Origin of the sequence: Cellulomonas sp. SG140, from assembly GCF_025770785.1 — a bacterium.
In the GTDB taxonomy this organism is placed as follows: Bacteria; Actinomycetota; Actinomycetes; order Actinomycetales; family Cellulomonadaceae; genus Cellulomonas.
In genome coordinates, this window is record NZ_JANZLA010000002.1 from 51,883 (window position 1) to 161,877 (window position 109,995).

The 109,995-nt window shown below is 73.4% G+C and carries 121 protein-coding genes, 1 other RNA gene and 1 pseudogene (2 of these 123 cut by a window edge); 83 read left to right on the top strand and 40 right to left on the bottom strand.

Translation table 11 applies throughout. The features are described 5' to 3' along the window. The 9 genes in view from N0B34_RS03970 to N0B34_RS04010 are tightly spaced (at most 42 nt apart) and all read left to right on the top strand, a layout consistent with a single transcriptional unit that may run on beyond the window. Window positions 1-196, top strand: partial view of an RtcB family protein gene (locus N0B34_RS03970; protein ID WP_263730483.1) — the 3' portion only. Its footprint begins 1,001 nt before the window's first position; only the last 196 of its 1,197 coding nucleotides appear in the window; its start codon lies beyond the left edge, outside the window; the stop codon is at window positions 194-196. Window positions 197-199: 3 nt separating this feature from the next. Beyond that, a complete protein-coding gene (locus N0B34_RS03975; protein ID WP_263730000.1) occupies window positions 200-538 on the top strand; it encodes a hypothetical protein in 339 nt (112 codons plus the stop codon). A 4-nt stretch (window positions 539-542) separates the two neighbouring features. Continuing rightward, complete coding sequence (locus N0B34_RS03980) at window positions 543-773, top strand: hypothetical protein (RefSeq protein WP_263730001.1); 231 nt, start codon at window positions 543-545, stop codon at window positions 771-773. Further along, a complete protein-coding gene (locus N0B34_RS03985; protein WP_263730002.1) occupies window positions 770-1,102 on the top strand; it encodes a hypothetical protein in 333 nt (110 codons plus the stop codon). Before N0B34_RS03980 ends, N0B34_RS03985 begins: the two co-directional genes overlap by 4 nt. A 26-nt stretch (window positions 1,103-1,128) precedes the next feature. Further along, entirely contained in the window at window positions 1,129-1,512 is a 384-nt protein-coding gene (locus N0B34_RS03990; protein WP_263730003.1) for a hypothetical protein, read from the top strand. A 42-nt stretch (window positions 1,513-1,554) separates the two neighbouring features. Beyond that, window positions 1,555-1,827, top strand: a complete 273-nt coding sequence (locus N0B34_RS03995; RefSeq protein ID WP_263730004.1) for a hypothetical protein — start codon at window positions 1,555-1,557, stop codon at window positions 1,825-1,827. Next, on the top strand, window positions 1,824-2,420 hold the full coding sequence (locus N0B34_RS04000) for a metallophosphoesterase family protein (protein WP_263730005.1): 597 nt from the start codon (window positions 1,824-1,826) through the stop codon (window positions 2,418-2,420). Before N0B34_RS03995 ends, N0B34_RS04000 begins: the two co-directional genes overlap by 4 nt. Continuing rightward, complete coding sequence (locus N0B34_RS04005; protein WP_263730006.1) at window positions 2,417-2,596, top strand: hypothetical protein; 180 nt, start codon at window positions 2,417-2,419, stop codon at window positions 2,594-2,596. Before N0B34_RS04000 ends, N0B34_RS04005 begins: the two co-directional genes overlap by 4 nt. Beyond that, on the top strand, window positions 2,593-2,742 hold the full coding sequence (locus N0B34_RS04010; protein ID WP_263730007.1) for a hypothetical protein: 150 nt from the start codon (window positions 2,593-2,595) through the stop codon (window positions 2,740-2,742). The genes N0B34_RS04005 and N0B34_RS04010 overlap by 4 nt, the downstream gene beginning before the upstream one ends. A gap of 68 nt (window positions 2,743-2,810) precedes the next feature. Here the strand turns inward: N0B34_RS04010 and N0B34_RS04015 are convergent, their stop codons facing one another. Beyond that, on the bottom strand, window positions 2,811-4,241 hold the full coding sequence (locus N0B34_RS04015) for a recombinase family protein (protein ID WP_263730008.1): 1,431 nt from the start codon (window positions 4,239-4,241) through the stop codon (window positions 2,811-2,813). 31 nt (window positions 4,242-4,272) lie between these two features. Here N0B34_RS04015 and N0B34_RS04020 point away from each other — a divergent pair. The 12 genes and pseudogenes from N0B34_RS04020 to N0B34_RS04075 all read left to right on the top strand — a co-directional run. Then, a pseudogene (locus N0B34_RS04020) lies at window positions 4,273-4,893 on the top strand (type II secretion system F family protein); the annotation flags it as partial. Between the two features lie 45 nt (window positions 4,894-4,938). After that, window positions 4,939-5,226: a hypothetical protein gene (locus N0B34_RS04025; protein WP_263730508.1), complete on the top strand. Its 288-nt coding sequence runs from the start codon at window positions 4,939-4,941 to the stop codon at window positions 5,224-5,226. Continuing rightward, on the top strand, window positions 5,160-5,627 hold the full coding sequence (locus N0B34_RS18090) for a TadE/TadG family type IV pilus assembly protein (RefSeq protein WP_412175693.1): 468 nt from the start codon (window positions 5,160-5,162) through the stop codon (window positions 5,625-5,627). The genes N0B34_RS04025 and N0B34_RS18090 overlap by 67 nt, the downstream gene beginning before the upstream one ends. An 11-nt stretch (window positions 5,628-5,638) precedes the next feature. Then, the gene (locus N0B34_RS04035; RefSeq protein WP_263730009.1) at window positions 5,639-6,112 is read left to right on the top strand and encodes a pilus assembly protein; all 474 of its coding nucleotides are present in this window, start codon (window positions 5,639-5,641) and stop codon (window positions 6,110-6,112) included. Next, window positions 6,109-6,606 (top strand): pilus assembly protein TadG-related protein, encoded by a 498-nt coding sequence (locus tag N0B34_RS04040; RefSeq protein WP_263730010.1) that lies wholly within the window; start codon window positions 6,109-6,111, stop codon window positions 6,604-6,606. Before N0B34_RS04035 ends, N0B34_RS04040 begins: the two co-directional genes overlap by 4 nt. A gap of 97 nt (window positions 6,607-6,703) precedes the next feature. After that, window positions 6,704-7,819: a peptide chain release factor 2 gene (prfB, locus tag N0B34_RS04045; protein WP_263730011.1), complete on the top strand. Its 1,116-nt coding sequence runs from the start codon at window positions 6,704-6,706 to the stop codon at window positions 7,817-7,819. Window positions 7,820-8,089: 270 nt separating this feature from the next. After that, window positions 8,090-8,779 (top strand): cell division ATP-binding protein FtsE, encoded by a 690-nt coding sequence (ftsE, locus tag N0B34_RS04050; protein ID WP_263730485.1) that lies wholly within the window; start codon window positions 8,090-8,092, stop codon window positions 8,777-8,779. A 13-nt stretch (window positions 8,780-8,792) separates the two neighbouring features. Beyond that, window positions 8,793-9,707: a permease-like cell division protein FtsX gene (gene ftsX, locus N0B34_RS04055; RefSeq protein ID WP_263730013.1), complete on the top strand. Its 915-nt coding sequence runs from the start codon at window positions 8,793-8,795 to the stop codon at window positions 9,705-9,707. A 1-nt stretch (window position 9,708) separates the two neighbouring features. Next, window positions 9,709-11,061 (top strand): M23 family metallopeptidase, encoded by a 1,353-nt coding sequence (locus tag N0B34_RS04060; RefSeq protein WP_263730015.1) that lies wholly within the window; start codon window positions 9,709-9,711, stop codon window positions 11,059-11,061. Window positions 11,062-11,144: 83 nt separating this feature from the next. Next, on the top strand, window positions 11,145-11,615 hold the full coding sequence (gene smpB / locus N0B34_RS04065; RefSeq protein ID WP_263730016.1) for an SsrA-binding protein SmpB: 471 nt from the start codon (window positions 11,145-11,147) through the stop codon (window positions 11,613-11,615). Next, entirely contained in the window at window positions 11,612-13,585 is a 1,974-nt protein-coding gene (locus N0B34_RS04070) for a DUF2207 domain-containing protein (RefSeq protein ID WP_263730018.1), read from the top strand. Before smpB ends, N0B34_RS04070 begins: the two co-directional genes overlap by 4 nt. A gap of 69 nt (window positions 13,586-13,654) precedes the next feature. Further along, a complete protein-coding gene (locus tag N0B34_RS04075; protein ID WP_263730019.1) occupies window positions 13,655-14,710 on the top strand; it encodes an ATP-dependent DNA ligase in 1,056 nt (351 codons plus the stop codon). Between the two features lie 61 nt (window positions 14,711-14,771). Here N0B34_RS04075 and N0B34_RS04080 read toward each other — a convergent pair whose 3' ends face one another. Continuing rightward, entirely contained in the window at window positions 14,772-15,560 is a 789-nt protein-coding gene (locus tag N0B34_RS04080) for an ABC transporter permease (RefSeq protein ID WP_263730020.1), read from the bottom strand. Continuing rightward, window positions 15,557-16,540 carry an ABC transporter ATP-binding protein gene (locus N0B34_RS04085; protein WP_263730021.1) on the bottom strand — a complete coding sequence of 328 codons (984 nt, stop codon included), beginning with the start codon at window positions 16,538-16,540 and terminating at the stop codon, window positions 15,557-15,559. Before N0B34_RS04085 ends, N0B34_RS04080 begins: the two co-directional genes overlap by 4 nt. Window positions 16,541-16,636: 96 nt before the next feature. On the opposite strand from N0B34_RS04085, the gene N0B34_RS04090 reads away from it, so the two are divergent. The 3 genes from N0B34_RS04090 (at window position 16,637) to ssrA (ending at window position 19,553) form a co-directional block, all read left to right on the top strand. Further along, window positions 16,637-17,425, top strand: a complete 789-nt coding sequence (locus N0B34_RS04090) for a TetR/AcrR family transcriptional regulator (protein ID WP_263730022.1) — start codon at window positions 16,637-16,639, stop codon at window positions 17,423-17,425. A gap of 114 nt (window positions 17,426-17,539) precedes the next feature. Beyond that, window positions 17,540-19,075 carry a S1C family serine protease gene (locus N0B34_RS04095; RefSeq protein ID WP_263730023.1) on the top strand — a complete coding sequence of 512 codons (1,536 nt, stop codon included), beginning with the start codon at window positions 17,540-17,542 and terminating at the stop codon, window positions 19,073-19,075. A 111-nt stretch (window positions 19,076-19,186) separates the two neighbouring features. Beyond that, window positions 19,187-19,553: a transfer-messenger RNA gene (gene ssrA / locus N0B34_RS04100) on the top strand. A gap of 175 nt (window positions 19,554-19,728) precedes the next feature. On the opposite strand, the gene N0B34_RS04105 is transcribed toward ssrA, so the two are convergent. After that, a complete protein-coding gene (locus tag N0B34_RS04105; protein WP_263730024.1) occupies window positions 19,729-20,430 on the bottom strand; it encodes a dihydrofolate reductase family protein in 702 nt (233 codons plus the stop codon). A 49-nt stretch (window positions 20,431-20,479) separates the two neighbouring features. Here N0B34_RS04105 and N0B34_RS04110 point away from each other — a divergent pair, with 49 nt between their 5' ends. Beyond that, the gene (locus N0B34_RS04110) at window positions 20,480-21,472 is read left to right on the top strand and encodes an RNA polymerase subunit sigma-70 (RefSeq protein ID WP_263730026.1); all 993 of its coding nucleotides are present in this window, start codon (window positions 20,480-20,482) and stop codon (window positions 21,470-21,472) included. Continuing rightward, complete coding sequence (locus tag N0B34_RS04115; RefSeq protein ID WP_263730027.1) at window positions 21,469-21,774, top strand: hypothetical protein; 306 nt, start codon at window positions 21,469-21,471, stop codon at window positions 21,772-21,774. Before N0B34_RS04110 ends, N0B34_RS04115 begins: the two co-directional genes overlap by 4 nt. Window positions 21,775-21,778: 4 nt before the next feature. Here N0B34_RS04115 and N0B34_RS04120 read toward each other — a convergent pair whose 3' ends face one another. Further along, a complete protein-coding gene (locus N0B34_RS04120) occupies window positions 21,779-22,354 on the bottom strand; it encodes a pyridoxamine 5'-phosphate oxidase family protein (RefSeq protein ID WP_263730028.1) in 576 nt (191 codons plus the stop codon). Between the two features lie 158 nt (window positions 22,355-22,512). On the opposite strand from N0B34_RS04120, the gene N0B34_RS04125 reads away from it, so the two are divergent. Further along, a complete protein-coding gene (locus tag N0B34_RS04125; protein ID WP_263730029.1) occupies window positions 22,513-23,085 on the top strand; it encodes a VanZ family protein in 573 nt (190 codons plus the stop codon). A gap of 231 nt (window positions 23,086-23,316) precedes the next feature. On the opposite strand, the gene N0B34_RS04130 is transcribed toward N0B34_RS04125, so the two are convergent. Next, a complete protein-coding gene (locus tag N0B34_RS04130) occupies window positions 23,317-23,880 on the bottom strand; it encodes a TetR/AcrR family transcriptional regulator (protein WP_263730030.1) in 564 nt (187 codons plus the stop codon). Window positions 23,881-24,009: 129 nt separating this feature from the next. Between N0B34_RS04130 and N0B34_RS04135 the strand changes: the two genes are divergently transcribed. From N0B34_RS04135 to N0B34_RS04150, 4 genes are all read left to right on the top strand, one after another. Then, window positions 24,010-25,035: an aldo/keto reductase gene (locus tag N0B34_RS04135; protein WP_263730032.1), complete on the top strand. Its 1,026-nt coding sequence runs from the start codon at window positions 24,010-24,012 to the stop codon at window positions 25,033-25,035. Window positions 25,036-25,170: 135 nt separating this feature from the next. Then, window positions 25,171-27,219: an FAD-dependent oxidoreductase gene (locus N0B34_RS04140; protein WP_263730034.1), complete on the top strand. Its 2,049-nt coding sequence runs from the start codon at window positions 25,171-25,173 to the stop codon at window positions 27,217-27,219. Continuing rightward, window positions 27,216-27,620 (top strand): hypothetical protein, encoded by a 405-nt coding sequence (locus N0B34_RS04145; RefSeq protein ID WP_263730035.1) that lies wholly within the window; start codon window positions 27,216-27,218, stop codon window positions 27,618-27,620. Before N0B34_RS04140 ends, N0B34_RS04145 begins: the two co-directional genes overlap by 4 nt. Window positions 27,621-27,623: 3 nt before the next feature. Beyond that, a complete protein-coding gene (locus N0B34_RS04150; RefSeq protein ID WP_263730036.1) occupies window positions 27,624-28,055 on the top strand; it encodes a hypothetical protein in 432 nt (143 codons plus the stop codon). Here the strand turns inward: N0B34_RS04150 and N0B34_RS04155 are convergent. Beyond that, window positions 28,016-29,302 carry an RNA polymerase sigma factor gene (locus tag N0B34_RS04155; protein ID WP_263730038.1) on the bottom strand — a complete coding sequence of 429 codons (1,287 nt, stop codon included), beginning with the start codon at window positions 29,300-29,302 and terminating at the stop codon, window positions 28,016-28,018. The two genes, N0B34_RS04150 and N0B34_RS04155, sit on opposite strands and share 40 nt — an antisense overlap. Continuing rightward, entirely contained in the window at window positions 29,299-29,610 is a 312-nt protein-coding gene (locus tag N0B34_RS04160; protein ID WP_412175702.1) for a YciI family protein, read from the bottom strand. The genes N0B34_RS04155 and N0B34_RS04160 overlap by 4 nt, the downstream gene beginning before the upstream one ends. Window positions 29,611-29,873: 263 nt before the next feature. Here N0B34_RS04160 and N0B34_RS04165 point away from each other — a divergent pair, with 263 nt between their 5' ends. After that, on the top strand, window positions 29,874-30,758 hold the full coding sequence (locus tag N0B34_RS04165) for an oxygenase MpaB family protein (protein WP_263730040.1): 885 nt from the start codon (window positions 29,874-29,876) through the stop codon (window positions 30,756-30,758). A gap of 71 nt (window positions 30,759-30,829) precedes the next feature. Further along, window positions 30,830-31,789 (top strand): DMT family transporter, encoded by a 960-nt coding sequence (locus N0B34_RS04170; protein WP_263730041.1) that lies wholly within the window; start codon window positions 30,830-30,832, stop codon window positions 31,787-31,789. Between the two features lie 55 nt (window positions 31,790-31,844). Here N0B34_RS04170 and N0B34_RS04175 read toward each other — a convergent pair whose 3' ends face one another. After that, a complete protein-coding gene (locus N0B34_RS04175) occupies window positions 31,845-33,731 on the bottom strand; it encodes an acyl-CoA dehydrogenase family protein (protein WP_263730042.1) in 1,887 nt (628 codons plus the stop codon). Window positions 33,732-33,849: 118 nt separating this feature from the next. Beyond that, window positions 33,850-34,734 (bottom strand): alpha/beta fold hydrolase, encoded by an 885-nt coding sequence (locus tag N0B34_RS04180; RefSeq protein ID WP_263730043.1) that lies wholly within the window; start codon window positions 34,732-34,734, stop codon window positions 33,850-33,852. Window positions 34,735-34,927: 193 nt separating this feature from the next. Here N0B34_RS04180 and N0B34_RS04185 point away from each other — a divergent pair, with 193 nt between their 5' ends. From N0B34_RS04185 to N0B34_RS04205, 5 genes are read left to right on the top strand one after another with little or no spacing between them, the layout of a single operon-like run. Continuing rightward, window positions 34,928-35,275, top strand: a complete 348-nt coding sequence (locus N0B34_RS04185) for a PadR family transcriptional regulator (RefSeq protein ID WP_263730044.1) — start codon at window positions 34,928-34,930, stop codon at window positions 35,273-35,275. Further along, on the top strand, window positions 35,272-36,201 hold the full coding sequence (locus tag N0B34_RS04190) for a DUF1648 domain-containing protein (protein WP_263730045.1): 930 nt from the start codon (window positions 35,272-35,274) through the stop codon (window positions 36,199-36,201). Before N0B34_RS04185 ends, N0B34_RS04190 begins: the two co-directional genes overlap by 4 nt. Further along, window positions 36,198-36,605, top strand: a complete 408-nt coding sequence (locus N0B34_RS04195) for a PLD nuclease N-terminal domain-containing protein (RefSeq protein WP_263730046.1) — start codon at window positions 36,198-36,200, stop codon at window positions 36,603-36,605. Before N0B34_RS04190 ends, N0B34_RS04195 begins: the two co-directional genes overlap by 4 nt. Next, window positions 36,602-37,549 (top strand): ABC transporter ATP-binding protein, encoded by a 948-nt coding sequence (locus tag N0B34_RS04200; protein ID WP_263730047.1) that lies wholly within the window; start codon window positions 36,602-36,604, stop codon window positions 37,547-37,549. The genes N0B34_RS04195 and N0B34_RS04200 overlap by 4 nt, the downstream gene beginning before the upstream one ends. Further along, window positions 37,546-38,307: an ABC transporter permease gene (locus N0B34_RS04205; protein ID WP_263730048.1), complete on the top strand. Its 762-nt coding sequence runs from the start codon at window positions 37,546-37,548 to the stop codon at window positions 38,305-38,307. Before N0B34_RS04200 ends, N0B34_RS04205 begins: the two co-directional genes overlap by 4 nt. 34 nt (window positions 38,308-38,341) lie before the next feature. Here N0B34_RS04205 and N0B34_RS04210 read toward each other — a convergent pair whose 3' ends face one another. Beyond that, entirely contained in the window at window positions 38,342-39,256 is a 915-nt protein-coding gene (locus N0B34_RS04210) for a hypothetical protein (protein WP_263730049.1), read from the bottom strand. Window positions 39,257-39,399: 143 nt separating this feature from the next. Between N0B34_RS04210 and N0B34_RS04215 the strand changes: the two genes are divergently transcribed. From N0B34_RS04215 to N0B34_RS04225, 3 genes are all read left to right on the top strand, one after another. Then, complete coding sequence (locus tag N0B34_RS04215) at window positions 39,400-39,876, top strand: SRPBCC family protein (RefSeq protein ID WP_263730050.1); 477 nt, start codon at window positions 39,400-39,402, stop codon at window positions 39,874-39,876. Then, a complete protein-coding gene (locus N0B34_RS04220) occupies window positions 39,873-40,190 on the top strand; it encodes an ArsR/SmtB family transcription factor (protein ID WP_263730052.1) in 318 nt (105 codons plus the stop codon). Before N0B34_RS04215 ends, N0B34_RS04220 begins: the two co-directional genes overlap by 4 nt. 265 nt (window positions 40,191-40,455) lie before the next feature. Further along, entirely contained in the window at window positions 40,456-43,245 is a 2,790-nt protein-coding gene (locus N0B34_RS04225; RefSeq protein ID WP_263730053.1) for a bifunctional YncE family protein/alkaline phosphatase family protein, read from the top strand. A gap of 77 nt (window positions 43,246-43,322) precedes the next feature. Here N0B34_RS04225 and N0B34_RS04230 read toward each other — a convergent pair whose 3' ends face one another. Then, a complete protein-coding gene (locus N0B34_RS04230) occupies window positions 43,323-44,213 on the bottom strand; it encodes a hypothetical protein (protein WP_263730054.1) in 891 nt (296 codons plus the stop codon). A 98-nt stretch (window positions 44,214-44,311) separates the two neighbouring features. On the opposite strand from N0B34_RS04230, the gene N0B34_RS04235 reads away from it, so the two are divergent. Next, the gene (locus N0B34_RS04235; protein WP_263730056.1) at window positions 44,312-44,791 is read left to right on the top strand and encodes a DoxX family protein; all 480 of its coding nucleotides are present in this window, start codon (window positions 44,312-44,314) and stop codon (window positions 44,789-44,791) included. Between the two features lie 30 nt (window positions 44,792-44,821). On the opposite strand, the gene N0B34_RS04240 is transcribed toward N0B34_RS04235, so the two are convergent. Continuing rightward, the gene (locus tag N0B34_RS04240; RefSeq protein ID WP_263730058.1) at window positions 44,822-45,463 is read right to left on the bottom strand and encodes a YczE/YyaS/YitT family protein; all 642 of its coding nucleotides are present in this window, start codon (window positions 45,461-45,463) and stop codon (window positions 44,822-44,824) included. 62 nt (window positions 45,464-45,525) lie between these two features. Here N0B34_RS04240 and N0B34_RS04245 point away from each other — a divergent pair, with 62 nt between their 5' ends. The 3 genes from N0B34_RS04245 (at window position 45,526) to N0B34_RS04255 (ending at window position 48,676) form a co-directional block, all read left to right on the top strand. Next, window positions 45,526-46,953, top strand: a complete 1,428-nt coding sequence (locus tag N0B34_RS04245; RefSeq protein WP_263730059.1) for a PLP-dependent aminotransferase family protein — start codon at window positions 45,526-45,528, stop codon at window positions 46,951-46,953. A gap of 84 nt (window positions 46,954-47,037) precedes the next feature. Beyond that, window positions 47,038-47,595, top strand: a complete 558-nt coding sequence (locus N0B34_RS04250; protein WP_263730061.1) for a hypothetical protein — start codon at window positions 47,038-47,040, stop codon at window positions 47,593-47,595. 97 nt (window positions 47,596-47,692) lie between these two features. Next, complete coding sequence (locus N0B34_RS04255; RefSeq protein ID WP_263730062.1) at window positions 47,693-48,676, top strand: GGDEF domain-containing protein; 984 nt, start codon at window positions 47,693-47,695, stop codon at window positions 48,674-48,676. Window positions 48,677-48,710: 34 nt separating this feature from the next. Here N0B34_RS04255 and N0B34_RS04260 read toward each other — a convergent pair whose 3' ends face one another. Together N0B34_RS04260 and N0B34_RS04265 are read right to left on the bottom strand one after the other, a co-directional pair. Next, window positions 48,711-49,733, bottom strand: a complete 1,023-nt coding sequence (locus N0B34_RS04260) for an LLM class flavin-dependent oxidoreductase (RefSeq protein WP_263730063.1) — start codon at window positions 49,731-49,733, stop codon at window positions 48,711-48,713. 17 nt (window positions 49,734-49,750) lie between these two features. Next, window positions 49,751-50,050 carry a DUF5808 domain-containing protein gene (locus N0B34_RS04265; RefSeq protein ID WP_263730064.1) on the bottom strand — a complete coding sequence of 100 codons (300 nt, stop codon included), beginning with the start codon at window positions 50,048-50,050 and terminating at the stop codon, window positions 49,751-49,753. A gap of 182 nt (window positions 50,051-50,232) precedes the next feature. On the opposite strand from N0B34_RS04265, the gene N0B34_RS04270 reads away from it, so the two are divergent. The 4 genes from N0B34_RS04270 to N0B34_RS04285 all read left to right on the top strand — a co-directional run bounded on the left by N0B34_RS04270 (window position 50,233) and on the right by N0B34_RS04285 (window position 52,082). Next, window positions 50,233-50,514 (top strand): isoamylase early set domain-containing protein, encoded by a 282-nt coding sequence (locus N0B34_RS04270; protein ID WP_263730065.1) that lies wholly within the window; start codon window positions 50,233-50,235, stop codon window positions 50,512-50,514. A gap of 52 nt (window positions 50,515-50,566) precedes the next feature. Beyond that, window positions 50,567-50,917, top strand: coding sequence for a ferredoxin (gene fdxA / locus N0B34_RS04275; protein WP_263730066.1), 351 nt, complete (start codon window positions 50,567-50,569; stop codon window positions 50,915-50,917). Window positions 50,918-50,925: 8 nt separating this feature from the next. After that, a complete protein-coding gene (locus N0B34_RS04280; protein WP_263730068.1) occupies window positions 50,926-51,636 on the top strand; it encodes a helix-turn-helix transcriptional regulator in 711 nt (236 codons plus the stop codon). A 113-nt stretch (window positions 51,637-51,749) separates the two neighbouring features. Beyond that, a complete protein-coding gene (locus tag N0B34_RS04285) occupies window positions 51,750-52,082 on the top strand; it encodes a cupin domain-containing protein (RefSeq protein WP_263730069.1) in 333 nt (110 codons plus the stop codon). Here N0B34_RS04285 and N0B34_RS04290 read toward each other — a convergent pair. Further along, a complete protein-coding gene (locus N0B34_RS04290; protein WP_263730070.1) occupies window positions 52,079-54,157 on the bottom strand; it encodes a beta-galactosidase in 2,079 nt (692 codons plus the stop codon). The two genes, N0B34_RS04285 and N0B34_RS04290, sit on opposite strands and share 4 nt — an antisense overlap. 196 nt (window positions 54,158-54,353) lie before the next feature. On the opposite strand from N0B34_RS04290, the gene N0B34_RS04295 reads away from it, so the two are divergent. The 4 genes from N0B34_RS04295 to N0B34_RS04310 all read left to right on the top strand — a co-directional run bounded on the left by N0B34_RS04295 (window position 54,354) and on the right by N0B34_RS04310 (window position 58,711). Beyond that, entirely contained in the window at window positions 54,354-55,694 is a 1,341-nt protein-coding gene (locus N0B34_RS04295) for an ABC transporter substrate-binding protein (RefSeq protein ID WP_263730071.1), read from the top strand. A 152-nt stretch (window positions 55,695-55,846) separates the two neighbouring features. Beyond that, complete coding sequence (locus N0B34_RS04300) at window positions 55,847-56,755, top strand: carbohydrate ABC transporter permease (protein ID WP_263730486.1); 909 nt, start codon at window positions 55,847-55,849, stop codon at window positions 56,753-56,755. Between the two features lies 1 nt (window position 56,756). Next, window positions 56,757-57,662, top strand: a complete 906-nt coding sequence (locus N0B34_RS04305) for a carbohydrate ABC transporter permease (RefSeq protein WP_263730072.1) — start codon at window positions 56,757-56,759, stop codon at window positions 57,660-57,662. Window positions 57,663-57,694: 32 nt separating this feature from the next. Beyond that, window positions 57,695-58,711, top strand: a complete 1,017-nt coding sequence (locus tag N0B34_RS04310; RefSeq protein WP_263730073.1) for a LacI family DNA-binding transcriptional regulator — start codon at window positions 57,695-57,697, stop codon at window positions 58,709-58,711. Between the two features lie 43 nt (window positions 58,712-58,754). Here the strand turns inward: N0B34_RS04310 and N0B34_RS04315 are convergent, their stop codons facing one another. After that, the gene (locus tag N0B34_RS04315) at window positions 58,755-59,360 is read right to left on the bottom strand and encodes a DUF1684 domain-containing protein (RefSeq protein WP_263730074.1); all 606 of its coding nucleotides are present in this window, start codon (window positions 59,358-59,360) and stop codon (window positions 58,755-58,757) included. Window positions 59,361-59,547: 187 nt separating this feature from the next. On the opposite strand from N0B34_RS04315, the gene N0B34_RS04320 reads away from it, so the two are divergent. After that, window positions 59,548-60,315, top strand: a complete 768-nt coding sequence (locus N0B34_RS04320) for an HAD-IIB family hydrolase (protein WP_263730075.1) — start codon at window positions 59,548-59,550, stop codon at window positions 60,313-60,315. A 22-nt stretch (window positions 60,316-60,337) separates the two neighbouring features. After that, a complete protein-coding gene (rlmC, locus tag N0B34_RS04325) occupies window positions 60,338-61,465 on the top strand; it encodes a 23S rRNA (uracil(747)-C(5))-methyltransferase RlmC (RefSeq protein ID WP_263730076.1) in 1,128 nt (375 codons plus the stop codon). Between the two features lie 22 nt (window positions 61,466-61,487). Here rlmC and N0B34_RS04330 read toward each other — a convergent pair whose 3' ends face one another. Beyond that, window positions 61,488-61,886 carry an MmcQ/YjbR family DNA-binding protein gene (locus N0B34_RS04330; protein ID WP_263730077.1) on the bottom strand — a complete coding sequence of 133 codons (399 nt, stop codon included), beginning with the start codon at window positions 61,884-61,886 and terminating at the stop codon, window positions 61,488-61,490. 185 nt (window positions 61,887-62,071) lie between these two features. On the opposite strand from N0B34_RS04330, the gene N0B34_RS04335 reads away from it, so the two are divergent. Next, the gene (locus N0B34_RS04335) at window positions 62,072-62,788 is read left to right on the top strand and encodes an alpha/beta fold hydrolase (protein ID WP_263730078.1); all 717 of its coding nucleotides are present in this window, start codon (window positions 62,072-62,074) and stop codon (window positions 62,786-62,788) included. A 110-nt stretch (window positions 62,789-62,898) separates the two neighbouring features. Continuing rightward, window positions 62,899-63,411: a mycothiol transferase gene (locus N0B34_RS04340; protein WP_263730079.1), complete on the top strand. Its 513-nt coding sequence runs from the start codon at window positions 62,899-62,901 to the stop codon at window positions 63,409-63,411. A 6-nt stretch (window positions 63,412-63,417) separates the two neighbouring features. Here the strand turns inward: N0B34_RS04340 and N0B34_RS04345 are convergent, their stop codons facing one another. Next, the gene (locus tag N0B34_RS04345) at window positions 63,418-63,813 is read right to left on the bottom strand and encodes a VOC family protein (protein WP_263730080.1); all 396 of its coding nucleotides are present in this window, start codon (window positions 63,811-63,813) and stop codon (window positions 63,418-63,420) included. A 115-nt stretch (window positions 63,814-63,928) separates the two neighbouring features. After that, on the bottom strand, window positions 63,929-65,308 hold the full coding sequence (locus N0B34_RS04350) for an NYN domain-containing protein (RefSeq protein WP_263730081.1): 1,380 nt from the start codon (window positions 65,306-65,308) through the stop codon (window positions 63,929-63,931). A 145-nt stretch (window positions 65,309-65,453) separates the two neighbouring features. Here N0B34_RS04350 and N0B34_RS04355 point away from each other — a divergent pair, with 145 nt between their 5' ends. Beyond that, on the top strand, window positions 65,454-65,723 hold the full coding sequence (locus N0B34_RS04355) for an acylphosphatase (RefSeq protein WP_263730082.1): 270 nt from the start codon (window positions 65,454-65,456) through the stop codon (window positions 65,721-65,723). 54 nt (window positions 65,724-65,777) lie between these two features. Continuing rightward, the gene (locus N0B34_RS04360) at window positions 65,778-66,245 is read left to right on the top strand and encodes an NUDIX hydrolase (protein ID WP_263730083.1); all 468 of its coding nucleotides are present in this window, start codon (window positions 65,778-65,780) and stop codon (window positions 66,243-66,245) included. Between the two features lie 33 nt (window positions 66,246-66,278). Here N0B34_RS04360 and N0B34_RS04365 read toward each other — a convergent pair whose 3' ends face one another. From N0B34_RS04365 to N0B34_RS04375, 3 genes are read right to left on the bottom strand one after another with little or no spacing between them, the layout of a single operon-like run. After that, on the bottom strand, window positions 66,279-67,175 hold the full coding sequence (locus N0B34_RS04365) for an ABC transporter permease subunit (protein ID WP_263730084.1): 897 nt from the start codon (window positions 67,173-67,175) through the stop codon (window positions 66,279-66,281). Then, window positions 67,162-68,259 carry an ABC transporter ATP-binding protein gene (locus N0B34_RS04370; RefSeq protein ID WP_263730085.1) on the bottom strand — a complete coding sequence of 366 codons (1,098 nt, stop codon included), beginning with the start codon at window positions 68,257-68,259 and terminating at the stop codon, window positions 67,162-67,164. Before N0B34_RS04370 ends, N0B34_RS04365 begins: the two co-directional genes overlap by 14 nt. Continuing rightward, on the bottom strand, window positions 68,256-69,557 hold the full coding sequence (locus N0B34_RS04375) for a LolA family protein (protein ID WP_263730086.1): 1,302 nt from the start codon (window positions 69,555-69,557) through the stop codon (window positions 68,256-68,258). The genes N0B34_RS04370 and N0B34_RS04375 overlap by 4 nt, the downstream gene beginning before the upstream one ends. A gap of 104 nt (window positions 69,558-69,661) precedes the next feature. Here N0B34_RS04375 and N0B34_RS04380 point away from each other — a divergent pair, with 104 nt between their 5' ends. Genes N0B34_RS04380 through N0B34_RS04390 form a run of 3 tightly spaced genes read left to right on the top strand, consistent with a single transcriptional unit; the run spans window position 69,662 to window position 73,042 of the window. Then, on the top strand, window positions 69,662-70,315 hold the full coding sequence (locus tag N0B34_RS04380) for a response regulator transcription factor (RefSeq protein ID WP_263730087.1): 654 nt from the start codon (window positions 69,662-69,664) through the stop codon (window positions 70,313-70,315). Continuing rightward, window positions 70,312-71,715 (top strand): sensor histidine kinase, encoded by a 1,404-nt coding sequence (locus N0B34_RS04385; protein ID WP_263730088.1) that lies wholly within the window; start codon window positions 70,312-70,314, stop codon window positions 71,713-71,715. The genes N0B34_RS04380 and N0B34_RS04385 overlap by 4 nt, the downstream gene beginning before the upstream one ends. A gap of 55 nt (window positions 71,716-71,770) precedes the next feature. Continuing rightward, window positions 71,771-73,042 carry an MFS transporter gene (locus tag N0B34_RS04390; protein ID WP_263730089.1) on the top strand — a complete coding sequence of 424 codons (1,272 nt, stop codon included), beginning with the start codon at window positions 71,771-71,773 and terminating at the stop codon, window positions 73,040-73,042. Between the two features lie 21 nt (window positions 73,043-73,063). Here N0B34_RS04390 and N0B34_RS04395 read toward each other — a convergent pair whose 3' ends face one another. The 7 genes from N0B34_RS04395 to N0B34_RS04425 form a co-directional block, all read right to left on the bottom strand. Then, window positions 73,064-74,515, bottom strand: coding sequence for a DHA2 family efflux MFS transporter permease subunit (locus N0B34_RS04395; RefSeq protein WP_263730487.1), 1,452 nt, complete (start codon window positions 74,513-74,515; stop codon window positions 73,064-73,066). Window positions 74,516-74,815: 300 nt separating this feature from the next. Further along, window positions 74,816-75,439, bottom strand: coding sequence for a hypothetical protein (locus N0B34_RS04400; protein ID WP_263730090.1), 624 nt, complete (start codon window positions 75,437-75,439; stop codon window positions 74,816-74,818). Between the two features lie 109 nt (window positions 75,440-75,548). Then, window positions 75,549-78,077 (bottom strand): FAD-dependent oxidoreductase, encoded by a 2,529-nt coding sequence (locus tag N0B34_RS04405; RefSeq protein WP_263730091.1) that lies wholly within the window; start codon window positions 78,075-78,077, stop codon window positions 75,549-75,551. 115 nt (window positions 78,078-78,192) lie between these two features. Beyond that, window positions 78,193-78,567, bottom strand: coding sequence for a metal-sensitive transcriptional regulator (locus tag N0B34_RS04410; protein WP_318529961.1), 375 nt, complete (start codon window positions 78,565-78,567; stop codon window positions 78,193-78,195). After that, complete coding sequence (gene trxA / locus N0B34_RS04415) at window positions 78,554-78,931, bottom strand: thioredoxin (RefSeq protein WP_263730092.1); 378 nt, start codon at window positions 78,929-78,931, stop codon at window positions 78,554-78,556. Before trxA ends, N0B34_RS04410 begins: the two co-directional genes overlap by 14 nt. A 264-nt stretch (window positions 78,932-79,195) precedes the next feature. After that, window positions 79,196-79,558, bottom strand: a complete 363-nt coding sequence (locus N0B34_RS04420) for a rhodanese-like domain-containing protein (protein ID WP_263730093.1) — start codon at window positions 79,556-79,558, stop codon at window positions 79,196-79,198. Then, on the bottom strand, window positions 79,555-81,315 hold the full coding sequence (locus N0B34_RS04425; protein WP_263730094.1) for an FAD-dependent oxidoreductase: 1,761 nt from the start codon (window positions 81,313-81,315) through the stop codon (window positions 79,555-79,557). Before N0B34_RS04425 ends, N0B34_RS04420 begins: the two co-directional genes overlap by 4 nt. Window positions 81,316-81,426: 111 nt before the next feature. Between N0B34_RS04425 and N0B34_RS04430 the strand changes: the two genes are divergently transcribed. After that, the gene (locus N0B34_RS04430) at window positions 81,427-82,014 is read left to right on the top strand and encodes a DUF1992 domain-containing protein (RefSeq protein ID WP_263730095.1); all 588 of its coding nucleotides are present in this window, start codon (window positions 81,427-81,429) and stop codon (window positions 82,012-82,014) included. On the opposite strand, the gene mtnN is transcribed toward N0B34_RS04430, so the two are convergent. Further along, entirely contained in the window at window positions 82,011-82,712 is a 702-nt protein-coding gene (gene mtnN / locus N0B34_RS04435; protein ID WP_263730096.1) for a 5'-methylthioadenosine/S-adenosylhomocysteine nucleosidase, read from the bottom strand. The genes N0B34_RS04430 and mtnN overlap by 4 nt on opposite strands. Next, window positions 82,709-83,161 carry an S-ribosylhomocysteine lyase gene (locus N0B34_RS04440; RefSeq protein ID WP_263730489.1) on the bottom strand — a complete coding sequence of 151 codons (453 nt, stop codon included), beginning with the start codon at window positions 83,159-83,161 and terminating at the stop codon, window positions 82,709-82,711. The genes mtnN and N0B34_RS04440 overlap by 4 nt, the downstream gene beginning before the upstream one ends. Before the next feature lie 210 nt (window positions 83,162-83,371). Between N0B34_RS04440 and N0B34_RS04445 the strand changes: the two genes are divergently transcribed. Continuing rightward, window positions 83,372-84,994 carry a phospholipase C gene (locus N0B34_RS04445; RefSeq protein ID WP_263730491.1) on the top strand — a complete coding sequence of 541 codons (1,623 nt, stop codon included), beginning with the start codon at window positions 83,372-83,374 and terminating at the stop codon, window positions 84,992-84,994. Window positions 84,995-85,080: 86 nt separating this feature from the next. Here N0B34_RS04445 and N0B34_RS04450 read toward each other — a convergent pair whose 3' ends face one another. The 4 genes from N0B34_RS04450 to N0B34_RS04465 form a co-directional block, all read right to left on the bottom strand. Then, entirely contained in the window at window positions 85,081-85,965 is an 885-nt protein-coding gene (locus N0B34_RS04450) for an NAD(P)H-hydrate dehydratase (protein ID WP_263730097.1), read from the bottom strand. Further along, the gene (locus tag N0B34_RS04455) at window positions 85,955-86,695 is read right to left on the bottom strand and encodes a histidine phosphatase family protein (RefSeq protein ID WP_263730098.1); all 741 of its coding nucleotides are present in this window, start codon (window positions 86,693-86,695) and stop codon (window positions 85,955-85,957) included. Before N0B34_RS04455 ends, N0B34_RS04450 begins: the two co-directional genes overlap by 11 nt. Continuing rightward, entirely contained in the window at window positions 86,692-86,952 is a 261-nt protein-coding gene (locus N0B34_RS04460) for a hypothetical protein (protein WP_263730099.1), read from the bottom strand. The genes N0B34_RS04455 and N0B34_RS04460 overlap by 4 nt, the downstream gene beginning before the upstream one ends. Before the next feature lie 129 nt (window positions 86,953-87,081). Then, a complete protein-coding gene (locus N0B34_RS04465; protein ID WP_263730100.1) occupies window positions 87,082-88,023 on the bottom strand; it encodes a DNA-3-methyladenine glycosylase family protein in 942 nt (313 codons plus the stop codon). 9 nt (window positions 88,024-88,032) lie between these two features. Between N0B34_RS04465 and N0B34_RS04470 the strand changes: the two genes are divergently transcribed. Beyond that, window positions 88,033-88,872: a DUF72 domain-containing protein gene (locus N0B34_RS04470; RefSeq protein WP_263730101.1), complete on the top strand. Its 840-nt coding sequence runs from the start codon at window positions 88,033-88,035 to the stop codon at window positions 88,870-88,872. A gap of 26 nt (window positions 88,873-88,898) precedes the next feature. On the opposite strand, the gene N0B34_RS04475 is transcribed toward N0B34_RS04470, so the two are convergent. Continuing rightward, window positions 88,899-89,273 carry an RNA-binding S4 domain-containing protein gene (locus N0B34_RS04475; RefSeq protein WP_263730102.1) on the bottom strand — a complete coding sequence of 125 codons (375 nt, stop codon included), beginning with the start codon at window positions 89,271-89,273 and terminating at the stop codon, window positions 88,899-88,901. A gap of 72 nt (window positions 89,274-89,345) precedes the next feature. Further along, complete coding sequence (pgi, locus tag N0B34_RS04480; RefSeq protein WP_263730103.1) at window positions 89,346-91,028, bottom strand: glucose-6-phosphate isomerase; 1,683 nt, start codon at window positions 91,026-91,028, stop codon at window positions 89,346-89,348. A gap of 114 nt (window positions 91,029-91,142) precedes the next feature. On the opposite strand from pgi, the gene N0B34_RS04485 reads away from it, so the two are divergent. From N0B34_RS04485 to N0B34_RS04535, 11 genes are all read left to right on the top strand, one after another. After that, window positions 91,143-92,060: a PfkB family carbohydrate kinase gene (locus N0B34_RS04485; RefSeq protein WP_263730104.1), complete on the top strand. Its 918-nt coding sequence runs from the start codon at window positions 91,143-91,145 to the stop codon at window positions 92,058-92,060. 159 nt (window positions 92,061-92,219) lie between these two features. After that, complete coding sequence (locus N0B34_RS04490) at window positions 92,220-93,404, top strand: ROK family transcriptional regulator (RefSeq protein WP_263730492.1); 1,185 nt, start codon at window positions 92,220-92,222, stop codon at window positions 93,402-93,404. Between the two features lie 86 nt (window positions 93,405-93,490). Further along, window positions 93,491-94,852, top strand: coding sequence for an extracellular solute-binding protein (locus N0B34_RS04495; RefSeq protein WP_263730105.1), 1,362 nt, complete (start codon window positions 93,491-93,493; stop codon window positions 94,850-94,852). 213 nt (window positions 94,853-95,065) lie between these two features. After that, on the top strand, window positions 95,066-95,995 hold the full coding sequence (locus tag N0B34_RS04500) for a carbohydrate ABC transporter permease (RefSeq protein ID WP_263730106.1): 930 nt from the start codon (window positions 95,066-95,068) through the stop codon (window positions 95,993-95,995). Next, window positions 95,992-96,843, top strand: coding sequence for a carbohydrate ABC transporter permease (locus N0B34_RS04505; RefSeq protein ID WP_263730107.1), 852 nt, complete (start codon window positions 95,992-95,994; stop codon window positions 96,841-96,843). Before N0B34_RS04500 ends, N0B34_RS04505 begins: the two co-directional genes overlap by 4 nt. Then, window positions 96,843-97,850, top strand: a complete 1,008-nt coding sequence (locus N0B34_RS04510; protein WP_263730108.1) for an ROK family protein — start codon at window positions 96,843-96,845, stop codon at window positions 97,848-97,850. Before N0B34_RS04505 ends, N0B34_RS04510 begins: the two co-directional genes overlap by 1 nt. Further along, window positions 97,850-98,632: a glucosamine-6-phosphate deaminase gene (nagB, locus tag N0B34_RS04515; protein WP_263730109.1), complete on the top strand. Its 783-nt coding sequence runs from the start codon at window positions 97,850-97,852 to the stop codon at window positions 98,630-98,632. Before N0B34_RS04510 ends, nagB begins: the two co-directional genes overlap by 1 nt. 130 nt (window positions 98,633-98,762) lie before the next feature. Beyond that, window positions 98,763-99,152, top strand: coding sequence for a DUF3039 domain-containing protein (locus N0B34_RS04520; RefSeq protein WP_263730110.1), 390 nt, complete (start codon window positions 98,763-98,765; stop codon window positions 99,150-99,152). Beyond that, complete coding sequence (locus N0B34_RS04525; protein ID WP_263730111.1) at window positions 99,149-100,942, top strand: DEAD/DEAH box helicase; 1,794 nt, start codon at window positions 99,149-99,151, stop codon at window positions 100,940-100,942. Before N0B34_RS04520 ends, N0B34_RS04525 begins: the two co-directional genes overlap by 4 nt. 477 nt (window positions 100,943-101,419) lie before the next feature. Continuing rightward, window positions 101,420-102,502: a 13E12 repeat family protein gene (locus N0B34_RS04530; protein WP_263730112.1), complete on the top strand. Its 1,083-nt coding sequence runs from the start codon at window positions 101,420-101,422 to the stop codon at window positions 102,500-102,502. 68 nt (window positions 102,503-102,570) lie between these two features. Further along, a complete protein-coding gene (locus N0B34_RS04535; RefSeq protein WP_263730114.1) occupies window positions 102,571-102,741 on the top strand; it encodes a hypothetical protein in 171 nt (56 codons plus the stop codon). Window positions 102,742-102,790: 49 nt separating this feature from the next. On the opposite strand, the gene N0B34_RS04540 is transcribed toward N0B34_RS04535, so the two are convergent. Then, window positions 102,791-104,137: a nicotinate phosphoribosyltransferase gene (locus tag N0B34_RS04540; protein ID WP_263730115.1), complete on the bottom strand. Its 1,347-nt coding sequence runs from the start codon at window positions 104,135-104,137 to the stop codon at window positions 102,791-102,793. A gap of 30 nt (window positions 104,138-104,167) precedes the next feature. Between N0B34_RS04540 and clpS the strand changes: the two genes are divergently transcribed. From clpS to N0B34_RS04575, 7 genes are all read left to right on the top strand, one after another. After that, window positions 104,168-104,461 (top strand): ATP-dependent Clp protease adapter ClpS, encoded by a 294-nt coding sequence (gene clpS / locus N0B34_RS04545; protein WP_263730116.1) that lies wholly within the window; start codon window positions 104,168-104,170, stop codon window positions 104,459-104,461. Beyond that, window positions 104,461-105,105, top strand: a complete 645-nt coding sequence (locus tag N0B34_RS04550) for a DUF2017 domain-containing protein (protein WP_263730117.1) — start codon at window positions 104,461-104,463, stop codon at window positions 105,103-105,105. Before clpS ends, N0B34_RS04550 begins: the two co-directional genes overlap by 1 nt. Window positions 105,106-105,114: 9 nt before the next feature. Continuing rightward, window positions 105,115-105,930 (top strand): glutamate racemase, encoded by an 816-nt coding sequence (murI, locus tag N0B34_RS04555; RefSeq protein ID WP_263730118.1) that lies wholly within the window; start codon window positions 105,115-105,117, stop codon window positions 105,928-105,930. Continuing rightward, window positions 105,927-106,718 carry an MBL fold metallo-hydrolase gene (locus N0B34_RS04560; RefSeq protein WP_263730119.1) on the top strand — a complete coding sequence of 264 codons (792 nt, stop codon included), beginning with the start codon at window positions 105,927-105,929 and terminating at the stop codon, window positions 106,716-106,718. The genes murI and N0B34_RS04560 overlap by 4 nt, the downstream gene beginning before the upstream one ends. Window positions 106,719-106,789: 71 nt before the next feature. Beyond that, window positions 106,790-107,593: a ribonuclease PH gene (rph, locus tag N0B34_RS04565; RefSeq protein WP_263730120.1), complete on the top strand. Its 804-nt coding sequence runs from the start codon at window positions 106,790-106,792 to the stop codon at window positions 107,591-107,593. Beyond that, window positions 107,590-108,228 (top strand): RdgB/HAM1 family non-canonical purine NTP pyrophosphatase, encoded by a 639-nt coding sequence (gene rdgB / locus N0B34_RS04570; protein WP_263730121.1) that lies wholly within the window; start codon window positions 107,590-107,592, stop codon window positions 108,226-108,228. Before rph ends, rdgB begins: the two co-directional genes overlap by 4 nt. Before the next feature lie 20 nt (window positions 108,229-108,248). Next, window positions 108,249-109,910 (top strand): ABC-F family ATP-binding cassette domain-containing protein, encoded by a 1,662-nt coding sequence (locus tag N0B34_RS04575; RefSeq protein WP_412175703.1) that lies wholly within the window; start codon window positions 108,249-108,251, stop codon window positions 109,908-109,910. A 29-nt stretch (window positions 109,911-109,939) separates the two neighbouring features. Here the strand turns inward: N0B34_RS04575 and N0B34_RS04580 are convergent, their stop codons facing one another. Next, a protein-coding gene (locus N0B34_RS04580) for an NUDIX hydrolase family protein (RefSeq protein WP_263730123.1) crosses the window boundary here: on the bottom strand, window positions 109,940-109,995 show its final stretch. 499 nt of this gene lie beyond the right edge of the window; 56 of the gene's 555 nt are visible here — the last part of the coding sequence; the start codon falls outside the window, past its right edge — the gene reads right to left on this strand; it ends in the stop codon at window positions 109,940-109,942.

Here is a 109,995-nt window from a genome sequence, read left to right on the forward strand (position 1 = left end):
CGCCGCAGCTCGCAAGGCGTTCACCTTCGAGCAGCTCGACGCGGCGATGGAGGGGATCGAGTACCGGCGCACCGACGCCTTCATCGACGAGATCCCCGCGGCCTACAAGCCGATCGACGTCATCATGCGCGACGCCGAGCCGCTGGTGGAGGTCGTGCACGAGCTGCGCCAGATCGTCAACGTGAAGGGGGACTGACCCGTGGGGAGCTTCACCTACAGCAACGACGGCGGCGACGTCGCGATCGTGCGCAACCGCGGAGGCATCGAGGTCGCCAAGTCCCCGACGCCGATGGGGCTGGTGCGGCTACCGCTGAGAACCGAGGCGGCAGCCGAGCTGCGCTCGACGGCGCGCACCTTCCTGCTCCTCGCCGACGCCATCGACGAGGAGATCGAGCGGCCCCTGCGCGAGGCAGTCGAGCGGGCGGTCTGGAGCGGGGATCTCCGCGCCACGCCCACGGAAGTGCTGGAGGTGCTCCAGCAGATGAGGGACGAGGGCTGGGCCATCACGGCGCCGGCCGCAACAGGAGAGGAGGGCTGACCCAGTGGAGACGACCGAGAGCGAGCTGGAGACCTTCACCCCGTGCGATCGCTGCGGCCACCGCGCCTACGTGCTCGTCGAGGCGTACTCGCACAAGTTCTGCCAGGACCTGCGGATCGCGCTCTGCGGGCACCACTACCGAACCTTCGAGCGCCAGCTCACCCGGCAGGGCTTCGATGTCGTCGAGGACCGGCGCGAGGAGCTGGTGCCCAAGCGCGAGGCGGTCGCGGCGTGAGCGCCCTGTTCCTGGACGTGCTCGGGCGCGAGGCCAAGATCGGCGACCTCATCGCGGTCGGCCGGCGCAACGGCCCGCCCGCCAGCGTCCGCGTGGGGCAGATCGTCGACCTGCGCGAGATCGGCAACCCGCACCCCATCGCCGCGTCTGTGCGGTGGATCGCTGGCGCCGACCTGCCGGCCAGCGAGGTGACGATGATCGAGTGGAAGCGGGAGCGCTTCGTCATCGTCGGCTGGTTCCCCCTCGGCACGCACGCCGACTACCAGGGCCCGGTCGAGTTCTGGCCGGCGCCGGAGGGCGAGCTGCCGAGCTGGGAGCGGCCGGCATGAGGGCTCCGTCTGGACACCACGTGCAAGTGGCGCTACGGTTACTGGACGAGGGCGCGCTCGCCCGGTTCCGGTCCTACGTCACCATCACCCGGCGCAACGGGTGGTCGTGCTGGGAGTGGACGGGCAAGCGCGACCACATGGGCTACGGCCGGTTCTGGCTCGACGGCGCCTGGCGACAGGCCCACCGGGTCGCGTTCGTGGCGCTCCAGGCAGAGGCGAGCTCGCCGATGCCGCGGATGCGCAGGCGGACGATCCCAGCCGACCTGCCCCAGCTCGACCATCGGTGCGTGAACGCCGCTTGCGTGCGGCCCTCGCACCTGCAGCCCGTGACGGGCGCGCACAACCACCGCCTGCGGGTCCTCCGCGGCAACTACCGGACCAAGCCGAGCCTGCAGAGGGCTGCGGCCTGAAGCACGGCGCCACGTGCAAGTGGCGCGGAAGGGAGCGACCGAGTGAGCATCCAGACGTCGTTCGAGCGGTTCGACCGGGAGAACCCCAAGGTCTACGAGCGCCTCGTCGAGCTGGCGATCGAGTGGCTGGCGACCCGGCCGCGGGTCGGGGTGAAGATGCTGTGGGAGGTGCTCCGCTGGGAGACCTCGCTGCGCACGGCCGGCGACGAGTTCAAGCTGAACAACAACTTCCAGTCGCGCTACGCGCGCAAGCTCCTGGCCGACTTCCCCGAGTGGGAGGGCCGCGTCATGACCCGAGAGCTGAGGGCGGCATGAGCGCCGGCAACATCTGGCTCACCTCGGACCTGCACCTCGGCCACGAGAAGGTCGCCACGATCCGCGGCTTCCGCAGCCAGCTCGCGCACGACGACGCGATCGAGCGCATGTGGTGGGACACGGTGAAGCCCAAGGATCAGGTCTGGGTGCTCGGCGACATCGCCGTGAGCTCGCCGGCCTACGCGCTGAACCTGCTGGCCCGCGTGCCGGGGGAGAAGCACCTCATCTGGGGCAACCACGACCAGGGGCACCCGATGCATCGGGACGCGCACCGCAAGGCGGCGCGGTACCTGGAGGTGTTCGCCTCGGCGCAGGCGTTCGCGCGGCGCCGGATCGAGGGCCGGGAGGTGCTCCTGTCGCACTTCCCGTACGTCGGCGACACCCCCGGCCGAGACGGAGACCGGCACACCCAGTACCGGCTCCGCGACGAGGGGCTGCCCCTGATTCACGGGCACGTGCACGACCCGCGGGTGTTCTCCGTGGCGCCGTCGCGCTACCCGTTCTCGCCGCAGATCCACGTCGGGCTCGACGCCTGGGGTCTGCGCCTCGTCAACATTGACGAGGTGGCCGAGATGCTTAGGCTCGTCTCGTGACCGGCGTCAAGCCCGAGTGGCTCGAATACGCCCGGGAGATGGCGCGGAACGCGCCGCCGCTCTCGGAGCGCCAGAAGGACGAGCTCCGGCGCATCTTCACGGGCGTGAAGTTCCAGCACGTCGAGCGCGACGCGGCGGACGCGGCCAAGCCCGACGCGGCGGCGGGCGACCAGTGACGGACGACGAGGCGGTCGCCTACTGGGCTGAGCGCTTCAAGGAGAATCCGCCCAAGCCCCCGTCGCCCGCCAAGCTGGTCGCCCTGCGCAACCTGCTCGGCCCCATCGACCTGACCCGCACAGCTCCAGCGGCGAAGGCCGCGTAACGCACACGAGGACCCCCTCGCCGGTCACAGCGACTGGCGAGGGGGTCCTTTCGTGTTTCCGGCGCCGGCTACGCCAGCTCGGCGATCTGCACGAACTTGCCCGGGTCGTAGACCGTGCCCTTGCGGGCGACACCGGGCCCTGCGATCGAGACGGTGCAAAGCTGCGACAGCAGGGCCCTGCGCTGTGCCAGGGGCAGCTCGTTCCAGTGCACCCCAACGGACTCCTCGTTGCGCAGCCCGGTGAAGCCAGAGAGGAGCGCGCCGCGACTGGTGCGCGCGAGGCGCGCCTCCAGGCCGTCCAGCTCGCCTTGCACGCGCGCGGCAACGCGGCCGTACGCGCCGAGGTCGATGGTGCCACGCGCGAGCCCGTCCTCCAGCATGTCGAGGCGGCTGCGCAGCGCCCGCATCTCCTCCTGCAGACCCTTCTCCTCCTCGCCGTCACCGCTGCCGATGAGCTTCTCCAGCACGCCAGGCATGGCGATGTAGTTCACCACCCAGCCGCGCACGTAGCTGTCGCACGCCTGCCGCGGGACGGAAAGGTGGTTGTGGGTGGTGCAGACGTACCGAGGCTCCCCGCGTGATGCTGACGCGCGCACCGTGTTCTTGTCCTCGCAGCGCGTGCACGTGGCGATGCCGGTCAGCAGGTTCAGCGGCGTGCGCCCCATGTGCAGCGTGCCCACCTTGCGGCTCGGGTCGGCGAACTTGGCGAGGAGCGCGAGGTGCGTCGCCTCGTCCAGGATCTTCGGCCACTGGCCGTTGTCGTAGACCTGGCCGTTGTACTCCCGCTTGCCGATGTAGAGCGGGTTGCTCAGCACGCCGCGGACCCCACGTGAGCGCCACGGGCCGATCTTGTTCTTCTGGCTCGGCCGGCGAGAGTAGAGCCCTGCGTCGTTCCACTCCTTCGCGATCTGCACCAGTGACACGCCGTCGAGCACGAGTTTGGCGGCGCGGCGGATCGCCTCGGCCTCGGCTGGCACGACGTGCATGTGGTCCTGGGTGTAGCCGAACGGAGCCACGCCCGACGTGTAGGGCAGCCCCTCCTTGGCGCGCTGCTCGTTGGCGAGACGCTGCCGAGCGGCCTTGCGCTCGACCTCCGCCCGCGCCACCGCGGCGATGATCCGGGCCACCATCCGGCCCACGTCGCTCGTCAGGTCGATGTCCCCGGAGACCGTCGCGATGCCGATGTCGTGCTCGTCGGCCAGCTGGATCACGCGCTCCAGCTCGATCATGTTGCGAGTGATGCGGTCGATCGCCCAGGCGACCACGAGGTCGACCTCGCGCGCCTCGATGAGCTCGACGACCTCCTCCCAGCCGGGCCGCTTCGCCCCGCTGTAGCCGGAGATCGAGACGTCGCGGCGGACGCCTACGATCGTCCAGCCCCGCATCTCACAGAGGCGCCGGCACGCCTCCTCCTGGCGATCGTTGGACCGCCCCTCGCCCGTGTCGTCCCTGCTCACGCGGGTGTAGATGACGACCCGCTTGCCCCCTGCGCTCATCATGGTGCACAACCGTAGACCAAAGTGGATCTGTGCGGGTCAGGTCGTGTGGGGAGTGCTCGGGCTCGCGGGCGGGCTCGCCGCCGCTCTGCTGGTGGGCACGGTCCGCGGCGGCTCGCCCCTCGCGCTCGCCGTCCTCGTGGCGGTCAGCGGCGTCAGCGGCGTCCTGCTGCGCGACTGGCTGCTCAGCCGGCAGGTTCGAGAGCGGGAGCAGCGGATCCTCACCGAGATGCCCACCGTCGCGGAGCTGCTCGCGCTCGCGGTCGGTGCCGGCGAGGGTGCAGCCGGTGCGCTCGAGCGCGTGGTGCGCTCCACGAGCGGTGCGCTGACGGAGGAGCTGCGCGCGACGCTCTCCGACGCGCGGGCGGGCGCACCGCTCACCGAGGCGCTCGATGCGCTGGCCGGCCGCACGGGTCTCCCGGCGCTGACCCGGTTCGCCGAGGGGGTCGCCGTCGCGCTCGATCGCGGCACGCCGCTGGCCGACGTCCTGCGCGCGCAGGCGCAGGACGTCCGGGAGGAGTCCCGGCGAGCCCTGATGGAGGCGGGCGGCCGCAAGGAGGTGCTGATGATGGTCCCGGTCGTGTTCCTCATCCTCCCGGTGACCGTCCTGTTCGCGGTGTTCCCCAGCCTCGTGGTGCTGCGGGTGGGCCTGTGACCGACACGTCGCCGGCGAAGGACCGGCGGGACAAGGAGCACGAGCATGACGACATCCCGTGGACGGATCCAGAGGTGGTTCCGCAGCCTGGTCTCCCGCGTGATCGGCCGCGGCGGCGGCCGTCCGGGCCTCACCACGGTCGAGGGCACGACGTCCGGGACCGCGACGGACGAGGACGCCCTGGCGCCGAGCGCGCCCGCCGACCGGGGAGACGTCCCGGGGTGGGTGCTGGTCACCCTGATGACGGCGGGACTGGTCTCGGCTCTGTGGCTGGTGGCGGGCAAGGCGCTGGTCAACCTGTTCGAGACGGCGATCAGCCACGTCGCGCCCTGACCCGGCGCGTCTGGTGCGGTGGGCGCCCGGCGTCGGAGCGCGGTTCGGCGGTCGTCGACTTCGTCCTGGTCGGGGCGCTCGTCGCGGTGCTCGGTGTCGCCGTGCTGCAGCTCGCGCTCGTGCTGCACGTGCGGGCGACGCTCGTGGACTGCGCCGCCGAGGGTGCGCGGTACGCCGCCCAGGCGGGGCACCGTCCGGCCGACGGTGTGGAGCGCACCAGAGCGTTGGCGAGCCAGGCGGTGTCGTCCAGCTACGCGGGCGACGTCACGGCGGTCCGGACGGTCGTCGACGGGGTGGACCTGGTCGAGGTGACGGTCCGAGCACCGTTCCCGGTGGTCGGCCTGGTCGGGCCGAGCGGGGAGCTGGTCGTGCGTGGCCACGCGCTCGTGGAGGGCGGATGAGCCGGTGTCGGGTGACCGGTCGCCCAGCGCGTCGGGACGGGCGGCTGCCGTCCCGGTGGAGCGACGACTCGGGCAACGCCGTCGTCGAGTTCCTCGGCCTCGCCGTGACGCTGCTCGTCCCGCTGGTCTACCTCGTCCTCGTCCTCGGCAGGCTGCAGGCCGGCACGTTCGCCGCAGACGCGGCGTCGCGCGACGCAGCCCGCGCGTACGCGAGCGCTCAGACAGCCGACGACGGTGCCGCCCAGGCCCTCGCTTCCGTCGGCGTGGCGCTCGACGACCAGGGCTTCGATGCCGCACCTGCGGACGTCCTGCGGCTGACGTGCTCCGCGCAGTGCCTCGCGCCCGGGAGCGAGGTGGACGCCGTCGTCCAGGTGAGGGTGCCGCTGCCCTTCGTGCCGCCCTTCGTCCGCTCCGCGGTCCCTCTCGAGATCGCGGTGTCCGCGGAGCACACGGCGATGGTGGACGACTACCGGGCGGCACCGTGAGCCGCCCGGCCCTCGCCGCCGCGTGCGCACGGTCGACGCACCGAGCGGTGGCCGGTGACGACGAGGGGCAGGTCACCCTGCTCGTCCTCGGCTTCGTGCTGCTGGCCGTCGCCCTGATCACGGTGGTGGTGGCGGCGACCGGCGTGCACCTCGACCGCAAGCGCCTGCTGGACCTCTCGGACCTGGCGAGCCTCGCTGCGGCGGACTCCGTCACGGACGACGGGTACTTCACCCACGGTGCGGCGCCGGGCGCTCGCGAGGTGCCGTTGAGCTCCGAGGCGGTCCGTGCTGCGGTCGAGCGGTACGTCCGCGACCACCCGGACCGGTTCGCGCGCTGGTCGCAGGTGCTGGTGCTCGAGGCCGGGACCGCCGACGGTCGCACCGTCGTCGTGCGACTGGGCGCGGTGAGCCGGCTGGCCCTGGTCGGGCCGCTGCTGGCGCCGTGGTCGGACGGGGTGCGCATCGAGGCGACATCGACGGCTCGTGCGTGGTGAGCCACCGGGGCGGGCGCGCGGTCGTGGTGGTCCCGGCACGGCGCCTGACCGGCAGGCCCGGCGGGTGGTCAGCGGCGAACCGGTAGCCTGGACGGTCGTGGCCACCGACTTCCCCGCCGAGATCCGCGCGCTGCGCAGCACCCTCGAGTCGATCGAGGCTGTGATCGACCCGGCGGCGCTGCGGGAGAAGATCGCGGACCTGTCCAGCAAGGCGTCCGCGCCGGACCTGTGGGACGACCCGGAGTCGGCGCAGCAGGTGACGAGCCAGCTGTCCGCAGCTCAGTCCGAGCTCGAGCGGCTCGCGAAGCTGAACGCCCGCATCGACGACCTCGAGACGCTGGTGGAGCTCGCCACGGAGGAGGACGACGCCGACAGCGCCGCCGAGGCCGAGACGGAGCTCGGCGCCGTCCGCAAGGCGATGGGCGAGCTCGAGGTCCGCACGCTGCTGTCGGGGGAGTACGACCAGCGCGAAGCCGTGGTGACGATCCGGTCCGGCGCCGGCGGCGTGGACGCGGCCGACTTCGCCGAGATGCTGATGCGGATGTACCTGCGCTGGGCGGAGCGGCACGGGTACCCCACCAAGGTGCTGGACACGAGCTACGCCGAGGAGGCGGGGCTGAAGAGCGCCACGTTCGAGGTGAAGGTCCCGTACGCCTACGGGAACCTCTCCGTCGAGGCGGGCACCCACCGGCTGGTGCGCATCTCGCCGTTCGACAACCAGGGACGCCGTCAGACGAGCTTCGCGGCGGTCGAGGTGATCCCCCTGATCGAGCAGACCGACCACATCGACGTGCCGGAGTCGGACATCCGGGTGGACGTGTTCAGGTCCTCCGGCCCCGGCGGTCAGTCGGTGAACACCACCGACTCGGCGGTACGGATCACCCACCTGCCGACCGGTCTCGTGGTGTCGATGCAGGACGAGAAGAGCCAGATCCAGAACCGGGCGGCCGCCATGCGGGTGCTTCAGTCCCGCCTGCTGGTGCTGCGCCAGCAGCAGGAGGACGCGAAGAAGAAGGAGCTGGCCGGCGACATCAAGGCCAGCTGGGGCGACCAGATGCGCAGCTACGTGCTGCACCCGTACCAGATGGTCAAGGACCTGCGCACCGACTACGAGGTGGGCAACCCGATGGCCGTGTTCGACGGTGACATCGACGGCTTCATCGAGGCCGGGATCCGCTGGCGCCGCGGCCAGGAGAACGGCGTCGGCGCCTGACCCCGCAGGCGTGCTGCTCCGCGGGCACGCACCCGCATCCGAGGGCCGCCGTCGGACCGGCGAGCACGTTGCCGACCGGTGCACTCGGACGGTTGTCCGGGACGTATCGGGCATACCGGACCGAGCCCGCCGATTCACAGCGCCGGGGCGGCGTGTCCTGCCCGGACGCCCTGTCGGGCGTTCGTAGCCTCGAGGAGGCTCGCGAGGAGTGGGTCGTCCGGACGTCGGCGTGAGCCGGCGCCCGGGGCACGACGAGGTATGGGCAGGCACGTGATCCGGTTCGAGAACGTCACCAAGGTCTATGCACGCGGTGCGAGGCCCGCGCTCGACCGGGTGAGCCTCGACGTCGAGCGCGGTGAGTTCGTCTTCCTCGTCGGTTCGTCCGGCTCGGGGAAGTCGACCTTCCTGCGCCTCGTGCTGCGCGAGGAGCGCGCCTCCGCGGGCAAGGTGTTCGTCGCCGGCAAGGAGCTGAGCACCCTCTCGTCGTGGAAGGTGCCGCAGATGCGCCGCCAGATCGGCGCCGTGTTCCAGGACTTTCGGCTGCTGCCGAACAAGACGGTGTTCGAGAACGTCGCCTTCGCCCTGCAGGTGATCGGCAAGCCGCGCCACCACATCCTCACCACGGTGCCCGACGTGCTCGAGATGGTCGGCCTCGCCGGCAAGGAGAAGCGTCGCCCGCACGAGCTGTCCGGTGGTGAGCAGCAGCGCGTCGCCATCGCCCGCGCCTTCGTGAACCGACCGTCGATCCTGCTGGCCGACGAGCCGACCGGAAACCTCGACCCGACCACGTCACTGGGGATCATGCGCCTGCTCGACCGCATCAACCGCACCGGCACCACCGTGGTGATGGCCACGCACGACGACGAGATCGTCGACCAGATGCGCAAGCGGGTGGTCGAGCTGAACACCGGGGCCATGGTGCGCGACCAGTCGCGCGGCGTGTACGGCTCGGACCGCTGAGGGGACCGGGACCGTGCGACTGCAGTTCATCCTCTCCGAGATCGGCATCGGTCTTCGTCGCAACCTGTCGATGACCATCTCGGTCATCCTGGTCACCTTCGTGTCGCTGACCTTCGTCGGCGTCGCCGGGCTGCTGCAGACGCAGATCGGCAAGATGAAGGACCAGTGGTACGACAAGGTCGAGGTGTCGGTGTTCCTCTGCCCGGCCAACTCGTCCGCCACGACGTGCTCGTCGGGCGAGGTGACCGACGCGCAGAAGGCGGACATCCAGGCCGCGCTGGACGCGCCCGAGGTCAAGCCGTACATCCAGAAGGTCTACTTCGAGACGAAGCAGGAGGCCTTCGCGTCGTTCCAGAAGCAGTTCGCCGGCCAGTTCTGGGCCAGCGCCGCGACGGTCGACGACATGAACTCGTCCTACCGGATCAAGCTGACCGACCCCACCAAGTACCAGGTGGTCGCCGACGTGCTGTCCGGTCGGCAGGGCGTGGAGCAGGTGCAGGACCAGCGGGCGCTGTTCGACAAGCTGTTCCTGGTGCTCGACCGCGCCACCCTGCTCGCCGGCGGTCTGGCGGCCGTGATGCTGCTCGCAGCGGTGCTGCTGATCACCACGACGATCCGGCTGTCGGCGCTGAGCAGGCGCCGCGAGACGGGCATCATGCGGCTGGTCGGCGCGAGCACGGTCTTCATCCAGCTGCCGTTCATGCTCGAGGGTGCGATCGCGGCGACGATCGGTGCCGCACTGGCCGTCGGCGCCCTGTGGCTGGGCGTGCGGTACCTGGTCACCGACTGGCTCGGCTCGTCCGTCGGCTGGATCCCGTACGTCGGGACCGGCGACGTGATGACGGTGGCGCCGATCCTCGTCGCGGTGGCGATCCTGCTGGCCGGTGTCTCGTCCGTCGTCACTCTGAGCCGCTACACGAAGGTGTGACATGAACCCTCAGACGACCCTTCGCCGCCGACGCTCCCGAGACCTGCACCGCGGGCTGGCCGCGGTGCTGTCCGCCCTGCTGCTCGCCCTGGTGGCGACGGCCTCACCGGCCGGCGCCGACGACCTGTCGAACAAGCGCAAGCAGACGCAGGCCCAGATCCAGGCGAACCAGGCCCAGCAGGACGCTCTGCAGGCCTCGCTGGAGGACCTGTCGGCCAACCTGGCCCAGGTCGCGTCCGACCTGCAGAACGTGCAGGCGCAGCTGCCGGGGGCGCAGCAGAAGCTGGACCAGGCCAACGCGACGTTGCAGGCCGCCCAGCGCGAGGCGCAGCGGATCGCCGACGAGCTGGCGGACGCCAAGTCGCAGGAGTCGGCCATCACCGACGCGGTCGCCAAGGACCAGGCGCAGGCCGCGCAGGTCCGTGCCGCGATCGGTCAGATGGCGCGCCAGGCGTACCAGGGCGGGGCTGCGGCGGACACGTCGGGACTCTCGGTGGTGCTCAGCGCGAGCGACGCGCAGGACTTCGTCGCGCGCTTCGCCCTCGCCTCGACCGCGCAGCGCACGCAGGAGCAGGTGCTGGGTCAGATGCAGCAGCTCGAGGCGCAGGACCGGAACTCGCAGGCGCGGCTGACGGCTGTGCGGCAGCGGATCGACGAGCTGAAGAAGGCCGCAGACCAGCAGGTCGTGGTCGCCGACCAGGCCAGCAAGGACGCGGCGGCGGCGAAGGCGCAGCTCGACCAGCTGCTGGCGGAGCAGACGCAGAAGCAGGCGGCGCTCCAGGGGCAGATCGCGCAGGCGCAAGCCGACCAGGCGGCGCTCGACGCCGCTCGCACCCAGCTCGACCAGCAGCTCGCGCAGATCGTGGCGGAGCAGGCCGCGCAGGCGGCGGCCGCAGCACGCGCGGCCGCCGCGAGCGGCCGGCCGGCGCAGGCGGCGCCGGGCGCCTGGTTCGTCAACCCGACGGCGCACGACCCGATCTACGTGACCTCTGAGTACGGGATGCGGCTGCAGCCGATCCTGCACATCTGGCGCCTGCACGCCGGCATCGACCTGATGGACCACTGCAACGAGCCGGTGTACGCAGGGCGTGACGGCACCGTGCAGTGGGCGATGTACCGGTCCGGCCTCGGCAACCAGGTGATGGTGGACCACGGCTGGGTGAACGGCGCGTCGCTGATGTCCAGCTACGACCACCTGAACAGCTTCGCCGTCTCCGCCGGGCAGCACGTGAGCGCCGGCCAGGTGGTCGGGTACGCCGGCATGACGGGCGGGGTGTCCACGGCGTGCCACCTGCACTTCGAGGTGTACATCAACGGAGGGACGGTGAACCCGCGCCCGTACCTCGGCATCTGAATCCGCCTGCGTCCGCACCGGCCCCCTGTGTAGGCTTCCACGGGCCCGCCGGGACGGTGGGCTGATCGAGGGGAGGCGGCACGGTGGTCAAGCCGACCGGGCGCAGCCTCGTCGCGGCCAACCGCAAGGCCCGCCACGACTACACGATCGAGGACGTCTACGAGGCCGGCGTCGTCCTCACCGGCACCGAGGTCAAGGCGCTGCGCGCCGGCCGGGCCTCCCTGGTGGACGGCTGGTGCGAGGTCGACGGCGGCGAGGCGTGGCTGCACGGCGTGCACATCCCCGAGTACTCGCAGGGCACGTGGACCAACCATGCTCCGCGGCGAAAGCGCAAGCTCCTGCTGCACCACGACGAGATCGAGCGCCTCGCTGCCGGCACCCGGGAGAAGGGGCAGACGATCGTCCCGCTGTCCCTGTACTTCCTGGACGGGCGCGCCAAGGTGGAGATCGCCCTGGCCCGCGGCAAGAAGGACTGGGACAAGCGGCAGGCGCTGCGCGAGCGGCAGGACAGCCTCGAGGCGCAACGAGCCATCCGGGAGCGACGGGACCGGTGAGCAGGGGTAGGGACCGCGGGCGCACTGCAGCGGCTGCGTTGACGGCGCTCGGACTTCTCGCCGTCGTCACCGGGGGTCTGGTGGCGAGCGCCCGGCCCGCCACGGCAGCGCCGCACGCGGCCGTGACCACGGGGCTGGCCACGACGGCGCCGACGGGCATCCAGACGGCCTCCGCTGGGCTCTCGCACAGGCCCGGGGACATGACCGCGGGCCGTGAGGTGACGCGGTACGACGTGCGGGCGGACGTCGGTGCGGACGGCCGCACCCGCGTGACCATCGACCTGGACTTCGACTTCGGCAACGACCCGGGCCACGGCCCGTACCTGACGCTGCCGACGCGGCAGCGGTACGACGACTCCCACGACCGCCTGTACCAGTACTCCGACATCACGGCGTCGAGCCCGACCGGGGCACCGGCGCACGTGAACAAGGAGAACGACCGGGACGCCATCGTCCTGCGGATCGGTGACCCGAAGAACGGCGACGTGCAGGGCGTGCAGACCTACCGGATCGCCTACACGGTGGACGGGTGGGTCAACCCGGCGAACAGCCAGCACAGCGGTGACGAGCTGTACTGGAACGTGATCGGCTCCGGGTGGGTGGTGCCGATCTCGCACCTGTCGTTGGTGGTGACCGGCCCGGCGCAGGCGGTCGGCGCCGCCTGCTACGTCGGCAGCTACGGCTCCACGGACCCGTGCACGTCGGCCGCGGTGCAGGGCTCGGGCGGCCGGTTCACGCAGGACGTGGTGGACGTCGGCCAGCAGTGGTCGGTGGTCACCGGGTGGCCGGCCGGCACGTTCCGTGCGCAGCCGATCCTCGGCCCGCGGTACGACCCGACGGCTGCCCTCGAACCGTTCAGCGTCGCCGGCGGAGCGGCGCTCGTGGTGCTGGTGCTCGGTGCCGTGGTGGTGGTGCGACGCGTGCTGCGGACGGGCCGGGACCAGGCGTACCTCGGGCTGACGCCGGGGCTGCGACCGGCCTCCGGTCAGCAGGTGGCGACCGGGCTGCGGGGCAGGCAGGCCGTCGCGGTGCAGTTCACGCCGCCCGAGGGCACCGGCCCCGGCGCGGTCGGGACCCTCGTGGACGAGCGCGCGAACGCGGTGGACGTCACCGCGACCCTGGTCGACCTCGCCGTCCGCGGCTACCTGCGCATCGAGGAGGTGCCGCGCCGCGACCCGAACAAGAAGCCGAAGGACTGGACGCTGGTGCAGCTGCGCGAGGCGGGCCCTGAGCTGCTGCCGTTCGAGACCGCGCTGCTCGGCTCCGTGTTCGCCGGCCGCCGGCAGGTGCGGCTGTCGGAGCTCCGCACCACGTTCGCGGCGTCGATGGCAGCGGTGCAGAGCAGCCTCTACCAGCACGTGACGGAGCGCGGCTGGTTCCGCAGCGACCCGCAGGCGGTGCGGAACCGGTGGCGGGTGAGCGGCGGCCTGCTGTCGGCGGGCGGCATCATCGCGCTGGTCGCGCCGCTGACCGCGCGGGTGCAGGTGCGCGGCGTCTCGCTGATCGGCGTCGCCATCCTGCTGGTCGGCCTGCTGACGCTGGTGCTGGCGCGACGTGCGCCGGCGCGGACCGCGGACGGGACGGCCGTGCTGGCGCAGGCGCTCGGCTTCCGGCAGTACCTGGCCACGGCCGAGGCGAACCAGATCCGGTTCGAGGAGGGCCAGGACGTCTTCAGCCGCTACCTGCCCTACGCCATCGTGTTCGGGCTGGCCGACCGCTGGGCGCGGGTGTTCGCCGAGCTGGCGGCCCGCGGCCGGGCGGTCCCGCAACCCACCTGGTACACGGGGTACTACAACGTCGGCGCCGGCATGTTCTGGGCGCAGAGCTTCGCGGGGGCGATGGACCGGTTCTCGACGATCGCGACGCAGTCGCTGTCCGCGCCGACGCCGGGGTCGTCCGGCGGGTCCGGGTTCGGTGGCGGCGGGTTCTCCGGCGGGGGCGTCGGCGGCGGGGGCGGCGGGGGCTGGTAGGCGCGCCGGGCTGCGGGGAGCGCGGACCCAGCGCTGGTCCGTGTCGGTGGGCTCGGGGACACTGGCGCGATGGACCTGCCGGTGATGCCGCCGATCGACCCGATGCTGGCCAAGGTCTCGTCGTCCATCCCGCCAGGGCTGCTGTACGAGCCGAAGTGGGACGGCTTCCGCTCGATCGTGTTCCGGGACGGCGACGCGGTGGAGATCGGCTCGCGCAACACCAAGCCGATGCAGCGCTACTTCCCCGAGGTGGTCGCCGGGATCCTGGCGCAGCTGCCGGAGCGCGTGGTGGTCGACGGCGAGATCGTCGTCCCCTCGACCCGGCACACCGGGCTCGACTTCGAGGCGCTGCTGCAGCGCGTGCACCCGGCGGAGTCCCGGGTGCGGCTGCTCGCCGCGGAGACGCCCGCGCGGCTGGTGCTGTTCGACGTCCTGGCGGTGGGGGACGACGACCTGCGGGCGCGACCGTTCGCCGAGCGCCGTGCGGTCCTCGAGACGCTGGTCGGACCCGGTGACGTGGTGTCCGTCACGCCGCAGACGGACGACCTGGCGCAGGCGCAGCGGTGGTTCGAGCAGTTCGAGGGTGCCGGGCTGGACGGGGTGGTGGCCAAGGATGCGGCCGGCACCTACCAACCGGGCAAGCGCACGATGACCAAGATCAAGCACGAGCGGACGGCCGACTGCGTGGTGGCCGGGTACCGGCTGCACACGTCCGGCACGGACGCCCTGGGTTCGCTGCTGCTCGGGCTGTACCGACCGGACGGGGTGCTGGCGTCGGTCGGCGTGGTCGGCGCGTTCCCGATGGCTCGTCGACGGGAGCTGCTCACCGAGCTCGCACCCCTGGTCACCACCCTCGAGGGCCACCCGTGGGGGGCGATGGCGACGGCTCGCACACCACGGGAGGCCGAGCACAGCCGGTGGGCGCGGGACCGTGACCTCTCGTTCGTCCCGCTGCGTCCTGAGCGGGTGGTCGAGGTGGCGTACGACCACCTGGAGGGTGACCGGTTCCGGCACACCGCGCAGTTCCGGCGGTGGCGGCCGGACCGCGACCCCTCCAGCTGCACGTACGCGCAGCTGGAGGAGCCGGTCACCTACGACCTGGCGGACGTGCTGGCCGGGCGCTGACGGCGACCGTCGGTACGGCCGGTGCGCCGGGCTGTCAGGGCCGCCGGCGCGGGTGCGGGGGTCAGGCCCGTCGGCGAAGGGCGAACGCCGCTCCGGCGACGCAGACGACGCACCAGGTCAGCATCACCGCGACCGATCGACCCGGCACAGTGAACGACCCGGGTGCCAGGCCGGCCCGGACCGCCTCGGCCATCGGCTCGATCGGCAGCCACTGGTGGGCGTGCTGCAGCCAGAGCGGCATCCGGTCCGCCGGGAAGCTGACGGGCGAGAACAGCAGCACCACGAAGACGAGCACCTGCGACATCAGCTGCGCGATGGTGCCCGGCAGCAGCCACGCCATGGCGTAGCCGACCGCGGCGGCCGTCAGCGACACGACGAGCGCCGTGGGCAGCAGCCACCAGCTCGGTGCGAGGTGCACGTGGAACCGCAGCACCCCGGCCAGTACGCCGAGGACGACGCCGGGCAGCGCGATCAGCGTCCACACCAGTAGGTCGGTCGCCAGGAACAGCTCCCGTGGGACCGGCAGCGTCCGCATCCAGTCGGCGCTGCCCTCCGTCCGGGACTGCACCACCAGCTGGGGCGTCATCACCAGTCCGACCATGACCAGCGAGACGGTCGGCGCGCCGGTGGCCAGGTACAACGCCTCGGCCGGCGCCGGCTGGCCGACGAGCAGCCCGTACCCGATCACCGTCGCGACGGACAGCAGGACCTGCACCAGCACCAGCAGGGGGAGTGCGGAGGCCATCCGGCGGGCCTGCCAGCGCAGCAGCAGGGGCAGCTGCCGCAGGGCCGAGACGCGGGGCGTCGCGGGTGCGGTCGACACGATGGGTGCCGCGGTCGTCGTCGTCATGCCGCCACCTCCTCGTCGTCGGCACGCGCAGCGGACGCGCCGGTTCCGTCGCCCGCGCCTTCTCCCACCAGCTCCACGTAGACGTCCTCCAGGGAGGCGGGGGAGAGCGCGTACCGCTCGAGACGTCCGGCGGCGAGCTCGTCGGACGCCCACTGCACGGCGACGGCGGCCTGCGCGGCCGGCACGGTGGCCGTGGCGCGCAGACGTCCGCGGTCCACCAGGACGAGCCCGTCCGGCGTCAGCGGGTGCCGGCCCGGCGCCAGGTCCAGCTCGAGCGTCAGCGCACCACCGTGCCGCGCCGTCATGGCCGCCGGCGTCTCGTCGGCCAGCACCTTGCCCTGGTCGAGCACGACCAGGCGGTCCACCACGCGCTCCGCCTCGCGCACGTTGTGGGTGACCAGCAGCACGCCCGCACCGTCGTCGGCCAGCCGCCGGATCTGCTGCCAGAGCAGGCGCCGACGCATCGGGTCGACGTCGTTGGTGGGCTCGTCGAGGACCACCAACCGACCCGGAGCGACGGCGGTCATGGCGAAGGCGGTGAGCCGAGCGACGCCGCCCGACACCTTCTGCGCGGGGGTGTGCGCCCACGGCTGCAGGTCGAGCGCCTCGAGCAGCTCCCCGGTGCGGCGGCGTGCGGTGGCCGGGCCTGCGCCGCGGATGCGCCCGACGAGCTCGACGGCTCGCGCAGGGGTGAGTCCGGTGATGGGCACGTTGGCCTGCGCCTGCACGCTGACGAGCCGTCGCGCGAGGTCCGGCCGCGCCACCGCGTCGACGCCGCACACCCGCACGGAGCCGGAGTCGGGGCGCGTGAGCCCGACGACCTGGTTGACGAGCGTCGTCTTGCCGGCGCCGTTGTGGCCGAGGAGACCGACCACCTGCCCCGGCGCTACGCGCAGGTCCACCCCCGCGTTGGCCTGCACCACGTGCCCTCTCCGCACGAACCGCTTGCGCAGCCCGTGCACCTCCAGCGCTGCGTCCATCACGCCTCCTCAGATACCGATCTGCCTTCGCGTCGGAACGTAGCAGATACCGAACGGTATGGAACATAGATTCCGGACGGGATGTAGTCTGCGTGCATGGCGCGATCACGGGATCCCCGGGACTGGGACGACGACGAGACCGTGGGGGCGGCCTCCCGCGCCCTCGTCGACGCCGCCGCGGCACTGACCCGGGCGATGAGCCTGGGTGCAGCCGTCGCAGGGGAGCAGGTCAGCGACACGCTGTCCCGGACGCTGAAGGACGCCTCCCGGGAGCTGGCGGAGGCGTCCGCCCAGCTGGGTCGTCACGCCGGTGAGCGTCGGCGGCGCGCGAAGGTGGAGCGAACTCGTGCCGACCTGCTGGCCGCCGCGCGCCGGGTGTTCGCCGCCAAGGGCTACGAGGGTGCCGCAGTGGGGGATATCGCTGCGGAGGCCGGCTACACCAAGGGGGCGCTGTACTCGAACTTCGACTCGAAGGAGGCGATCTTCCTCGAGATCGCCCGGGAGCTGACCGAGCAGGAGGCGGTGGAGACGGCTGGCTGGACGCCGGCGGACCTGCGGCGCCACCTCGCGGTGCGGGTGCCCGACGCCGACCTGCTGACCCGCATGCTGCTGACCCTCGAGCTGTACACGTACGCCGTGCGGCACCCGGAGGCGCAGGCCGAGCTGGCCCCGCTGGCTCGTGGGTCGATGGACGTGCTGGCCCGGTTGGTGCACACCGCGCGCAGCGGTGCACCGGGTGAAGCGACCCGTGCGGACCGGGACACCGCCCTGGGACTGGCGGCCGTGCACCTGCTCGCGGTGGTGGCCGGGCCGCTGCTGGGTGGTGCTGACGAGGTGGCCGCTACCGCGGACCGGTTGGTGCAGCGGCTGCTCGCCGAGGGCTGAGGGCGCCGTCCGGGGCTGGCCAGGACTCGGATACAGGCGCTTCCCAGGCTGGGGCACCGGTGCACAGGAAGCCCACATCGGCCGTCCAGCGCCCTTCCGGACTGCCGAGGTCTGATGGTCACCGTCGACGTCACGGTGACGGCGGCGGGGGAGGTGGACGGGATGTCCGAGCAGGAACCGCAGCAGGTCGGCGCAGGGGACGGCGAGGCCGGGCAGGCGCAGCAGCCGACCGGTGGACCGGCCGCGGAGCCGGTGGTGCAGCCGATCGCCGCGCCGCCAGGTGCTCAGCCCCCGGTCGACGGTGACGCCTTGCACGTCGAGCCCTGGTCGCCGGTCGTCCGCGACCCCTACGCAGTCCCTATCGACAGTGGCTACCCGGCGGCGCCTCCGGTCGGTGACACCCGGCTCGCGGTGGACCCGCGCCGGCGCATGCGTCGGCGTCGGGCGATCGTCGGCAGCTCCGCCGCCGCGGTGATCGCCGCGGCGCTCGTCGTCGGCGCTGCGGTGCACCCCGGGGCCGCTCCGACCGGCACCGCGGCGACCGCGACGGACGAGCGCGCGCCGTGGAGCTGGTCGCAGCGCGGGTACGGCGACCCCGGACGCGGTGGGTTCGTCCCGAGCGCCCCCGGCTCCTCGTCGGACGGCAGCTCGTCCGACGGGTCGGGCGCGTCGTCGTCGGACGGCACCACCACCCAGGGCGCCACGACGGCGACCGCGGCGCAGCAGGTGGGCGTGGTGACGATCACCAGCCAGCTCGGCTACGAGAACGCCACCTCCGCCGGCACGGGGATGATCCTGACCGCCGACGGCGTGGTGCTGACCAACAACCACGTGGTGGAGAACGCCACCGCGATCCAGGTGACGGTGGAGAGCACCGGCACGAGCTACACGGCGAAGGTGCTCGGCACGGACAAGAAGGCCGACGTCGCCGTGCTCAAGCTGCAGGGCGCCAGCGGCCTGACGCCGGTCACCCTGGACACCGCGGGCGTGACCAGCGGCGAGGCGGTCACCGCGATCGGCAACGCCGAGGGCACCGGCACGCTGGTGGCCGCGGCGGGCTCCGTCACGGCGACCGACCAGACCATGACGGCCTCGACCGACTCGGCCAGCGCGGAGACGCTGTCCGGGCTGATAGAGTTCTCCGCCTCGGTGGTCAGCGGCGACTCCGGTGGCCCCGTGCTCGACTCGAACGGCCAGGTGGTCGGCATCACCACGGCCGCCTCGAGCGGCCCGGGCTCGACCGTCGCCTACGCGATCGACATCCAGGACGCGATGGCCATCGCCAAGCAGATCGAGGCGGGGCAAGGCTCGGCCGACATCGTGATCGGGTACCCGGCGTTCCTCGGGGTGTCCATCGGCTCGTCGGCGCAGACGCGGGGCCTGCCGGGGGACACCAGCGGCGCGACCGGCACGACGAGCGGTGCCACCATCGTCGGCGTGATCGCCGGGACGCCGGCCGCCGAAGCCGGGCTGGTGGCCGGCGACACCATCACCAAGGTCGGCGCCACCGCCATCGCCTCGTCCGACCAGCTGTCCACCGTCCTGGCCGGTCACAAGCCGGGCGACAAGGTGACCATCACGTGGACGGCGGCCAGCACGGGCGCCAGCCACACGGCCACCGTGACGCTGGCGAGCGGTCCGGTCGCCTGACCGGTCCGGCAGCCGGGTGCCGGGCGGGCCCGCGGGAATGGGCGGGACCCGCCCGGCGTTGTCCAGTACGATCGACCAGCCGCCCGCGGGCGGCGCTTGACAACTCAACATGGGGGTGATCGGTTTCGACGGTGGTCGCCGATCCAGGGGAAGCGGGCCGAGGACGCACGGTTATCTCGTTAACGATCCGCGCAAACCCATAGGTGCCAATACATCGCGCACCGACTTCGCCCTCGCCGCCTGAGCGAGCTGTGAAGTCCGTCAGCCCGAGCTAGCTTCCGACTCGGTTCCTGGCGTCATCTAGGGAGCCACTGCTCACAGCGTTCGTCAGTGACGTTGTGGGGACTTTCAGCTGACTGAGCCTGTCCACGACTTGTCTGCGTGATCGTGGGGGCTGAGAAAAGCGCAGCAGAATGCGCCCGGAGAAGCCCTGGTTCTGTGTCATCGGACGCGGGTTCGATTCCCGCCACCTCCACCACATCTGACCTGCGGAAACGCAGGTCTTGGTGAACGCAAGTAGCCATCCGTCGAGACGGGTGGCTACTTGCGTTTGGAGGCTTCCCTCAGGGGGCGGCGCCGCACCGGCGGGACGTCGGAGTACGACGCGGGTTCCGACGCCCCGCCGTGAGACGCCTCCTCACTGGCCGCTCGAGTCAGTCGTTGACGTGGTAGCGCAGGTGCATCCGCCCATCGGGCCCCGGCTCGCCGTCGATGAGCTGGAGCTCGTGCCGGTGTGCGACGCCGGCCAGCAGCGGCTCGCCCCCGCCGACGACCACGGGGTGAACGATCAGAACCAGCTCGTCGATGAGACCTTCGTCGAGCAGGCTTCGCACCATCCGGGCGCCGCCCACGACGTAGCCCACTCCGCCCGGTTGCGCCTTGAACTCCCGCAGCTCGTCGATGCCGCGGACGATCGTCGCGTTCGGAGGCCACTCGATGGTGTCGAGCGAGGTCGAGAGCACCAGGTGCGGTGTCTCGGCGATCAGGCGAGCGGTCTCGATCTCCCGGGGGTACGTGTCCCGTCCGAGCATCTCGGCGGCCTCCGGCGCACCGACGTGGATGGCGCGCCAATAGAGCCCGTAGCCGGGGTACATGCCGCTGCCTTGGATGAGCGTGTCGACCGGCCCGACGAGCTGGATGGCATCGGACCAGGAGTCGACCCAGTCTGCGAAGCCGTCCTGCACGCTGAAGCCGTCGAGCGTGACCTGCATCGCCGCGATGAAGCGGCGGCGAGACGTGGATGCTTCCATTTCTTCCTCCGGTTGATCAGCTTTCAAGGTCAAGCGCGGGGTCGGACGGGTGTCCGTGGTCGGGTTGCTGTCACGACTACGACGTTGCTCGACGGCGAGACTCATCGCCGCCGAGCAACCGATGAGTTCTCCCGGACGAGGACGTCCTACAGATATGAGCGAACTGTTGGTCGAGAACGCACGCGCCGGGTCACGGCGCGCGTTCGACGAGCTGGTCGGCCCGAACCGGCGTGAGCTGCACGTCCACTGCTACCGGATGCTCGGCTCGTTCGAGGACGCCGAGGACGCCGTCCAGGAGACCCTGCTTCGCGCGTGGTCCCGGATCGAGACGTATGCCGGCACGAGCACGTTCCGCGCCTGGCTGTACGCGATCGCGACCAACGCCTGCCTCGACGTGCTGCGCCGTCGCAAGGGCGGGCAGTGGCCGACCGTCCTGACCGGGGCGGTCGATCCACGCGACGCGTCGATGTCCCCGGCTGACGTCCCGTGGCTCGGCCCCTACCCGGACGTCCGGCTGGTCGGGGCGAGCGAGGAGTCGGCGGAGGACACGGTGATCCGGAAGGAAGGGATCGAGCTCGCGTTCCTGACGGCGATCCAGCGGCTCCCGCCCCGCCAGCGCGCCGTCCTGATCCTGCGCGACGTGCTGGCGTGGTCGGCCAAGGAGACGGCGGCCACCCTCGGGATCACCCCGGTCGCCGTGAACTCCGCCCTGCAGCGCGCGCACGCCTCGATGAAGGCGCCGGGACTCGACCGTCCGCGCGTCTCGGCGCGCGACGAGCGGGCGGTGCTCGACCGCTTCATGGCGGCGTGGGACAGCGCGGACCTCCAGGCGCTCGCCGAGCTCCTAGCCGCCGACGCGCGGTTCGTCATGCCCCCGATGCCCGTGTGGTTCGAGGGCCGCGACGACATCCTGACGTTCGCCGCGAGCCGCTTCGACCTGCACCGCCTCGCGGGCCGCGAGTGGCGCTCGGTCCCGACGGCCGCTAACGGCCAGCCCGCCTTCGCCCTGTACCTGGGCTCCGGCGACCGGCACCTGCCGTTCGCGCTCGGCGTCCTGCGCGTCGGCCCGGACGGGATCGAGGAGGTCTCGCTCTTCATGGACGGCCTCGCACGGTTCGAGCTCTTCGACCTCCCCGATGTCGTATGACCGCCGACGGTCTCGCGTTCCGGCTCGGCGCGGACGTCCGGTGCACGGTCTTGGAGCCCCACGTCGAGCGGCCCTACGACCCCGACGACTGGCGCGGCGCGCTGGTCCTCGTCCAGCGCGGCACGCTCCGCGTGCAGTGCCGGTCAGGCCATCGCGCGGTGTTCGGGCGCGGAAGCGTCCTGCACCTCCAGGACCTGACGTTGCGGTCCATCAGCGCCGACGGCGACGACACCACCGTCCTGCTCGCGGTCCTGTCCGCACGACCAGGCGACTCCCTCCACCATCCGAGCGGCACGCAATGACACGTCAATGCGTCGTCGGCGACGGCTCCGGATCCATGTCGAAGGCAGGCAGGCCGTCGATGCTCGTCCGGTTCTTCTGCCGCCGGTAGGCCGCCTGGCCCTCGGCGCCCTTGCGCTCCATGTACTCGGGCAGCAGGTGCCGCTCGCCGACGTAGTCCATGAGCGGTACGCCGTAGCCGCACGAGTCCGAGACCCGTTCGACGTCGACGACCACGACGGCGCGCGCGCCGCGCGTCTCGGGGAACCGGCTGACCAGCTCCGCGAACCCGTCGTCGTAGAGGGTCACGAACCGGCCGTGCCCGTGCAGCCGGACGATGTTCGGCGGCCCGTCGAAGGCGCAGAACATGACGGTGATCCGGCCGTTGTCACGCAGGTGCGCGATCGTCTCGGCACCGCTCGCCGTCAGGTCGACCCATGCGACCGTGTGGTCGTCGAGCACCACGAACGACCCGTCGATCCCCTTCGGCGACAGGTTCACTCGTCCGTCCGGTCCAGTCGGTGCCGTCGCGACGAAGAACACGTGCTGGCGCGCGATGAACGCGCGCAGACGCTCGTCGATGCAGTCGTGGACGTTGCCCATGAACCCTCCCTGCGTCGGTCCGACCACCGTAGGTTGACGCGTCGGCAGTCCGCGCCGGATCAGGGCTCCAGTCCGCGGACGCACTCAATCGTCATGGACGGGGCGAAGCGGGGCGTCTCCCAGCGTTCGTGGACAGGCGCAGCGCGTACCGTGCCGGGATGCCCGAGCAGCCGCTGCGTGACCGGGCCGAGGATCGGTCGCGCTGGCACCTCATGACGACGCGCGCGAGGCTCGAGACCGTCGTCGTCTACGCAGTGTTCGCGCTCTACGTGGTGTTCGCGCTGAAGCTCTTGCTCTTCTCGCGGCCGCCCGGTTCCCAACGGTCCGTCAACCTCGTCCCGTTCGCGACAATCTCGCACTACCTGGTGAGCGGGTCGTCCGGCGTCCGGAGGTTCGCGTTCGACAACGTCGCGGGAAACGTCCTCCTCTTCGTCCCGCTCGGCGCGTACGCGTCTGTACTGACGAGATGGACAGCGGCGAGGACGATGCTCGTCGTCGCCTCGGCGAGCGTGGCGGTCGAGATCCTTCAGGGAGTGTTCGCCTTGGGGGCGTCGGACGTCGACGACGTCATCCTCAACTGCCTCGGGGGGTTCGTCGGCATCCTGCTCGTGCTTCTGGCCAGGGTGGTCCTCAAGGACTCCGGCCGGGTGCGTGCGGTGGTTGCGGCGGCATCCGTCGTCGCGCTTCCCGTGCTGTGCTTCTTGCTGTTCGTCGTCCGCCTCCGCATGTGACGTGGGGTGTCGCGACATCCGAAGGCGTGCTCGTCGTGAGCCGTCCGGGTGGTTCCCATCTGGCCGTACCTCGGGGTGGCGGGGCGGTTCTCGGTGCTCCCAGCCGTCCTGACGATCCTGGGCCATCTGGCGCTTGGTGTCGTCGCGCTGGTCCGCTTCCTCCGCCGCCGCTGAGCGCGCGAGAGGTCGGCCAGCGGGGGAGCGGCCGACCCGGCCAGAGAGGCTGCCGGCCTAGCGGGGTGAGCGCTGCGCCCCGTAGCGCAGGCCGTCCAGCAGCAGCCCGACCATCCGGTCGGCGCGCTCGGTGCCGCCGCCCGGCGCCGGCAGCGACAGGTTCGCGATCGCGCTGATCAGCTCCAGCGGGTCGACGTCGTCGCGGATGATCCCCGCCTCGGCCGCCGTGTCCAGCAGGCGCTGCAGCGCGGGCGCGGCGTTCGACTCGAAGTACTCGCGCAGGCCGCTGTACGCGGGGTCGCCGGAGTGCAGCGCCGCGCCGAGGCCGTGCTTGGTGGCGACGAGCTGCGTGTAGCGCCGGGCCCAGAGCGCGAGCGCCTCGCCGGGCTCGTGCTGCTCGCCCAGCCGGGCGGCCATCGCCGTGACGTCGTCGATCTCCCGGCGGAACACGGCGGCGATGAGGTCGGAGCGGAGCGGGAAGTGGCGGTACAGCGTGGCGGTGCCGACCCCGGCACGCGCCGCGATGGCCCGGACCGGCACGTCGACGCCGTGGGTGGCGAACTCCTGCTTCGCCGCCTCCAGCAGGGCGTCGAGGTTGCGTCGGGCGTCCGCTCGGGGCATCCGTGTCTCCGTGGTCGTCGATGGACCCGTTGATAAACGGGACATCGTTCCGTATAGTCCAGTAGCGGGACATTGTCCCACTTCCACGTCATCGTACGGCGCCCGCAGGGACGTCAGCAGGGAGTCACGATGCAGTACCGCACGCTCGGCCGCACCGGCATCAAGGTCAGCCCCTACGCGCTCGGCGCGATGATGCTCGGATCGCTCGGCAACCCCGACCGCGCCGAGGCGATCCGCATCGTCCACCGCGCGCTCGACGCCGGGATCAACGTCGTCGACACCGCCGACCGCTACGGCGACTCCGAGGAGGTGGTGGGGGAGGCGCTCAAGGGGCGACGGGACGACGTGGTGCTCGCGACCAAGTTCTGGGGCCCCGTCGACGACGACCTCAACCACCGCGGCGCCTCGCGCCGCTGGATCGTGCAGGCCGTCGAGCGCTCGCTGCGCCGGCTCCAGACGGACCACATCGACCTGTACCAGCTGCACCGGCCCGACCCCGAGACGGACGTCGACGAGACGCTGTCGGCCCTCACCGACCTGGTCCGGCAGGGCAAGGTGCGCGCCATCGGCTCCTCGTCGATGCGCGGCTCGGAGATCGTCGAGGCGCAGTGGACCTCGGAACGACGCGGCTTCGAGCGGTTCCGCACCGAGCAGCCCAACTACTCGATCCTCGACCGCGAGATCGAGCGGGAGATCCTGCCGGTCGCGCAGCGCTACGGCATGGGCACGCTGGTCTACAGCCCGCTCGCCGGCGGCATGCTGACCGGCCGGTACCGGGCCGGCCAGGAGAACGACAACTTCCGCTCGGCGCGCACCGGGATGCGGCACTTCCGCGACGAGCGTCGGCTGGCTGCCGTCGAGCAGCTGGTCGCGCTCTCCGACGAGGTCGGGATCAAGCTGACGCATCTCGCGATGGCCTTCGTCATCGCGCACCCGGGTGTGACCTGCGCCATCGCCGGTCCGCGCACCATGGAGCAGCTCGAGGACACCCTCGCCGGGGTCGACGTCGCGCTGAGCGACGAGATCCTCGACCGCATCGACGAGATCGTGCCGCCGGGGGAGAGCGTCGGCGCGATGGACATGGTCTACCGCGGGCCGGAGGTGGGCGACGCGGCTCTGCGCCGACGCGGGCAGCGGGACCGGTCGGCGGCGTAGGCCGCGGCGTGGGCCGGGGCGCGCCACGGGCGGCGCCTGTGCACGTTCGTGCGGAAGGACGATGGGCCCTCCCCGCGCGATCCGGCGCCGCCCTAGCGTGGTGGTGCTGCGCACCTCGACGAGGAGGTGGGGACAGTGCCCACAGCGGCTGGTCCGGCGACACCGCACGTCGTCGTGATCGGGGGTGGCGGGACCGGCGGTGCGGTCGCCCACGACCTGGCACTACGTGGGTTGCGCGTCACGGTGCTCGAACGCGGTGAGGTCACCTCGGGCACCACCGGCCGGCACCACGGGCTGCTGCACAGCGGTGCCCGGTACGCGGTGGCGGACGCGACGTCGGCGGTGGAGTGCATCGCCGAGAACCGGATCCTGCGGCAGATCGCCCCGGGGTCATTCGAGGAGAACGACGGGCTGTTCGTCGCGCTGACCGACGAGGACCTGGCGTACCTGCCGGGGTTCGTCGAGGCGTGCCGTGCCTGCGGCATCCCGGCGGAGGTGCTCGACACCGCGGAGGCCCTGCGGCGTGAGCCGGGGCTGAGCCCGGACGTCAAGGCGGCCGTGCAGGTGCCGGACGGCACGATGGACGCGATGCGGCTGCCGCTGCGGTTCTTCGCGACGGCGCAGTCGAACGGCGCCGTGATCAGGACGTTCACCGAGGTGGTGGGCCTGCGGCGGCAGGACGGCGCCGTGACCGGTGTCGCGTACCGCGACGACGTCACCGGCGAGGAGGGGCTGCTGGCTGCCGACCTGGTGGTGAACGCCGCCGGGCCGTGGGCGCAGCGGATCGCCGAGATGGCCGGCGTCGACGTCCCCATCCGGTGCTCGCCCGGTGTCCTGGTGGCCGTCCGGGGCCGGTGGTGCGACATGGTGGTCAACCGGCTGCACCGGTCCGGCGACGGCGACATCGTGCTCCCGCAGCGTGGCCTGAGCGTGATCGGCACGAGCTCGTGGGTGGTCGACGACCCCGACGAGCTGCACCTGCCGGAGGACCACATCCGCACGATGGTCACGGAGGGCTCGAGGCTGGTGCCGGCGGTGGCGCACGCCGAGATCCGCGCCGCCTGGTCGGCGGTGCGTCCGCTGATCGGGGACGGCGGCAGCACGACCGGACGGGAGCTGTCCCGCACGTTCAAGTGCTTCGACCACGCGGAGCGGGACGGCGTCGAGGGGTTCGTCACCATCTCCGGCGGGAAGGCGACGACGCTGCGGGCGATGGCGGAGGCGGCGGCCGACGTCGTCTGCCGCCGGCTGGGCGTCGAGGCGCCGTGCCGCACCCGCGAGCAGGTGCTGCTGCCGCACACCGCGTACTACACGTTGCGCGAGCTGGTGCGGGGACCGCGGACGTCTCCCGCGGCGAGCCCCGGCGCGGCTGGTCCCGTGAGGAAGACCCCTGCCGCCACGACGGCCGCGTCGAGCCGCGTGCTCCGCGTCTCGCGCTGGAAGCCCGGCTGGCCGGCGCCGGCTCAGCTCGACTACGTCGTCCCCGTCGAGCCGCGCACCACGGTGCTCGACGCCCTGCGCAGCATCAGATGGCACGACGACGCGTCGCTGACCGTGCGGCACTCGTGCTGCCACTCGTCGTGCGGCACGTGCGGCGTGCGGGTGAACGGGGCGGAGGTGCTCGGCTGCGTCACCGCGCTGGCCGACCTGCCGGTGGGCGCGGTGACGGTCGAGCCGATGGCCAACGCGCCGGTGCTCAGCGACCTGGTGGTCGACATGACCCGGTTGTACGACGGGCTCGAGCGCTCCGGGCGTCCGCTGGTGCGGCAGGTGGAGACGACGCGGCGGGAGCGCAGGGCGAGGGCGCGCACGGCCGCGACGGGCCCGGTCCCGGTGCGGCTCGAGGACTGCGTCGAGTGCGGGCTGTGCGTCTCCGCGTGCCCGATCACCGGGACCGACCAGGCGTATCTCGGCCCCGCGGTGCTCGGCGCGGCCGCCCGGGTGGTCGCCGAGCCGCGCGGTCAGGACGTGCGGTCGGTGCTCACGTGGGTCGACGACCACGACGGCTGCTGGCGCTGCCACCTCAGCTTCGCGTGCAGCGAGGTGTGCCCGACGGGCGCGGACCCGGCGGCCGGGATCATGGCGCTGCGCGGGGCCCTCACACGGGAGCACCTGAGGTGGCGGTCGGACGGGCACCGCGGTGCGGACCGGCCGGCCGACCAGGAGAGGACGGCAGCGCGATGACGAGCGAACCGGGCACGACGCGCGGCACGGGACGCCGCGGCCTTCGAGGCTGGGTCGCGCACCCCGGTGCCGGCACCCCGACGTGGGCGTTCGTGGCGAACCGGGTGTCGGCGCTGGTCCTGGTCGGGTACCTGTACCTGCACCTGGTGGTGCTGTCGATGCTGCTGCGGGGCTCGGCCAGCTGGGACCAGTTCCTGGCGATCGCCGGGACCAGGGCGTTCGTGGCGGTGGACGTGGTGCTGTTCGCCGCGGTGGTGTGGCACGCCGCGAACGGTGTGCGGGTGGCGCTGGTGGGCACCGGGATCGCCGTGCGGCGGCAGCGCGCGCTGCTGGTCGGCGTGGTCGTGGTGACGGTGCTGGTGACGGCGACCGCCGCCGTGCTGCTGCTGGCGAGGGAGTGAGCGATGAGCGTCGAGCTGCGTCGTCGTGCCCGGCCCTCCGGCCCCGCGCAGCCGGTCGACCGGCCCCGTGCCGATGGGGAGCCGGGTCGCCGCGGCGGCGGCTGGGGCTGGATCCTGCAGGTGGTCACCGGCGCCGCGCTGCTGGTGCTCGTCGTCGTCCACCTCGTCGCCCAGCACTTCGTCGTCTCCGCGCCGGGCGGTCTGCGGGACCGGGCGTCGGTGCTGGTCTACCTGGGCAACCCGGTGATCGTGGTGATCGAGTCGCTGTTCATGCTCACCGTGACGTGGCACGCCCTGCTGGGCGTCCGCTCGATCCTCTTCGACCTCGTTCTGGGTCCGAGGGCCCGGCGGCGGGTGACCGTCGGGCTCACCGCGCTCGGCGTCGTGACGCTCGGCTACGGGTTCTGGATGATCGCGGTGCTGGCCGCCGGCTGAGGCGGGCCCAGCTGGCTGCGCCGGCGGGTCAGGTAGGCCGTCTCGGCCGTGTTCGCGGCGAGGGCCAGGGCGCGGTCGTAGGCCTCGATCGCCTCGGCACGCCGACCGAGCCGGCGCAGCAGCTCCGCGCGCGTGACGTGGAAGGTGTGCAGGCCGGTCAGCGGCAGCCGGTCGACCAGGGCGAGCGCCACCTCGGGTCCGTCCAGTTCCGCGACGGCGATCGCGCGGTCGAGGGCCACCACCGGTGCGGGGTCGACGCGCAGCAGCCGGTCGTACAGCGTCACCACCTGGGACCAGTCGGTGTCCCGCGCCTCGCGGGCCGCCGTGTGCACGGCGTTGATCGCGGCCAGCAGCTGGTAGCGGCCCGGGGGAGGACCGCCCGCGGCGACCGCGGCCAGGCGCTCGCGCACCAGGCGGTGCCCCTCGTCGACCAGCTGGGTGTCCCACGCGCTGCGGTCCTGCTCGCCGAGCGTCACCAGCTCGCCGGTCGACGACACGCGGGCCGGCCGGCGCGCCTCGGTCAGCAGCATCAGCGCGAGCAGCCCGGTCACCTCGCCGGTGTCGTCCGGCAGCAGCTCGCGCACCAGGCGGGTCAGCCGGATCGCCTCGGCGGTCAGGTCGGCGCGGACGGGCTCGGTGTCGCCACCGGTGGCGAGGTAGCCCTCGTTGAAGACGAGGAACAGCACCGTCAGCACCGCGTCCAGCCGGGCCGGCAGGTCCTGCGCGGTCGGCACCCGGTACGGCACGTGCGCGGCCCGGATCTTCGCCTTCGCCCGCGTCAGCCGCTGACCCATGGTCGCCTCGGGCACCAGGAACGCCCGCGCGATCTGCGGCATCGTCAGGCCGCCGACCATCCGCAGCGTCAGCGCGACCCGCGCCTCCGGCGACAGCGCCGGGTGGCAGCACGTGAACACCAGGCGCAGCCGGTCGTCCTTCACGGCGCCGCGGTCCTGCGGAGGGTCGTCGTCGTGCAGCAACGCGGCCTCCTGGTGCTTCTCGTCACGGCGCAGCTCCCGGCGCAGGCGGTCGATCGCCTTGCGGGTCGCCGTGGTGGTCAGCCAGCCGCCGGGGTTGGGCGGGACACCGTCGCGCGGCCAGCGCTCGACGGCGGTCGCGAACGCCTCGGCGGCGGCGTCCTCGGCGGCACCCAGGTCGCCGAGGCGTCGGGTGAGGGTGGCGACCACCCGGGCCCACTCCTCACGGTGGGCCCGGGTGATGGCCTCCTCGACGGGCTCGAGCCGCGTCACGGCTCGAGCAGCGCCTTGAACGACTCCTCCGTCTGGAACGGCCGCACCTCGACCTTGCCGCGGCAGGCCTTGGAGCCCTCCGCGGCGAGGCGCAGCGCGACGTCCAGGTCCGGCGCCTCGATGATCCAGAACCCGCCGAGGTGCTCCTTGGCCTCCAGGTACGGACCGTCGGTGATCACCGGCTGCTCGCCGCGGCCGTCGACGACCGTCGCCGTCGTCGCCTGCTCCAGGCCGTCGGCGAACACGAAGTAGCCGTCGGCCACGAGCTTGTCGTTGAACGCTCCGGTGTCCGCGAACGCCTGCAGCATCGACTCCTTGTCGGGGTAGTCACCGAACTGGTTGCGCTCGGCCGGGCCGTACACGGACAGCAGGTACTTGGGCATCTCGTCGTCTCCCTCGGTGCTCGGTGCGGCGGTGGCCGCCTCTCACCCCTGCTACGAACGGGTGCGCCCCGATCCGACACCGCGGGTGCGGCGAATTTCAAGACCTCGTGCCGGGCGTCCGACGGCGGCCCGGGCCGGAGCGCCTCGACGGCTGCGACGTCCCGCCGCGCGCATGTGACCATCAGAGGGTGAGCCCCGTCGTGAACCCGCGTGCCGCCCTGGCGCACGCCCTGCTCACGCGCGTCGCCGGACCGGAGCCGGACGCGGCGCGTGACCGCATCCACCTGACGCCGGGCCCGCGGTGGTTCGACCCCGACAGCCCGATCGGCCGGGTGCACGGCGACGCCTCGATGTTCGTCGGCGGGGTGCGGGCGCTGCTGCTCCAGTCGCTGCACCCGCTGGTGATGACGGCCGTCGCCGACCACTCCGGCTACCGCCAGGACCCGTGGGGACGGCTGCAGAACACCGCGACGTTCATCGCCGCGACGACGTTCGGCACCAGCGCCGCCGCGGAACGGGCGATCGCGATCGTCAAGGCGGTGCACAAGCGGGTGGTCGGCACCATGCCCGACGGCACGCCCTACGCCGCCGGCGACCCGCACCTGCTGTCCTGGGTCCACCTCGGCGAGGCGGAGAGCTTCCTGCTGGCGCACCAGCGGTTCGGCCGACGGCCGCTCGACCGCGCCGGCTGCGACGAGTACGTGGCGCAGACGGCGGTGGTGGCGCGAGCCCTGGGCGTCGCCGACCCGCCGGTGACGTACGCCGGCCTGCGCGCGCAGCTCGCCGACTTCCGAGGTGAGCTCGCCGCCACCCCGGCCGCTCGCGACGTCGCCACGTTCCTGCTGCACACCCCGCCGCTGCCGCGCGCCGCGCGTCCGGGCTACGCGCTGATCACCTCCGGCGCGCTGGCGCTGCTGCCGCCGTGGGCGCGCCGCGAGCTCGGCGTGCACGCCGCACCGGTGCTGGACCCGCTGCGCCGGGCTGGGGGCCGCGCAGTCACGGCGACGATCCGCTGGGCGCTGGACCCGGCGGAGCCGGGGCGGGCTCCCGAGGCGGTCGACGCCACGCGGTAGGGGTTGCGGCAGGGGCGCGGTGGCCGCTGCGGCCCGGTGCCCGACGACGCCGCGCCGGTAGGGTCCCGAGCGTGACGGCGACCAGGACGACGACGGGCCGGGCGCTCGTCGTCCCCGCCGTGCTGCTGGCCGCGCTGGCAGGTGCCTTCGTCGCCACGCAGGGGCGGCTGAACGGCGACCTGGCCACGGCCGGTGCCGGGGCGCTGCTGTCCGCGTGGCTGTCCTACGTCGGCACGTTCGTCACCGTGGTCCTGGTGATCGTCGTGCAGGGGCGGGCCGGAGCGACGGTGCGGATCCTTCTGCACCAGGCGCGCTGGTGGTGGTACGCCGTCGGGCTGTGCGGGGTGCCGATCGTCGTGATGTTCGCGGTGGGCATCCCGGTGGTCGGCGTGGCGATCGCGTCCGTGTGCTCGGTGGCCGGCCAGACCGTTGCCGGGCTGCTGCTGGACGCCCGAGGCGTCGGCATCCCCGCAGCACTGCGCCTCACCGGGCGGCGGCTGGTGGCCGCGGTGGTCGCGGTGGCGGGCCTCGTCGTCGCCGTCGGCTCGGCGCCCTCGTCGGACCTCGGTCGCGTGGTGGTGCTCGGCGCGCTGATGTTCGTCTCGGGGGCGGTGCTCGCCGGTCAGCAGGCGGGCAACGGACGGGTGAACCTGCTGACGCGCGACGCGGTGCTGCCGGCGCTCACCTCGTCGGCGGGCGGCACGGTAGGCGTCAGCCTGCTGGTCGCCGTGGTGGCGGCCGCCGGTGGGCTGCACGGGGTCGCGCTGCCGAGCCGTCCGGACCAGTGGTACCTGTACCTCGGCGGTCCCCTCGGCGCGGCGATCACCGTGCTGTCGGCCTGGTCCATCCGGCACCTGGGCACCTTCGCGCTGACCCTGGGTGTGCTGGCCGGTCAGATGGTCGCGGCGGTCGGCGTCGACCTGCTCTGGGGCGCGGGCGCTCGCGGCTGGACCTACCTGGCCGTGGCGATGATCACCGCCGCGACGGTGCTGGTGGTGCTGCCGCAGCGAGCACGGCTCCGCACGCGCTGACACCGGGCGGGGCCGACCCGACTCCCCAGGAAGCGCGTGACCCGGTCGGGTGCCGTCAGCCGCGCGGTGCGATCCACGGGCCGGTGCCCTCCGACGGGTCGAGGATCCCGTCCTCGAGCCACGTCAGCCGGCCGGACATGACCGCCCGCGCCAGCTCGGTGTCCGCCGGGCTGCGCAGGGTCCGGAACAGCTCGTCCACCCGGAGGCGGGACTGCCGGCAGAACGCGTCGGCCAGCCGCACGGCGTCGGCACCGGCGGTCGGGTCGGCGTGGCGCAGGGCGACGGCGCGCGTGCAGACGGCGGACATGGCGAACAGCTCGGCGCCGACGTCGACGACGCGGCCCAGCAGCACCTGCTTGCGGTCGAGGCGAGCCTGGTAGCGGGCCATCGCGTAGAAGGTGTGCCGGGCGAGGGAGCGCGACGAGCGCTCGACGAACCGCACGTGCCGGGCCAGCCGGCCGAACTCGCCGTAGGCGCCGGGCCGCGACCCCTCCCCGGCCAGCAGGCCGGGGAACCACCGGGCGTAGAACCTGCTCGCACCGACCGCCGACCGCGCCTTGGCCACCAGCGAGGCGTCCCGCGAGGCGAGCTCGCCGGCCGCCGCGAGGTGCGCGTCCACGGCCTCGCGGGCGATCAGCAGCCGCATGATCTCCGACGACCCCTCGAAGATCCGGTTGATGCGCATGTCCCGTAGCAGCTGCTCGGCACCGACGGCCCGTTCACCGCGGGCCGCCAGGGAGTCGGCGCTCTCGTACCCGCGCCCACCGCGGATCTGCACCAGCTCGTCGGCCACCCGGTAGCCCATCTCGCTGGCCCACAGCTTGGCCAGCGCCGCCTCGATGCGGACGTCCTTCTGGCCGGCGTCGGCGAGGCGAGCGGAGAGGTCGAACACCGACTCGAGCGCGAAGGTCGTGGCCGCGATGAACGCCAGCTTCGAGGCGATCGCCTCGTGCTCGCCGATCGGGCGACCCCACTGCACCCGCTCGGCGGACCACTGCCGCGCGATGGACAGGGCCCACTTGCTGCCGCCGGCGCAGATCGCCGGGATCGACAGCCGACCGGTGTTCAGCGTGGTCAGCGCGATCTTCAGGCCTTGTCCCTCGCGCCCCAGCCGGTTCTCCGCCGGGACGCGGACCTGCCGGAACCGGGTGACCCCGTTCTCCATGCCGCGCAGCCCCATGAACCGGTTGCGGTGCTCGACGGTGATGCCCGGGGTGTCCGCCTCGACGACGAAGGCGCTGATGCCGCCGCGCTGGCCGTCGTGCGGGGGCACGACGGCCATGACGACCAGCAGCTCGGCGATCGGGCCGTTGGTGGTCCACAGCTTGGTGCCGTCCAGCAGGTACGCGGCACCGTCCTCCGTCGGGGTGGCCGTCGTGCCCAGCCGGGCGGGGTCGGAACCCACGTCCGGCTCGGTCAGCAGGAAGGCCGAGACGGCCCCCGCCGCGCAGCGCGGCAGGTACGTCTCCTTCTGCTCCGCCGTGCCGAACATGTGCACGGGCTCGGGCACGCCGATCGACTGGTGCGCGGACAGCAGCGCCCCCAGGCTGGGGTGCACGGTGCTGACCAGCATCAACGACCGGCCGTAGTCGACCAGCGAGAGCCCCAGGCCGCCGTACCGCCGCGGGATCTTCATGCCGAAGGCGCCGACCTGCCGCAGGGCCTCGACGACGTGCTCCGGGATGTGGTCCTCGCGCTCGATCGCGCGGCCGTCGATGGTGCGGCACACCTCGAGCAGCGCCGCGCGGAACGTGGCCCCCCGGGCCTCGGCGTCCGGCTCGGACGTGGGGTACGGGTGGATCAGGCCGACGTCGAAGGAGCCGAGGTACAGCCCCTTGGCGAAGCTGGGCCGGGTCCACTGGGTCTCCCGGGCCGCCTCTGCGACCTCACGAGCCTCGCGCTCACCCGGGGTGGGAGCCTGGTTCACGGCGACGTTGCTCACGGCGAGCCTCCCGCAGCGGGACCCGCACCGAACGGGCCGGCCGCTCGAGCCGATGCTACCGAGCAGTCACTTGTCCGGCTCGCCCCCGTCGGGGTGATGCTTCCGCAGCGGCACCGCCTCAGTCGCCTGCGGCGTCGCCGAGCACCTCGCGGAGCCGCGCCGCGAAGGCCTCGGGCTCGCCAGGCTGGCCGAAGCCGGGTCCGACGAAGCCGGCGTGGTGGCTGGGGAACACGGTCAGCTCGGTGCCGAGCGCGGCGGCGAGGGCCTCGGACGCACGCCAGGTGACCAGGTCCTTGCTCTCGATGCCGGCGGCGACGACCACCCGGGTCGGTGCCGCACGCAGCGCGGCGACGTCCGGGCGGTACGCCGTGACGTCGTCGGACACGCCGGACAGCAGGGGGTCGCCGCGGGACCCGTCGTCCTGGGTCGGCAGCCCGAACAGCGCCGGGTCGGGGGCCTGCGCGCCGAAGTCCTCGGGGACCTCGCCGCGCACCGAGGTGAACGCGATGAACATGGCCATGCCGGCGCCCCAGCCGTGGGCGGCGTACTCCTGCTGCACCCGGCGCTCGGCGGCGAACGCCCGCTCGGCGTCCGGCAGCACCGACAGCAGCGGCGGCTCGTGCGCGACGAGCGTGCGGACGTCCTCGGGGTGCTCGCTGACCAGGGCGAGGGCCGTGACGGCCCCGCCGCTGCTCGCGAACAGGTCCACCGGCCCGGCGCCGAGCTGCGCCACCAGGTGGTGCAGGTCGTCCGCCTGCTGCGCGGGGCTGTTGCGGGTGGAGCCGTCGCTCCGGGTGCTGCGGCCGAGCCCCCGCGGGTCGTACGTGACCACGGTCCGCTCGGGGAACAGGGAGGCGAGCGTCGCGAACCCGCGGGCGTCCATCGGCTGACCGATCATCAGCAGCGGTGGCCGGCCGTCGGACGTCGGCAGGGGACTGTGCACGTCGTACGCGAGCGTGGCGGTCGGCAGCTCCAGGTGCTGCGTCGAGGTCGTGTCCGTCATGGCGGCGCTCCTGTCGTCGGGCGGGGTCGTCAGGCAGTGACCGGCGTGGGGTCTCGCGCCGTCGTCGTGCAGACCGCTCTGGCGGCACCGACTCATCGTGGACCTCGGTCCCTTGCCCGGTCTGCAGGCTGGCACTACCGTCTACCTTGCATTGCATAGAACTAGGCGCGACACGGTAGACGGGAGGTCTCGCGTGGCCGATGGACGCGAGGGCATCCCGTCGCAGTTCCGCAAGGGCGTGGTCGAGCTGGCGATCCTGGCGCTGCTGCACCAGGAGGAGGCCTACGGCGGCGAGATCGTCGACCGGCTGGCGGCGTTCCCGGGCCTGGCGATCAGCGCGGGTACGGCGTACCCCCTGCTGTCGCGGCTCAAGCGGTCCGGGCTGATCGCGTCGGTGTGGCGGGAGTCGCCGGTGGGACCGCCGCGCAAGTACTACCGGCTCACGGCGGACGGCGAGGCGTCGTTCGTGGACCTGGCGAGGGCATGGGACGGGATGAAGAACGACATGGACCAGCTGCTCGGCACGGACGTGGCGCCATGACCGGGCGGTCGCCGGCCGCGCAGGCCGTGGTGGAGGAGTACTTCGCGGCGCTCGCGGCGGCGGGGGCGCGAAGCGGCGCGCCGGTCGGCCCGGACGAGGTCGCCGAGCTGCGGGCGCACGTCGCGGAGCGGCTGGCCTCGACGGCCGGCACGGCGCAGGACGCCGAGCGGGTGCTCGCCGAGCTGGGCGACCCGGCGCGGCTGGCCCACGAGTTCGCCGCCGCTCGTGAGGACGAGGGGGCGGCGGGAGGCAGTTCCCTCGTCGGACGGGTGCTCGGCATGCCCTACGACCTGCGGAGCCCGAGCTCGGACCGGTACGCCACCCGGATGTGGGACCCGTCGAACCCGCACGTCCTGGTGCCCAAGGCGCTCGGCGTCGGGTGGACCGTCAACTTCGGCGCGCTCGCGGTGGCGCTGCGCCTGGTGCGACCCGACGACGAGGACGCACCGTTCACGGCGGCGCCGGCCGGCGTGGTCACCGGCACGCTCGTCGCGCCGCTCGCCGTGGTGGTCGTCCTCGGCGCGCTCGTCGCCACCCGCTGGCGCACGCTGCCGGCCACCGTCGCCACGCACTGGGACGCGGCGGGCCACGCCAACGGCTACTCCAGCCGCGGCGCCGCGCTCGTCCTGGTCGGGCTGATCGCCGTCGTGCCGCTGCTCTTCGCCCTCGCGGTGCACCTGCGCCGCCGGAGCGCGGCCAACCGGGTGGTCGCATCCGCGCTGAGCCTCGGCTTCGGCGTCGTTGCGCTGGCGATCGCCGTGCAGACCCTCGTCAGCGCCGGTGGCGGCACGCGGCCGTGGATCACCTGGCTCGGGATCGTCGGCTTCATGGTGCTGCCGTTGGCCCTGCTCGTCGGCGTGTCCCGTCTCGGCCGTGCCGCGGAGCAGCGGCGCGACCTCACCTCCTCGAAAGGACAGTCGTGGTGAACACGCAGCTGAGCAGCCTCCCCGGGCCTCTGCTGGTCGTCGTGATCGTGCTCGCGGTGGTCCAGCTGACGCTGGACGTCATCGCCGTGGTCGACCTGGTCCGCCGACCCGTGGACCGCGTCGCGCTGGGCAACAAGTGGGTGTGGGTGGCGATCATCCTGCTGGTCAACCTGCTCGGGGCGATCCTCTACCTCCTCGTGGGCCGCCGGCCGGCTCCCGTGGCCGAGGTCGCGGCGCCCGAGCAGTTCGCGCCGCGCGCCGGCAGCGTGGCGGACGCTCTGTACGGTCCGCGACCGCCGGTGCCGGGCAGCCCGGGGCCCGGTGCTGCTCCGGGCCCGGTCGGCCCGCCTCCCGTCGACGAGCAGGCCACGAACCCCGGCCGCGACGACGTCGACCCGCGATGACCGCGACCACCCCCGTCACCGCGGCGATCCGCACGACCGCGCTCACCAAGGCCTACGGCGCCAAGCGTGCGCTCGACGCCGTGGACCTCACGGTCGAGGAGGGCTCGATCTTCGGCTTCCTCGGCCCCAACGGCGCGGGCAAGACGACGATGCTGCGCCTGATCACCGGTCTGGCGCGACCCACGAGCGGTCGCGTGGAGGTGCTCGGCCACGACGTCGCGACGGCCGGGAACGCCGTCCGTGCGCAGATCGGCTTCCTGCCGGACGTGCCGGGGTTCTACGACTGGATGACGGCCGAGGACTTCCTCCGCTTCGCCGGGCGGCTGTTCGGCCTGCACGGCGACGCTCTGGACGAGCGCGTCGTCATGCTGCTGGACCTCGCCGGCCTCACCGGTGTCGGGACGCGGATCGGCGGCTACTCGCGTGGCATGAAGCAGCGGCTGGGCGTCGCGCAGGCGCTGGTGAACGCACCTCGCCTGCTGCTGCTCGACGAGCCGACCAGCGCCCTGGACCCGATGGGCCGCAAGGACCTGCTGGAGATGATCGCGTCGTTGCGCGGGCGGACGACGGTGTTCTTCTCGACGCACATCCTCGGCGACGTCGAGCGGGTCTGCGACGCGGTGGCGATCCTCGACCTCGGTCGCGTCGTCGCCCAGGCGCCCATCGCCGAGCTCAAGGCGACGTACGGCGCGCGCAAGGTGGTGCTCGACGTCACGGACGACGCCGACGGGCTGGCCGCGGAGCTGGCCGGGCGCCCGTGGGCGTCGGCCGTCCAGCGGGGCACCAACGGGTCGATCGAGGTGACCGTGGTCGACCTGGCGGCGGCGCAGCACGAGATCCCGGCGATGGTCGCGGCGCGCGGCAGCGGGCTGTCCCGGCTGGACGCGGGGGAGCTGGGGCTGGAGGACGTGTTCGTCGAGCTGGTGGGAGGGGAGCGGCGGTGACCGGGTTCTCGGTGTTCGCGCGCAAGGAGGCGTCCGAGATCCTGCGCACGTGGCGGCTGTGGGTGCTGCCGGGGATCCTCGCGTTCTTCGCGCTGACCGGTCCGCCGCTGGCCCGGTACACGCCGCAGATCGTCCAGGCGGTCGCCGGCAACCAGCTCGCGGGGTTCACCGTGCCGGAGCCGACCTACCTCGACTCGTACGCGCAGTGGGCGAAGAACCTCACCCAGATCGCCCTGTTCGCGCTGGTGATCATCTACGGCGGGCTCGTCTCGGCGGAGAGCCGCAGCGGCACCGCGGTGCTGGTGCTGACCAAGCCGGTGTCCCGCAGCGCGTTCGTGCTGGGCAAGGCGCTGGTCAACGCCGGGTTCGTCGCCGTGCTGGTGGTGGGCGGGACGCTGGTGACGTGGGGTCTGACGGCGGCGTTCTTCGGCACGGCGCCCGGGTCGGGGCTGTGGGGGTCGGCGCTGGTGTGGCTGGTGCTCGCCGTGCAGTTCATCGCCCTGATGACGCTGCTGTCGGTGCTGATCGGCTCGGCGGCCGGTGCCGCGGGCGCGGGCCTCGGCGTCTACGTGCTGCTGTCGATCGCCTCGATCTGGAAGCCGCTCGCCCGGTACTCACCCGCCGGCCTGCCCACCCAGGCGACCGCCCTGGCCGCGGGGACGGAGGCGTCGGCGCTGTGGCCGGTGGTCACGTCGCTGGTCCTGTCGGTGCTGCTCGTCGCGGCAGCCGCGCTGGCGTTCCGGCGCAAGGAGCTCTGAGCCCTGCCCGGACGAAGCGGCGCGGACCCGTCGGTCAGGCGAGCGGCAGCGGCGCCCGGCGCAGCACGGACGCCGCGTCGGACGTCTCGGGCAGGGGCAGCTCCAGCACCGTCCGGCCCATCCGAAGCGCCGCGACGACGACGCCGGCGTAGGTCGGGTGCGGTCGCACCGTCACCTCGTCGACGCGCTCCAGGGGGATCGTCGTCCGGCACACGGAGTGCACCGGGACGTGCCCGCGCACCCACCACGCGCGGCGGTGGAGCACCGTCAGCTCGCGGGGCTCGGCGCACAGGATCGCCGCCTGCAGCGTCATCGGCCAGGCGAAGTGGACCAGCCGCGACACGGCCCCCACGAGCCCGCGGGAGTCTCGGGGCGTCACGACTCGTCGCTGGTGGGCGGCGAGGAACGTCACGGCGGGCTCGCTGCGCAGCACGGCGCCGTACTCGCTGACCAGCGCGAGGTCCGCGGCGAAGTGCTCGAACTCGACGTCACCGTCGCGTGCCTCGCTGGGCAGCCGCACGTCCGCCGTCGACCCGGCGAGGTAGCGCGTGCGCACGACGCCGACCAGGCGGTCGACCATCGCCTGCGACGACCCGTTGTACCGGACCGTCAGTGCCGGCTCACCCGTGGTCAGGTGGAACGTCAGCTGCCCGTCCAGCAGGTCGGTGCCGGACTCGATCGCCGCGATCCCCGCGTAGGGGACGGTGGCGGTGGTGTAGCCCCCCGGCTGCCGGCTGAGCACGGTCAGCTGGTCGGGACCGGCGGCGAGCAGGTGGTCGTACAGGTCCATCTGCGGGGTCGCGTCCCGGCGGGCGATGTTGCGCGGCACCTTGAGGACCAGCTCGCTGCTGTCGAGGTCGAGCGGCCCGTCCCGGAACAGCCGCGGGACCTCCTCGGGCGTGCGGACCTGGTAGACCCACGGCCCGAACGCGTCGTACTCGGCGGTCATGGGCCGACGGTACGCCGGATGGGGGCCGTCGCCGCCCGGGGGCAAAGCCGGACCTACAACTGCAATCGCGCTATTGCACTTCCGGATCTTTGGTGCAACTCTCTGGTTGCACCAAACCGACCCGAGAGGACAGACTCATGACCATGACCACCAACCCGCCCGCCGTCAGCGACCTGGAGGGGTTGACCGTCACGCGCACCGTGACGATCGACGCCCCGGTGGAGAAGGTCTGGGCCGCGATCACCGAGCCGGAGCACATCTCGCGGTGGTTCGGGCAGCGCACGGTGCTGGACGAGCTGGCGCTCGGCGCCCGAGGCGTCTTCTCCTTCGACGGCTACGGCGACTTCCCGGTGCTGATCGAGGAGCTCGAGCCGCTGCGGGTGATCGCCTACCGGTGGAGCAACGACAACACCCGGGCCCTGAACGGCACCGACGTGGACCCGGAGCACTCGACGGTGTTCCGGTTCACCCTCGAGCCCGTGGGAGCCGGCACCGTGCTGACGGTGGTGGAGCGGGGCTTCGGCACGCTGACGGATCCGCAGGCGGCGCTGGAGAGCAACCGTGGCGGGTGGACGGCCGAGCTCGACGAGCTCGTCGCGTACGTCGAGAGCATCGCGTGAGCACCAGCACCCTGGTCCCGGTGCTCGCCGCGCTCGGCGACGACACGCGGTGGAGCATCCTGGCCGCGCTCGGCGAGGGCGACGCGTCGGCGTCCGCCCTCGCCGGGCGGCTGCCGGTCAGCCGCCAGGCGATCGCCAAGCACCTCCAGCTGCTCGAGCAGGTCGGGCTGGTGGAGCCGGTGCGCGTGGGCCGGGAGGTGCGCTACCGCGCGCTCGGGGCCCGGCTCGGCGAGACGGCCCGGACCCTCGAGCAGGTCGGGGCGCAGTGGGAGCGCCGGCTGGCGACGATCAAGCAGATCGCCGAGGGCCTGTAGCCAGACCCCCCTCAGGTGCCGCACCGGGACCGGGATCGGGGTGCGGCCACCGGGAGTTCACCCCCAGTTTCACCCGCTCACAGGGTTGTGCCAGGCGCTGACCAGCGTGTTCGCGGGCTGCTGTGCACGTCGATGCAGGTCAGGCGGGTTCACCAGGTGGCCACGTGCCGTCAGTGGTGGGGACCTTGGTCCCATTCCTAGCGTCGCAGTGCTGCCGGCCTCGATGCCGCGGCGAGCATCCCCAGCCCTGACGACGGGAGCACCCATGTTCGAGCGCAAGCTCATCCGACCGGCGACGGTGGTGACCGCGGCACTCCTCGCCGCCGCGGTCGGCACCGGCGCCGCCTATGCGGACGGAGCGTTCGGCAACTCGCCGCTCGCGCACCGCACGGTCGGCAAGCAGGCCGACGGGTCGTACCTGACCCAGACCAACCAGTTCGTCACGCCGGTGGGCGACGTGATCAAGGAGACCGGCCGGCCCTTCGGCCTGGCCCTGCGCCCGGACGGCAAGACGGCGGCCGCCCTCAACACGGGTGGTGCCACCACCGGCATCGTCACGGTGTTCGACCTGGTGAGCGGCAAGGTGCTGCAGCAGACCGGCAGCGGGAAGATCTCCGACGGCGGGATCGTGTACTCGCCCGACGGCAAGTACCTCTGGGCGGCCCGCCCTGCTGATCTGCAGCGGTTCCCGGTCAACGCCGACGGCACCCTCGGCACCCCCGTCACGGTCGCCCTGCCCGGTACCGGCGGCCGCAAGGCGGTGCCGGCCGGCCTCGCGTGGGCTCCGGACGGCACGCTGCTCGTCACGTTGAGCGCCAACGGCACGCTCGGTGTGGTCGACCCGGCCAGCAACACGCTCGTGAAGCAGATCCCGGTCGGCAACGTGCCGAACGGTGTGGTCGCCGTCGGCGGCAAGGCGTACGTGAGCAACCAGGGCGGCCGGCCGGCCCAGCCGGGCGACCAGACCGACACGTCGTACGGCACGGCGATCGTCACCGACCACAACGCGGCCCCGACCACCGGCACGGTCTCGGAGGTCGACCTCGGCTCGGGCACCCAGGTGAAGACCTTCGCCGTGGGGCTGGAGCCGAGCGCGCTGCTCGCCGTCGGTCCCACCGTGCTCGTCGCGAACACCGACGACGACTCGGTGACCAGCATCGACACCGTCAAGCAGCAGGTCGCCCGCACGTTCAGCGCCAACCCGGCGCCGGGCGCACCGTTCGGTGCCCAGCCGAACGGCCTGACCATGCTCGACCCGACGCACCTGGCGGTCAGCCTGGGCCGGGACAACGCGGTGGCCGTCTACGGCTACCAGGACGCGTACGCGCAGCCCACCTTCGAGGGTCTGATCCCGACCGGGTCCTTCCCGACGGGCATCGCGCAGGACGCCGCCCTCGGCAAGCTGGTGGTGGCGAGCGAGCAGGGCATCGGCTCGGTGGGTCCGGACGGCACCGTCGCCGAGGGCGTCGGCACCACGCCCGCCACGTCGCACCTCGGCTACAACTTCGTCGGCACGGTGCAGACGATCGCGACGCCGACCCCGGCGCAGATGGCCACCGACACCGAGCAGGTGTTCCGCAACAACCAGTGGAACGACCTCGACAAGCGCAACCAGACGGCGGACAAGAAGAAGGCGGCACCCGTCGCGGTCCCGGTGCGGATCGGCGACCCGTCGACCATCCAGCACGTGTTCCTCATCGTGAAGGAGAACCGCACCTACGACCAGGTGCTCGGCGACGTGGCGAAGGGCAACGGCGACGCGAGCCTGGCCCAGTTCGGGCAGCGGATCACCCCGAACATCCACTCGCTGGCGACCACGTTCCCGCTGATCGACAACCTCTACTCGGACGGCACCAACTCGGCCGAGGGGCACCACTGGCTCGACCAGGCGTTCGTCAACAGCTACATGCAGCAGATGTACGGCAACTACACCCGCTCCTACCAGACCGGTGACCCGCTCTCCGACGTGAAGACGGGCTGGATCTGGGACGACGCCGTCTCGCACGGCAAGTCGGTGACCAACTGGGGCGAGCAGATCGACGGCTACACCGACGCGAGCGGCAAGGGCACCACGTCCGGCAGCTGGACCAAGTGGCTGGCCGACTCCCACGTGCTCGACGGATCGGCGACCGGCTCGCTGAACTACCCGCTGGGCACCTACACCGCCAAGACCGACATCCCGTCGCTCGCCGCGGTCACCAAGCCGGACTTCCCCAACTTCGACCTCAACATCCCCGACCAGTACCGCGCCGCGATGTTCGGCAACGACTTCGCCCAGTACGTGAAGAACGGCAACCTGCCGGCGCTGAACATGCTGTGGGTGATGAACGACCACACGGCCGGCACCACGCCGGGCGGCATCACCCCCGAGGCCCACGTGGCGGACAACGACCTGGCCGTCGGCCGCATCGTCGACACCATCTCGCACAGCCCGTACTGGAAGAGCAGCGCGATCTTCGTGGTCGAGGACGACTCCCAGAACGGGGTCGACCACGTCGACGGGCACCGCAACCCCACCCTGGTGGTCAGCCCGTACGCGAAGCGCGGCGCCGTGGTGCACACGTACTACAGCCAGCTGAACGTGATGCGGACCATCGAGCAGATCCTCGGTCTCCCGCCGATGAACCAGGAGGACCTGACGGCGGAGCCGATGTACGACGCGTTCACCGACAAGCCGGACCTGACCCCGTACACCGCGCTGCCGAGCAACGTCTCCCTGACGGAGACGAACCCGCAGCCGGGCGCGGCACCGGCGCCTGCGTCGACCAGCACCGCAGCGAAGGGGTCCACCACGTCGGCGCTGCAGGCGGCCTGGGCCCAGTGGTCCGCCAAGCAGGACTGGAAGTCGGAGGACATGGTCAACATGGCGCAGGGCAACCGCGACGTCTGGTACTCCGGCAACGGGTTCACCACGCCCTACCCGGGTGACGCCACGGTGCTGATGCCCGACCAGGTGCCGGGCGCCGACGCGGGGCCGGACACCGACGCCGGGGCGGGTGCCGGTGCGGCGCCGGCGTCCCCGGCAGCCGCCCTTGCGGCGGGGGCCGACGGCTGACCTTGTTCGCTCGGCTCTGACGGCACGCGACCGGCCCGGTGGGATCGCCTCCACCGGGCCGGTCCCGTGCCCGATTCTCAGGGAGCCGCCGGTGGGCAGTGCTCGACGGCCTCGTCGTCCCAGTTCTCGGCGGTCTGCAGCACCCAGAACGCGACGAAGAGCACCAGCAGGACCGACTCGACCACGAAGACCGTGCCGAACCAGGGCCGGAGGTCCAGCAGCCGGGCGCCGCCCACCACGCCGGCGCCGACGACGAGGGTCCCCAGGATCAGGGTGGCGATCGCGCGGTACGCCCGGCCGTACCGGTCCGGCGACATCAGGCGCAGGTCCGTCCGGTCGCCGGCTCGTCGACCGGCGAGCCACGCGACCGAAGCCGTGAGCAGGAAGAACACGAGCGCGGCCGCGTAGTGACCCATCCTCAGGAACGGGTGCGGTGCGACGACGAACCACACCGTGACCACCAGCCAGGCCGCGCTCGCGGCGGTCAGCCCGACGGTAGCCGGACGGCCCCGTCGTCGGGCGCCCCACCACGTGACGGCGAGCGCCAGGGCGCCGACCACCAGCAGGGCCGTCACGTTGTTGCGCACGGCCGGCAGGTACTCCGGCGGTACGCAGCTGGTGGTCCCCGCGCCGCAGACCACGGGGCCCAGGTCGCGCGGCGTCGGGACGAACGCGACCACCGGCACCGCCATGCCGGCGAGGTCGAGCAGCGCGTCCTCCCAGCCGGGGCGGCCCTTGATGGCGATCAGCGCCGGGCCGATCGCCATGAGGGTGCCCACCAGCACGCTGCGGACGGGGGAGTAGTAGTACCCGCTGATCGACCCGAACCGCTCCCCGCCACGGCTGATCTCAAGGGTGAGGGAGACGGCCAGCAGCAGGGTGAGCGCGACGACCGAGACGCGGAGGTAGCGGTACGTGGTGCGGGCTGCGTCGTCGAGCGCGGCGTCCGCACCGTCCCCGTCGTCCATCTCGTCAGTGTGCCGCGGGGTTCCCACGCCGACCCGTCGGGCGGGCGGACCGCCCCCGCGACGGCCCGAGGCGCGCCGTCGCGGGCGGTCGAGAGACGATGGTGGCCGCATCGTCGAGCGGCGGTGCCGGAGCGGAGGTCAGCCAGATGTCGGGTGCTCGCGGAGATCGGTCGGTGCTGGGTACGGCGGGACGTGCGGTGCTGCGCACCGCGGCGCGCGGACTGACCGGCTGGCTCTTCGTCGAGGCCGGGTACGCGGTGGTCAAGGAGCCAGGCGGTCGCGTGGACCTCGCAGCCGGCACGCTGGACACCCTGCGCAAGGTGGTGCCTCTGCCCGTGGACGACGAAGCCCTGGTGAAGGCCAACGGTGCGGCCCAGCTGGTCGCGGGTGCGACGCTCGCGCTCGGCATCCTGCCCCGCACGTCCGCCGCCGTGCTCGCGGCCTCGTTGCTGCCGACGTCGGTCGCCGGGCACCCCTACTGGAGGATCGACGACCCGGCCAAGCGGGCCGCCCAGAAGCTCCAGTTCCAGAAGAACATGGCGATGCTCGGCGGCCTGCTGTTCGCGGTCATCGAGTAGCGCGCAGCCGCCAGCCGCGCGGGCCGGCCGTCAGGCGCCCGCGCGCACCGTCAGCCGCGCCAGCAACGGGTGCACCAGGGGCCCGACCCCGACGGCGTACACCAGCGTGCCGACGCCCAGGGCACCTCCCAGCAGCCAGCCGAGCAGCACCACGCCGACCTCGATGGACGTCCGGACCACCCGCACCGACCAGCCCGTGCGGGCGACCAGCCCGGTCATCAGGCCGTCGCGCGGCCCCGGACCCAGCCGGGCCCCGATGTACAGCGCCGTCGCCAGGGCGTTCAGCGCGACCCCGGCCAGCAGCATCGCTGCGCGCCACGTCAGGGACAGGTGCGGCAGCAGGTCCAGGAGCCTGAGCACCGGGTCGACGAGCACACCGATCACCGCCACGTTCGCGATCGTCCCGATGCCGGGCCGCTGCCGCAGCGGCCACCACGCGGCGAGCACCAGCACGGAGACCACCAGGGTGATCTGCCCGAAGGAGAGCGGCGTGTGGCGGCGGATGCCGAGCGTCAGCACGTCCCACGGCATCGCACCGAGGCGCGCGTGCACCAGCAGGGCCATCGACACGGGGTAGAGGGCCAGGCCGACGGCGAGCTGGGCGCCGCGGCGAAGGTGGAGCCGCCCGGTGGTGGTGCGGCGGCCGTCGACGGGGCTGGTCGCGGTGGTCACGACGGCGATCCTGCGACACAAGTGGCCTTGTGCTCCAGGGCCACTTGCCCGACAGTGGCCTGGTGCGCGTGAGCAGCGACCGACGGGTCGGACCGGACCGGGTGGCGGCGCTGATGGACGGCTGCGCCGGATCGGGGGCGGCGTACGCGGCGCTCGCCGACGGGCTGCGGTCAGCCGTGCTCGCCGGCGCGTTGCCGCCCCGCACCCGAGTGCCGGGGGAGCGTGAGCTCGCGGCGGCGCTCGGCATCTCCCGGACCACGGTGTCCACCGCCTACGACGTGCTGCGGGGCGAGGGCTACCTGGTCAGCCGGCAGGGCTCCGGCACCGTCACCGCGCTGCCCGGCGGGGTGCGGCCCTCGCCCCGGTTCTCCGACCTGCCGGATGCGGACCTGCTGGACCTGACGAAGGCGGCACCCGGCCAGCCGCCCGAGCTCGCCGCCGCGTGCGAGGCCGCCGTGGACGACCTGCGCCACGTGGCCGGCCGCGGCTACAGCTCGTTCGGCCTGCCGAGCCTGCGTGCGGCGCTCGCGGACTGGTACGACGAGCGCGGCGTGCCGACGACCAGCGAGCAGATCCTGGTCACCACCGGTGCCCAGCACGCGATCCACCTGATCACGGGGCTGCTCGCGGGCCGGGGCGACCGCGTGGTGCTGGAGCACCCGACCTACCCGCTGGCCATCGAGGCGGTCCGCTCCGCCGGTGCCCGGCCCGTGCCGGTACCCGTCGGCGGAGGCGGCGTCGACGTCGAGCTGCTGCGGGCCACCGTCGCCCGGACCGACCCGCGCCTGACCTACCTGATCCCCGACTTCCAGAACCCCACGGGGACGGTGCTGGACGCGGACAGCCGCTCCGCCGTGCGGGGCGTGCTGGCGCGCGCCGGGGTGCCGCTCGTGGTCGACGAGGCATTCTCGGAGCTCGCGTTCGGCGATCCCGCGCCGTCCCTGGTGGCCGGCGACGGTCGCGCCGTGATCGGCATCGGCTCCAGCTCGAAGGCGTACTGGGGCGGCCTCCGCGTCGGCTGGGTGCGTGCGCACCCCGAGCTCGTCGCCCGGCTCGCTGCCCGCCGAGCGAGCATGGACGTCGGCACGTCGGTGCTCGACCAGCTGGTGCTGGTGCGCCTGCTCGCCGAGCGGCACACGATCCTCGCGCGTCGTCGTGCAGAGCTGCGGCGCCAGCGCGACGTGCTGCTCCGGCTGCTCGGCACCCACCTGCCGGGCTGGAGCGCGCGGCCCCCGGCGGGTGGCCTCAGCCTGTGGGTGGACCTCGGGGCGCCGGCCTCCACGGCGCTCGCGCTGCGCGGCCCCGCGTGCGGCGTCCATCTCGTGCCGGGCACGGCCTTCGGGACCGACGGCACCTTCGACGACCGGCTGCGGCTGACCTTCGGCGAGCCGGAACCCGTGCTGGTCACCGCGGTCCAGCGGATCGCGGAGGCGTGGGCGACGCTCGACCGACCGGCGCCGGCGCGGCGCCCCTGGGCGCCGGCCGTCTGAGGGAGCTGCCGCGCCCGGTGAAGGTGACGCACGCGACGGGCGGAGCGCGGCACGATGGGCGGGACGACGATCGGAGGTGGTCTCGTGGCGGCGCACCGACGGGGGTCGCGCGCATCCGTCTGGGTCCGGTGGGCGGCGCTGCTGCTGTTCGGCACCGGCTTCGGGTACGTCGAGGCGGCCGTGGTGCACTACCTGCGCCGGGTGATCGGCTACCACGCCGGCTACGAGGTGGCCGCGCAGCACGTCTACCTCGACCTGCGGGTGATCGCCTTCGTGCGGCCGGAGCACACCGTGCTGGTCGACCCGGCGCTCACCCAGGTGGAGGTCGCACGGGAGGCGGCCACGCTGCTGATGCTGCTCGCGGTCGCGGTGCTGGCGGCCGACACGCTCCGGAGGCGGCTGGCCGCCTTCTTCATCGCCTTCGCGGTGTGGGACCTGACGTACTACCTGTTCCTGCGCGTGCTCGACGGCTGGCCGGCGAGGCTCACCGACCTCGACGTCTTCTTCCTCATCCCCGTCACGTGGGTCGGTCCGGTGCTGACCGCGGTCGTCGCGTCGACGGTGGTGCTGGTCGTGGCGTCGTGGGCCTACGTGGCCCGTGGGGCGGGTGAGAAACCGTCAGAGCCGCCGTCCGGGACCTAGGTCCGGTGCAGCAGCCGCGCAGATGCCGATGTAGTGACGCTAAAGCCGGCACGGTTCCTCCGTCCTGGTCCGATGCGGGCGTCAGAGGTGGTGCGGGTTGCCGGAGGGTACGGGCGCTGGGTCGCCGACGGCGTCCGGCATCCCCGCCGGGCCCCGCACCGGGGTCGCCGCCGGGCTCCCCGCCGGGCTGCACACCCAGGTGCTCCAGCAGCTGTCCGAGGCGGTCTACGTCGTGGACCGCGAGCGGCGCATCCAGTACTGGAACGATGCGGCCGAGGCGCTGACCGGCCGCACGGCCGCCGAGGCGGTCGGGCGCTGGTGCGGCGACGGTCTGCTCAACCACGTCGACGACGCCGGTGTCTCGATGTGCGGACCAGGGCGGTGCCCGCTCGCGCTCACCATGCTGGACGGCGAGCCGCGCGCGTGCCGCGTGCTGCTGCACCACCGCGACGGTCATCTGGTGCCGGTGCGGGTGCGCGCGACCGCGCTGCGCGACCTCGACGGCGAGGTGATCGGCGCCGTGGAGGTGTTCAGCGACGACTCCGAGCACCGTGCCGACCGGCAGCGGATCGACGAGCTGGACCAGACGGCGAGCCACGACGCGCTCACCGGGCTCGGCAACCGCCGGTACCTGGACCGCCGGTTGGAGGAGCGCCTGGCGGCGTGGCGCGAGGACCCGTCTGCCGCCTTCGGGGTGCTGCTGCTGGACCTCGACCGGTTCAAGCAGGTCAACGACGCGCTCGGGCACCTGGCCGGCGACGAGGTGCTGCGCGCCGTCGCCGTCAGCCTGCGGCTGGCTGCACCCGACGGGTGCGACCTGGCGCGTTTCGGTGGCGAGGAGTTCGTCGTCGTGGTGCCGTGCTCCGACGTGGGCGGCCTCGAGGCGGTGGGGGAGCAGCTGCGCGCCATGGTGGCGAGCATCCGGATGGAGCGGTTCGGCCGGGCCGAGCCCGTGACCGTCTCGGGCGGTGGCGCGCTGGTGCGCTCCGACGACGTGCCGCTGTCCCTGCTGGCGCGAGCGGACAGCATGCTGCTGCAGGCCAAGTGGCGCGGACGGGACCGCGTCGTCGTCCAGCCCTGACGCCTGGCCCGCGGCGCTTCCCGTCAGCCCCTTGTCAGCGCCACCCGAGCGCCGGTGCGACGTGCGTGAGGATCGACTCGATCACGTGCGCGTTGTAGTCGACGCCGAGCTGGTTGGGCACCGTCAGCAGCAGGGTGTCGGCGTCGGCGATCGCCTCGTCGCCGCGCAGCTGCTCGATCAGCACGTCCGGCTCGGCGGCGTAGCTGCGGCCGAAGATGGCCCGCGTGGTCGCGTCGATGTTGCCGATCTGGTCCTCGTCCTCCGACCCGTGCCCGAAGTAGGTCCGGTCCCGGTCGTCCACCAGGGCGAAGATGCTGCGGCTGACCGACACTCGCGGCTCCCGCTCGTGCCCGGCCGCCTTCCAGGCCTCGCGGAACAGCCGGATCTGGTCCGCCTGCTGCACGTGGAACGGCTGACCGCTCTCGTCGTTCTTCAGCGTGGAGCTCATCAGGTTCATGCCCTGCTCCGCGGCCCACTGCGCGGTGGCGTTGGACCCGGCGCCCCACCAGATCCGGTCCCGCAGACCGGGGGAGTACGGCTCGAGCCGCAGCAGCCCGGCCGGGTTGGGGAACATCGGCCGGGGGTTCGGCTGCGCGAAAGCGGCACCGGCCACCACCTGCAGGAAGGTCTCGGCGCGGGCGCGCGCCATGTCGGCGTCCGTGCTGCCCTCCGGCGGCTCGTAGCCGAAGTACCGGAACCCGTCGAGCACCTGCTCCGGTGACCCGCGGCTGATTCCGAGCTGCAGCCGACCGCCGGCGATCAGGTCGGCGGCCCCCGCGTCCTCCGCCATGTACATCGGGTTCTCGTACCGCATGTCGATCACCGCGGTGCCGATCTCGATGCGACCGGTGCGGGCGCCGACCGCGGCGAGCAGCGGGAACGGCGAGCCGAGCTGCCGGGCGAAGTGGTGCACCCGGAAGTAGGCGCCGTCGGCGCCCAGCTCCTCGGCGGCGACGGCCAGGTCGATCGACTGCAGCAGCGCGTCGGAGGCCGATCGGGTCTGCGAGGCGGGCGACGGGGTCCAGTGGCCGAAGGACAGGAAGCCGATGGTCTTCATGTCCGCCTCAACGCGTCTCAGGCCTCGATCTTCCGCCGCACCAGCTCGACGACGCGTCCGACGTTGACCGTCCAGCCGACGCCGAACACCTGCGGGCTGAGCAGGTGGTCGCCCTTCGGGTCCCAGATCCGCTCCTTGAACCGTGCGACGGTCGGCGGCCGGAAGTCGTAGGGCACGAAGCCGACGACCTCGCCGTGCCAGGTGCGCTGGTCGGCCGGGGTGCGCAGCTCCTTGACGACGGCCGCGGCGGCCAGTGCGAGGACGACGAGCCGGCCGATCGAGGGGCCGCGGTGGCCGTGCTCACGCTTGCTTCCCATGGTTGCTCCCTTGCGACGTCGGTGCTCCGATCCTCCTCCCGTCCGCCCAGGTGCGGGTGTGATCCGTGTCGCATCCTCGTCTCCGGCGGCGTGTCCGGTTCCCCGACGAGCGGCCGGCACGCCACCCTCGCCCCGCGACCGTCGCCCCGGGGTCGCACGGCCTGACGAGGGATCGATCACCCATGCTGAAGAAGTCGCGCTCCGCCAAGTCCGCCACCTGCACGCTCACGTTCGCGCTGCCGCTCGCGCAGCTCGACGGGTCGGTCAGCGTCGTCGGGACGTTCAACGACTGGACACCGGGTGTGCACGTGCTGCGCCGGCGCTCCAACGGCACCGCCAGCACCTCGGTCACAGTGCCGGCCGGGACCGACGTGCGGTTCCGCTACCTCGGGGAGCACGGCCGCTGGTTCGACGACGCGGACGCCGACCTGGTGACCGCCGACGGCGGTCTGGTCCGCGCCTGAGGAAACGCGCCTGGCGGGTTTATACAACGTCGACTTGTGTAAACTCCGTCGCATGACCTACGTGATCGGATCGCCGTGCGTGGACGTCAAGGACCGCGCCTGCGTGGACGAGTGCCCCGTCGACTGCATCTACGAGGGTGCTCGCACGCTGTACATCCACCCCGACGAGTGCGTGGACTGCGGCGCCTGCGAACCGGTGTGCCCCACCGAGGCGATCTACTACGAGGACGACCTGCCGGACGCGGAGCGGGCGTACCTGCAGGACAACGCGGCCTTCTTCGCCGACCCGCTGCCGGGCCGCTCGGCACCGCTCGGATCGCCGGGCGGGGCGGGAAAGCTCGGCGCGCTCGGCGTCGACACGCCGCTCGTCGCCGGCCTGCCGGTATCGGACACCGGCGCCTGAGGCCCGACGTGCCGGGCGACCAGCACGGGCGTGCGGACGCTGCGCCGGAGCCGGCCGACGGGCGGACGGACCGCTCGGGGCGGCGGCGGCAGGTGCTCGAGCGTCTGCGGGAGGCGGGCCGACCGCTCGGCAGCGCCGAGCTCGCCCGTGACCTGGGCGTGCACCCGAACACGGTGCGGTTCCACCTCGAGGCGCTGCTGGCGGCCGGCCTGGTGGAGCGGGTGGACGGCGAGCGAGGCGTGCCGGGCCGGCCGGCGCTGCTCTTCGCCGCGGCCCCCGGGATGGACCGCGCCGGACCGCGCCGGTACGGGCAGCTGGCACGTGCACTGGCGGGGGCGCTGGACGGTGTGCCGGACGCCGGGGAGCGGGCGCTCGAGGCGGGTCGGGCGTGGGGCCGCGAGGCGGCGGCCACGTCGGGGGAACCGGCAGAGGGACCGGGTGATCGACCGGTGGGCGCCCTGCTGACGCTGCTCGACGAGCTCGACTTCGACCCGGTCCTCCTCGACGGTGGCCCGGACCACAACCGGCGGGTCGGCCTGCGCCGCTGCCCGTTCCTCGAGGTGGCGACAGCCCAGACCTCCGTCGTCTGCCCCGTGCACCTGGGCCTCATGCAGGGTGCGGTGCAGGTGTGGGGCGGGGACGTCAGGGTCGACCGGCTGCACCCCTTCGCCGAGCCGGACCTGTGCGTCGCCCACCTGTCGGGCGTCGTGGCCGGCTGACCCGCGTACCGCGCCATCCCGGCGCACGATGGATCGGGGCCCGGACGACGGTGCCCCGGCCGAGGGTGCACCGGCGGCGGACCGGGCATCTGCACGAGGACGAAGGAGCTGCGATGGAGTCGACGAACCTCAGCACGCTGGCGGACGAGCTGCTCGCGGGAGCCCGGGCGGCCGACTCCGGGCGGGCGTCGCGGACCGTCCACGGTGGCACCGGCCATCCGCTGCGCCAGACGGTGCTCGCGCTGGTGGCCGGTCGGTCGCTCGCCGAGCACGACAGCCCCGGCGACGCCACGCTCCAGGTGGTGCGCGGCCGGATGCGGCTCGTCGTGGGTGACGAGTCCTGGGAGGGCGTCGCCGGAGAGCTGGTGACCATCCCGCCGACGCGGCACGGGCTGACCGCGCTCGAGGACTCCGTGGCGGTGCTGACCGTGGTGGCCGCGCTCTAGCCGACCGGGTGGGTGGTGCGGACCACCGCGACACCGCCGGCCGGCACCTTCACGGCACCGGCCACCGGCTCGCCGGACAGCAGCTCGGTGCCCTCGGCCGGCACGGCCACGGCCTCCTCGGTGTGGTTGACCGCGACGAGGTAGTCGGCGCGGTCGCCGTGGCGGACCACCACCTCGACGTCGTCCGGCAGCTCGGAGGCCGCAAGACCGGCGTCGGCGTAGGCGCGGTGCAGCACCGCGGCGAGGCCGTCACCGGTGAGGTGCGTGGACACGTACCAGCCTGCGCCGTCACCCCGGACGTGACGGGTGACCGCCGCGCCGCCCGCCGCGGGCCCGTCGACGTAGTGCGCCAGCACCTGCGCGCCGCGCAGCACCAGGTGGTCCGCCCACACGTCGGACACCACGTCGTCGGCGCCGTCGACCCACGCCAGCCGCACGCGCTCGCCGGTGCGCAACGGCAGGAACTCCTCGACGGTCACGCCCAGCGCGTCGACCAGCGGTGCCAGGTACCCACCGGGGTGCACGGCGTCGTGCTCGTCGACGATGCCGGAGAAGCACAGCACCACGAGCGTGCCTCCCGCCTCGACGTAGGTCGTCAGGTTGCGCGCGGCTACGTCGCTGAGCAGGTACGACGCCGGGGCGACCACCAACGGGTACGCCGAAAGGTCGGCCTCGGGGTGCGCGAAGTCCACCGTCAGGCCGTCGCGCCACAGCCGGTCGTATACGGCCCGGACGCGCTCCCGGTGGCCGAGGTCCACGCTCGGACGCCACTCCAGGTCCTGCGCCCAGAACGACTCCCAGTCCCACAGGATCGCGGCGTCGGCGCGGACCCGGGACCCGCGCACCTCGCCCAGCCGACCGACCGCAGCGCCCAGCTCGCACACCTCGCGCCACACCCGCGACGACGTGCCGGCGTGCGGAAGCATCGCCGAGTGGAACTTCTCGGCGCCCGAGCGCGAGGCGCGCCACTGGAAGAAGAGCACGGCGTCCGCACCGCGGCCCAGATGGGTCAGCGCGTTGCGCGCCATCTCGCCAGGGCGCTTCGCCACGTTGCGCGGCTGCCAGTTGACGGCCGAGGTGGAGTGCTCCATGAGGATCCACGGGCGGCCGCCGGCGACCGAGCGGGTCAGGTCCGCCGCCATCGCCAGGCCGACGTACCCGCGCGGGTCGGCTGCGTCGAGGTAGTGGTCGTCCGAGACCACGTCGACCTCGCGTGCCCACGCCCACAGGTCGGTGGAGGGGCAGGCCGTCGCCATGAAGTTGGTGGTCACCGGCCGGTCGGAGTGCGCCCGGATCGCGTCCCGCTCGGCGCGGAAGCACTCGCGCAGCGCGTGGTCGCTGAACCGGGCGAAGTCGAGGCGCTGGGCCGGGTTGACCACGCTGGGCGCGACCGACGGCACGCCGACGTGCTCCCACTCGCCGTACCGCTGGCCCCAGAACGCGGTACCCCAGGCTGCGTTCAGCGCGTCGAGGCTCCCGTACCGCTCGCGCAGCCACACCCGGAAGGCCGCCGCCGACGACTCCGAGTAGTCCTCGGACACCGGCGCGCCGTACTCGTTGTGCACGTGCCACAGCACCACCGCGGGGTGGCGGCCGTAGCGCTCGGCCAGGGCCGTGGTGATGCGGACGGCGGCCCGCCGGTACGCCGGTGAGCTGGGGCCGGCCATGCCGCGCGAGCCGAAGCCGAGCACCGTGCCGTCCCGGGTGACCACGCGCGCCTCGGGGTGGGCGGCGAAGAACCAGGCCGGGGGAGACGCGGTCGGCGTGCCGAGGTCGACGGCGATGCCGTGCGCGTGCAGCAGCTCGATCAGCCGGTCCAGCCAGCCGAGGTCCAGCTCGCCCTCCCGCGGTTCCAGCAGCGCCCAGGAGAAGATGCCGACGCTGACCAGGTTCACCCCCGCCTGAGCCATCAGCTCGACGTCCTCCTGCCACACCTCCTCGGGCCACTGCTCGGGGTTGTAGTCCCCGCCGTAGGCGATGCCGTCGGGCCCGAGCGGCCAGCGCGGCGTGGTGGGGCCGACGCCTCGCAGGCTGCCGGGACGCGAGGCGAGTGGCCCCGTGGGGTGGGAAGACATGACTCTCCGTCGAGCTCGTGGGATTAATCGGTGTGCACGATCACAGCCGTCCGCGGCACGCCGTGCCCCAGGAAACACCACGTAGCGAGCGGTTGACAAGCACCACGGGACTGCCCGTACTGTGAGCGTGCACAGGCACCAGCGCCGCACCGGCGCATCCGTCGCGCTGCCGCGACGGCCTTGACGAGGAGGTCACATGCGCCTGCACTCAGGCATCCGGATCGGCGCGGTCCTGGCCGCGTCCGCCCTGCTGATCACCGCCTGCTCCAGCGGCGGCGGCTCGGCGGGCTCCGCCGCGGGCTCGACGGGCGGTTCCACGGCCGCCGCCGGCAAGGTCGACCTGACGTTCTGGACGTGGGCACCGGGGATGGACGCCATCGTCGCCAAGTGGAACGCGGAGAACCCGAACATCCAGGTGACGGTGAACAAGCAGGACGGCGGCGACCCGGCCGTCACCAAGCTGCTCACCGCGATCAAGGCGGGCTCCGGCGCGCCGGACATCATGCAGACCGAGTACCAGAAGATCCCGACGCTGGTCTCGTCGGACGCGCTCGCGGACATCTCCGGCGACCTGCCGAAGGACCTCAAGAGCCACTACTCGGACGGCACCTGGCAGGCGGTCACCCTCGGCGGCGACCAGGTGTACGGCGTGCCGCAGGACTCCGGGCCGATGGAGTTGTACTACCGGACGGACATCTTCCAGCAGTACGGCCTGACCGTCCCCAAGACCTGGGACGAGTACGCGCAGGTCGCCGCCAAGCTGCACGCCGCCGACCCGACCAAGTACCTCGGCACGTTCTCCGCGACGGACGCCGGCTGGTTCACCGGCCTGGCGCAGCAGGCCGGTGCCTCCTGGTGGGGCGTGGACGGCACCGCGTGGTCGGTGGACATCGACTCCGCCGCCACGCAGAAGGTCGCCAAGTACTGGGGCGACCTGGTGGAGAAGGGCGTGATCGACAACAAGCCGATGTACACCCCGGAGTGGAACGCCGCGCTGAACGACGGCACGCAGGCCGGCTGGGTGTCGGCGATCTGGGCACCCGGCGTGCTGCAGGGCAACGCGGCCGACACCAAGGGCAAGTGGGCCATGGCGCCGCTGCCGCAGTGGAACGCGGGTGACGACGCCACGGGCAACTGGGGCGGGTCCGCCTCCTCGGTCACGTCGCAGTCCAAGCACAAGGCGGAGGCCGCCAAGTTCATCGCGTGGATGAACTCGAGCCAGGAGGGCGTGGACATCCTCGCCAAGTCCGGCGGGCTCTACCCGGCCGACCTGCCCGGCCAGTCGGAGGCGTTGTCCGCGCCGCCGGCCTTCTTCCCGCAGCAGACGGACTTCTACAAGACCGCTGCGGACATCGCGAAGTCGGTCAAGCCGTTCACGTACGGGCCGAACGTCAACGTGGCGTTCTCCTCGTACAACGACGCGTTCGGCAAGGCGACGCAGGCGAAGTCGTCCGCGGCGTTCGTCGCCGCGGTCAAGACGATGCAGGACGCGACCGTCGCCGACCTGAAGAACGGTGGCTTCACCGTCAAGCAGTGACCCTGGTCCTGTGGCCGCCCGGCACCTGAGCCGGGCGGCCACAGGCGTCCGGTCCCTCGCGGCCCCGTCGTCGGCCGCTCGTCGTCGTCCGGCTCGTCGTCCCCCTGGAGTGACCCGTGAACCGTGCCACCGTCGCCACGCCCAACCGTGGCGTGCGCCGCCACACCGGGCTGAGGGCCTACGGCTACCTCGCCCCGGCCGCCGTGCTGTTCACCCTCTTCCTGGCGCTGCCGATCGTGTACGCGCTCTACCTGAGCTTCCGCACCGTCAAGGTGAAGGGGCTCGGCCTGGGACGGGGTGCGCGCACGGAGGTGTGGGCCGGCCTGAGCAACTACCGGCACGCGCTGCTCGGCGACCCCGACTTCCTGGGCTCGGTGGGCCGGGTGGCCCTGTACGGCCTGGTGCTGGTACCGACGATGCTGGGGCTCGCGCTGCTGTTCGCCCTTCTGCTGGACGCCCGGGGCGCCCGTGCCAAGGGGTTCTCCCGGGTGTCGATCTTCCTGCCGTACGCCGTCCCGGCGGTGATCGCCTCGCTGCTGTGGGGCTTCCTCTACCTGCCGCGCGTCAGCCCGTTCCTGTTCGTCGCCGGCCGGCTCGGCTGGCCGCAGCCCGACGTGCTGTCGCAGCAGTGGGTGACGTTCGCGATCGCCAACATCGGCCTGTGGGGCGGTGTCGGCTTCAACATGATCGTGATCTACACGGCACTGAAGGCGATCCCGAGCGAGCTGTACGAGGCGGCCCGGCTGGACGGCGCCTCCGAGGCGGCGATCGCCTGGCGGATCAAGGTGCCGGTGGTGGCGCCGTCGCTCATCCTCACGTTCCTGTTCTCGATGATCGCGACGCTGCAGGTGTTCGCCGAGCCGATGACGCTGCGGCCGCTGACCAACACGATCTCCTCCACGTGGAGCCCGCTGATGAAGGTGTACCGGGACGCCTTCACCCGCAACGACATCTACTCGGCCGCCGCCACGTCCGTCGTGATCGCCCTGGCCACCTTCGTCCTCTCGTTCGGCTTCCTGCGGCTGGTGCAGCGCCGAGCCTTCAGCCAGGAGAACAGCTGACATGGCCACCGTCCTGAGCGGCCCGCAAATCGCCCCCTCCCGCACCGACGCGCCCCGCCGTGGCCCGCGCTCGTCGGCGCGCCGACCCAACCGCATCGGCACCGTGGTGCTGCTGATCGGTGCGCTCTACTGCCTGATGCCCGTGGTGTGGGTGCTCATGGCTTCCACCAAGAGTGCCAACGAGCTGTTCTCCACGCTCACGTTCGTGCCGTCCACGCACCTGTGGGACAACATCCGCCAGCTGTCCGCCTACCGCGGGGGCCTGTACTGGCGGTGGATGGCCAACACCGCCCTGTACGCCGGCGTCGGCGCACTGGCCTCCACCCTCGTCTCGGCGATGGCGGGGTACGGGTTGGCGAAGTTCGTGTTCCCCGGCAAGAAGGCCGTGTTCAACGTCATCCTGGCGGGCGTCCTCGTGCCCGGCGTGGTGCTGGCGATCCCGCAGTACCTGCTGCTGGCCAAGGTGGGGCTGACCAACACCTACTGGTCGGTGCTGCTGCCCAGCACGATCAGCCCGTACGGCATCTACCTGGCCCGGATCTACGCGGCGGCGTCGGTACCCGACGACGTGATCGAGGCGGCCCGGACGGACGGTGCCCGCGAGTGGCGGGTGTTCGGCTCGATCTCGGTGCCGATGATGACGCCCGGCCTGGTCACCGTGTTCCTGTTCCAGTTCGTCGCCATCTGGAACAACTTCATGCTGCCCTACATCATGCTCGGCAACGACCGGCTGTTCCCCATCACGGTGGGCCTGTCCGGCCTGCTGAACCAGGGCGCGTCGCAGCCGGCGATGTACACGTCCGTGATCACGGGCGCGCTGCTGTCGATCCTGCCGCTGGGCGCCCTGTTCCTCACCCTGCAGCGGTACTGGCAGGTGGACCTGGCGGCCGGTGCGGTGAAGGCCTGATGGGCCGCAGGCGACCCCTAGAGTTCGGACCGATGGAGTCGACAGGGGGCGCGCGCAGGCGGCCGACGATCGTGGACGTCGCGGCCGCGGCCGGCGTGTCCCGCGGCACGGTCTCGCGGGTGCTCAACGGCGGCCACTGGGTGTCGCCGGAGGCGGCCGCGGCCGTCGAGCGGGCCATCAAGGAGACCGGCTTCCAGGCCAACCAGTACGCGCGCAGCCTGGTGACCGGCCGGGCGAACTCGGTCGCGTTCCTGCTGACCGAGCCGCAGCACCTGCTGTTCGAGGACCCCAACTTCTCGATCCTGCTGCGGGGTGCCGCGCAGGCGCTCGCGGCCAAGGGGATGCCGCTGCTGCTGATGGTGGCCGGCACCAGGGACGAGCAGCAGCAGGTGCTGCGCTACGTCGGCGCGGGCCACGTCGACGGCGTGCTGCTGATCTCCACGCACGCCGGCAACCCGGTGGTCGACGCGCTGGTCGCGCAGAAGGTGCCGACCATCGCGTGCGGCGTGCCGCTCGGGCACGAGGGTGCGGTGGGGTACGTGGCGGCCGACGACCTGGGCGGGGGACGGCTGATGACGCGGCACCTGCGGGAACGCGGGCGCCGGACGATCGCCATGATCACCGGCCCGCTGGACACGCCCGGTGGCCGGATGCGGCTGGACGGGTACCGCGCCGAGCTGGGCGACGACTACGACGAGTCGCTCGTGGAGAACGGCGACTACACGCGCGAGAGCGGTGTCGCGGCGATGCGGGCGCTGCTCGAGCGGCGGCCGGACCTCGACGCCGTGTTCGTCGGCTCCGACCTGATGGCGGCGGGGGCGATGCAGGCGCTGCGCGAGGCGGGGCGCTCGGTGCCGGAGGACGTGGCAGTGGGCGGGTTCGACGACTCCGGCCTGGCCGAGACGCTCGACCCGCCGCTGACGACGATGCGGCAGCCGTTCGCGCGGATCAGCCAGGAGATGGTGCGGCTGCTGCTCGAGGTGGTGGACGGCGAGACGCCGGCGGCGATCACGCTGCCGACGTCGCTGGTGGTGCGATCGAGCACCTGACGGTCGGGTGCCGACGGCGTGTGCCGACGGCCTGCCAGGGCGGTCAGGCGGGGGAGAGCTCGCCCACGGGGACGGCACCGGTCAGCGTGTTGCCCGGTCCCGGCAGCGGGCACGCCCAGGCCTCGTCGTAGGCGCACGACGGGGGATAGGCGAAGTTCAGGTCGACGACGAGCGCGTCGGGCGTCCCACCCAGGTCGGCACCCTTGACGGTGTCGAGCACGTAGCGCCCGCCGCCGTACGTCTGCCGGCCGCTGGTGGCGTCCTTCAGCGGGACGAAGACGCCGCCGCCGTACATCGCGACCCACCACACGTCCAGCCCGCCCAGTCCGGGCAGCTCCACCCGTCCGACGCGTTCGAGCGGCACCACGCCGTCGGTGCCGGTGCGCACCTCGCGACGCTGCGGCGGTACCGACCGGTCCACGGCGACGACGAAGCGGAAGCGGCCGTCGTACGGGGCCACCGGCGGGCCGTCGTAGGCCGCCCGTTCCGCGACCGGCACGGGCGACGCGGGGTGCGTGCGCAGCAGCCGCTCCCGGCCGGCGACCCAGCGGCGGTGCGCCTCGGCGACGTCCTGCTCGGCGCGCACCGCGCGGTACAGGTCGGCCACCTGATGGCGCCAGTCCAGGACGTCCCACCGCGACTCGCTCACCGCGCGAGCGTATGTCGGCCCGGGGTGCGGTGACCTGCGTCCGGGCGGGCGCCGTGCGCGGCACGGTACCGTGGTGGGTCGTTCCCGGCGCCGGTCCCCTCGTGCGGGCCCGTCGGTGACAGCCTCCCGACGGCCCTGCCCGGCTCGTCGGTCGCCCGTCTTGCCCGCCCCACCGAAGGACGTCCCCGTGACCGCAGCACTGGCCCTGTTCGACCTGGACGACACGCTCGCACCCTCCAAGAGCAAGGTCGGCGACGAGGTGATCGACATGATCGTCGCCCTCACCAAGGTGGTGCAGGTCGGCGTCATCTCCGGCGGCCGGTTCGAGCAGTTCGACGCCCAGCTGCTCTCGTCGATCCACGACGACGCGGCGCTGGGTCAGATCCACGTGCTGCCGACCTGCGGCACGCGCTACCTGGTGCACCAGGGCGGCGAGTGGGCCGAGGTGTACTCCGAGCCGCTGACCGCGGACGAGGCGGACCGCGCGACGGCCGCCCTCGAGGAGGGTGCCAAGGCGCTCGGCCTGTGGGAGGAGAGCACCTGGGGCGACCGCATCGAGTTGCGCGGCAGCCAGGTGACGTTCTCGGCGCTCGGCCAGGCGGCTCCGGTGGACGCCAAGGCGGCGTGGGACCGGGACGGTCGCAAGAAGGAGTCCCTGCGGGCCTACGTGGCGGAGAAGCTGCCGGACCTCGAGGTGCGCTCGGGCGGGTCCACCTCTGTCGACATCACCCGCAAGGGCATCGACAAGGCGTACGGCGTCAACCGCCTGCTCGACCGCCTCGGCCTGCGCCCCGAGCAGGCGGTGTTCTTCGGTGACCGGCTCGACGAGGGCGGCAACGACTACCCGGTGATCGCCACGGGCGTGCCCTGCATCGCGGTGACGGGATGGGAGGACACCCCGGCCAAGGTCCGCGCGGCCATCCCCGAGGCGTTCGCGGCCGACCTGGCCCGCTGAGCGGCCATCGGCGGACCCGCTCGTGCGGTGCGGCTACTTCGAGGCGGGGGTCTGCAGGTCCTGCACCCTGCTGGAGCAGCCGTACGACGAGCAGGTACGGGCCAAGCAGGACGCGTGCGTCCGGGCGCTCGGCGACCCTGACGGGCTGGTGTGGCTGCCGCCGGTGACGGGACCGGAGCAGCGGTTCCGCAACAAGGCGAAGCTCGTGGTGGGCGGCACGGTCGACGCCCCGACGCTCGGGATCCTCGACGGTGCGGGTCGCGGCGTCGACCTGCACGAGTGCGGTCTGTACGAGCCGGCGATCAGCGACGTGCTGGGGCCGTTGGCCCGGTGGATCACGGCCGCCAGCCTGGTGCCGTACGACGTGCCGTCGCGGGTGGGCGAGTTGAAGCACGTGCTGCTCACGGCGTCACCGGACGGTGAGCTGATGCTGAGGCTGGTGCTGCGGTCCACCGAGGCCCTGGCCCGGATCCGCAAGCACCTGCCGGCGCTGCAGCAGGCACTGCCCGCGCTGACGGTGGCCTCCGTCAACGTGCAGCCCGCGCACGCCGCCGTGCTGGAGGGTGAGCGGGAGGTCCCGCTCACCGAGCAGCAGACGTTGCGGATGCGGGTCAACGACGTCGACCTGCACCTGCGGCCGCGCAGCTTCTTCCAGACGAACACCGCCGTGGCGGCCGCGCTCTACCGGCAGGCTGCCGCGTGGATCGACGAGGTGGCGCCGGCCACGGTGTGGGACCTGTACTGCGGCGTCGGCGGGTTCGCCCTGCACGCCGCCGGGCCGGGTCGCGAGGTGACCGGCGTGGAGGTCAGCGTCGAGGCGGTGGCCAGCGCCGAGGCGAGTGCCGCGGAGCTGGGTCTCGACGGCGTGCGGTTCCTCGCCGGTGACGCCACCGCGTTCGCGCAGACGGCCGGCGCGGCCCCGGACCTGGTGGTGGTGAACCCGCCTCGCCGGGGGCTGGGTGCGGAGCTGGCCGGCTGGCTGGAGCGGTCGTCGTCCCGGTGGGTGCTCTACTCGAGCTGCAACCCGGTGTCCCTGGCTCGGGACCTGTCCGCCATGCCGTCGCTGCGGCCGCGGCGTGCTCGGCTGCTCGACATGTTCCCGCAGACCACGCACGCCGAGGTGTTGGTGCTGCTCGGGCGCGAGGGCTGACCGGACCACGGGGGCAGGGCCCTCAGCGCCGCGGGGTGGCGCCGGGCTGCCGCGGCTCGCGCGGCCTTCGGACCCTCGCCGGTTCGGGCCGCCAGAGACCGGCCGCGAGCAGGGCCCGGGTCCGGCGGGACAGGTTGGCGTGCACCGTCCGGTACGAGTCCACCAGGAGCTCCTCGAGCAGCTGGTCGGGCACCGCGTCGTCGTCCAGCCGTGCCGTCAGCCAGTGCCGGTGGTCCATGTGCCAGCCGGGCAGCAAGGTGGGGAACTCACGGCGCAGCGCGGCGCCGTCCTCCGGGTCGACCTTGACGTTGAGCCGGTAGGGCGCCGTCGCCCCCACCAGGGCGAACATCCGGCCGGCGACCTTGTACACCGCGGTGGTCGCGTCGAACGGATGCGTCAGCTCGGCCCACTCCAGCCCCATGGCGACGGCGTGCAGCCGTGCCCGGCGAACGTGCGGATCCGCGTGACCTACCACGAGGCGAAACGTACGCGGCCCCGCCGACACGGTGGAGCCCTGGGGTGCGGCCACCCGCCCGCCAGCACGGCCGCGCCGGGTGCGGGCCGCCCGCCGTAACTGGACCCCACCGCGCACGGTAGGACGGGGCTGTGCGCACAGCGGGGACGGCAGCAGGTGGCCTGGTCGCGGGCCTCTGGGTGGTCAGCAGAGGCACCGGTCGGCCGCTGGTGCTGCTGCACGGCAACGGCGAGGACCACCACGTGTTCGACCGGATGGTGCCGCTGCTGGCGCCCGGACGGAGGCTGGTCGGCATCGACTCGCGCGGCCACGGCAGGTCCCCGCGCGGCGACGGACCGCTGACGATCGCCTCGATGGCCGACGACGTCGCCGCCGTGCTCGACGAGCTGGACCTGGATCGAGCCGACGTGCTCGGGTACTCCGACGGCGGCAACGTGGCGCTGGAGGTCGCGGTGCGCCACCCGGCACGGCTGCGCCGCCTGGTGGTCTGCGGGGCGAACCTCGACCCGTCGGGCCTGCGGCCGGGTGTGCTGCGCGCGATGGTGGCCGCGCGTCGGGCGCTCGAGAGGTCAGCACGTCTCTGGTCGGGGGCGGCGCGGCGCATCGAGCTGCTGGACCTGATGGTCGACGACCCGCACCTGACGACCGCGCAGCTGGCCGGCGTCGAGCTGCCCGTGCTGGTGGTCGTGGGCGAGCGGGACGTGGTGCTGCCCGCGCACAGCCGGTCGATCGCCCGGTCGCTGCCGGCCGGACGGCTCGCCGTGGTGGCCGGCGTCGGCCACGCCGTGCCGCAGCAGCGGCCGGGGACGTTGGCGCAGCTGGTCAACGGGTTCCTGGCCGCGCCGTGAGTGGTACGGCCGGTGCCGGTCAGGGTGGTGGCGCGGGCTGACGGCCGCACGTCCGGGCCACGGGGCGGTTGTCGGAGGTGCGGCGTAACGTCCCGGACAGGAGGTGGGTCATGGACGTGTCGACACTGCTCACGGAGCTCTTCAGCAGGATCCCGGAGGTGCTGCACCGCGCGGCCGGTGGACTGGACGCCGAGGGTCTCGCGTTCCGTCCGGACGCCGAGGCCAACTCGATCGCGTGGCTGGTGTGGCACGCGGCGCGCGTGCAGGACGCCCAGCTCGCGGACGTCGCCGGCCTCGAGCAGGTGTGGACGTCCGAGGGCTGGGTCCAGACGCTCGGTCTGCCGCTGGACGCGGGAGACACCGGCTACGGGCACACCTCGGCACAGGTCGCCCAGGTCGTGGCCCCCGCCGAGGACCTGCTCGGCTACGTCGACGCCGTCGCGGCGTTCGCGGCCGACTACGTCGGCGGCCTGAACCACACGGAGCTGGACCGGGTGGTGGACCGGCGCTGGCAGCCGCCGGTGACGCTCGGCGTACGCCTGGTCAGCATCGTGGTGGACGCCACCGAGCACGCCGGGCAGGCCGCCTACCTACGGGGGCTGGTGGACCGCTCTCGCGGCTGAGCAGGGTCAGGCAGGGACCGACGGGTCCTCGAGGACGGACAGCACGTTGCCCGCGGGGTCGGTGAACCACGCGATCGGCGGGCCGGCCGGCCCCCGGACGACGCCGGCCTCGTCGGTCGCCTCTGCCATCGACGGGTAGCGCTCGAACACCACTCCGCGCTCGGCCAGGGCGGCGACGGTGCCGTCGATGTCCCGCACCGGGAAGTTCAGCACCGTGAACGACGCCGGGGTGTGGTCGGCGCCCTTCGGGTAGACCAGCACGCTGGCGCCCGTCCCGAGCCGCAGCGTCAGCATGCCGTTGTCCACACCGACCGTCAGGCCGAGCACGTCGCGGTAGAACGCGGCCGCCTTCTCGACGTCGTCGACGGAGAAGCCGCTGAACGCGGGTGACTGACCGAGCATGGTGACCTCCGGAGCTGGGACGGCGGGACGGTGCCGCACCACGACCGGCGCGGACGTCCCCTCATCAACAGACCGGCCGGCGGTGTCGGGCTCATCGCACCGGCCGCCTCGATCTTCAGCCCTCGAGCAGGCCGCCGCCCACCCAGGCGCGGATCGCCGCGACGTCGCCCTTGCTCAGGTCCATCCGGGCGCCCCGGCACAGGCCGATCACGTTGTCCGCCCACGCCTGCGCCAGCTTCTCGGCCGGGTGGGCCGTGGTCAGCTCGAGACCGGTGTAGAGGATGCCGGAGATAACCGTGTTCACCGTCGCGCGGCCCACCTGGGCTCCCGCCTTCTGGCAGGCGTCCCGGACGCGTCGGGACGTCTCGGCACGCTCGAACGGGTGGGCGGCGATGTCCGTCGCGAGGCTCTCCAGCAGCTTCCGGTAGCCCGAGGCGGGCAGGCCCGGGGTGTCCGTCACGGCGATCACCTGGCGGGTCAGGGCGCTCGGGTCGGTGTCCGCGACCACGCCCGGCAGGTCCGCCTCGTCGAACCGCTGCGGGTCCCACACGTACCCCGGCGGCCGGCTGGTCATGCCGAGCTCCGGCAGCACGCGGCCCAGCCACGCCGCGAAGCTGCCGGCGCCGCCCCAGCCGGAGCCCGGCAGCGCGGGGTCGGCCTGCTGCGCTGCCTGTGCCACGGCGCCCAGCGGCACCGGACGGTCCGCGGTGCGGACCCGGTGCAGCACGGCACGGCGGGCCGCGGGCGACGGGTGCGTCTGCGTGACCGGCGCCGTGGCGGCCGGCGCTGCGGCAGCGGCCGGCGTGCCGGTGGTCGCCGAGCCGGTCGTCGTGCGCCCCACGGCCCGTCCCGCTGTCTTCTCCTCGGCACCCGGGCGCTGCTCGGCTGCGGTGGGCTCCGGCGTGACGGGCTCCGGAGTGGTGGTGGGCGGCTCGTCGGAGAGGGACGTGGTGGTGGTGACCAGCTCGGCCAGCGCATCGGCCGTGATCACGTTGTCGGCGACGGCTCGGTACGCGCTGGCGGCGGGGCTCGCGGTGATGATGGTGACCATCCGGTCCGCGGCGCGGCAACGCAGGGCCAGCGGCGTGAAGTCCGCATCGGCCGAGACGATGACGAACTCCTCGTACCGGGTCGGCGCCGCGAGCGCGTCGACCGCGTCGAGCACCAGGTTGATGTCCGCGCTCGACTTGCCCTGCTGGGTCAGCGACGGGCAGTCGACCACCTGGAAGCCGGCGCGCGTGAAGTTGGGCCGGTAGACCGAGAACACCGACGGGTTCAGGTAGCACGCACGGATCAGGAACCGCCGGCTGAACTCGCCCTGCGAGTCGCTCCCGGTCTCCAGCTCGGCCAGCCAGTGCCCGGGGTCGGTGGCGAAGGCCTCGGCCGCGGCGGGGTCGAGGCGGCGCAGCCCGATGTAGACGTTGTCGAAGTCCACGAACAGGGCGCACCGCACGCGGCGGCCACCGTCCGTGCGGGCGAGGGTGTCGGTGCTCACCGGGCCATCTTCCCCGGTGCGGGGCGCAGCAGGGTGCCGTGACGGCCCGCGTCACGGCGGCGGAGGCTGCCCGCCATGCAAGACGGGACGTTGCCGCCCCGTCGTCCAGGCGGCCGACCGGCGCCGTCTGCACCACTATGGAGACGTGATCGCACAGCACGTCGTGGTGCACGGGCAGGTGCAGGGCGTCGGGTTCCGCTGGTGGGCGGCGCGCGAGGCAGCTCGGATCGGGGTGACCGGCTGGGTGCGCAACCGCGCGGACGGAGCGGTCGAGGCGCTGGTGGAGGGCGAGCCCGAGCCGGTGCAGACGATGGTCGACGAGCTGGCGAGCGGCCCGCGGCACGCCGCGGTCAGCGCGGTGGACGTCGAGGACGCCACGCCCACCGGGTCCACGCGCTTCGTCGTCGAGCCGTAGCGACCGCCTCGTCGTCGAGCCCTGTTCAGGGCGCCGGACGTAGCATGCGGACCCGTGGCCACCCCCGACTTCGTCCTCGCCCTGCGTGCCAAGGTGGACCACGACCTGCTGTGGCTCTCGGGCGTGACCGCCGTGGTGCTCGACGCCTCCGGAGACCGTGTGCTGCTGGTGCGGCGCTCCGACGACGGTCGCTGGACCCCCGTGACCGGCATCATCGACCCCGGTGAGCAGCCGGCCGCGGCCGCCGCCCGGGAGGTGCTCGAGGAGGCCGGCGTGGTCGCCGTGCCGGAACGGCTGGCCCGGGTGCGTGCGCTGCCGCCCATGACGTACTCGAACGGGGACCGGTCGCAGTACCTCGACCTGACCTTCCGCTTCCGGCACGTCAGCGGCGACCCGTTCCCGGCCGACGGTGAGAACACCGAGGCGGCCTGGTTCGAGCTCGGCGCGCTGCCGGCGCTGGACGCGGAGATGCACGGCCGGCTGACGGTCGCGCTCGGGGACGGTCCGACGCTGTTCGACTGACGGCACCGGGCCCGACGGCGCGGCACCCGCTCGTCAGGACGAGACGTCGGCCGTGGTGAAACGGCTCCACGCGAGCGCGCCGAACACCGCCACCCAGGCGGCCTGCACGCCGACGCCGGTCCAGAGCACGTGGGAGTCGGGCGCGATCCGCAGGAACTCGGCGAAGTCGAGCCAGTGGTGGGTCAGCAGGTACGGGTGGATGCGCGCCAGGGCCGGCAGCGTGTCGAGCACGGCGCTGACCACCGCGGTCACCACGGTGGCGGCCATCGCGCCGATCGGGACCTCGGTCAGCGTGGAGAAGAACAGCCCGACGGCGACCAGCCCCGTCATGGACATCCCGACGTACAGCACGATGCCCGCCACCCGCAGCACCGAGTTGCCGATGGGCACCGACCCGCCGGAGATCAACGCGATGTCGTGCACGCCGAAGAGCGTGGCGCCGACGATCAGACCGACGACGGCGATCGCCAGCACCGCCGCGGCCACGAACGCCAGGGCGCCGAGCGCCTTGACGGTCAGCAGCCGGGCTCGGGCGACCGGCACCACGAGCAGGTAGCGCAGGGTGCCGGCGTTGGCCTCGCCCGCCAGCGAGTCGCCCGAGGCGATACCGACGGTCAGCGGCAGCAGGAAGGGCAGGCAGAGGAACAGAGCGGCGACGACGAGGAAGAGGCCGTTCTGGGACACCCGGCCGATGAAGCCCGGGCCCTCGCCCGCCGTCGAGGTGTCCTGCGTGAACCAGATCATCAGGCCGATCAGCAGCGGCACCAGGGCCAGCCCGGCCAGCAGCACCTGGTTGCGGCGACGGCCGAACACCAGCCGCAGCTCGCTGCGGACCAGCCGGCCGGTGGCGCCCCGCTGCGGCGACGCAGGGTCGAGCGGTTCGCCGGTCGGCCCCGGACCGGGCGCGACCAGGGACTCAGCGTGCGACATCGAAACCCTCCCCGGTCAGCTCGACGAACACCTGCTCGAGGCTCGGTCTGCGCACGTCCAGCCCCAGCAGGGGGACGTCGGCGCTGACGAGCGCGGCGGAGACCCGGTCGGGCGGGACCTCGCCCAGCAGACCCTCGACGCGGTCGCCGGTCACCGACACGTCCGAGAGGCCGAGGCCGGTCAGCACCCGCGCGGCGGCGGGGGCGTCCGTGGCTGTGGTGGTCACCGTCGCACGCGTGGTCCGCGCGTCCGTCAGCTCCGAACGGGCGCCAGCGAGGACCAACCGGCCGCGGCTCATGATGCCCACGTGCGTGCACACCTGCTCGATCTCGGCGAGCAGGTGCGAGCTGACCAGCACCGTCGTGCCGGCCGCGGACAGCTCCCGGACCAGGTGCCGCACCTCGCGGGTGCCCTGGGGATCGAGGCCGTTGGTCGGCTCGTCGAGCAGCAGCAGCTCGCGCGGACGCAGCATCGCCGCCGCCAGCCCCAGCCGCTGCTTCATGCCGAGCGAGTACTGGCGGTACTTCTTGGACCCGGCCGCAGTCAGGCCCACGCGGTCCAGCGCCGCGTCGATGCGGTCCGTGGCGGTGCGCGGGTCGGCAGTCGCGTCGACCGCCTCGAGCCGGTGCAGGTTCGCCCGCCCGGACAGGTACGGCTGGAAGGCAGGACCCTCGACGAGCGCGCCGACGCGGGGCAGCACCGCGGCAGCCGCGTCCGGCATCGCCTCGCCGAGCAGCCAGGCCTGGCCGCTCGTCGGGCGCACCAGGCCCAGCAGCATGCGGATGGTCGTCGTCTTGCCCGAGCCGTTGGGGCCGAGGAAGCCGAACACCGCACCGCGCGGGACCTCCAGGTCCAGGTGGTCGACGGCCACCTGACCGGACCGGAAGCGCTTGGTCAGCCCGCTGGTGCGGATGGCGGGCGCTCCGCCGGCGGTCGAGCCGGCGGCAGGACGGATCGCGGTGTCGGCGGTGGCCGTCCCGGCGGCGGACGTGCCGGTACCCGGCGCCGCAGCGCCGGGTACCGAGGAACCCTCAGGTGGGGTGCCGGGAGCCGAGCCCCGGACCCCGGTCGGCAGCCCGGTCATCCGGCGAGCTGCTGCAGCGTGGCACCGGGCACGGCGCCGGCCAGCACCCGGCCGTCGTCCAGGATCAGCACCGACACCAGCGCGGAGGAGAGCAGCCGGCCGCCGGGGACCGCCTTGGTCAGGCCGTCGTACAGCGTGCTGGCGCTCAGGCCCGACCCGGACTTCGACGGGCCGGTGCCGTCGCCGCCCATGAACTGGCTCACCACGTCCTGACCCTGGGCGGTCGGCGGGTGCGGCAGGTCGCGGGCGGCTGCCGCTGCGGCCGCGGCGTTCCCGGACAGCAGCGCCGAGACGTTCACGCCGCGCACCTCGACCACGCTGGCCCAGCCGGTCCCGGTGACGGTCACGTTCTGCGGCAGGGCGCCCGCGGTGGGCGACGGCGTGGGCTTGGTGGCGTCGGTGTGCTGCGGCAGGGTGACGGTCTTCTCGGTCACCTTGGCGCCGGGCGGGGCGGAGAACGACAGCACCGCGTCGGACGGCTTCGCGAACGAGACGTCGGTGAAGCCGACCTCGAGCGCGGGCGCCTTCGCGTTGTCGGTGCTCCACACCTGCACCCGCAGCGGCGTGTAGGTGGCCGCGTCGACCGTCACGACGATGTGCGCCACGAGCGTGCCGCTCGTCTTCGGCGTCACCACCAGCTGGTACGCACCGCGGCCGGCCACGGTCGTCTGGCTGTCCAGCGTGACCGTCGAGTACTGCTGCGCCTGGCTGAGCGCCTGGTCGGCGGCCTGGGACGGCGTCGGCAGCTCGGAGGCGCCGGGGACCGGCGTCTGCGCGCGCTTCTGCTGCTCGGCCTTGAGCTTCGCGGCATCGGTGGCCGACAGCGTGTAGTGGGTGACGGCGTCCTGCTTGGAGGAGTAGGTCCACGCCTGCGTCGTGTCGTGCACCACCGAGTACTCCGAGGTCGCACCCAGCAGCGACACGCGCGAGCGGCCGGCGCCGTCCGTCCACATCCGCAGCGTCGAGCTGCCGGAGAGGAGGTTGATCGGGTCCGCCGGGCTGACCGTGCCGCTGACGGCACCGAGCGAGGAGATGTCCGGCAGCCCGAGGCGCGCCGTGTACACCACCGTGCCGGACATCGGCACGGGCTTGGCCTCGAGCACCTGGGTCACCAGCTGCTGGGCCGTGATGTCGGGGAGGCCGGCCGAACCGGCGTCCGCGAGCAGCGGCGCCGCGGCGAACCCTGCGACCACCACCGCACCGACCGCGACGGGTACCGCCCACCGCGCTCGTGCGGACAGGCCGCGGCGTGGGGGACGCGGAGCGTCCGAGGGGACGGTCGTCACATCGCTCGTCATGGCACCAGGGTGCACCCCCGCCTCTGAGGGCCTGCTGAGAGCCGTCGCGGCGCCGGTCCGCGCCGTCGCGGCGCACCGTCCCACGGCGATGGGATGCTGACCGCGTGCGCGTGCTGGTGGTGGACGACGAGCGCGGCCTGGTCCGTGCGCTGCAGCGGGGGCTGACGGCGGAGGGGTTCGCGGTCGACGTCGCCTACGACGGCGAGCAGGGGCTGGAGCTGGCGACCGACCGCGACTACGACGCCATCGTGCTGGACATCATGCTGCCGCGCCGGCACGGCTACGACGTGGTGCGCGAGCTGCGGGCGCGGGACGTGTGGACGCCGGTGCTGCTGCTGTCCGCCAAGGACGGTGAGCACGACGTGGCCGACGGCCTCGACGTCGGCGCGGACGACTACCTGACCAAGCCGTTCTCCTTCGTCGTGCTCGTCGCCCGGATCCGCGCGCTGCTGCGCCGGCCCGTCGCCGAGCGTCCGGCGGTGCTGCGCGTCGGCGACCTGGAGCTCGACCCGGCCACGCGCTCGCTGACCCGCGGCGGCGAGCCGGTCGCCCTGACCGTGCGCGAGCTTGCGCTACTGGAGTACCTGATGCGGCACGCGGACCGGGTGGTCGGCAAGGTCGAGCTGCGCGACCACGTCTGGGACGCCCCCGGCGAGGACCTGAACGTGGTCGAGGTGTACGTCGGCTACCTGCGCCGCAAGCTCGGCCGCGACGCGGTGCTCACGGTCCGCGGTGCCGGGTACCGGATGGCGGGATGACCACGGAGCGGCGCGGCGGCGGACGGCGCTGGTTGGGCCTGTCGCTGCGGCTGCGGCTGACCGTGCTGACGGCGGCGGCCGTCGCGGTGGCGCTGGTCGCCGGCGCCTTCGCGCTGACGGCGGTGCTGTCGCGCAGCCGGCTGGCGGCGCTGGACGGGCTGCTGCGGGACCGGGTCGGTGTGGTGACCGGCCTGGTGGAGAGCGACACATTGCCCGCCACGCTGCCGACCGTCGAGGCGGGCGAGGTCGCCCAGCTGCTGGACGCGCAGGGCGGCGTGCTCGCGTCCTCGCCGAACGCCAGCCGGACGCTGCCGGTGCTGCCCGCCGGGCCGTTGTCGGCCCTCCGCTCGAGCGCCGGCACCAGCGTGCTGGTGCTCAGCACCGCCGACGACGCGTACAGCAGACCGGGCCGCGTGGCGGTGCACGCCGTGACGTACCGGGGGTCGCCGGCGACGGTGGTGGTCAGCCTGCCGCTCGGCGAGGTGCAGGGCCTGCTCGGCGCCCTGCGGGTGGCCCTGCTGATCGTCGTCCCGCTGCTGACCGTGCTGGTGGCGCTGGCGCTGTGGCTGGCCGTCGGCCGGGCGCTGCACCCGGTCGAGCAGCTGCGCCGGGGAGCGGCGCAGGTCGCCGCGGCGGGTGGTGGTGGCGGGCTGCCCGTGCCGGCGGCGGACGACGAGCTCGCCGCGCTGGCGCGCACCCTCAACGAGATGCTCGAGCGGCTGGACCGGGCGGCGTCGCGGCAGCGGACGTTCGTCGCCGACGCCGCGCACGAGCTGCGGTCGCCCCTCGCGGCGTTGCGGGCGACGGTCGACGTCGCACGGTCGCACCCCGGCACGTGGACCGTGGCGGAGCTCGCGGCCGAGCTGGAGCCGGAGGCGCTGCGGATGCAGGCGTTGGTGGACGACCTGCTGCTGCTCGCCCGGGTCGGCGCGCGCCCTGCTCATCCGGTCCCGGTGGACCTGCGGGCCGTGGCGGACGGCCTCGCCGCGACCGCGGCTCGGGTGCCGGTCGAGGTGATCGGCAGCGGGAACGCCGTCGCGGACGGGGAACGGGTCACCCGCGTGCTGCGCAACCTGGTGGACAACGCCACCCGACACGCGGGGACCCGGGTGCGGGTGGTGATCGACCAGCGGGCCGACGCCTGTCGGGTGGTGGTGGAGGACGACGGCCGCGGCGTGCCGGTGGCGGACCGGGAGCGGGTGTTCGAGCGCTTCGTGCGGCTCGACGAGGCACGCGAGCGGGAGGCAGGCGGTGCGGGGCTCGGGCTGGCGATCGCGCGCGAGCTGGCGCGCGAGCAGGGCGGTGACGTGACGCTGGCCGGCAGCCCGCTGGGTGGCCTGGCGGCGGTGGTGCGGCTGCCGTCGGCGCCGTCGGAGGGCCCGGACCGCCCCGGGGTGTGAGCGGCGCCCGGGGGTGCGTCAGCCGTGACCTCGGGCCGGGAGGAGAATGGGGCCGATGTCCAGCCCCGCCCGCGCTCAGCAGAACGCGATGGGTGGGTTCCTCTCCCGGTCGGCCGTCGCCGGGGTGTTCGGCCCGGCGCTCGCGTTCGAGGTGGGCATCGGCGCGGTGACGCCGATGGTGGCGGTGTCGGCCTCGCAGCTGGGCGCCTCGCTCGCCGTCGCCGGTCTGCTGGCGGCGTTCCTCGGCATCGGCCAGATCCTCGCCGACGTGCCGGCCGGTGCCCTCGCGGCGCGATGGGGCGACCGGCGGGCCATGCTGGCCGCCGCCGTGCTCGCCATCGTGGCGCTGGTGGGGTGCGCCACCGCGCACAGCCTGCTGGTGCTCGGCACGGCGGTGCTGGTCACCGGCGGTGCCAATGCCGTGTTCCTCCTGGCCAGGCAGGCGTACCTCACCGAGATCACACCACCGCTGTACCGAGCCCGGGCACTGTCCACGCTGGGTGGCGTCGGCCGGATGGGGGTGTTCCTGGGGCCGTTCCTCGGTGCCGGCGTGGTGCACCTGGCCGGGACGCCCGGCGCCTACTGGCTCGCGGTCGGCGTCACGGTGGTCACCTTCGTGATCGTCGCCGCCGTCCCCGACGTCGCCGCCGAGGCGACCGCCGCCCGGCGTGAGGCGCCCCGCGTGCCGCTGGTGCATGTGCTGCGGGAGAACGGGAGCGTGTTCGCCACCCTGGGCGTCGCCGTGCTGCTCGTCGGGGCGACGCGAGGGGCGCGGCAGGTGGTGCTGCCGCTGTGGGGCGAGCACCTCGGCCTGGCGCCGGCCACCACCAGCCTGGTCTACGGCGTCTCGGGCGCGCTCGACATGCTGGTGTTCTACCCCGCAGGGAAGGTGATGGACCGCCGGGGGCGGCTGTGGGTGGCCGTGCCGTCGATGGTGCTGCTGGGGCTGTCGATCGCGGCGCTGCCCCTGTCGCGGTCCGTCGGCACGCTGTCCGTCGTCGCGATGGTGATGGGGCTGGCCAACGGGGTCGGGTCCGGCCTGCTGATGACGTTGGGTGCGGACGTGGCCCCCGCGGCGGTCCGCTCGCAGTTCCTCGGCGTGTGGCGGCTGTTCCAGGACGCCGGGCTCGCGGCCGGACCGCTGGTCGTGTCCGCCGGGGCCGCGCTCGGCAGCCTGGCGGCCGGCGTGCTCGCCGTGGCCGGGGTCGGGGGAGTGGCGGCCGCCGTGCTGGCGGTCACCGTGCCGCGGTGGTCCGTGCACGCCAACGCGCGGACGCGGCGGGCCGCCGGCCTCCGGCCGGACGGGACAGCGCCCGGGGCCGGCTGACCGGCGTCCGAGGCGGGCCGGTCAGCTCTCCTCGGCGGCGACCGCGGGGCTCGGGACGCCCTCCGGCACGGCCGGCACGGGGTCGTCGGACGGTCGGCGCACCAGCCAGGCCGCGGGGATGGCCAGCAGCGACACCAGGGCTCCGACCAGGAAGGCGGCCTGCACGGCGCCCGCGGTCGCCGCTGCACCGTCGGCGCCCTGCTCGGCCAGCCGACCCGCCTGTGCGGTGAGCACCGTGACGAAGAGCGCGGTGCCGGCGGCCCCGGCCACCTGCTGCACGGTGCCGACCATCGCGCTGCCGTGCGAGTACCGGTGCCCCGGGAGCGAGCCGAGGGCGGACGTGAACAGCGGAGTGAACATCGCGGCCAGGCCGGCCGACAGCGTCACGTGCGCCGCGAGCAGCAGCCCGGGGGAGCTGTGCTGGTCGAGCGTCGTCATGCCCCACAGCGCCGCGCTCAGCAGCACCGCTCCGGGCACCAGCAGCGGCCTGGGCCCGAACCGGTCGTAGGCGCGGCCGACCGCGGGGGCGAGCAGGCCCATCAGCAGCCCGCCGGGAAGCAGCAGCAGGCCGGTGGACAGGGTGGTCAGGTGCAGCACCTGCTGCGCGTAGATCGGCACCATGATGATGGTCCCGAACATGGCCATCATCACCACGGCCATCAGTGCGACGCTCACCGTGAACGTGCGGGAGCCGAACACCCGCAGGTCCAGCAGAGCGTCGTCCGCCCGCTGCAGCCACAGCTGCCGGGCGACGAAGAGCGACAGGGCCGTCAGCCCCACCGCCAGGCTCAGCCAGGCCGTCACCGGCACGACACCGGTCGCGCTGCCGAGCGTCGACAGCCCGTACACGATCCCGCCGAACGCGAACGCCGACAGCACCACCGAGCCGACGTCCACCCGTGCCGAGCGGGTCTCGCCGATGTTGGGCACCCGTGCCGCGCCGAGGGCCAGGGCACCGAGCGCGATCGGCAGCACGAGCCCGAACATCCAGCGCCACTGCAGCACGGACAGGATCAGGCCGGAGATGGTGGGCCCGATCGCCGGGGCGACGGAGATCACCACCGAGATGTTGCCCATCGTCCGGCCCCGGGAGGCGGGCGGGGTCACGGTCATCACGGTGGTCATCAGCAGGGGCAGCATCACGGCGGTCCCGGTCGCCTGGACCACGCGGCCCGCGAGCAGCACGGGGAAGCCGGGAGCGAGCGTGCACACGGCCGTGCCCAGGCTGAACAGGCCCATCGCGGTGAGGAAGGCGGCCCGCGTCGTGATCCGCTGCAGGACGAAGCCCGTCACGGGGATCACCACGGCCATGGTGAGCATGAACGCGGTGCTCAACCACTGCGCCGTCGCGGGCGTGACCGACAGGTCCGTCATCAGGCGGGGCAGCGCGACGCCCATGATCGTCTCGTTGAGGATCACCACGAACGTGGAGACCAGGAGCAGCACGACGGCGAGCCGGTCGCGCGGCGCCATCCGTTCCGGGGCGGCTGCCGGGAGCGGCCCCTCGGAGAGGGGCGAGCCGGGTTCGAGCAGCTCGGGGCTGGGCCGGTCGGTCACGGGACTCTCCAGGCGAGGTCGGGCCCAGCGTGGGGCGGTCAGGCCAGGGCGCAAGGCGGTCGGGACTGCGACGTACGGCTCAGCCCCGCGGGGACCCCGCGCAACGGCCGCCGTCCAGTCTGTGTGCGCAACCTCTCACCCGTCACTGACATTCCTCGCGGCGCCCGGTCCGCGACGGCTGCGCGGGCGGCGGCCGGCCCTCAGTGCGCCCGGCCCTCAGTGCGCCCAGCGCGCCCTGCGTCCGAACAGCCCTCGCTGTGCCGCGGACTCCGCCGCTGTCCCGGCAGACACCGCGGCCGGCACGGCACCAGAGGCAGTCGTCTCGTCGTCGGCCGCCACCTCGTGGACGACCGGCAGCGGCTCGGCGACCGCGACGCCGGCGAGCGCGTTCCGCACCGCCTCGAGAGCGCGTTCGGCCTGCTGTGCACGGTGCACGGCCCGCTGCTCACCGGAACGCGCCTCGGCCAGCTCGGACTCGTACTCGGCCGTCGCGTCGGCCAGCTCGGCGGCGTGGGCCGCCCGCGCGTCGGCCAGCTCGTCCTCCAGCTCGGAGATCCGGCCGGTCAGGCGCACCAGGTCTGCGTCGTGCTCCGCCTGGCGCGCCCGCAGCTCGGCGTCGCGGGCCGCGACCTGCTCCGCCAGCTCGTCCGCCTGAGCGCCCCGTGCCACCACGACCGCGACGGCGGCCGTCACCCCGGACTCCTCGAGGGCGGCCCGCATCACCTCCACGCGGGTGTCGCGCTCGGTGTCGCGCAGGTCCTCCCAGGGCTCCTTGCGCAGGCCCGAGTAGCGAGCGCGCTCGATCGCCGATGCCATGCCGTCGGGGCTGAGGGTGTCCATTGCCCGAGCATCGGCCCGTGCAGGCGTCCGTGGCGATGGGCGACCGGATGAATGTGCGGGTGATCCGGACCGGCCGACCCGTTCGGACCAACGGGTCGGCCGGTCCGGATCAGATGAACAGCGTGGTGCCCGAGTCGTGCGCCTCGCCGAGGAAGGTGGCGACCCCGCCGAGCTCGACGCCGTCGATCAGGTCCTCTCGGGCGATGCCCAGCAGGTCCATCGTCATCGTGCAGGCGATCAGCCGCGCCCCGCCCTTCTGCGCGGCGGAGATCAGCTCCGGCAGCGACGGGACCTCCTTGTCCTTCATCACCTTCTTGATCATCGCGGTGCCGGCGCCCGCCAGGTTCATCTGGGACAGCGTGAGCTTGTCCGCACCCTGCGGCATCATCGCCCCGAACATCCGGTCCGTCACGCTGCGGTCGCGGGCGGGAGCGTCGGTGCGGCGCAGCGAGTTCAGCCCCCAGAACGTGAAGAACATCGACACCTCCTCGCCCATCGCGAGCGCGCCGTTGGCGATGATGAACGCGGCGAGCACCTTGTCGAGGTCCCCGGAGAAGACGACGAAGGAGTTCTTCGCCGCCTGGGGCGCCACGACAGCCGGGGCGCTCAGCGCAGCTGCGGGGGCGGGGGCCGGCGCACCGCCCTTGCGGAACCGGGCGACGTACCCGGGGCCGGACGGGGTCAGCGTGACCAGCTCGTGCCCGTTGCGACGTGCCCACGCCGGGCCGTCGTTCGCGAAGCCGGGGTCGGAGACGGTGACCACGACCTCGTCGCCGGCGCCCAGGCCCCGCATCGTCTCGGCGAGCTTCATGATCGGGCCCGGGCACGCCAGCCCGGAGCAGTCGAGGTCCACGCTCACCCCGGTGACCACGGGCTGGGCGGCCAGGCGGCGCACCTGCTCGGCGATCTCCGGCGGGTCGGCGTAGGCGATCACCGGGGCCGGCGGCTCGTCGGACTCGGGCATGAGCTCGCGCCACGCCCGGAAGGTCGCGGTCCCGCCGGACAGCACGGACACGTCGGTGAACCCGCGCTGCACCAGCGCGCGGTGCGCCAGGTAGCTGCGGAAGCCGACCGCGCAGTAGAGCCGGACCGGCACCGAGCGGTCCCAGTCGGCGCACCGCTCGCGCAGCACCGCCAGCGGCACGTTCTCCGCGCCGGGCAGGTGCCAGATCGCGTACTCCTCCGGGGTGCGGACGTCGACCAGCCGCGCGTCCCGCGTCGCGTTCTCCCAGTCCTGGGCGTACCAGAGGGAGATGTCGCCCCGGAGCACGTTGGACGCGACGAACCCGGCCATGTTCACCGGGTCCTTGGCGGACCCGAACGGCGGGGCGTAGGCGAGCTCGAGCTCCTCGAGGTCGTACACCGTCTGCTCGGCGCGCAGCGCGGCGGCGAGCACGTCCAGCCGCTTGTCCACACCGTCGAACCCGGCCGCCTGGGCGCCGAGGATCCGGCCGGTCGCCGGGGAGAACAGCACCTTCAGGCTCATCATCGCGGTGCCCGGGTAGTAGCCCGCGTGGCCGGAGGGGTGCACGTGCACCGCCCGGTAGGGCACCTTCGCGGCCACCAGCTGCCGCTCGGTGGCGCCGGTGCCGCCCGCCACCATGTCGAACACCTTCACCACCGAGGTGCCCTGCGTGGAGCGGTAGACGGTGTCGCGCCCGCAGATGTTCTCGGCCGCCACGCGCGCCTGCCGGTTCGCGGGGCCGGCCAGCGGCGCCAGCGCGGTGCCGGGCAGCACGGTGTGCGGCGTCTCGACGGCGTCCCCGGCGGCCCAGATCGCGGGGTCCGAGGTGCGCATGTGCTCGTCGACGGCGATGCCGCCGTGCGGACCGAGGGCCAGCCCGGCCTCGACGGCCAGACCGGTGGCGGGGCGCACGCCGGCCGCGAGGATCACCAGGTCGGCGGCGAGCAGCTCGCCGTTGCTCAGCTCGACGTTGACGCCGCCGTCGGTGCGCGGGGTGAAGGCCGCGGCGCCCGTGGACAGGTGCAGGGTGACGCCGCGCGAGCGCAGGTGCTGCTCGACCGGCACGGACATCTCGTGGTCCAGCGGCGGCAGGATCTGGTCGGCCAGCTCGACGACGTGCACACGGGCGCCCCGGTGCTGGAAGTTCTCGGCCATCTCCAGGCCGATGTAGCCGGCGCCGATCACCACGGCCCGGGCGGGCTCGCGCTCGCCCTTCGCGGCGGCTGCGACCAGCGCGTCGAGGCGCGCCTTGATCCTGTCCATGTCGCCCAGCCGGCGCAGCACGTGCACGGCCTCGTGGTCGATGCCCGGCAGCGGCGGACGCACCGGGTTGGCGCCGGGGCAGAGGGCGAGCGCGTCGTAGCTCTCGGTGTACTCGCGGCCGGAGTCGACCTCGCGCACCGTGACCGTGCGTGCGGCGCGGTCGATCGACAGCACCTCCGAGCCGATGCGCACGTCGATGTCGAGCGACTCGCGCAGGCTCTCGGGCGTCTGCAGCAGCAGGCGTCCGCGGTCGGCGATCACCTGGCCGATGTGGTACGGGAGCCCGCAGTTGGCGAACGAGACGTGGTGGCCGCGCTCGAGCACCACGATCTCGGCGAACTCGTCGAGGCGCCGGGCGCGTGCTGCGACCGACGCTCCAGCTGCCACTCCACCGACGACGACGATCTTCACGAGCTGTCTCCTCACATACCCCTGGTGGTATGCAGAGACGCTATGCGACCGATCATGGGATGAACTGGGACCTGGGTCCGGGGCTCGTCCCGGCCCGGCTGCGGCGCCGACCGGGTCAGGCGAGGGAGAGGAAGAGCTGCTCGAGGCGGTCCGCGGCGACGTCGTCGGGGCCCTGCGGGTCGCGCAGGCAGCTGCGCAGGTTGGCCGCGACCAGCGCGAAGCCCGCTCGTTCGATCGCGCGGGAGACCGCGGCGAGCTGCGTGACGACGTCCTGGCAGTCGCGGCCGTCGTCGAGCATGCGGATCACCCCGGCCAGCTGCCCGTGCGCCCGCCGCAGGCGCGCGGACACCTTCGCCACGGCCACCGGGTCCGGTGCCGCGGGGGCGGGGTCGACGGCCACCGCAGAGGCAGAGGCGTCCGCGGTGACCGTCGGGGCTGCGTCCGACGACGCCGTCGCAGCCGGTCGGCGGGGCCTGTCAGGCCCGGGCATGGCTCGCCTCGTGCTCGGCGATCTGCCGGCGCACGTCGTCCATGTCGAGATCCTTGACCCCGGTGATCACGCGCTCGAGGTCCGCTGCCCGCAGCGCACCCGGCTGGGAGAACACCAGCACGCCCTCCCGGAACGCCATGAGCGTCGGGATCGACGTGATGCCGGCCTGCGCGGCGAGCTCCTGCTCCGCCTCCGTGTCCACCTTGGCGAACACGACGTCGGGGTGGGTCGTCGAGGCCTGCTCGAAGACGGGCGCGAACATGCGGCACGGCGCGCACCAGTCGGCCCAGAAGTCGACCAGCACGATGTCGTTGTCGCGGACGGTGTCGGCGAACGTCTCCGCGCCGACGGCGATGGTGCTCATGTCAGTCCTTGTCGGGTCGTCAGCGGTCGGCGGTCAGCGGCAGGTGCACTGCTGCTCGGCCGGCACGTTCGCCATCACCAGGTCGACGTGCTGGCCGCAGCCGGTCCAGGTGACCTTGCCACAACGGGAGCAACGGATGGGGCTGCACATGGGGTGTCTCCTCGAGTTCTCGGGACGGGTCCCGCGGCAGGGGCCGGGGACGGGTGGGTGGCACCAGCAGGTGCCGGGCCGCGCGGTGTGCCGCGCGGAGCTGGGGGTGGAGGGTCAGCGGCGGACGGCGCCACCGGCCGCCTGCCAGGCGCCGATGCCGCCGGACACGCTGGTGGCGTCGAAGCCGAGCTTGCGCAGCTGGTTGGCCGCGGTGCGCGAGCGCATGCCGCTGTGGCACATGACCACGACCTGGCGGTCGGCCTTCAGCCGCCGCGGCGCACCCGAGATCTGGCCGAGCGGGATGTGCACGGCCTGCGGCGCGTGCCCCGTCTTCCACTCGTGGCTCTCCCGGACGTCGACCAGGGCGGCGCCGTCACGGACCAGCTCGACCGCACGGTCGGCGCGGACGCTGGCCGGCAGCTTGCCGTCGTCGGAACGGCCGAGGCCGAACAGGCGCAGGAACGGGTTGGTGCTCATACGGTCGCGGGCTCCTTCGGCTGGGCGGGGACTGTGGTGGTACGCAGCTCCGGACGGGAGGCGAGCAGGCTGAGCCAGCCGCCGGACAGGTTCCGCGCGTCCATCCCGGCACCGATCAGCATGCGCGTGGCCAGGTACGAGCGCATCCCGCTCTGGCAGTGCACGCTGATCGGTCGGCCGGCGGCCGCGGCGCGGATCTTCTCGAGGTGGTCGCGCACCTGGATGTGCGGCACGTGCATCGCTCCCGGCAGGTGTCCGCGGCTGAACTCGCCGTGCGTGCGCACGTCGAGCACGAGCGTGTCGCGCCGCACCTCGTCCAGCTCGTCCGGGTGCCACTGCGGCGCGGTGCCGTCCAGCGCGTTCTGCGCGACGAAGCCGACCATGTTGACCGGGTCCTTCGCTGAGCCGAACGGCGGTGCGTAGGACAGCTCGAGCTCGGCGAGGTCGTCGGCCGTCATACCGGCGCGCAGGGCCGTGGCCAGCACGTCCATCCGCTTGTCGACGCCGGCGCGGCCGACGGCCTGGGCGCCGAGCAGGTGCCCGTCGGGGGCGAAGCTCGCGACGATGTGCACCTGCTGCGCGCCGGGGTAGTACCCGGCGTGGTGGCCGGGGTGCACCCGCACCACCTCGTGCTCGATGCCGGCGCGGTCCAGCACGCGCTGGCTCGCACCCGTCATCGCGGCGGTCAGCCGGAACACGCGCACGATCGCGGTGCCCAGCACGTCGGCCTGCGGGGTGGTGCGGTGGCCGAGCATCGAGTCGGCGGCGCGGCGGCCCTGCCGGTTGGCCGGGCCGGCCAGCGGCACGGGGCCCACGACGCCGGTGACGGCCTGGCGCACCTCGATCGCGTCCCCGACGGCCCAGATCCGCGGGTCGGACGTGTGGTGGTCGGCGTCGACGCGGATGGCGCCCGAGGGGCCGAGGTCCAGGCCGGCGTCCCGCGCGAGCGTGCTCTCGGGCCGCACGCCGACGTTCACCAGCACCAGGTCGGCGGGCAGCTCGGTGCCGTCCGAGAGGGTGACCAGGACGGAGCCGTCGAGCTCCTCGGAGACGCGGTTCGCCGAGACGCCGGTGTGCAGCCGCACGCCGTGGTGCACCAGCTCGTCGGAGACGAGGGTCGCGAGCTCGGCGTCGAGCGGGGGCAGCACGTGGTCCGCCAGCTCGACGACGTCGACGCTCAAGCCGCGCGTGACCAGGGCCTCGACGGCCTCCAGGCCGATGAAGCCGGCGCCGACGACGACCGCACGGGCCTCACCCTCGGGTCGCCTGACCAGGACCTCGTCGACGGTGCCGCGCAGGCGCTGCACGTCGTCGATGGTGCGCAGCGCGTGCACCGACGGGTGGTCGAGGCCGTCGATCGGCGGCCGGACGGCCACGGCGCCCGGCGCCAGCAGCAGCGCGTCGTACGGCAGGTCGTACTCGGTGGTCGACGTGACCACGTGGACGGTCTGCCGCTCACGGTCGATCGAGGTGGCCGTGCTGTCGGTCCGCACGTCGAGGTCGAGGGACTCGGCCAGCGACTGCGGCGTCTGCACCAGGAGGCTCTCCTCGCGGCCGATCTCGCCGGCCAGGTGGTACGGCAGGCCGCAGTTGGCGAAGGAGACGTAGGAGCCGCGCTCGAGGACGACGATGCTCGCGTGCTCGTCGAGACGGCGGGCGCGCGCGGCGGCGCTCATGCCGCCTGCGACGCCGCCGACGACGACGATGCGCGTGCCGGCTGACGGCGTGGACGATGAAGGACTCGCGCTGGGGGTCACGGGAAGGAAGATACCCCCGGGGGTATCGCGATCGCAACTTTCCGACCCGTCGTAGCGTGGTCGTCGACGCGGCTGCCCGGGCAGCCGAGGGCGCTGACGAGGGGGTATGCCGTGCACCGACGCCGTGCCGGGGGCGACGACCCGGTCCGTCGCGCGAGCCGCTACCGCGCGGAGCGCCTCGAGGCCGACGACGCAGCGACGGCGGAGGCCGACGGTGGACGTCCCGACGTGCCCGCGGCCCCCGCGGAGGAGACCGACGGTCCCGCCTGCCTGGACCCCGCCGGTCCGCCGCGCGCCGTCGGACGCATGGACCAGCGGGCCGGCTGGGTCGACGGGCTGGTCGACCAGGCGATCGCCCGTGGTGAGTTCGACCACCTGCCGCTCGCCGGCAAGCCGCTGCCGAACCTGACCCGGCACGACCCGGACTGGTGGCTCAAGGCCTACGTCGAGCGCGAGCACGTGTCCGGCGTGCTCCCGGAGGCGCTCCAGCTGCGCGCCGACGTCGAGCGCCTCAACGACCGGCTGGACGAGATGCGGTCCGAGTCCCGGGTCCGGGAGGTGCTGGCCGAGCTCAACCGCCGCATCGTCGAGGCGCGGCGCCAGCTGCTCGGCGGCCCGCCGGTCGTCACACCGCTGCGCGACGTGGAGGCCGAGGTTGCCGCCTGGCGGGCGCGGCGTGGCCGCGAGAAGGGTCGCTAGACGAGCGCGGCGATCCGCTGCAGCGCGCCGACCACCACCGCGGCCGAGCGGTCCGCCGCGTCGTCCACGTGCTGGTTGAACTCGTCGGCCGGTCCGCACAGGTCGGAGATGCCGCGCACGGAGACGAACGGCACGTCGTACAGGTGCGCGACGTGCGCGAGGGCCGCGGACTCCATGTCGGTCGACAGCGCGTGGGGGAAGGCGGTCCGCACCCGGTCGACGCCGGACGGGTCGACGAACGCGTCGCCGGACAGCATGGTCCCCGCGAGCACGCGCTGGCCCTCGGGGCGCACGGCGAGCATGGCCTCGACCAGCTGCGGGTCCGCGTCGAACACCGCCGGCATGCCCGGCACCTGGCCCAGCTCGTACCCGAAGGCGCGCGCGTCCGCGCCCGAGTAGACGTACGAGGTGCCGACGACGACGTCCCGCACGCGCACGTCGGCGCCCAGGCCGCCGGCGCTGCCGGCGCTGATCAGGGTCCGGGGCGCGGTGCTGGTGACCGCGACCGCCGCGGCGGCCGCGGCGTTGACCAGGCCGATGCCGCACACCACCAGCAGCACACCGTGCCCGCCGAGGGTCAGCACGCGGTGCACGGCCTGGCCGACGTGGGTGGGCGCGCCGACGAAGTCGGCACGGGCCAGGAAGGGCTCGGCCTCCTCCGCCATGGCGGTCACGACGACCGCGTCGACGGCGATCACGCGGTCACCTGGCTCCACGCGGCGCGCTGCGCGAGGAAGTCGCGGGCGGCCTGCTGCGCCCCCTCGAGGGTGTGGTGGGCGCCCCACCCGCACTGGACCTCGTTGGCGGCGGGGACCTCGGTGGCCGTGAGCACGTCCTCCAGCGTGGCCTGCACCAGGGCCAGCACGTCGTCGTACTCCCAGTCGCCCGCCAGGATCAGGTAGAAGCCCGTCTGGCACCCCATGGGGGAGAAGTCGACCACCTTGTCGGAGTGGTTCCGGGACTTCTCGGCGAACAGGTGCTCGATCGAGTGGACGGTGTCCATCTCCAGGTGGGCGCGGTTCGGCTGGGTGAACCGGACGTCGTACTTGACCAGCACGTCGCCGTGCGGGAGCACCTTCCGGTCGGCGAGGCGCACGTAGGGGGCGCTGACGGTGCGGTGGTCGAGGTTGAAGGACTCGACGTTCATCCGGGGCTGGCTCGTCTCCACGCGTCAAGTGTGCGGCAGTGCGCGCGACCGCCGCCGGGGCGGCCGCCATCCGGGCGGGCGACGCGCACGGTTCGCGGCGTGTTCATCGGCCGTTCACCACGCCGGAAGGCGGTCTCCGCCCGGGCGAGCGACAGTTCGGTACGGGACGTTCGTCCCAATCCGACACCCAAGGAGCAGCACGTGCACCGCATGCATCGGTTCACCGCCGTCGGGGCCGCGAGCCTCGCCGTCGCGGGCCTCGTGGTCGCCTCGGCCACGGCGTCGTCCGCGCACGACCAGCGGGACGACGCCCGTCGGGGCGCCACCGCCACGCCGATCAAGCACCTCGTGGTGATCTTCAACGAGAACGTCTCGTTCGACCACTACTTCGCCACGTACCCGAACGCCGCCAACACCGACGGAACGCGGTTCACCGCCGCCCACGGGACCCCGCGCGCCAACACGCTGCAGACGGCCGGTCTGCTCACCAGCAACCCGAACTCGGCGCTGCCGCAGCGGCTCAGCGCCGCGCAGGCGATGACGTGCGACCAGAACCACGGGTACAGCGCGGAGCAGAAGGCGGCCGACGGCGGCCGCAACGACCTGTACGTGCAGAACACCGACGTGGAGACCTGCACCCCCGGCCTGTTCACCGAGCCCGGCCTGGTCATGGACTACTACGACGGCAACACCGTCACGGGGCTGTGGAACTACGCGCAGCACTACGCGATGAGCGACAACTCGTACTCGACGACGTTCGGCCCGTCGACGCCCGGCGCGATCAACCTGGTCAGCGGCCAGACGCACGGCATCCACGCCGTCACCCCCACCGGGACGCCCACCAGCGACTCCTACGTCGTCGCCTCGCCGGACGCGAACGGCGTCGGCACGGTGATCAACGACCCGGACCCGTACTACGACGACTGCTCGAACAACAACGGCGCCAAGTCGTACAACCTCGCCGTGGCCACCGGCAAGAACGTCGGGGACCTGCTGAACGCCAAGGGCGTGACGTGGGGCTGGTTCCAGGGCGGCTTCCGTCCGACCACGGCCTACGCCGGCACCGGCACCAAGGCGGTCTGCGGCGCCACGAGCACCAACGTCGGCGGCGGCGTGGTGGCGGACTACAGCCCCCACCACAACCCCTTCTCCTACTACGCCTCGACGGCCAACCCGCACCACCTGGCACCGAGCTCCGTGGCCGCCGTCGGGCACACCGACCAGGCGAACCACAACTACGACATCAGCGACTTCGACGCCGCCCTGGCCGCGGGGAACCTGCCCGCCGTGAGCTTCCTCAAGGCGCCGGCCTACCAGGACGGGCACGCGGCGTACTCCGACCCGATCGACGAGCAGCACTTCCTGGTCAAGGAGATCAACGCGCTGCAGAAGTCGCCCGAGTGGTCCAGCACCGCCGTCGTCGTCGCCTACGACGACTCCGACGGCTGGTACGACCACCAGTCCGCCCTGATCACCAACGGGTCGAACGACCCGGCCAAGGACTCCGCCATCTGCACGACGGCGGCCACGACGGTCGGGGTCGCGGGCGGCTACCAGGACCGTTGCGGCCCCGGCACGCGCCAGCCCCTGCTGGTGATCTCGCCCTTCGCCAAGACCAACTACGTCGACCACACCCAGACGGACCAGTCGTCGATCCTGTCGTTCGTCGAGACCAACTGGCGCACCGGCCAGATCGGCGACTTCTCGGCCGACTCCCGGGCGGGCTCGCTGGACGGGCTGTTCAACTTCCACCGGCCCGTCGGTCGGCAGGTGCTGCTGAACAGCGACGGGTCCGTCGCCTCGGTGAAGGTCACCACGCCGCGGCACGACTGAGCGGCTGACCGCCTGCAGCACGGCCCGGCCCGGCCCGCGCACCTCACGGTCGCGGTGCCGGGCCGGCGCCGTGCCGGGGTCGAGCGTCAGCTGGTGGACAGCTCGACGAGCACCGCGGGCAGCCCGTCGAGCAGCTCGCGCGCCAGGTACCCGGTCAGCCCGACGCGGGCGGCCAGCCGGTCACCGGCGGACCCGTGCAGCCAGACCCCCCAGCACGCGGCCTGCGCCGGGTCGGCGCCGCCGGCCAGCAGACCGGCGATCGCCCCCGCCAGCACGTCGCCGCTGCCGGACGTGCCCAGACCGGACGCGCCCGTCCCGGAGCGCCACGCGCGGCCGTCGGGCGCCGCGAGCTGACCGCCGCACGCGACGACCGCCCCGTACCGGCGGGCAGCCTCCGCGGCCGCCTCCGCCGGGTCCGGCTCGTCGGCCTTCCCCGCCGTGCCGCCGCCCGGGAGCAGGAACTGCGCCTCGCGCAGGTTGGGCGTCAGCACGCTGCGGCCGCGAAGGAGCTCCCGGACGTCGTCGGGCAGGTCCCGCAGCACGCCGAGGGAGAACGCGTCCAGCACCAGCGGGACGTCCGGGCGAAGGGTGCCGACCAGGTGCTCCACCAGTCGTCGGGTCCCCACCGGCTCGTCGAACCCGGGACCGACCACCACGGCGTCGGCTCGCTCCAGCTGGCCGTCCAGCGCGTCGTTGGACCCGCTCACCGAGCCGTTGGCGTCCTCGGGCAGCCCGACGACGCCGGACTCGGGCACCGCGACCGCCAGCGGACCGGCCACGGACCCCGCGACCGCCAGCGTCAGCCGCCCCGCACCGACCCGCAGCGCCGCCAGCCCGGCCAGCAGCGCCGCGCCCGGGGTGGCTCGGGCACCGCCGACCACCAGCACGCTGCCGCGGGCGTCCTTGGTGCCGGTGCGGTCCGGCAGCGGCCACCCGCGCAGCAGCTCCGGGGTGATCGGCTCACTCGCCACGAGGGTCGGTCCCCGGGTGGCTGGTGACCGGCGCCTCGAGCACCTCGAGGTGGTCCACCACGTCGAACGCGTCGAGCTCCCAGGCGTCGTCGTGCCGGGTCAGCCGCGTCACCGACGCGTTCCGCACACCGTGCCGGCGCACCTGGTCCATCAGCTGCGCCTCGGTCAGCCCCTCGAGCACGTACCGCAGCAGCATCACCGTGGCGTCGTGCGTGACCACCAGGACCCGCCGCCCGTCCTCGGCGCGGTGCAGGTCGTCGAGCACCGAGCGCAGTCGTTGAGCGACGTCGGCCCACGACTCGCCGCCCGGCGGTCGGTAGTACATCTTGCCGAGCAGGTGCCGGCGGGCGTCCTCCTCGGGGAAGCGGCGCTGCACGCCGGCGCGGGTCAGCCGGTCGATGATGCCCAGCTCGCGGTCGCGCAGCCGCTCGTCGTAGCGCACCGGCACCGTCAGGCCGGACGCGTCGAGAGCGGTGGCGGCCGTCTGGGCGGCGCGCACGTACGGGGAGCACCACACGGACTGCGGTGCCCGGTCCGACGGGAGGGTGCCGAGCCAGGCGCCCAACGCCCGGGCCTGGTCCTCGCCCCGGACGGACAGCGGGGTGTCGGCGTCCCGGGTCTGGACCGCGATGGTCTCGGCCCCCGTCCGTTCGGCCTCGGCGGCGGCGACGTTGCCCACCGACTCGCCGTGCCGCACCAGCACCAGCTCGGTGGGACCGGTACCCCTCACCGGTCCTCGAGGGCCGGCAGGATCGCCGTGGGGATCGCGTACGCCAGCGCGAACGCCGCGATGGCGCCGCAGAACAGCCACGGCTGGGCCCCGCCGGAGACGCTGCCGGACAGCCCGAACAGCACGAACGCCAGCGCCAGCATCACGAACGCCAGCACCGTGCTGGCGGCACGGCCGGCGAGGCGGGCCTCGTGCGGCGGCTCGTCGTCGACGTAGAGCGGTTCCTCGTCGGACCGGTCCGCGTATCCGTAGCTCATCGGGTGCTCCCTCCGGTGGTGGTCCCTCGCAGTATCGCCACAGAAGGGGACCGGCTGCCCGCCGAGGGCTCCGGTCGGACAACCCGCCCGGACGGTCGATCGAGGACAGGATCGGCCGAGGGTGCGCCGTCAGACGAGCGCGCGCGCCCGCGGCGCGCGGGGCCCCCGCGCGGGCGGCCGGGTCCCGGCCACCTCGAGCAGCCGCACGGCGCGCAGCCGCTGCGGCCGGACCGGCGCCAGCAGCGCGAGCATCCCCGCGTCGTCCGTCCTGCGGCCGGCGAGCGACCAACCGACCAGGTTCGGCAGGTGCAGGTCCCCGATGCTGACGGCGTCGACGTCCCCGAGCGCGCGGGACGTCACCTCCGCCGCGGTCCAGGGCCCGATGCCCGGAACGGTGCGCAGCCGACGCGTCAGCTCCGCGCCGCCGAGGTCGGCGCCCAGCGCGTGGGCCGCCGTCGCCGCCCGCACGACGGTGCCGTGGCGCTGGGCGTCCACCCCGGCCCGTCGCCATTCCCAGACGGGCAGGTCCCGCCACACCGACGCCGCCGGCGCGACCATAAGCCCCTCCGGTGCCGGGCCGGGCGCGGGTGTCCCGTGCCGCCGGACCAGCACCCGCCACGACGCCTGGGCGTCCAGGCCCACCACCCGCTGCTCGAGCACGGCGGGCACCAGCTGCTCCCAGACCTGACCGGTGCGACCGATCCGGAGCCCGGGCAGCGTGCGGTGCGCGCGGTGCACCAGCGGGTGCAGGTGGGCGGGGAAGGTCGAGTCGTCATCGTCCGCGCCGAGCAGCGCCGGGACCCCGGCCACCACCCGCTCCGCGCCGGGACCCCACGCCGCGGCGTGCACGGCACCGGATCGCGCTTCGAGACGCAGCGTCGCCGGGCCGTCCGGCGTGCGTGTCGCCCACCACACCGCGCCGTCGCGGGTCCACCGCCACACGGGATCACCACCGCCGTGCCGTAGCGGCAGCAGGGTGTGCACCAGGTCGAGCGGCCGTGCCGGCCGGTAGACGTCCACCGCGACCGGCGCCGCGGCACCCGCGGCGTCGGTGGGCGAGGTCTGCGGCACAGGACCAGCATGACGGACGTGGACGTGCGCATCGGCATCTCCGGCTGGCGGTACCGGCCGTGGCGCGGCGTGTTCTACCCGCCCGGCCTGCCGCAGCGCCGGGAGCTGGAGTACGCCTCGCGACGGCTGCGCACGGTCGAGCTGAACGGTTCCTTCTACTCGTTGCAGCGGCCCGAGAGCTACCTCGCCTGGGCGGCCGCCGTGCCGGCCGACTTCCTGTTCGCCGTCAAGGGCGGCCGGTTCATCACCCACATGAAGCGGCTGCGGGACGTCGCCGCACCGCTCGCCAACTTCTTCGCCAGCGGACCGCTCGCGCTCGGCCCGCTGCTCGGCCCGGTGCTGTGGCAGCTGCCGGAGCGGCTCGGCTTCGAGCCGGAGGTCGTCGAGGCCTTCCTCGCCCGGCTCCCGCGCAGCACCGCGGAAGCGGCGGCGCTGGCCGAGCAGCACGACGAGCGGCTCGACGGCCGCGCGTGGACCACCACCGACCTGGACCGGCCGCTGCGGCACGCCCTCGAGGTGCGCCACCCGGGATTCGTCGACCCCCGGTTCACCGCGCTGGCCAGGGCGTACGGCGTGGCGGTGGTCGTCGCGGACACCGCCGGGAAGTGGCCCCTGCTCCTGGAGCCGACCGCGCCGCTCGTGTACGTCCGGCTGCACGGCGACACCGAGCTGTACGTCAGCGGCTACGACCCGCCGGCGCTGACCTTGTGGGCGGACCGCATCCGGGGGTGGGCGGACGAGGGGCACGACGTGGTCGTCTACTTCGACAACGACGTGAAGGTCCGAGCACCGTTCGACGCGATGGCGCTCGCGGACCTGCTCGGCGTCGGGCCGCCGGCCACGGACTGACCCCGCGTTCTTCGCGCTGCGGGCGGTCAGCGTCCGCGCAGCCGGTCGATCTCCCGCCGCTCCCGTTTGGTCGGCCGCCCGGCACCGCGGTCCCGCACCCCCAGAGCCGCGACGTGCTCCTTGGGCACCGGTGCGGGGGAGCGGTCGAGGTAGCACGTCACCGCCACCGCCGCGGACACGCGCTTGACGATCGTCCGCTCGACGATCACGACGCGGTCCCGCTCGGCACCCCGGACGTGCACCTCGTCGCCCGGCACCACGATCGTCGCGGGCTTGGCGCGCTCACCGTTGACCCGCACGTGCCCACCGCGGCACGCGGCGCCGGCCGCCGACCTCGTCGGGAACAGCCGCACGGCCCACGTCCACGCGTCGACCCGCGCGCGCACCTGCTCAGCCGGCATCGCCCCAGCGTGCCACGGGCCGGGCGGGAGCCAGCCCCGCCCGGCCCGTGCCGGTCACCCCGCGCGGGACGCTCAGTGCCGCAGCTCCAGGTACTTCTCGATCAGGCTCTTGGTCGACGGGTCCTGCGCGTCCAGCGCCGCCCGGTCGCCCTCGACGGCCGGGGCGATCTCCGTCGCGAGCTTCTTGCCCAGCTCGACGCCCCACTGGTCGAACGAGTCGATGCCCCACACGACGCCCTCGACGAAGGTGATGTGCTCGTACAGCGCGATCAGCTGGCCCAGCACCGACGGGGTCAGCGCCGGCGCCAGGATCGACGTCGTCGGCCGGTTCCCCGAGAACACCCGGGCCGGCACGATCGCCTCGTCCGTCCCCTCGGCACGGACCTCGTCGGGCGTCTTGCCGAAGGCCAGCGCCTTGGTCTGGGCGAAGTAGTTCGCCAGGAACAGCGCGTGCACGTCGGTGTCGCCGTCCTTCAGCGGATGGGCCGGGTTGGCCACCGCGATGAAGTCCGCCGGGATCAGCCGGGTGCCCTGGTGGATCAGCTGGTAGAAGGCGTGCTGGCCGTTGGTGCCGGGCTCGCCCCAGAACACCTCGCCGGTCTGCGTGGTGACGGGCGAGCCGTCCCAGCGCACCGACTTGCCGTTGGACTCCATCGTCAGCTGCTGCAGGTAGGCCGGGAACCGGGACAGGTACTGCGCGTAGGGCAGCACCGCGTGGGTGTGCGCGCCGAGGAAGTTGACGTACCAGACGTTGAGCAGACCCATCAGCACCGGCACGTTCTGCGCGAACGGGGTCCGCGCCACGTGCTCGTCCACCAGGTGGAAGCCGTGCAGCAGGTCGGTGAAGCCGTCCTCGCCGATCGCGATCGCCAGCGAGAGGCCGATCGCCGAGTCCATCGAGTAGCGGCCGCCGACCCAGTCCCAGAACCCGAACGCGTTGGCCGGGTCGATGCCGAACGCCGCGACCTTGTCCAGAGCCGTCGACACGGCGACGAAGTGCCTGGCCACCGCACCGGTGCGGGCCTCGTCCGTGTCCTCGATCCGGCCCTCCGCCACCAGCCGCTCCCAGAGCCAGGCGCGCGCCAGCCGGGCGTTGGTCAGCGTCTCCAGCGTGCCGAAGGTCTTGGAGGCGACGATGAACAGCGTGGTCGCCGGGTCGAGGTCCTTGACCTTCTCGGCCAGGTCCGTCGGGTCGATGTTGGAGACGAACCGCACGCTCAGCCCGTCCAGCACGTACGGCTTGAGCGCCTCGTACGCCATCGCCGGGCCCAGGTCGGACCCGCCGATGCCGATGTTGACGACCGTGCGCACCCGCTCGCCGGTCACGCCGGTCCAGGCGCCGGTGCGCACCTTGTCGGCGAACGCGTAGACCTTCGCCAGCACGTCCTGCACGTCCGCGTCGACGTCCTGCCCGTCGACGACGAGCCGCGGCGAGGCGCCCGCCGGGCGCCGCAGCGCCGTGTGCAGCACCGCCCGGTTCTCGGTCACGTTGATGTGGTCGCCGCGCAGCATCGCGCCGAACCGGTCCGCGACGCCCACCTGGTCCGCGAGCCGGGTCAGCAGCGCCAGCGTCTCGTCCGTGACCAGGTTCTTGGACAGGTCGACGGTCAGGTCGCCCAGCTCGAACGTCAGCCGACGTGCGCGCTGCGGGTCCTGCGCGAACCACGCCCGCAGGTCCGGGCGCAGCGTGCTCTCGTGGTCCGACAACGCCTGCCAGGCGTCGGTGGTGGTGGGGTCGATGGGTGACGAGGACACGGCTGCTCCCGGCAAGGACGTGGTGTGGACCGTCCCACCGTATTGCCTCCCGGTGACCGGGCGACCGGGACCGCCGGGGGACCGGGAGGCGGCCGCCGACCGTAGAGTGCCGACGTGCCCGACCGGCCCGACGTCCCCGCCGCGCGGCTGGTGTGCTGCGGGTTGACCACCCTGGACGTCGTCCAGGTGGTCGACGCGGTCCCGGGCCCGGACCAGAAGGTGGTCGCCCGGGACCTGCACGTGACGTTCGGGGGCCCGGCGGCGAACGCAGCGGCGACGGCGGTCGCGCTCGGCGTGCCCACCACCCTGGTCACGGCGCTGGGGGAGGGGCCGATCGCCGACCTGGTCCGCGCGGGGCTGCGCGCTGCCGGCGTGGACGTGGTGGACCTGCTCGCGGGCCAGTCCGCCGACCCGCCGGTGTCCACCGTGCTGGTGACGGCGGCGACCGGTCAGCGCGCCGTCGCGTCGACCAACGCGACGGGTCGGCCCGACGACCTCGGGCCGGCTGCGGGCGCCGCGCTCGACGTGCTGGCCGGTGCGACGGCCCTGCTGGTCGACGGGCACCACCTGTCGGCAGCCCGGGTCCTGGCGTCGGCGGCGCACGCGCGCAGCGTGCCGGTGCTGCTGGACGGCGGCAGCTGGAAGCCCGGGCTGGACGGCCTGCTCGTGTCGGTCGACGTCGCTGTGCTGTCCGGGGACTTCCGGCTGCCCGGGCGCGGCGACGACACCTCGGACGCGCTGCTGGACGACGTCGCGGCGCTCGGCCCGTCCGTGGTCGCCCGGTCGTCGGGGAGCGGCCCGGTTCGCGTCCGGGTGCCGGCGGGTCACGACGAGGTCGTCCCGCCGGCGTTGCCGCCGGACGACGTCGTCGACACCCTCGGCGCCGGTGACGTGCTGCACGGCGCGATCGGTGCCGGGCTCGCCCGGGGGCTCGACCCGGTCGCCGCGCTGCGCGAGGCGGTGCCGGTGGCCACGGAGTCCTGCCGCCACGCCGGTGCGCTCGGCTGGGTCCGCGCCGCCCGAGGGGTCTGACGCCTCTCCGGACCGGGAGGCGTGGGGCGGCTGCGGCCGCTCCCGACGGCTCCGACGTTTCACGCGCGTGACGCCCTGACCTGCGAAGACATCCCATGAGTCACGCAGGTGAACTGCTCGTCACGATGTGATCACGGTCACCCGGATCGCTTGACGTCGATTAGTAAGGAAGGTCTACTAACAAACGTGACGACGCAGGTGGGCGCCCGCCGGATCAGCCGGGCGCTCCGGCCCACGGGCAAAGTGCTCCCCGAGCACGCCCGTGCGCACAACCGCTCGCTGGTGCTCGGTCACCTGTTCCACTCGGGCCCGTCGTCGCGGGCGGACATCGCGCGCAGCACCGGTCTGACCCGGGTGACGGTGTCGGACCTGGTGGGGGACCTGATGGACGAGGGCCTGGTCGCCGAGCTCGGCGTCCGGGCGGCCGGCAAGGTGGGCAAGCCGGCGACGCTCGTCGGGATGCGCACCGAGGACTTCGTCGTCGTCGCCGTCGACCTCACCGACGACGCGCGGATGCTCGGCGCCGTCATGACGCTCACCGGCGACGTGGTCGCGCGCCGGGAGGTGCCGCTCGACGGCCGCCGCGGCGACGAGGCCGCGGACCTGCTGACCGACCTGTGCCGCGACCTGCTCGCCGCCGCGCCGGCGCCCGTGCTCGGCATCGGCATCGCGTCGCCCGGTGTGGTCGACGCCGACGGCGTGGTGGTCGAGGCCCCCAACCGGGGCTGGTACGGCGTCCCGCTCGCGGCGCGGCTCACGCAGGCGCTGGGCGTGCCGGTGCACGTGGCCAACGACGCGAACACCCGGGCGCTGGGGGAGTTCACCTACGGCGGTGCCGAGGGCGCGGCGATGGTGCTCACGGTCGGTCAGGGCGTCGGTGCCGGCCTGCTGGTGGACGGGGCGCTGGTGCGCGGCCGGCGCTGGGCCGCCGGTGAGATCGGCCACGTCACCGTGGTCGACGACGCCTCGACCGAGGAGGCCCTGCCGTGCGCCTGCGGGCGCCACGGCTGCCTGGAGACCGTGCTGAGCGCGCCGGCCCTGCGCCGCCGCGTCGCGGGTCTCGACCGAGAAGCTGCCGACGCCGCGCTGGCGTCGGTCGGACGGCTGCTGGGAGTGACCCTGGCACCCGTCGCGAGTGCGCTGAACCTCGCGGAGGTCCTGCTCTCCGGTCCGCCGGAGCTGCTGGACGGTCCTCTGCGGGAGGCGGCGCTCGCCACCGTGCGCGAGCGGACCATGCCCGTCATCGGGCAGGAGCTCGACATCCGGATGGCAACGCTGGACGAGGACGCCTCGCTGACGGGCGCGGCGGTCCTCGTCCTGTCGGGTCAGCTCGGGGTCACGTGACGACCCCGAGCCGACCGTCCAGCAGGTCGCAGCACCACCCGGCGTCGTCGTCGGACGAACGCCTCGCTCACAGGAGGAGCTCCAACGTGAAGATCCTACGTTTCGCGGCCGTCGGCCTCGCGGCGACGCTCGCGCTCGCGGCCTGCAGCTCCGGCAGCGGCTCGAGCAGCACGACGACGGCGGCCGGTGGCGGCACCCCCGCACCGGCGACGATCAAGCTGTGGCTGGCCGGTGCCGACACGCCCGACGAGCTGCGCACCTACCTCAAGACGGAGTTCGCCAAGCAGAACCCCGGCTCGACGCTGGTGATCGAGCAGCAGGACTGGGGCGACCTGGTCACCAAGCTGACCACGGCTCTCCCGGACGCGGCGAACACGCCAGACGTCGCCGAGCTGGGCAACACGCAGTCCTCGACGTTCACCAACGTCGGCGCCTTCATGGACATCAGCAGCATGTACAACGAGCTCGGCGGCTCGAAGCTGCTGCCCGGGTTCGTCGAGGCCGGCAAGGTCGACGGCAAGAACTACACGCTGCCGTACTACTTCGGCTCCCGGTACGTGTTCTACCGGGCCGACCTGTGGCAGGCGGCCGGCGTGACCGCCCCGCCGAAGACGCTGTCGGAGTTCAACGACGACGTGAAGAAGATCGCCGCGGCGGACCCGAAGGGGATCGCCAACCTGTCCGGCCTGTGGATCGGCGGTCAGGACTGGCGCAACGCGATCTCGTGGATCTTCGCCAACGGCGGCGAGCTCGCGGTCAAGGACGGCGGCCAGTGGAAGTCCACGATGTCCGACCCGAAGACGATCGTCGGCCTGCAGCAGCTGCAGGACCTGTGGAAGAACGCGTCCAAGGCACCGCGTGACGCCACCGACGCCAACACCTACAACCACCTGAACGACTCCGACTCGGTCAAGGCGGCGGACGGCTCGACGACGAGCTACTCGCTCGACGCGGCGACGATCATGGCGCCCGGCTGGGCCCACTGGTCCATCGGCGACCTGGCCAAGAAGGACGGCAAGGACGTCCGCAACTGGAACGACCAGACGTTCGGCGTGTTCCCGCTGCCGGGCGTGAACGGCGGCGCCGCGCCGGTGTTCGCCGGCGGGTCCAACATCGGCATCTCGGCCAAGACGCAGCACCCCGAGCTGGCGAAGTCGCTGATGAAGATCATCTTCTCGCCGGAGTACCAGCAGATGCTGGGCAAGAACGGTCTCGGCCCGGCCAACACCGACTACGTCAGCTCGCTCGGCACCGACCAGTTCGCCAAGGCGCTGACCGAGTCGGCGCTGAACGCCAAGCTGACCCCAGCCGCACCGGGCTGGGCGGCGCTGGAGAACAGCAAGAAGCTCGAGGAGTTCTTCCAGAAGATCTCCCAGGGCGCGGACATCGCGTCGACCGCCAAGGCGTTCGACGACGCCGCCACGCCGATCCTCAACGGCAAGGGCTGAGGTCCTCCGCACCCGCGGTGCCGGCACGTCCGCCGGCACCGCGGGGCACCCCCCTCCCGTCCGACCGCAGGAGCCCCGATGTCACGCCCCGACGCCTCGGCGTCCCCCGCGCCGGCAGGTCCGGTCCCGGTGCCGGAGCAACCGGCCGCCCGGCCCCCGCACGGCACCGTGCAACGGTCGACGCGTTCCTCCCGCACCCGGCGGACCGCCGTCGTGACCGTCGACCCGGACGCGCAGCGTCCCGCACCTCGCCGCCGCCGCGGCCCGCGCGTCCCCTACGCGCTGCTGGTCCCCTCGATCGGGATCCTCGTCCTCGCCCTCGGCTACCCGCTCGGGTGGCAGGTGGTCACGTCGCTGCAGAAGTTCGGCCTGGCCCAGCAGTTCGGCAAGCCGCCGCAGTTCGTCGGCCTGCGCAACTACCTCGACCTGGCCGCCGACTCGTACCTGTGGACCGTGGTCGCGCGGTCGATCGCGTTCTGCCTGGTCAACGCGGGTGTGACCGTGCTGGTCGGCGTGCTGGTGGCGCTGCTGATGAAGGCCGTCGGCACCGTGCCGCGGCTCGCGGTGCAGATCGCGATGCTGCTCGCGTGGGCCATGCCGGTGGTCGCGTCGATGACCGTGTGGCGGTGGCTGTTCGACTACCGCCGCGGCGTCGTGAACTACGTGCTCACCGCGATGGGTTTCCACTTCACCGGGCACAGCTGGCTCGCCAACCCGCTGTCCTTCTTCTTCGTCGCCACGGTGATCATCGTCTGGATGTCCGTGCCGTTCGTCGCGTTCTCCGTCTACGCGGGCCTGAGCCAGGTGTCCGACGAGGTGCTCGAGGCGGCGGCGATCGACGGTGCGGACGGCGCGCGCCGGTTCCGCTGGATCGTGCTGCCGATGATCCGGCCGGTGCTGTCCATCGTGCTGCTGCTGCAGATCATCTGGGACCTGCGGGTGTTCGCCCAGATCCGGCTGCTGCAGGACGCCGGCGGCACGCCGAGCGAGACCAACCTGCTCGGCACGTACATCTACCAGCTGGGTGTCGGCTCCGGTGACTTCGGGGCGGCCTCGGCGGTGTCGATCTTCGTCCTGCTGCTCACCGTCGCGCTCAGCTGGGCGTACGTGCGCACGCTGCTGCGAGAGGAGGACGAGCGGTGACCACGCGTCGTCGTCGGCTACGTCCCGCCCGGCTGCTGCTGGGCCTGCTCGCCCTGCTGGTCGCGGCGCTCTGGGCGTTCCCCGTGTACTGGATGACCATCTCCTCGCTGATGTCGAACATCCGCCTGCAGTCCGGTGCGCCGACCTTCTGGCCGGTGAACGCGTCGATGGACAACTACGCCGCCGTGTGGGCCTCGGGCTCGTTCCTGCCGGCGCTGCGCATGTCGCTGCTGGTGACGGGCCTGACGATCCTCTGCACGCTGGTGTTCGCGTTCCTCGCGGCGCTCGCGATCAGCCGGTACCGGTTCCGCGGGCGGCGCAGCTTCGTGCTCGCCGTGCTGCTGATCCAGATGCTGCCCGCCGAGGGTCTGTTCATCGCCCAGTACCGGCTGATCGGCTCGCTGCACCTGCTCAACACGGTGCTGGGCATCTCGATCGTCTACGTCGCGGCCGTGGTGCCGTTCACCATCTGGATGCTGCGCGGCTTCGTCGCCGGCGTGCCCGTGGAGCTGGAGGAGGCCGCGATGGTCGACGGGCTGTCGCGGACCAAGGCGTTCCTGCGGATCACCTTCCCGCTGCTCGCCCCGGGGCTGGTCGCGTCCGGCGTGTACGCCTTCCTGCAGGCGTGGAACGAGTTCACCGTGGCCCTCGTGGTGCTGCAGTCCGACACGGCCAAGACGCTGCCGATCTGGCTGCGCAGCTTCGTGCAGGCCAGCGCCAGCCGGGACACCGACTGGGGGCAGGTGATGGCGGCGTCGTCGCTGATCGCCGTGCCGGTGATCATCTTCTTCCTGTTCGTGCAGGGCCGGATGACGTCCGGTCTGGTGTCCGGGGCGGTGAAGGGCTGATGTCCACGACGGCACCGCCGGCCGTTCGCAGGGGGCCGACGGTCGGTGTCGACGTGGGCGGCACCAAGGTGCAGGGCGTCCTGGTGGACGACGCCGGCACGGTGCTGGCCGAGCGGCACGCCCCCACGGTGCCGGGGCCGTCGGGGGTGGTCGCCGGGATCGTCGCCCTGGTGCGCGGCCTGCTGGCCGACCGTGAGCTGACGGTCGCGGACGTGGCGGGCGTCGGGATCGGGCTGCCCGGTGTCGTGGACCCGCAGCGCGGCACCGTGGCGCACGCGGTCAACCTCGGCCTCGAGGCGCCGCTGCCGCTCGGCACGCTGGTCGCGACGGCGCTCGGCGGCGACGTCCCGGTCCGCGTGGAGAACGACCTGAACGCCGCCGTGGTCGGCGCCGCGCACGCGCTGGGCCGCACGTCGGCCGGGTCGGACGTCCAGGACGTCGCCTACGTCGCGCTCGGTACGGGCGTGGCCGCCGGCCTGCTGCTGGACGGCACGCTGCGCCGCGGCTCCCACCGGGTGGCCGGGGAGATCGGGCACCTGACGCTGGTGCCGGGCGGCCGGCCGTGCAAGTGCGGTCAGCTGGGCTGCCTGGAGCAGTACGCGTCCGGCAGCGCGATCGAGGCGGCGTGGCCGTCGCGCCACGGCCGGCCGGCTCCCGCCGAGCTCTTCGAGGCCGCGGCCGCCGGGGACCAGGCGGCCGTCGAGGTGCGGGACGAGGTCGCCGCAGGGGTGGCGGCAGCGGTGCGGGTGCTGGTGCTGACCTGCGACGTCGACGTCGTGGTGCTGGGCGGCGGGGTGAGCCGGGTGGGCGCGCCGCTGCTGGACGCGGTCACCCGGACGCTGGACCGACAGGCGGCCACCTCGCCGTTCCTCGCCTCGGTCGGCCTCGCCCAGCGGGTGCGCCTCGCGCCGGCGGACGTCCCGGCCGGGGCGCTCGGCGCGGCGCTGGTGGCACGGGCGCACGACGGCGCCGCGGCACCCGCCGGCGACGAGCGGAGGGCGTTCTGATGGAGGTGGTGATCGGCGCGCCGGACGCGCTGGCACGGCTGGCGGCGGACGCGGTGCAACAGCTGCTCGAGGGCACGCAGCGTCCCGTGCTCGGCCTGGCGACCGGCTCGAGCCCGCTCGCCGTGTACGACGAGCTCGCCCGACGGCATGCCGAGGAGGGGCTCTCGTTCGCGCACGCCCGCGGCTTCCTGCTCGACGAGTACGTCGGGCTGCCGACGGGGCACCCGGAGGGCTACCGGGCGGTGATCGAGCGGGAGCTGGTGTCCCGCGTGGACCTCGACCCCGCCGCGGTGCGCGGTCCGGACGGCTCCGCGGACGACGTGCCGGCGGCCTGCGCGGCGTACGAGCGGGAGATCGTCGAGGCCGGCGGCGTCGACCTGCAGCTGCTCGGCATCGGCACCGACGGCCACGTCGGGTTCAACGAGCCCGGCTCGTCGCTCGCCTCGCGTACCCGCATCAAGACGCTGACCCGGCAGACGCGTGCCGACAACGCGCGGTTCTTCGGCGGCGACGTCGAGGCCGTGCCGACGCACTGCCTGACCCAGGGGCTGGCCACGATCATGTCCGCCCGGCACCTGGTGCTGCTGGCCACCGGCAGGGGCAAGGCGGAGGCCGTGCACCAGCTGGTCGAGGGGGCGGTCAGCGCCCTGTGGCCGGGAACCGTCCTGCAGCTGCACCCCCGGGTGACGGTGCTGGTCGACGACGCGGCGGCCGGCCGGCTGCAGCTCGCCGACTACTACCGCCAGACCTATGCCGGCAAGCCCGCGTGGCAGGGGATCTGACGGCGGCATCCGGCCCCGGCATCCGACGCCCGCCGACCGGCGCGGTGGGCCGCACTGGCACGGCTCGGGGGCGCCCGTGCGGCCGGTCCGAGCCCGGGCGGTGTCGGACCCGGAACGTACGATGGGCGCCATGAGCGAGCCGCTGCCTCCCACCGGTCCCGACGACCCGTTCGGGCCCCGGCCGGTCGGTGAGCCGGCGGCCGGCACCTCGGTGCTGGAGCGCACCGAGCACGCCGAGGAGCTCGAGCCGGGGGACCACGAGCGGTTCGCCCACTACGTGCGCAAGGAGAAGATCCTCGAGTCCGCGGTGTCCGGCACGCCCGTGATCGCGCTGTGCGGGAAGGTCTGGGTCCCCGGGCGGGACCCGAACAAGTTCCCGGTGTGCCCGGTCTGCAAGGAGATCTACGACGGGCTGCGCGCGCCGCAGGACGGTCCCGGCGGCGGGTCCTCAGGCGGGGACTCCGGCGGGTCGGGCGGCTCCGGCCGCCGATGGGGCTTCGGTCGGGGCTCCGGCAAGTGACGGCGGGGACGGAGCCGTCCCCGCACAGCCCGCACGTCTCGCCGTCGGCGGCGTCCAACCTGCCGCCGGCGTTCCCCGGCCGCGCGCCGTGGGGCACGGCGGGACGGCTGCGCGCGTGGCAGGCGGAGGCGCTCGAGGCGTACCGGGAGCGGTCCCCGCGGGACTTCCTCGCCGTGGCGACGCCGGGCGCCGGCAAGACGACGTTCGCGCTGCGGGTGGCCACCGAGCTGCTGCATGCGCGGGTGGTGCGGCGCGTCACGGTGGTGACGCCGACGGAGCACCTCAAGCGGCAGTGGGCCGACGCCGCGGCGCGGGTCGGCATCGCTATCGACCCGACGTTCTCCAACGCGCAGGGCCGGCACGGCGCCTCCTTCGACGGTGTGGCCGTGACCTACGCCCAGGTGGCCAGCCGCCCGGCGCTGCACGCCGCTCGTACCCACGCGGCGCCGACGCTGGTGATCCTCGACGAGGTGCACCACGGCGGCGACGCCCTGTCCTGGGGCGACGCGGTCCGCGAGGCGTTCGAGCCGGCGGCCCGGCGGCTGGCCCTGACCGGCACGCCCTTCCGCTCGGACACGGCGGCGATCCCGTTCGTCACCTACGAGCGCGACCCGGACGGCATCCGGCGCAGCCGGGCCGACTACACGTACGGCTACGCCGAGGCGCTGCGCGACCACGTCGTGCGGCCCGTCATCTTCCTGTCCTACAGCGGTTCCATGCGGTGGCGGACGCGGACGGGCGACGAGGTCAGCGCCCGCCTCGGCGAGCCGCTGACCAAGGACATCACCGCGCAGGCGTGGCGCACGGCGCTCGACCCGAACGGCGAGTGGATCGGCAGCGTGCTGGCCGCCGCGGACACGCGGCTGACGGAGGTCCGCCGGACCGTGCCGGACGCGGGGGCGATGGTGATCGCCACCGACCAGGACGACGCCCGCGCGTACGCCGGCCACCTGGCGCGGCTGACGGGCGAGTCGCCGACCGTCGTGCTGTCAGACGACGCCGGTTCGGGCGACCGGATCGACGAGTTCTCCGCCGGCACGTCCCGGTGGCTCGTCGCGGTGCGGATGGTGTCCGAGGGCGTGGACGTGCCCCGGCTCGCGGTCGGTGTGTACGCCACGAGCACGGCGACGCCGCTGTTCTTCGCGCAGGCCGTCGGCCGGTTCGTGCGCGCCCGGCGCCGGGGGGAGACCGCCTCGGTGTTCCTGCCGAGCGTCCCGCAGCTGCTGGCCCTCGCGGCCCAGCTCGAGGTGGAGCGAGACCACGCGCTCGACCGCCCGACGTCCGCCACCGACGACCCGGAGGCCGCACTGCTGCTGGAGGCGCAGACCGAGCGCTCGACGGCCGACGCCGTGGGCCCGGACGGTCTGGCCGGCACGTTCCAGGCGCTAGAGGCGCAGGCCTCGTTCGACCGCGTGCTGTTCGACGGCGGCGAGTTCGGCACCGGCGCCGAGGTGGGGTCCGACGAGGAGCTGGACTTCCTCGGCCTGCCCGGTCTGCTGGACCCCGACCAGGTGTCCGCGCTGCTGGCCCAGCGCCAGGCCGACCAGCTCAGCGCCCGCCGGGCCGCCGGCGCCGCGGCACCACCGCCGCGGGACCACCGGCAGCGGTCGGAGCTGCGGCGCGAGCTGTCCCGGCTGGTCTCGGCGTGGGCGCGGCGCAGCGGGCAGACCCACGCGCAGGTCCACGCCGAGCTGCGCCGGCGGGCGGGCGGTCCCGAGGTGGCGCTGGCGGACGTCGACCAGCTGACCGCGCGGGTGGAGCTGGTGCGGCGCTGGTTCGTCGGCCGCTGAGGGCACGGTCCGCTCGGCGCCCGGCCACGTGGGGACTGCAGAATCCCAAACCGTCCCTCGATCCGCCTGATCAAAGGGTCGCGAGGGGGGTGCGACGCCGCCCCTTCCCTGACGAAACATCTGAGCACCCGTTCGCACCGCATCAATGAGAGCACCACGTCCGTCGTGTGCCATTTCTCATGAGTGTCGCCGAGCCGCCCACAGCCCGCCGTGGATCAGCAATACTGCCCGTCCACCCGCATGACACGCGCACCGCCGGCCGTTACGTGCTTCGCCGGAAAGGGTCGGCCAGATCACGGTGCCGCGTTCGCTCCGCTGCTTTGTCAGTGGTTGCCGATAGCGTTTCCGAGGTAGGCGGAGGTTGCTCTCAACAAATGCACGACAGGGACGTGGGGAGGTGTCGCGATGGACTCGGCGGCGCGAGCCTCGAGCACGCCACCCGTCGTCCCGAAGCTCGTATCCGTCGTGGACCGACTGGTGACGGCCGTCGAGACGTCCGGCACCCCCGCATCGAGGCTCGAGGGACAGGCGGCGATCGAGGTCCTGGTGGCACTTCGGACCCAGCTGGACCGTCTTGCCGTCGCGTCGGCTCGGCTAGCCACCACCGTGGAGGCAGACGGCCTGTGGTCGATCGAGGGCGCTCGGTCCTTCCCGCACTGGCTCGCCGGCATCACCGGGATGCCGTTCCACCGCGCCAAGGAGCTGGCGAGCACGGGCCGGGCGTTGCGAGACCACCTACCAGCAACCGCCCGCGCCGGCCTTGCCGGCGACGTCGGCGCAGACCAGGTTCAGGTGCTGGCGAAGCTCGCGCCCACGTCCGATGCGCGCCGGCTCGTGCTCGCCGCAGCGGAAGAGGAGTGCGGCGAGGAGTTCCTCCTGCGCCAAGCGCACACCCTTCCGGCCGGCTCCTTCCGACGACTCGTGCAGCGCTGGGCGGCGGCGGCCGACCCCGAGGCCGACGAGAGGGGCTACCGGGACGCCTGCGAGCGTGAGCACGTGACGCTGTCCCCGACCACCGGGGGCGTGCACCTCGCCGGGTTCCTCACCACCGATCACGGGGCACTGCTGAGCGCCGCGCTCGACTCGGTGATGACGCCACCGGCACCGGACGACCATCGCTCGACGCCGCAGCGCCGCGCGCAGGCGTTGGCGGACGTCGCGCGGCTGTGTCTGGACCACGGCCTCGTCGGCACCGGCGCGGCCGTCCGACCGCATCTGTCCTGCGTGGTCGACTACGAGACGCTGAGGCGTGCGGTCGGCGTTCCGGCCGGGCTCCCCGCGGCCCCCGCTGGCACCGGGAGGGACGGCCTCGGGCGCGGTTTGCCTGGTGAGCTCAGGCGGGGACCAGAGGAAGGTCCATCGCTCCGGCTGTCGCCGTGGCCGATGTCGAGCGCTTCGCCGTGGCCGAGCTCCTGGGGTCAGGTCCGGTCCCGCCGTCGGTGCTCGCGAGGCTCGCGTGCGACTCGGAGATCAGCCGGATCGTGTTCGGCCCCGAGTCGCAGGTCATCAACGCCGGTCGGTCCGAGCGGACGTTCGTGGGACCCCGACGCAAGGCGGTGATCGCCCGCGACGGCTCGTGTCGGTACCCGGGCTGCAGCGCCCCTCCTGCGCTGTGCGAGGTGCACCACGTGGACGGTTGGGCGGCCCGGCACGGCGAGACGGACGTCAACCGGGGCGTGCTGCTGTGCTGGCACCACCACGACGTCGTGCATCGACGACAGGTGCAGATCGGACCGTCGCCGGGCGGTGGTTTCGAGTTCCGCACCCGTCACGGCACGCCGGTTGCCCGGTCTGCCTGATCGGCCCGCACCGGCACCGGCACCGGCGCCGCGCGTGCGCCAGCCGCAGCTAGGCCTCGAGACGAACGGTGACGGTCGGCACGGCTGCCTCGTCGGCGGAGAGCCGGCGGGCGCCGCGGGGCAGCTCGTCGCGGGAGGCCTTGTGCCGCGCCTGCGCCAGCCGTACGCCCGCGGCACCCGTCCAGCGCTCGTCGGCCACGCCGCCCGTGATCAGCGGCACGTGCAACGGCCGCAACGTCGGCTCGGGGCTGCGCCGCTGCGCGTCCTGCCAGGCGAGCACCCGGTCCGGCGGTCCGCTGACCAGCACCTCCTCGACCGCTCGGCCGTCCGGTCCGAGCCGCCGCGCCGCGGCCTTGCGGCCACCGACGCTGGCCTTGGACCGCGACACCTTCGCGACGGCCTCCATCGAGCCGTCGGCCCGCTCACGGCTGACCATCTTGTAGACCATCCCGCACGTCGGTGCCCCGGAGCCGGTGACCACCGACGTGCCGACGCCGTAGGAGTCGACGGGTGCGACGGCCAGCGCCGCGATCGCGTACTCGTCCAGGTCGGACGTCACGACGATCTTCGTCCGGCGGGCGCCGGCCGCGTCGAGCTGCGCGCGCACCTCCTGGGCGAGCGCCGCGAGGTCGCCGGAGTCGAGCCGGACCGCACCGAGCTCCGTGCCGGCCGCCGCGAGCGCCCGCTCCACGCCGCGGTGCACGTCGTAGGTGTCCACCAGCAGCGTCGTCCCACGCCCCTGGGACGCGACCTGCGCCGCGAACGCCGACTCCTCGTCGTCGTGCAGCAGCGTGAAGGCGTGGGCGGCGGTACCGATCGTCGGCAGCCCGTACCGGCGACCCGCCTCGAGGTTCGACGTGCCGGCGAAACCGGCGATGACGGCGGCGCGCGCGGCCGCGACGGCGGCCTCCTCGTGCGCGCGCCGCGCGCCCATCTCCAGGCACGGACGGTCCACGGCCGCGCTGGTCATCCGCGACGCGGCCGAGGCGATCGCCGAGTCGTAGTTGAGGATCGACAGGACCACGGTCTCCAGCAGCACCGCCTCGGCGAAGGTGCCCTCGACGACCATCAGCGGGGACAGCGGGAAGAAGACCTCACCCTCGGCGTAGCCGACGACGTCGCCGGTGAACCGGTAGTCGCGCAGGTACTCCAGCGTCCGATCGTCGACCACGCGCTCGGCGGCGAGCCACTCGAGCTGGTCGTCGTCGAACCGGAAGTCGCGCACCGCGTCCAGCACCCGGCCCGTGCCGGCCACCACTCCGTACCGGCGCCCCGGTGGCAGCCGACGGGTGAACACCTCGAACACGCAGCGGCGGTCGGCGGTGCCGTCGGCCAGCGCGGCCTGCAGCATGGTCAGCTCGTAGCGGTCGGTCAGCAGGGCCGTGCTGGCGGTCATCCGGCCAACCTAGTTCTCTACAGTGGGGCGATGCCCACCGAGACCGTGCCTGAGCAGGACATACGGTCCGACGAGGAGGCCGTGGTCGCCCGGCCCTGGGTCACCATCGTGTGGAACGACCCGGTCAACCTGATGAGCTACGTCGCCTACGTCTTCCGCTCCTACTTCGGCTACTCCGAGCAGAAGGCGGAGCGGCTGATGATGCAGGTGCACCAGGAGGGTCGTGCGGTCGTCTCGACCGGGACCCGCGAGGCGATGGAGGTCGACGTGCAGGCGATGCACGGGTTCGGCCTGTGGGCCACGCTGCAGCGTGAGGACGCCTGATGCGCGGCTTCCGCTACGAGTCCGGCGGCTACCGGGCCGAGCTCGACGCCGGTGAGCGGGAGGTGGTGGCGTCCGTCGTCGCCAACGTCGTCGAGCTGCTGGACGGCGAGCTGCCCAGCCCGGCCGACGGCTCACCGGACGCGGTCCCGGAGGCGGCGGGCGGCTCCGACGCGCCCGTCCCGCCCGTCTGGAGGCTGCGCACGGAGCCCGTGCCGCCGCCCGAGGACCCCGCCGTGCACCGCCTGCTGCCCGACGCGTCGCAGGACGACCCGGCAGTCGCCGCCGAGTTCCGCCGGCTGACCGAGGACGACCTGCGGACGGCCAAGCTGGTGCGGCTGCGCTGGTTGTGGACCGCGCTGCAGGACGACGGGCCGGTGGTGCCGGTGGCGCAGGCGCCCGCGGTCGCCGCCACGCTGACCGACCTGCGGCTGGTGCTGGCGGAGCGGCTGGGCATCCGGACGGACGAGGACGCCGACCGCCTGCTGCGGGCCGCGGGTCGCCGACGTCGCCACGGCGCCGACGACGTCCGCGCCTACCTCGTCACCGTGTACGACGCGCTCACCTGGCTGCAGGAGTCCCTGGTCCAGGCGATGCTGGCCCGCGGGGACCTGGGTCCGCCGGGCCGTGTCGGGCCGGGCGACTAGGCTCGCAGCGTGGACGACGCGCCGATCGGGATCTTCGACTCCGGCGTCGGGGGACTGACGGTGTCGCGCGCGATCCTCGACCAGCTGCCGCAGGAGTCGACGCTCTACATCGGCGACACGCTCAACACGCCGTACGGGCCCAAGCCGCTCGCCGTGGTCCGTGCCTTCGCCCTCGCGGCGCTCGACGACCTGGTCGACGCGGGCGTGAAGATGCTGGTGATCGCCTGCAACACCGCGTCCGCGGCGATGCTGCGCGACGCGCGGGAGCGGTACACGCTGCGGCGAGGCATCCCGGTGGTCGAGGTGATCCTGCCGGCGGCTCGGCGTGCGGTGGCGGCGACCCGGAACGGGCACATCGGCGTGATCGGCACGCGGGCGACCATCGAGTCGCGTGCGTACGACGACGCGCTGGCGGTGGCGCCGGGCGTGCGCCTGACCACGGCGGCGTGCCCCGAGTTCGTCCCGCTGGTCGAGGCCGGTGTCACCTCCGGGCCCCGGGTGCTCGAGGTGGCCCACGAGTACCTCGACCCGATCCGTGAGGCCGGGGTGGACACGCTGGTGCTGGGGTGCACGCACTACCCCCTGCTCACCGGCGCGATCAGCTACGTGATGGGCGAGGACGTCACGCTCGTGTCGAGCGCCGAGGAGACGGCCAAGGACGTGTACCGGACCCTCGTCGCGCACGACCTGCTGCGGTCCCCGGACGCCCCGCCCCCCGAGCACCGTTTCGTCGCCACCGGCGACCCCGAGCAGTTCGCCCGCCTCGCGCGGCGCTTCCTCGGCCCCGAGGTGACCGCTGTCGAGACGCCGCTGGCCCTGCGATGAGGCTCGTCGTCGTCGGCTGCGCCGGCTCGTACCCCGGGCCCGACGCCGCCTGCGCGGCGTACCTGGTGCAGGCGGAGGACGCCGCCGGCCGGACGTGGACCGTGCTGCTGGACCTCGGCAACGGTGCGCTCGGCCCGCTGCAGCGCTACGCCGACCCGGCGGCGCTGGACGCGATCGGCATCTCCCACCTGCACGCCGACCACGTCGCGGACATGGTGGTGCTCAACGTGCTGCGTCGCTACCGACCCGTCGGCGGCCCCCTGCCGCCGGTGCCGGTGCACGGGCCGGAGGGCACCTCCGAGCGGCTCGCCCAGCTGGCGGGCAGGGACCCGGCAGCCGACTGCAGCGACCAGTTCGACGTGCGGGTGTGGGACCCGGCGGCCCCGGTGACCGTCGGCCCGCTGACGCTCGCGCCGGTGGCGATGAACCACTCGCTGCCGACCTTCGGCGTGCGCGTCACCGGACCGGCGGAGGGCGACGCCTCCCGTTCCGTGACGCTGGCGTACACGGGTGACACGGACTCCGGTCCTGGCCTGGACGCGTTGGCGGCCGGGGTGGACCTGCTGCTCGCCGAGGCGAGCTACCTCGAGGGCCGGGACGACGCGTTCCGTGGCGTGCACCTGACGGGCCGACGGGCCGGCGAGGCTGCTGCCCGAGCCGGAGTCGGCCGGCTGGTGCTCACCCACGTGCCAGCGTGGAACGACGCCGAGGTGTCGCTCGCCGAGGCCCGCGCGGCGTTCGACGGTCCCGTGCACCTGGCCGCACCCGGCGCCGTGCACGCTCTCTGAGCGCGGCCCGTCGCGGGGCGTCTGACGGTCGGCCCAGGAGCGTGTCGGGGCGCCCGGATAGGCTCGCGCCCATGACCGTCCCCCCTTCGACGCCCTCCACCGGCGTGCCCGCCCGCGCCGACGGGCGCGCGCTCGACGAGCTGCGCCCCGTCGCCCTGACCCGTCGCTTCCTGCAGACCGGTGAGGGCAGCGTCCTCGTCGAGTTCGGGCAGACGACGGTGCTGTGCGTCGCCTCCTTCACCGAGGGCGTGCCGCGCTGGCGCAAGGGCTCGGGCCAGGGCTGGGTCACCGCGGAGTACGCGATGCTGCCGCGCGCGACGAGCACGCGGTCCGACCGCGAGTCGGTCAAGGGCCGTGTCGGTGGCCGTACGCACGAGATCTCGCGGCTCGTCGGACGCTCCCTGCGGGCCATCATCGACGTCGCGGCCCTCGGCGAGAACACGATCGTGCTGGACTGCGACGTGCTCCAGGCGGACGGCGGCACCCGCACCGCGGCGATCACCGGCGCGTACGTCGCGCTGGCGGACGCGGTCGCGTGGGCTCGGGAGCAGGGGCTGGTCCCCGCCGGTCGCACCGTGCTCACCGACTCGGTCAGCGCCGTCAGCGTCGGCATCGTCGACGGTGCCCCGATGCTCGACCTGCCGTACGTCGAGGACGTCCGCGCGGAGACGGACATGAACGTGGTGGTGACCGGCAGCGGGAAGTTCGTCGAGGTGCAGGGAACTGCCGAGCACGCGACGTTCGACCGCGCGGAGCTCGACACGCTGCTGGACCTGGCGCTGGTGGGGACCGGCCGGCTGACGGCGCTGCAGCAGCAGGCGCTCGCCGCCGCGCCCGGCACCCGGGTGACGGCCGGCGCCGAGGTCGCCCCGTGACGGCTGCGCCCGGCACGACCGCGCCCGTCCGCCTGGTGCTCGCCACCCACAACGCCCACAAGGTGCGCGAGCTGCGCGAGATCCTCGTGCCGGCGCTGCCGGGGCTGGACGCGGCGAGCATCGTGGGCGCGGGCGACGTGGGTGCCACGGAACCGGTGGAGGACGGGCTGACCTTCGCCGAGAACGCCCTGATCAAGGCGCGTGCGATCGCGGCCTTCACCGGGCTGCCCGCCGTGGCTGACGACTCCGGGCTGGCGGTGGACGTGCTCGGCGGTGCACCCGGCATCTTCTCGGCGCGGTGGAGCGGCCGGCACGGGGACGACGCGGCCAACCTCGAGCTGCTGCTGGCCCAGCTGGCGGACATCGCGCCCGAGCACCGCACCGCCCGGTTCATGTGTGCGGCGGCGCTGGTGACGCCGGACGGGCGCGAGGAGGTCCGGACCGGGTCGCTGGACGGCGTGCTCGCCACCGAGCCGCGCGGCGCGCACGGCTTCGGCTACGACCCCGTGCTGGTGCCGCTCGGCGAGACGCGGACGTGCGCGGAGCTGACGCCGGCGGAGAAGAACGCCATCAGCCACCGCGGCAAGGCGTTCCGTGCGCTCGCCCCGCTCGTGGTCCACGCCCTGGGCGGCTGAGCGTGACGGACGCCGCCCGGGTGCAGCTGGTGGCGGACGAGGTGACGTTCGGCTACCCGGCGCACCCGGTGCTCGACCGGGTGTCGCTCGTCGTGTCCGCGGGCGACCGGCTCGGCCTGGTCGGGGAGAACGGCACCGGCAAGACGACCCTGCTGCGGGTGCTGGCCGGTGAGCTAGCTCCGCTGGGCGGCTCGGTGCGCCGTTCGGGGACCCTCGCGGTGGTGGAGCAGGAGCTGCGGGCGGCGAGCGATGCGACCGTCGGCGACGTCGTCCGGACGTCGCTGCAGGCTGCGCGGGCCGCCGCGGCGGCGCTCGAGCACGCCATCGCTGCGTTCGACCACGCCAGCGGCGAGCTCGCCACCTTGACCGAGGCCGTGGAAGCCATGGAGCACCTGGCGGCCTGGGACGCCGACCGTCGGGTGGACGAGGCGCTGAGCCGGTTCGGTGCGCCGCGCGACCCCCGGCGGCGGCTGGCGGAGCTGTCGGTGGGGGAGCGGTACCGCGTGCGGCTGGCCGCGCGGCTCGCCGAGCGGTCCGACCTGCTGCTGCTGGACGAGCCGACCAACCACCTCGACGCCGCCGGGGTGGACTACCTGACCGCTCAGCTGCGGCAGTGGCGGGGCGCGCTCGTCGTCGTGACCCACGACCGGCGCCTGCTCGACGACGTGATGACGGGGATCCTCGACCTGGACCCGTCGATGGACGGGCGTCCCGCGCTGTACGGGGCCGCCCGGTACGCCGACTACCGGTACGCCCGCGACGAGATGCTGCGCCGGTGGCGGGCGCGGTACCGCGCCGAGCGCAAGCGTGCCGCGGCACTGGCCGACCGGCTCGACCAGTCCTACGAGCAGCTGTCGGACGAGTGGCGCCCGCCCAAGGGCAGCCAGGCGCACCGGCGGGCCACCCGCGCGCGCAGCAAGGTCACCACCGTCGACCGGTTGATGCAGCGCCTCGCCGAGCAGTCCGTCGAGGTTCCCGTACCGCCACCGGCCCTGGCGTTCCCGGACCTGCCGTCCACCCCGAGCACCTACGGCGGCGGTCCGCTGCTGGACGTGCGCGCTCCCCGCGTGGCGGGCCGGTTGGACCTGCCCGGCCGGCGCATCGAGGTGGCCCCGTGCAGCCGCCTGCTGGTCACCGGGCCCAACGGGTCTGGCAAGTCGACGCTGCTCGCCGTGCTGGCCGGCACCCTCGCGACGGACCGTGGCGCCCGTGTGCTCGCACCAGGGACGCGGCTCGGGGTGCTGGCGCAGGAGTCGGACGACGTGACGGCGGACGCAGACGGGACCGCCCGAGCAGCTGCGCGGGAGGCTCGGCCGGACGGCGGCGCGCCGACGGCGTTCGAGGCCTACGCCGAGCACGCGCTCGGTCTGCTCGCCTCCGGCAGCCTCGACCCTGCGCAGCTCGTACCGGTCGCGGCACTGGGTCTGCTGACCGAGCAGGACCTGGACCGGCCGCTGGCGGAGCTGTCCGTCGGTCAGCGCCGCCGGTTCGAGCTGGCCAAGGCCCTGCTCGCGGCACCGCATGTGCTGGTGCTCGACGAGCCGACCAACCACCTGTCCGTCGGGCTGGTCGACGAGCTCACGTCGGCCCTGCGCGCCACGTCCGCCGCCGTGGTCGTCGCGACCCACGACCGCCAGATGCTCGCCGATCTCGCCGACTGGCCCCGTCTGGATCTGTCCTGACGGAGCCGCGCCTCGTAGCGCCCGCCCGGTCAGGGCATGCGGCCCACGTGGGCCATGGCCTGGCGCAGCAGCAGCCCCTGGCCGC

What these genes read in the sequence shown, in the direction of transcription:
- N0B34_RS04260 (WP_263730063.1), bottom strand. Translation starts at nt 49,733, where the DNA reads ATGAAGACCATCGGCTTCCTGTCCTTCGGCCACTGGACCCCGTCGCCC.
- N0B34_RS04215 (WP_263730050.1), top strand. Translation starts at nt 39,400, where the DNA reads ATGACCACCAACCCGCCCGCCGTCAGCGACCTGGAGGGGTTGACCGTC.
- N0B34_RS04270 (WP_263730065.1), top strand. Translation starts at nt 50,233, where the DNA reads ATGCTGAAGAAGTCGCGCTCCGCCAAGTCCGCCACCTGCACGCTCACG.
- N0B34_RS04370 (WP_263730085.1), bottom strand. Translation starts at nt 68,259, where the DNA reads ATGACCGGGCTGCCGACCGGGGTCCGGGGCTCGGCTCCCGGCACCCCA.
- N0B34_RS04550 (WP_263730117.1), top strand. Translation starts at nt 104,461, where the DNA reads ATGCGCGGCTTCCGCTACGAGTCCGGCGGCTACCGGGCCGAGCTCGAC.
- N0B34_RS04305 (WP_263730072.1), top strand. Translation starts at nt 56,757, where the DNA reads ATGGCCACCGTCCTGAGCGGCCCGCAAATCGCCCCCTCCCGCACCGAC.
- N0B34_RS04230 (WP_263730054.1), bottom strand. Translation starts at nt 44,213, where the DNA reads ATGGACGACGGGGACGGTGCGGACGCCGCGCTCGACGACGCAGCCCGC.
- N0B34_RS04190 (WP_263730045.1), top strand. Translation starts at nt 35,272, where the DNA reads ATGACCGGGCGGTCGCCGGCCGCGCAGGCCGTGGTGGAGGAGTACTTC.
- N0B34_RS04160 (WP_412175702.1), bottom strand. Translation starts at nt 29,610, where the DNA reads ATGCTGCAGGCGTTCGCGGACACCGGAGCGTTCAACGACAAGCTCGTG.
- N0B34_RS04210 (WP_263730049.1), bottom strand. Translation starts at nt 39,256, where the DNA reads ATGACCGCCGAGTACGACGCGTTCGGGCCGTGGGTCTACCAGGTCCGC.
- N0B34_RS04470 (WP_263730101.1), top strand. Translation starts at nt 88,033, where the DNA reads ATGACGGACGTGGACGTGCGCATCGGCATCTCCGGCTGGCGGTACCGG.
- N0B34_RS04375 (WP_263730086.1), bottom strand. Translation starts at nt 69,557, where the DNA reads ATGACGAGCGATGTGACGACCGTCCCCTCGGACGCTCCGCGTCCCCCA.
- N0B34_RS04390 (WP_263730089.1), top strand. Translation starts at nt 71,771, where the DNA reads ATGTCCAGCCCCGCCCGCGCTCAGCAGAACGCGATGGGTGGGTTCCTC.
- N0B34_RS04440 (WP_263730489.1), bottom strand. Translation starts at nt 83,161, where the DNA reads ATGAACGTCGAGTCCTTCAACCTCGACCACCGCACCGTCAGCGCCCCC.
- N0B34_RS04115 (WP_263730027.1), top strand. Translation starts at nt 21,469, where the DNA reads ATGACCGCCGACGGTCTCGCGTTCCGGCTCGGCGCGGACGTCCGGTGC.
- clpS (WP_263730116.1), top strand. Translation starts at nt 104,168, where the DNA reads ATGCCCACCGAGACCGTGCCTGAGCAGGACATACGGTCCGACGAGGAG.
- N0B34_RS04180 (WP_263730043.1), bottom strand. Translation starts at nt 34,734, where the DNA reads ATGACGGACACGACCTCGACGCAGCACCTGGAGCTGCCGACCGCCACG.
- N0B34_RS04285 (WP_263730069.1), top strand. Translation starts at nt 51,750, where the DNA reads ATGGAGTCGACGAACCTCAGCACGCTGGCGGACGAGCTGCTCGCGGGA.
- N0B34_RS04095 (WP_263730023.1), top strand. Translation starts at nt 17,540, where the DNA reads ATGGTCACCGTCGACGTCACGGTGACGGCGGCGGGGGAGGTGGACGGG.
- N0B34_RS04085 (WP_263730021.1), bottom strand. Translation starts at nt 16,540, where the DNA reads ATGGACGCAGCGCTGGAGGTGCACGGGCTGCGCAAGCGGTTCGTGCGG.
- N0B34_RS04365 (WP_263730084.1), bottom strand. Translation starts at nt 67,175, where the DNA reads ATGTCGCACGCTGAGTCCCTGGTCGCGCCCGGTCCGGGGCCGACCGGC.
- N0B34_RS04560 (WP_263730119.1), top strand. Translation starts at nt 105,927, where the DNA reads ATGAGGCTCGTCGTCGTCGGCTGCGCCGGCTCGTACCCCGGGCCCGAC.
- N0B34_RS04000 (WP_263730005.1), top strand. Translation starts at nt 1,824, where the DNA reads ATGAGCGCCGGCAACATCTGGCTCACCTCGGACCTGCACCTCGGCCAC.
- N0B34_RS04310 (WP_263730073.1), top strand. Translation starts at nt 57,695, where the DNA reads ATGGAGTCGACAGGGGGCGCGCGCAGGCGGCCGACGATCGTGGACGTC.
- fdxA (WP_263730066.1), top strand. Translation starts at nt 50,567, where the DNA reads ATGACCTACGTGATCGGATCGCCGTGCGTGGACGTCAAGGACCGCGCC.
- N0B34_RS04200 (WP_263730047.1), top strand. Translation starts at nt 36,602, where the DNA reads ATGACCGCGACCACCCCCGTCACCGCGGCGATCCGCACGACCGCGCTC.
- N0B34_RS04135 (WP_263730032.1), top strand. Translation starts at nt 24,010, where the DNA reads ATGCAGTACCGCACGCTCGGCCGCACCGGCATCAAGGTCAGCCCCTAC.
- N0B34_RS04385 (WP_263730088.1), top strand. Translation starts at nt 70,312, where the DNA reads ATGACCACGGAGCGGCGCGGCGGCGGACGGCGCTGGTTGGGCCTGTCG.
- N0B34_RS04445 (WP_263730491.1), top strand. Translation starts at nt 83,372, where the DNA reads ATGCATCGGTTCACCGCCGTCGGGGCCGCGAGCCTCGCCGTCGCGGGC.
- N0B34_RS04150 (WP_263730036.1), top strand. Translation starts at nt 27,624, where the DNA reads ATGAGCGTCGAGCTGCGTCGTCGTGCCCGGCCCTCCGGCCCCGCGCAG.
- N0B34_RS04330 (WP_263730077.1), bottom strand. Translation starts at nt 61,886, where the DNA reads ATGGGGCTGGAGTGGGCCGAGCTGACGCATCCGTTCGACGCGACCACC.
- N0B34_RS04105 (WP_263730024.1), bottom strand. Translation starts at nt 20,430, where the DNA reads ATGAGTCTCGCCGTCGAGCAACGTCGTAGTCGTGACAGCAACCCGACC.
- N0B34_RS04015 (WP_263730008.1), bottom strand. Translation starts at nt 4,241, where the DNA reads ATGATGAGCGCAGGGGGCAAGCGGGTCGTCATCTACACCCGCGTGAGC.
- N0B34_RS04295 (WP_263730071.1), top strand. Translation starts at nt 54,354, where the DNA reads ATGCGCCTGCACTCAGGCATCCGGATCGGCGCGGTCCTGGCCGCGTCC.
- N0B34_RS04395 (WP_263730487.1), bottom strand. Translation starts at nt 74,515, where the DNA reads ATGGCGCCGCGCGACCGGCTCGCCGTCGTGCTGCTCCTGGTCTCCACG.
- N0B34_RS04130 (WP_263730030.1), bottom strand. Translation starts at nt 23,880, where the DNA reads ATGCCCCGAGCGGACGCCCGACGCAACCTCGACGCCCTGCTGGAGGCG.
- N0B34_RS04420 (WP_263730093.1), bottom strand. Translation starts at nt 79,558, where the DNA reads ATGAGCACCAACCCGTTCCTGCGCCTGTTCGGCCTCGGCCGTTCCGAC.
- N0B34_RS04080 (WP_263730020.1), bottom strand. Translation starts at nt 15,560, where the DNA reads ATGACGACGACGACCGCGGCACCCATCGTGTCGACCGCACCCGCGACG.
- N0B34_RS04345 (WP_263730080.1), bottom strand. Translation starts at nt 63,813, where the DNA reads ATGCTCGGTCAGTCACCCGCGTTCAGCGGCTTCTCCGTCGACGACGTC.
- N0B34_RS04400 (WP_263730090.1), bottom strand. Translation starts at nt 75,439, where the DNA reads ATGGACACCCTCAGCCCCGACGGCATGGCATCGGCGATCGAGCGCGCT.
- N0B34_RS04145 (WP_263730035.1), top strand. Translation starts at nt 27,216, where the DNA reads ATGACGAGCGAACCGGGCACGACGCGCGGCACGGGACGCCGCGGCCTT.
- N0B34_RS04265 (WP_263730064.1), bottom strand. Translation starts at nt 50,050, where the DNA reads ATGGGAAGCAAGCGTGAGCACGGCCACCGCGGCCCCTCGATCGGCCGG.
- N0B34_RS04225 (WP_263730053.1), top strand. Translation starts at nt 40,456, where the DNA reads ATGTTCGAGCGCAAGCTCATCCGACCGGCGACGGTGGTGACCGCGGCA.
- N0B34_RS04120 (WP_263730028.1), bottom strand. Translation starts at nt 22,354, where the DNA reads ATGGGCAACGTCCACGACTGCATCGACGAGCGTCTGCGCGCGTTCATC.
- N0B34_RS04475 (WP_263730102.1), bottom strand. Translation starts at nt 89,273, where the DNA reads ATGCCGGCTGAGCAGGTGCGCGCGCGGGTCGACGCGTGGACGTGGGCC.
- N0B34_RS04290 (WP_263730070.1), bottom strand. Translation starts at nt 54,157, where the DNA reads ATGTCTTCCCACCCCACGGGGCCACTCGCCTCGCGTCCCGGCAGCCTG.
- N0B34_RS04125 (WP_263730029.1), top strand. Translation starts at nt 22,513, where the DNA reads ATGCCCGAGCAGCCGCTGCGTGACCGGGCCGAGGATCGGTCGCGCTGG.
- trxA (WP_263730092.1), bottom strand. Translation starts at nt 78,931, where the DNA reads ATGAGCACCATCGCCGTCGGCGCGGAGACGTTCGCCGACACCGTCCGC.
- N0B34_RS04510 (WP_263730108.1), top strand. Translation starts at nt 96,843, where the DNA reads ATGTCCACGACGGCACCGCCGGCCGTTCGCAGGGGGCCGACGGTCGGT.
- N0B34_RS04520 (WP_263730110.1), top strand. Translation starts at nt 98,763, where the DNA reads ATGAGCGAGCCGCTGCCTCCCACCGGTCCCGACGACCCGTTCGGGCCC.
- nagB (WP_263730109.1), top strand. Translation starts at nt 97,850, where the DNA reads ATGGAGGTGGTGATCGGCGCGCCGGACGCGCTGGCACGGCTGGCGGCG.
- N0B34_RS04540 (WP_263730115.1), bottom strand. Translation starts at nt 104,137, where the DNA reads ATGACCGCCAGCACGGCCCTGCTGACCGACCGCTACGAGCTGACCATG.
- N0B34_RS04025 (WP_263730508.1), top strand. Translation starts at nt 4,939, where the DNA reads ATGACGACATCCCGTGGACGGATCCAGAGGTGGTTCCGCAGCCTGGTC.
- N0B34_RS04075 (WP_263730019.1), top strand. Translation starts at nt 13,655, where the DNA reads ATGGACCTGCCGGTGATGCCGCCGATCGACCCGATGCTGGCCAAGGTC.
- N0B34_RS04110 (WP_263730026.1), top strand. Translation starts at nt 20,480, where the DNA reads ATGAGCGAACTGTTGGTCGAGAACGCACGCGCCGGGTCACGGCGCGCG.
- N0B34_RS04235 (WP_263730056.1), top strand. Translation starts at nt 44,312, where the DNA reads ATGGTGGCCGCATCGTCGAGCGGCGGTGCCGGAGCGGAGGTCAGCCAG.
- N0B34_RS04060 (WP_263730015.1), top strand. Translation starts at nt 9,709, where the DNA reads ATGAACCCTCAGACGACCCTTCGCCGCCGACGCTCCCGAGACCTGCAC.
- N0B34_RS04410 (WP_318529961.1), bottom strand. Translation starts at nt 78,567, where the DNA reads ATGCCCGGGCCTGACAGGCCCCGCCGACCGGCTGCGACGGCGTCGTCG.
- N0B34_RS04340 (WP_263730079.1), top strand. Translation starts at nt 62,899, where the DNA reads ATGGACGTGTCGACACTGCTCACGGAGCTCTTCAGCAGGATCCCGGAG.
- rph (WP_263730120.1), top strand. Translation starts at nt 106,790, where the DNA reads ATGACCGTCCCCCCTTCGACGCCCTCCACCGGCGTGCCCGCCCGCGCC.
- N0B34_RS04090 (WP_263730022.1), top strand. Translation starts at nt 16,637, where the DNA reads ATGGCGCGATCACGGGATCCCCGGGACTGGGACGACGACGAGACCGTG.
- N0B34_RS04460 (WP_263730099.1), bottom strand. Translation starts at nt 86,952, where the DNA reads ATGAGCTACGGATACGCGGACCGGTCCGACGAGGAACCGCTCTACGTC.